Genomic DNA, 113,384 nt, shown 5'->3' on the forward strand with positions numbered 1-113,384 from the left:
TCGACAGGCCTCCAATGGAATGATGGTTCCATGCTAGCCATGCCAGATTAATTTTTGCTTAACTCAATTGATCCTGCAAAAAGTATCAATGGTGCGGTGCATTTTATTTTCACTCTTCAGAATTTCATTGTCTCAAGTCCGCTTAGCCCCTTGAGATGGTCAGCATAAAATGCGGCGGTCTGGGATGGCGTGTCCTCAGCCGGTCTACTGCCTTATTTTCCCAAGACAGCCACCTGCACCTCCGTGCGGATTTCAAACCCCAGGCTTTCGTACAAGGCAATGGCGGCTTCATTCGTGGTCCAGGCATGCAAAAAGGGCTGGTCCCCCCGCTGTTGAATGGCGTGGGCCACCACGGATGAAAGCCGGCGGGCATAACCGCGCCCTCGAAACTCGGGGTGGACACACACGCCGCTCACTTCGGTGCCGCCTTCAAAACGCATGCGTTCACCCGCCATGGCCACCAGCACACCTTCGGACCGGATGCCCACAAAGCGGCCCATGGTGTGGGTGCGCGCAAGGAACGGACCGGGTTCGGTCAACTGCGCCAGGGCCAGCATGGCGGCAGCATCGGCATCACCCAGCACGACGACGGCCTCCGCGCCGGGCTCGGCTGCGATAGCCCGCCCGGCCACCATCTGCACGCCCTCGGCGCGGCGAAGGGCCTGCAGCCCCTTGGGCACCGGCATGGGCTGCGCTTGCAGCACGAAGACCGATTCCCCCTCGGCCATCAGACCGGCCAGCGCGGCAAGGCTGGCGTCATCGGCGTCATCCCGGGCCGAAGCAAACAGGTTGACGTCCCGCCGGTAGCGCTTGGCCAGGTCGCCACCTTCTGCCAGGCCGGGAGTGGAGGTCAGCGATGCCCAGACGGGCCGGTCGAAGGGGTTGGTGGTGGTCATCGTGCTGTTTCCTTTCCTGGGGCACGGGGAGTTTTCTTGCGACGGCCTGTGGCGTGCTCTACGGCGATGGTGACAGCCGAGCGCTGCAGCAGCGAGGTGCGCGCGAGCCCCGCCTCCAGCGCCTCCAACTGGTCCAGCAAGGGGCCTTCAAGCGACGCACACACCTGGGCTACGGAGGCTTCCAGCACGGGCCAGACATCGCGTTGCGCCCGCTGCACAAGTGCCTGGCCTTGCGAGCTGAGCGCCACGCGGCGCACACGCCGGTCACCCTCCACCGCCTCCGACTGCACCAGCCCGCTGTCTTCCAGCCCTTTCAAGGAGCGCGTGACCACCGGCTGGCTGACGCCGACGGCCTGGCTCAGCTCGCCCACCCCCAGCGCACCATGCCAATCCAGCGCCGCCAACAGCGGGAAGTGCGCTGCAGGCATGTCGATGCCGTGCTGGGTCAACAGTGCCTGCGTTTGCGCCTGCAGCGCCTCGCCAATACGCTTGAAGCGGGTGCCGAGGGTGAGGAATCCGAGTTCCTTGACGACATCTTGGATCATGTTTTTTCCTTAGATATATATCATGATATGTATTTGACAGGCCACGTCAATCGATTTCTTCGCGGCTGCCCTGGCACTGCTTGCCAGACTGGTTCAGCGCGCAAAAACAAAAGCCTGCGGACGATCTCGCAGGAAGGCTCCTGAAAGATCGCGCGCAGGCTTTGACTTGGCCACACCCGCAGCCGGGCTGCGCGCGACAGTCCAGCCGCGCCAGCTCTCCGGCGTTTCGTCCTTACACGTTCATGATCGAGACCAGGCGCGTGTTCAGGTGCGCCTCGATGGCCTCGGGGCCGCCTTCCGAGCCATAGCCCGAATCTTTCAACCCGCCAAACGGCAGCTCGGCTGCGGGCGCGGCGGCCTGGTTGATCCACAACATGCCCACTTCCAGGCGCTGCGCCAACAGGTGCGCGTTCTTCAGCGACGAAGTGAAGGCATAACCGGCCAGGCCAAACGGCAGGCGATTGGCTTCGGCAATGGCGTCTTCAATCTTCTCGAACCCGCGAATCGCGGCCACGGGGCCAAAGGGCTCTTCGTTCACGATGCGGGCCGACAGGGGCACGTCGTTCAGCACCGTGGGCTGGAAGAAGTTACCTTCGGTGCCGATGCGCTCGCCACCCGTCACCAGCGTGGCGCCCTGCTGCACGGCGTCGGCCATCAGGTCGGCCATCGCCGTGATGCGGCGGGGGTTGGCCAGCGGGCCCATCTGCGTGCCGGCCGTGAGGCCATCGCCCACCTTCAGGCCCTGCGCGTACTTGGCGAAGGCAGCCACGAAGTCGGCACGGATGCTCTCGTGCACCAGATAGCGGGTGGGCGAGATGCAGACCTGGCCTGCGTTGCGGAACTTGGCCCCGCTGCCGATCTTGATGGCCAGTTCCAGGTCGGCGTCTTCCGCAATGATGACCGGGGCGTGGCCGCCCAGCTCCATCGTCACGCGCTTCATGTGCTTGCCCGCCAGCGCGGCCAGCTGCTTGCCCACGGGCGTGGAGCCGGTGAACGTGACCTTGCGGATGATGGGGTGCGGGATCAGGTAGCTGGAGATTTCAGCGGGGTCGCCATAGACTAGGCCCACGGTGCCTGCGGGCACACCGGCATCGGCAAACGCGCGGATCAGCTCGGCCGGGCTGGCGGGGGTTTCTTCAGGCGCCTTGACCAAGATGGAGCAACCGGCACCCAGCGCGGCGGCCAGCTTGCGCACCACCTGGTTGATGGGGAAGTTCCAGGGCGTGAAGGCCGCCACGGGGCCCACAGGGTCCTTCAGCACCATCTGCGTGGCCTTGAGGTTGCGCGAGGGCACGATGCGGCCATACACGCGCAGCGACTCGTCGGCAAACCATTCGATGATGTCGGCAGACGCCATGGTCTCGACCTTGGCCTCCGCCAGGGGCTTGCCCTGCTCTTGCACCATGATGGCGGCAATGGCCTCGGCGCGCTCGCGCATCAGGGCCGCCGCGCGGCGCATGGTCTTGGCGCGCTCGGCGGCAGGCATGTCACGCCAGGCTTCAAAGCCCTTTTGTGCGGCGTCCAGCGCACGGTCCAGATCGACCTTGGTGGCATGGGCCACGCGGCCGATTTCCTTGCCCGTGGCGGGGTTGAACACGGCAAGGGTCTTGCCTTCGGCGGCGTCTTGCCACTGGCCTGCGATGAAGAGCTGGGTGTTGGGATAGGTCATGAGCGTTGGTTGGTCAGCCAAGGTGGTGAAAAAATCAAAAAAACGACTATACGCCTGCGATGATGGCTGTGTATTTCAAGGAGATTGCATGCGAGAAGTAGTCCAAAGCCTCGAAGAGTCGCGCATCCGCGAAGTGGCCAACGAGGGCCTGGGGCGCAGCGATGTGCTGAAGTTCTGGTTCGGCGAGAGCGACGAGGTGACGCCCGATTTCATCCGCGACGCGGCCATTGCGTCGCTGCAAAAGGGCGAGACCTTTTACGCCCACAACCTGGGCCTGCCCGAACTGCGCCACGCGATTGCGGGCTACATGCACGGCCTGCACCCGCAGCAGCACACCGATGCGTGGTTCGACCGCATCGCAGTGACATCCGGCGGCGTGAACGGCCTGATGGTGGCCGTGCAGGCGCTGGTGGACGCGGGCGACGAGGTGGTGCTGGTGACGCCCGTGTGGCCCAACCTGGTGGCGCAGCCGCGCATTCTGGGCGCGCAGGTGCGCACCGTGCCGCTGGTGGCCGACGCACACGGCGCATGGCGCCTGGACATGGACGCGCTGCTGGCCGCCATCACGCCCGGCACGCGCCTGCTGGTGGTCAACGCGCCCAACAATCCCACAGGCTGGACGCTGACGCGCGAGGAGCAAGCCACCATCCTGGCGCACTGCCGCCGCACGGGCACGTGGATTTTGGCGGACGAGGTGTACGAGCGGCTGTACTACGCGGGCGACACGGCCAATGGCGCGGCCCCGAGCTTTCTGGACGTGGCTGAGCCCGAGGACCGGCTGATCGTGACGCACAGCTTTTCCAAGAGCTTTTTGATGACCGGCTGGCGCCTTGGGTGGCTGGTGTTACCGCCGTCACTGACGCACGCGGTGGGCAAGCTGATCGAGTTCAACACCTCGTGCGCGCCGGTGTTTGTGCAGCGCGGAGCCACGGTGGCGCTGCAGCGCACGGAGGAGGTGACGCCTGCGCTGGTGGCGCATCTGAAGACCTGCCGGGACACGCTGGTGCCGCTGCTGGCCGAGGTGCCGGGGGTGTCGGTGGCCACGCCACGTGGGGGCATGTATGCGTTCTTCCACATCGACGGGCATGACGAGTGTTTGCCACTGGCCAAGCGGTTGGTACGGGAGGCGGGGCTGGGGTTGGCGCCGGGCAGTGCGTTTGGGGGCGAGGCACAGGGGTGGTTGCGGTGGTGTTTTGCGAGCCGGGATGTGGGGAGGTTGGGGGAAGGGGTGGGGAGGTTGAGGGGGTGGTTGAAGGGGTGATGGAAAGGGATTTTTGAACGATTTTGGCTGCTGGCGCTTTTGGAATAAGCGCTAGCAGCTATTGTTTTTATAGTTATTGGGGCTCTCCTTCCCGTTCGCGCTGAGCTTGTCGGAGCCGGTGGAAGCTCGTTCTCTAGTTTGGGCGGCGTGCTTGGGTTGAGGGCAGAGGCCGGGATGTCGCCCCGGCGGGCGAGTCCCTTTCTTTCGCGTCGCCGAAAGAAAGGAACCAAAGAAAGGGCGACCCTGCTGTCTGCGACCCCTTCGCTGCGCTGCGGGGCAACCTGGGGTGCTCGGTCACGGGGTGCACCGCAGAACTCGCTGCGCGCCTTTGGCGCTCCGCTCGAACAACTGCGGTGAGTCAGATCACGAAGCATGCGCGCTCCGACGCGCATGCCACCCCGCGCCCTGCGCGCCCCAGGCGCATCCAGAAGGGAACCCGGGGGAGCGGACATCCACACGGGCCATTGCTTCGCTCGGCCCCATCTCGCGGGCGCAAGCGCCACGCGCTGCGACGGCAGGGCCGAGCGCAGCGATGGCCCGAAGGGCAGTTTGGCTGTTCGGATGTTCTGCTGCCCCACCCCTGCTGGCTGCGCCTGCGGCGGGGCGGTTGCGGGGTGGCATGGGCGTCGAAGCGCCCATGCCTTGTTAACTGACTCGCCGTGGTTGTCCGAGCGGCGCTGCGCAGCAGCAAAGCGAGTTCCACGGCGCACCCCGCAACCGCCCCGACGCAGGTTTGCCCCGTAGCGAAGCGCAGGGGCCGCAGACTGGGGGTCGCCTTTCTTTGGCTTACTTTTCTTTGGAGGGTGTAGAAGAAATCTATCTCAACCGCCCCAGCAGCATCCGCGCCTGCGCCAGCCACACCCATGCCTGCGCATAGAACGGCTTGCGATCATGGTGCATCACAAGCCTTCGGTTACGCTCCAGCCATGCATGGGTGCGCTCCACCACCCAACGCTTCTTGGGCATGGCCACCGGCTGCTCTTCGCTCCACAACGATTGCTGAGCGTCATCCCAACGGTGACGGCCACTGTTTCGCACTATCTGCACCTGCACCCGGTGCACCTTTTCGATCTCCTGAGCACATTGCCCGGCATATGCACTGTCGGCCCACAACACCTTCAACGACCCGCCTGTGCGTGCGCACGCCTGTGCCACTGCTTGCCCAGCCGCTGCGCGGTCCGGTACAGCGGCGCTGGTGACCACCACCGCCAGCAGCAATCCCAGCGTATCCACGACCAGATGGCGCTTGCGCCCTTGAACCTTCTTGCCCGCATCAAAGCCCAGCGTTCCGCCCTGAGGGCTGCCACGGTTGGATTGGGAGTCGATCACGGCTTCACTGGGCTGCTCTGCGCGCTCCACACGTTGCCGCCACTGCTGGCGCAGACGCTCGTGCAGCGCTTCAAACTTGCCTTGACGGGCCCAGCGTACAAAGGCTTTTTGCACCGACTGCCAGGGAGGATAGATCTGGGTGGGCAGGTTGCGCCAGGACGAGCCGGTGCGCAGCACGTAGCAGCACGCTTCAACCACGCTGCGTCGAGAGTACGTTGCAGGCCGACCTCGCGCGCCGGGCTCTGGTTCGAACAAGTCCTGGGCCAGTGCCCATTCAGCGTCTGTGAGGGCAAGGGCCATGCCCGAGTCGCTGCTGGGGCGATGCAGGGCGGTGTAGCCGTAGCGGGTGCCAGGCTGCTGGGGGTTGGCGCGTGCCAGTTGCTGCTTGGGTCGTGTCCGCTGTAACCCAGCGGCCTTGAGCGCTGCACGCAGGGTCACTGTGCTGGGGGCGTTGCGGCCCATGCGTTCGCCCCAGACCAGGGCCAACTCCGGCAGTGTCGCCTGGGGGTTGTCGCGCACTACCTCGCGCAAGGCTGCGTACTCCCCAGTGGATATCACGGGCGGTCGGCCTGTCTTTGCCATTGCATTGCTCCTGCTTGGTCAGTGCGACAGGATTTTAATTTATTTCTTCTACACCCTCTTGGCGAAGCAAAAGAAAGTTACTCGCACGCCGGGCGACTCCCGGCCTCCGCCCTCAACCCCAGCATGCTTTTCAAACCAGCACGCCAAGGCTTCGACAAGCTCAGGCCGAACGGGTCCCCAAGAACAAAGAACTACAAAAACAATAGCTGCCAGCGCTTTATAGATAAGCGCCAGCAGCCAAAATCACTCAAAAAAACTACTGCGACACCTGCGCCACCTTCACAGCAGGCTGATCCCCCCACCCGCCTCCAAGCGCCCGAATCAACCCCACCGTCGCCACATACTGCGCCGTCCGCACCTGCAACTCCTGCCGCCGATTGCGCAATTCGCTGCGCCGCGCGTCCAGCAACTCCAGCTGACTCACCAAGCCATTGCGATACCGCACATCCGACAACTGCGTGGCCCGCCGCGCCGCAGTCACCGCACGCCCTTGCGCCTCGGCCTGGCCAGACAACAAGCGCAGCGAGGTCAACTGGTCCTCAACGTCACGAAACGCGTTGAGCACCTGCCCCCGATGGTCCGCCAGCGCAGCCTCCAGGCGGGCCTTGGCGCCCTCGATCTGTGCATCGCGCTGGCCGCCGTCAAAGATCGGCAGCGACAACAGCGCACTCACGCCCCAAGCACGGGCCGACCACTTGAACAGGTCACCCAGCTCTGGCGACGCATGCCCCGCATTGCCGGTGAGCGTGACGGCCGGGAACCACGCCTTCTGCGCCACGCCCACGCGTGCCTGCGCGGCCAGCACGGCAGTTTGCGCGGCCGACACATCGGGCCGGCGCGCCAGCACCGTGCCGGGCACGCCCGGCGGAATCACCGGCAACGCGGCATCGCCCGTTGCGGGCGGCAGCACAAAGCCGCTGGCCACCTCGCCGGCCAGCACAGCCAGCGCGTTGGTCAGCAAGGCCTGCTGGCGCTGCAAGCCCAGGGCATCGGACTCGGTGGCCGCCACCTCGGTCTGCACACGGGCCACGTCCAGCTCGGCCACATCGCCGGCTTGCAGGCGGCGCTGTGTCAGGCGCAGGGTGTCCTGGTAAGCGGCCAGACTCTCTTGCACCAGCACCTGCTCGGCCTGCACGGCGCGCAGTTGCAGGTAGGTTTGCGCCACATCGGCCTGCACCATGAGGCGCGTGCTCTGGAGCAAGGCCTCGCGCGTGTCGGCGTCGAGGCGTGCGGCGTCGCTGGTTTGCGAGAGGCGGCCGAACAGGTCCAGCTCGTACGAAGCATTGAGCCCCGCCGTGCCCAGCGTGGATGGCACCACGCTGCCCGTGCTGTTGGCACCGGCCTGGCGTGCAACGCCCGCCGAGGCGCCCACTTGCACCGAGCGCGCGGCTTCGGCAGAACGCAGCAGCGTGCGCGCTTCGGCCAGCCGCGCGGCGGCCTGCTGGATGCTGGTGTTGGCCTGGCCCGCACGCTGCACCAGGTCGGCCAGCACCGGGTCTTGAAAGCCCAGCCACCACTCGCCGCGTGGCTGCGCCTCGGCGGGGGCTGCCACCGTCCAAGGGGCGGCGGGCAGCGCGTCGCCCCCTGCCGTGAAGCTGGCGGGCACGGGCACACCCGCATGCGGCGCGGGGGCCACAGGCTGGGTTATGCAACCGGCCAGCACCAGGGCGGCAGCCAGGGGCGCCAGCAGGCTGCGCTTGCGCGCTGCAAGGGCGCTGTCGGTGGAGTTGTTCTTCAGTAGCAGATCGGTCATGGTTGGTCTCCTGCCCCAGCCAATGCACCCGCTGCACCCGGCAGCGTAGACATCGTGGAGCGAGCATTCAGGGCCACAAAGGTCGTTGTGGTCGTGGGCATCATTCGTGCTCCTTGCGGGGCGCGGCCAGCACCGGCTGACCCATGCCACCACCGTGGGGCGCCTGCGAGATGGGCGCCACATGCGCGCCATGCTCCACCAGCGGGCGATTACCCGCCAGCTTGCGCAGCAGCACGTAGAACACGGGCGTGAGGAACAGGCCGAAGGCCGTCACCCCGATCATTCCGGAGAACACCGCCACACCCATGGCGCTGCGCATCTCGGCGCCGGCACCGGTGGACAGCACCAGCGGCAGGACACCCATGACGAAGGCCAGCGAGGTCATCAGGATGGGGCGCAGCCGCAGGCGGCTGGCCTCGATGGCGGCCTGCACGGGCGTGCGCCCGGCAAACTCCAGCTCGCGCGCAAACTCCACGATCAGGATCGCGTTCTTGGCCGATAGCCCCACCAGCACGATGAGCCCGATCTGCGTGAACACGTTGTTGTCGCCGTTGCTCAGCCACACGCCGGTCATGGCCGCCAGGATGCCCATGGGCACGATCAGGATGATGGCGATCGGCAGCGTGAGGCTTTCGTACTGCGCGGCCAGCACCAGGAACACCAGCAGGATGGCCAGCGGGAACACCAGCACGGCAGAATTGCCCGCCAGGATTTCCTGGTAGGTCAGCTCGGTCCACTCGAAGGTGATGCCCTGGGGCAGCGTCTCCTTGGCGATGCGCTCGATGGCTGCCTGCGCCTGGCCCGACGAGTAGCCGGGCGCAGGGCCGCCGTTCACATCGGCAGCCAGGTAGCCGTTGTAGCGCATGGCGCGTTCGGGGCCGAAGCTCGGCTCCATCTTCATCAGCGCCGACAGGGGCACCATCTCGCCGGTGGCAGAGCGCACCTTGAGCAGGCCCACATCCTCAGCCCGCGCGCGGTAGGCCGCATCGGCCTGTACGCGTACGCTGTAGGTGCGGCCGAACTGGTTGAAGTCGTTGGCATAGAGGCTGCCCAGGTAGATCTGCAGCGTGTCGAAGATGTCCGTCACGGGCACGCCGAGCTGGCGTGCCTTGGTGCGGTCGATGTTGGCGTACAGCTGCGGCACATTGACCTGCCAGCTACTGAAGATGCCGGTCAGCTCGGGCGTCTGGTAGGCCTTGGCCATGAAGGCCTTCACGGCGCCGTCCATGGCTTCGTAGCCCAGCGAGGCACGGTCTTCGATCTGCAGCTTGAAGCCTCCCGTGGTGCCCAGGCCCGCCACCGGGGGTGGCGGGAACATGGCGATGAACGCGTCCTGAATGCTGCCAAAGGCCTGGTTCAGCTGGCCTGCCACGGCGCCGCCGCTCTGGTCGGCGCGGGTACGCTCGGCAAAGGGCTTGAGCGTGGCGAACACGATGCCGGCGTTGGAGCTGTTGGTGAAGCCGTTGATCGACAGGCCCGGGAAGGCAATCGCGTCTTCGACGTTGGGGTTCTCCTTCATGATCTCGCCTATGCGGCGGATCACGTTCTCGGTGCGGTCCAGCGTGGCGCCGTCGGGCAACTGCGCAAAGCCGATCAGGTACTGCTTGTCCTGCGCGGGCACGAAGCCGCCGGGCACGATCTTGAACAGGCCCATGGTGGCCCCCACCAGCGCGAGGTAGATCACGAACATCAGCGCCTTGCGGCCGATCACGCGCTTGACGCCGCCGCTGTAGGCCTCGGAGCCACGGTGGAACAGGCGGTTGAAGCCGCGGAACAGGCTGCCAAACACCTTGTCCATGCCGCGCGTGAGCGCGTCCTTGGGCTCGTTGTGGCCCTTGAGCAGCAGTGCTGACAGCGCTGGCGACAGCGTCAGCGAGTTGATCGCCGAGATCACCGTGGAGATCGCGATGGTCACCGCAAACTGGCGATAGAACTGGCCCGTGAGCCCGCTGATGAAAGCCAGCGGCACGAACACCGCCACCAGCACCAGTGCGATGGCAATGATGGGGCCGGAGACTTCGCGCATGGCGCGGTAGGTGGCTTCGCGCGGGGTCAATCCCGCCTCGATGTTGCGCTCGACGTTCTCCACCACCACGATGGCGTCATCCACCACGATGCCGATGGCCAGCACCAGGCCGAACAGGCTCAAGGCGTTGATCGAGAAGCCCAGCAGGTGCAGCACCGCAAACGTACCCACCACCGACACTGGCACAGCCAGCAGCGGGATGATGGACGCGCGCCATGTCTGCAGGAACAGGATCACGACCAGCACCACGAGGGCGATGGCTTCGAGCAGCGTGTGGATGACCGACTTGATCGACGCACGCACAAACTGCGTGGGGTCGTACGCAATGCGGTACTCCACGCCTTCAGGCATGTTCTTCTGGATCTCGTCCATGGTCTTGCGCACGTTGGACGAAATGTCCAGCGCGTTGGAGCCCGGCGCCTGGAACACGCCCATGCCCACGGCAGGGTCGTTGTTGAGCAGCGAGCGCAGCGAGTAGTCGGCCGCGCCCAGCTCCAGGCGGGCGATGTCGCGCAGGCGCGTCACCGCACCGTCCGCACCGGTCTTGACGATGATGTCGCCGAACTCTTCTTCGGTCTGCAGGCGGCCCTGGGCGTTGATGGACAGTTGCAGGTCCACGCCGGGCAGGCCGGGCGATGCGCCCACCACGCCGGCGGCCGCCTGCACGTTCTGACCGCGGATGGCGGTCACCACGTCGCTGGCCGACAGGCCGCGCTGCGCGACCTTTTGCGGGTCGAGCCACACACGCATGGAGTAGTCGCCGCCGCCGAAGATCTGCACCTGGCCCACGCCGCCGATGCGCGCGAGGCGGTCCTTCACATTGAGCACCGCGTAGTTGCGCAGGTAGTCGATGTCGTAGCGGTTGTTGGGCGAGACCAGGTGGACCACCATGGTCAGGTCCGGCGCGCTCTTCACCGTGGTCACGCCCAGGCGGCGCACTTCCTCGGGCAGGCGCGGCTCGGCCTGCGAGACGCGGTTTTGCACCAGCTGCTGGGCCTTGTCGGGGTCGGTGCCGAGGGCAAAGGTCACCGTCAGCGTCATCACGCCGTCGGTGGTGGCCTGGCTGCCCATGTAGAGCATGCCTTCCACGCCGTTGATGGACTCCTCCAGCGGCGTGGCCACGGTCTCGGCGATCACCTTGGGGTTGGCGCCCGGGTACTGCGCGCGCACCACCACCGAGGGCGGCGCGACTTCAGGGTATTCGGAGATGGGCAGACCGCGCAATGCGATGAGCCCCCCGAGGAAGATGAGCACCGACAGCACCCCGGCAAAGATGGGGCGGTCGATGAAAAAACGGGATAGGTTCATGGATGCAAATTCCTGGTGTCCAGCGCGCTCAGGCGGCTGGCGACTTGGCTGCGTTCTTGGCTTCCTTGCGATCACCCGCAATCTCGGCCTTGGCGGTCATGGGGACAGGCTGCGGCGCCACCACGGCACCGGGGCGCACGCGCTGCAGGCCGTTGACGACGATGTTCTCGCCCGCCTTCAGACCCGACGTGACCACGCGCAGGCCGTCAATCGGCGCACCTAGGGTGACCTCACGGTATTCGGCCTTGTTGCCCTCGCCCACCACCATCACGAACTTCTTGTTCTGGTCGGTGCCCACGGCACGTTCGTTGATGAGCAGCGCCTGGGTGTTGCGCGCTTGGCCCATGCGGATGCGGGCGAACTGACCGGGGATGAGCGAGCCGTCTTCGTTGTCGAACACGGCTCGCACGCGCACGGTGCCGCTCTTGGCATCGACCTGGTTGTCGATGAGCTGCAAGCGACCGGCGTGCGGCGTGCCACCCGTGGTGCCGGTGCCCATCTGCACGGGGATGCGCTCGATGAGCTGGCGAGCGCTGTTGCCGCGCTGGCCGCTTTGCAGGTCGGCCAGGGCCTTCACCACGATCTGCTCATCGGTGTCGAAGCTCGCGTAGATGGGGCTCACGGAAACCAGCGTGGTCAGCACGGGAGCGCCCGGACCGGCCGCCACCAGGTTGCCCACGGTGACTTCGATGCGGCCCACACGGCCCGCCACCGGGGCGCGCACCTGGGTGTAGCCCAGGTTCAGCTTGGCGGTCTGCAGCGCGGCCTGGGCGGCGCGCAGGTTGGCATCGGCCTCGCGCTGGGCATTCAGGCGTTCGTCATGTTCGCGCTGGGCAATGGCTTTTTCTTCGAGCAGGCGCGTGGCGCGCTCCAGTTCGCTGCGGGTGTACGACACGCGTGCCTGTGCAGCCACCACCTGGGCTTCGGCGCGGTCCACCTCGGCAGCGTAAGGGGCGGGGTCCACCGTCACGAGCAGCTCGCCCTGCTTGACCAGCGAGCCTTCGCGGAAGTGCACGGCCTGCACGGCGCCCGAGACGCGCGGGCGCACGTCCACGCGCTGCACGGCTTCGAGCCGGCCGGAGAACTCGTCCCACAGGGCGATGTCTTTTTGGAGCACGGCCGCCACCGACACCGGCATGGCCGGGGGCGCAGCAGGGGTGCCATCGGCCTGGGCGGCGGGCGCCTGGAACACAAGGATGATGGCGGCCACGGTGGCCGTCACAGCAGTGGCAAGGGTGGCCAGGCCCAGCGGGCGGCTCTTGGAGAGAGGATTGGAGTTCATGGTCGTTTCAATCGTTAAGGCCGCCCTTGTGGAGCGAGCCAGTGGAGGTTTTCTGCCGCGCCCCGGTAGGTGGCGTTGTGCCGACAAGAATCAAAAAAGGTGTCACAACCGTGGGCAGATGGGCAGTCTCGGCAATGACACCGTGGCAAAGTCAAGGCCCCGGCAGCACACCGCCGGGACACTGAGAACCGACGTCAGAAGACGCGGCAACACTGTGTGTTGTGACAGCCGTGGCTGCGGACACGCAAGTCGCCCAACGGGTTGTTCATGGTGTGATTTCCTCCGTATGTATCGTTGACATCAATGGCACCTGCCCGCCGTCTGCGCCCTGATGGGCCCGGCGTGCAGAAATACGTGGGCAAAGCTTCTCCCTCCGGCACGTGTGGGCCGGAAAAATCAGCGTTGATAACCAGGTGGTTGGCGGTAAGGCCGCAGTATCAAACCTCAACCAAAGTTGAGGTCAATGACTTTCTGGAGACAGCCTTGCCGGGTTCAGGGTCTCAGGAAGGCACCGGACATCGGGTGGCTTCAAAGAACAGGCGGAACTGTTCCTGCGCACCGGTTGCGCAAGGGCATTCGTGGGGGCCGGTTTGCAGCAAGGCATCGGGCCACTGCGCCGTTTTCGAGAAAACATGGCGGGTCACCTGCAGGCCCGCCGCCTCCAGCCGGGCGGCATAGGCCAGTGCCTCATCGTGCATGGGGTCGGTGTCGCCCACCAGCACCAGCGTAGGGGGCAAGCCGGCCAGACGGTGTGCTGCGGCAGGCACTGCATAGGGGTGCTCGGCATCGCGCGGGCAACGCAGAAAATTGCGCCAGCCTTCGGCCCATTTGCAGCCAGTGGCATTGCCCGTGGCTTCGCGCAGCGAGGCTGTGCCCACACACGGGTCCAGCATGGGCGAGAGCAGGATCTGCCCGGCCAGCGGCGGGTGCGACTGGTCGCGCGCCATCAGCCCCACAGCCGCTGCCAGATTGCCGCCCGCTTCTTCACCCGCCAGGTAGACCAGTGCACCTTGCCCGCCGAGCTTGGTGCGGTTGCGGTGCACCCACTTGAGCACGTCGTAGCCCGTGTCCACCGGCTGCGGGAACGGGGTGAGCGGGTACGCCACCGACACCACAACGGCCCCCACACCTTCCAGCAGCGAGGCCACGGTGCAGCCGTTGTCCAGCCCCCCCGAGGTAAATGCGCCTCCATGAAAATGCACCACCACCGGCGACGCCTGGCCCGTCTTCTTGCGCCCATACATGCGCACGGCCACATCCTGCCCCTTGGTCACTTCAATAGTGGAGTCGGAGCACACGGAGGCAGCCTTGCCCCCTTCGGTGGGTTTGGCAACGGGTGGCAATGTGGAAGATAGCGAGGACGGCTGGTCGGGCTGCATGGCATGTACCCATTGGATTGACGATGGATGAAATGTAGTGGCTCGGGCCTTTCAGATAAACAGGTCAAACACCACCGCACTGTTTCCAAAAGCTCAACAATCAAATGGCAGTGCCCGTGTGAGAATTCCGCAGCACCCACTGGTGGGTGCTGACGTTCCAGATTCAAGGAGAAGCCATGGACCAAATACAGGCCATGCGCATATTCGTGCGGGTGGTGGAGGCCGGCACGTTTACCCGGGCAGCGGATTCGCTATCGCTGCCCAAAGCCACCGTGACCAAGCATGTGCAGGCGCTGGAGGAGCGTCTGCGCGTAAAGCTGCTCAACCGCACCACGCGGCGCGTGACAGTGACGCCCGACGGCGCCGCCTACTACGACCGCACCGTCCGGCTGCTGACCGACCTGGATGACATTGAGGCCAGCATGACCAATGCACGCGCCAATCCGCGCGGTCGCCTGCGCATCGATGTCGGCACGTCGGTGGCACAGCTGCTCATCATTCCGAACCTGGCAGAGTTTCATGCGCGGTACCCGGACATCCAGGTGGACCTGGGGGTGAGCGACCGCATCGTGGACCTGATCGGAGACAACGTGGACTGCGTGATTCGCGGTGGCGAGCTCAGCGACCAGTCGCTGGTGGCGCGGCGGGTGGGCAACCTGGAGTTCATCACGGTGGCATCGCCCGACTATCTGGCGCGCAAGGGCACGCCCACCCATCCGCTGGAGATTGAGGAAAAACACGCCAGCGTGATCTATTTTTCTCCGCAAAGCGGCCGGCACTACCCGCTGGAGTTCGTCAAGGGCTCCGAATCCATCGACATCACGGGTCCCTACCAGTTGAGCGTGAATGAAGCCAATGCCTATGTGACGTCCGTGCTGGCGGGGCTAGGTATCGGGCAGATCACCAGCTACCAGGCGCAACAACACCTGCAAAATGGCGCCCTGGTGCGGCTGATGCCCGAGTGGACCCAGCCGCCACTGCCTGTGTACGTGGTGTATCCACCCAACCGCCACCTGAGCGCCAAGGTGCGTGCGTTTGTGGACTGGGCGGCCGAGCTGTTTCAGCGCGAGACCCACCTGCAACGCACGCAGTGAAGGCATTCCACAAAGGCGGGCAGGGGCCTTTATGCTTGGGCCCATGAACGCTACCGAGTCCACCCCCACCCCTGACGCGCGCACCACCGAGGGCGGCCACACCGCGCAAGCTGCTGAGCCCACACCTCCAGCAGCTTCTGCCAAACAGCCCCGCAACCCCCTGCACGGCGTAACGCTGGAAGCCATGGTAGTGGGCCTGGCAGACTATTTTGGCTGGGACGAGCTGGGCCGACAGATCCCCATCCGCTGCTTTCAGATCGACCCCAGCGTGGGCTCCAGCCTCAAGTTTTTGCGCAAAACCCCCTGGGCACGTGAGAAGGTCGAGAGCCTTTACCTCTTCATGCTGCGCGACCAGCGGCGCAACGCGCAAGAATGACTGGCAATGCGCGCTACCACGCCCCAAGCATCGCCAACCCCGAATGCGTATTCGGCACGGCTGAGCGCACGGTATCGCAATTTTCTGGTCCCCCTGCTGACGCTGGGCGTCATCGGTGGGTTCAATGCTTTGCTGGCGGCTCAGTCCGGAAGGGGTGATGCAGGATGGTGGCCCGTGGCGTGGCTGGCCACCATGTTCTTGGGGGTTTTCTTCAGTGCAGCCTTCATGGCCATGGCGGGTCGCCGCAAGCTGCCGGTGGCCTACGGCATCGCTCTGGGTGCGACTGTAGGTCTGGGGCTGACGACCTATGGGTTTCTGCAGACGAGCCTGCACGCCCCTTGGGGCGCAGTGATGCCCGACTGGCTGCGTGGCGCGCAGGCAAGAGCCTGGCTGGGCTCTCCCTGGGCACCGCTCATTCCCTACGCAGCGGGGCTGGCCTTGCATGGCGCGGCCATGCTGGTTTTCAATCGCCGGACGTCACCAGAAAATCGCGGCTGATGCCGCCACCCAGGTCGTTGACCCGGTCCAGGAACTGCGTGAGGAACGCGTGCAGGCCCGTGGCCAGGATCTCGTCGATGCGACCGTACTGCAGGTCGGCCAGCAAGCGCCCTGCCCTGCGGCTGGTTTCGGCGGACTGCCCGTTGGCCAGCACGGCCAGGTTGTCCACCACCTCGCGCAGGCAGGCGTGCAGCGATCGGGGCATATCGCGGCTCAGGATCAGCAGGTCGGCCACGCGCCCCGGCGTGATCACATCGCGGTAGACCTTGCGGTACACCTCGAACGCCGACACGCTGCGCAGGATGGCGCTCCAGTGGTAGAAGTCGCTCTCCTGGTTGCGGTCGCTGGGGCGGCCGAAGAAGTCGTTCTTGACCGCGTGGAACTTCACATCCAGCAGGCGCGCGGTGTTGTCCGCGCGCTCCAGGAAGGTGCCCATGCGCAAAAAGTGAAACGCCTCGTCCTGCAGCATCGTGCCGAGCACCACACCGCGTGAGAGGTGCGAGCGGTACTTCACCCATTCAAAGAACTGGCCTGGGTCGCGCTCAAAGGCGCCGCCTTCCAGCTGGCGGTGCAGCTCCAGCCAGGTCTGGTTCTGCGTTTCCCACACCTCGGTGGTCAACGCACCGCGCACGGCCCGCGCGTTCTCGCGCGCGGCACGCAGGCACGACAGGATGGACGACGGGTTGTTGCCATCGTGCACCATGAACTCCAGCACGTTGGCGGGCGTCACTTCGCCATGCTTGGCGGTGTAGGCAGGAATCAGCTCGCTGATGGACAGCAGGCCCTCCCAGCCTTTCTGCGCCACATCGGCAGCCTGGGGCAACAGGGAGGTCTCGTAGCTCACATTGAGCATTCTTGCTGTGTTCTCAGCCCGCTCGGTGTAGCGGGACATCCAGAACAGATGGTCGGCGGTTCGGCTCAGCATGCGGCCTCCTTGATCGAGCAGGGCTGAGAACCCCGCACGTGCTGCGCACGCACGCGGTGTTGTGTCGAAAGCCCCATGGCATGGGGCTTTTCAGCCCGCTCGGTGTAGCGGGACATCCAGAACAGATGGTCGGCGGTGCGGCTCAGCATGTTCAGAGGCTCCCTTGCGATTGACTTTGCGACTGGCCCTGGGATTGCGATTGCGACTGGGATTGCACGGCCTTGGGTTGCGCGGCAGGCGCACCCTCGCCCAGCACCCAGGTGTCCTTGGTGCCGCCGCCCTGCGACGAATTCACCACCAGCGAGCCCTCTTGCAGTGCCACGCGCGTGAGGCCCCCTGCGGCCATCTGCACCTCGCGGCCGCTGAGCACGAAGGGGCGCAGGTCGATGTGGCGCGGGGCGATGCCGCTTTCCACATAGGTCGGGCAGCTCGACAGGCTGAGCGTGGGCTGGGCGATGTAGCCCGCCGGGTTGGCCAGCAGCGCACGGCGGAAGTCCTCGATCTCGGCCTGCGTGGCGGCCGGGCCGATCAGCATGCCGTAGCCACCCGCGCCGTGCACTTCCTTCACGACCAGGTCCTTCAGATTGGCCAACACATACTGGAGATCCTCCTGCTTGCGGCACATCCACGTGGGCACGTTCTTGAGGATGGGCTCCTGCCCCAGGTAGAAGCGGATCATCTCGGGCACGTAGGGGTACACCGACTTGTCGTCGGCCACGCCCGTTCCCACGGCGTTGCAGATGCCCACGTTGCCTGCGCGGTAGGCCTCCATGAGACCGTGGCAGCCCAGCGTGGAGTTGCGGCGGAAGACCTGCGGATCGAGGAAGTCGTCGTCCACCCGGCGGTAGATCACGTCCACCCGCTGCAGGCCGCGCGTGGTGCGCATGTAGACGAACTTGTCCTTGACGACGAGGTCCTGCCCTTCGACCAGCTCCACGCCCATCTGCTGCGCGAGGAAGGCATGTTCGAAGTACGCGCTGTTGTGCATGCCGGGCGTGAGCACCACCACCGTGGGCTCGTCGGCCGCTGCGGGCGCGCTGGCGCGCAGGGTTTCGAGCAGCATGTCGGGGTAGTGGGCCACGGGCGCCACCTTGTGCAGGCTGAACAGCTCGGGGAAGAGCCGCATCATCATCTTGCGGTTTTCCAGCATGTAGCTCACGCCGCTGGGCACGCGCAGGTTGTCTTCCAGCACGTAGTACTCGCCCTCGCCCTGCGCGTTGGGCGCGCGCACGATGTCGATGCCGGCAATGTGCGCGTAGATGTTCTGCGGTACATGCAACCCGGCCATCTCGGGCCGGTACTGCGCGTTGTTGAGGATGAGGTCGGCGGGCACGATGCCGGCGCGGATGATGTCCTGGCCGTGGTACACGTCGTGGATGAAGCGATTGAGCGCCGTGACCCGCTGCACCAGCCCCTGCTGCATGCTGCTCCACTCATGGGCCGGAATGATGCGCGGAATCAGGTCAAACGGAATCAACCGTTCATTGCCCGCGCCGCCCTCGTCCTTTGCGCCGTAAACGGCGAAGGTAATGCCCACGCGCCGGAAGATCATCTCGGCTTCGGCCCTGCGGGCCTGCATCACATCAGGGGGCTGTTTGCTCAACCACTGCGCGTAGCGCTTGTAGTGTTCCCGCACATCGCTGCCATCAAAAGGCAGCATGGCGTACATCTCGTCAAATTTCTGCATGAACTGGCCTCCTGAAGACAGGATAGCAAGTTGCGCGCCCACACTCTGCAAACGGCCCCTGGTGGCACTACGGCATCGCGCCTGCTGAGTCCGCCCGGGGCGCCATCTGGTGCTGCCAGTAGCGTCGGCCCGCATCGCGTTCACACCCTATCGCTGCGGGTTTGACAGAGGCCCAGGTCGCGGCGCCGCAGCGCGAAGACTCCACCACTTCGATGTCGCGAAGGCGATAGCGCTGCAACACCTGCGGGGCTGGATGGCCAAAGCGATTGCGGTACCCGGCTTGCACCAAAGCGGTGCGCGGCTGGACGGCATCCAGAAACGCCGGGGACGACGATGTCTTGCTGCCGTGGTGGGGCACCAGCAGCAGGTCGGCCTGGAGCGCCGCACCGCGCGCCAGCAGGGCCTGTTCCTGCGGGGCTTCGATGTCGCCCACCAGCAAGGCCGACACGCCCTGCGGCCCGGCGGAGGTGATGCGCAGCACACAGCTCAGCGCATTGGGGCGCACGTTGCGCCCCGCCGCGTCGTCCGGCTGCGGGTGCAGCACTTCGAAGGCCACACCATCCCACTCCCAGCGCTGGCCCGCCACGCAGGGCTGGACTGGACGCAGGGCCTGCAAGGTGTTCTCCGCCTCGATCGAGCCCACCAACTCCGCATGCGGCTGCTGCGCCAGCACCGCGGCCGCACCGCCAGTGTGGTCTGCATCGCGGTGGCTGAGCATGAGGGTGTCCACGCGCTCCCCCAGTGCCCGCAGCAGCGGCACCAGCACACGGTGGCCCGCGTCGCTCTCGCGGCTGAAACGCGGCCCTGCGTCGTACAGCAGCGTGTGGGTGGCGGTGCGCACCAGCACCGCATTGCCCTGGCCGATGTCTGCGGCCAGCAGTTCAAACTGCCCTGCCGCCGGGCGCACCGGCTGCCACCACAGCGCGGGCCACAGGAGGGGAAATGCCAGCAGCCGCAGCCGCCAGGGCAGGCGCGTGGCCAGCAGCGCGCCTCCGGCCACGGCCAGCATGCCCGCCCACAACGGCGCGGCAGGCAGGAAGACCACGGCCCAGGGCCACAACGCCAGCCATTGCAGCAGGGCTGCCAGCGGCTGCAAACTGAGGGCGGCCAGGCTCCACAAGGGCGCCCACAGCACGCCGCCCAACGCCAGCGGGGTGACCACCAGGGTGACCCAGGGAATCGCCACCAGGTTGGCGGCAAAACCCACCACCGACACCTGGCCAAACAGCAGCAGGGTCAGGGGCGTGAGCGCCAGCGTCACCACCCACTGCTCCCGAATCAAAGCATAAAAATGGCGCCTAGCGCTGGATGGATAAGCGCTACCAGCTATTGAATTAGTAGCAAACAGAATACCCACCGCCACAAAGCTCAGCCAAAAGCCCGCCTGCGCCAACGCCCACGGGTCTGCCACCACCACGGCCGCACACGCCCACAGCCACACCTGCGGCCAGGGCCAGCGGCGGCCGCTGAGCTGCAGCACGGCAATGGCCGCCAGCATGATCACCGTGCGCTGTGCAGGCACGCCCCAGCCGCTGAACAGCGCGTAGGCTGCCGCCAGCACCACCCCGGCGGCCAGTGCTGCGGAGGGCGCGGGCACCGCCAGGCACAGCCGGGTGGAACGCCGCCACAGGGCACCCACCACCAGCGCGGCCAGCCAGGCAAACAAGGTGATGTGAAGCCCGGAGATGCTCATGAGGTGAGCCACGCCCGTGGCGCGGAACACATCCCAATCGGCACGGTCAATGGCGCGCTGGTCACCCGTCACTAAAGCCGCCACCACGCCCGCAACGCGCGTGCGGGCCGGGTCACTGCCATCCTGATCGCCCGCCAGGCGCTCCAGGATCGCATCGCGCACCGACTGCCGCACCCGCTCCACCGGATGCAGCCAGGTTGCAGCCACAAACTCCGGCGGCTCGTCCTTGGGCCCTGCACGCACGTAGCCTGTGGCCTGCACGCCCTGCTCCCACATCCACAACTCGTAGTCAAAACCATGGGGGTTGCGCAGCCCGTGCGGCGCCTTCAGACGCACCGTCAACGCCCAGCGGTCGCCGGCTTTCAGGGCGGGCGGTGGACGCTGCAGGTCCAAGGTTCCGGCCGCATCGCGGAACGGGCCGCCGTACCAGGCCACATCGATGCGCGGCGGCAGCGTCACCGGGGCACCGTTCAGGCGCGCGGCCTCCACGTCCACGCGGATGCGGGTGCCAGCCTCGTTGGTTTGGGGCATGGCCGCCACCACGCCGGTCACCCGGATGTCCTGGCCCTCCAGCGCGGGCGCGAGGCCCTGGGCCGCACAGTCCACAGCGCGCAGCCCACACAGGGCGAACATCACCAGCACTCCGGCGCCCACGGCCAGCGCGGTGGCAGCATGAGCGCCCCATCTGCTGCGTCTGGACGCTGCCCGCGCGCACCCGCCCACCACACACGCCGCCACCAGAACCGCCCCGTAGACCACCCCGGGCCACAACACCGGCTGCTGCAGCTGCAGCGCGGCCCCCAATACGGCCCCCAGCAGCCACGCAGGCAAGCGCCAGGGAACGGCGGCGACCATCGCGGAGCTTTCGCTGGCCACGGCGCCATCCAGGCCCCCAGGGGCGGATGAAATGGCATTAGGGGCGCTTATGGCGGGCATGGGCTGATGCTAATGCGATGCCTGGGGGCTGGCCGCTGGATTCTGCACACCAGGCTGTGTAACACTCGCGGCCATCCGGGTGCCGCCGGACCGCGAAGCCACCGCGCTGACCAGCAGGCCATGCCGGCGCACCTGCACCGGCCAGCCCCCGCCATCCACCTTCACGCCAAACCGAGGAAAGACCATGAGCGTTTACGACAAGCTGAAAGAACTCAACATCACCCTGCCCCCCGTGTCGGTGCCCGCTGCCGCCTATGTGCCCTATGTGCAGACTGGCAACCTGGTGTTCCTATCCGGCCACATCGCACGCAAGGACGGCAAGCCCTGGGCCGCGCAGTTTGGCCGCGATATCGGCACCGAAGAAGGCAAGGAAGCTGCACGCTCGGTAGCGATTGACCTCATGGGTACGTTGCAGGCTGCCTGTGGTGGCGACCTCAACCGCGTCAAGCGCATCGTCAAGGTCATGAGCCTGGTGAATTCCACGGGTGATTTCACCGAGCAGCACCTGGTGACCAACGGTGCCAGCGAACTGCTGGGCCAGGTCTTTGGCGAAAAAGGCGTGCACGCCCGCAGCGCTTTTGGCGTGGCGCAGATCCCCCTGGGCGCCTGCGTGGAAATCGAGCTGATCGCAGAGCTGGCCTGACAGACCCCACCCCACTCACCAAAAAAAACCCATGGCATGACTGCCATGGGTTTTTTTGTTTTCTGCGCTGGGCGGTGACGGATGCGCCCCTCCCAGCCGCCATGACACCATGGCTGCCAGTTGTCAGAGCGTCAGAAAGACTCCCAGTCCTCTTCCGATCCCTGGGCCACCGCGGGCTTGCGGCTGGCGGGTGCAGGTGCGGCAGATACCTTGGCAACAGCGGCCGCTGCAGCCGGAGCCTTGGCCACCGCAGCGGGCGTGCCGTGGAGTGCCTTCGCACCAGAACCCGGTGCGGGCCGTGCGGGTGCCTGTGGCCGCTGGGCAGCCGTGGCGCGCGCCGCACCAATGGCCGCCTGCGCGGGCCCATAGCTGGCGGCATTCACCTTGAACATGGACACCTCGCGCGCCAGGTGATCTGCCTGCTCACGCAGGCTCTGGGCGGCGGCGGCGCTTTCTTCCACCAGCGCCGCATTCTGCTGCGTCATCTGGTCAAGGTTGCTGATCGCCTTGTTGACCTGCGACACCCCCGCACTCTGTTCGGACGATGCTGCGGTGATCTCGCCAATCATGTCGGTCACGCGCTGCACCGACTGCACGATGTCGGTCATGGTGGTGCCCGCGTCCGACACCAGGCGCGAGCCCGTCTCCACCTTCTCGACCGATGCACTGATGAGCAACTTGATCTCCTTGGCGGCCTCGGCGCTGCGCTGGGCAAGGCTGCGCACCTCGCTGGCCACCACCGCAAAACCCCGGCCCTGCTCACCCGCGCGGGCAGCTTCCACAGCGGCGTTCAGCGCGAGGATGTTGGTCTGAAACGCTATGCCATCAATCACGCCAATGATGTCCGCGATCTTCTTGCTGCTGTGGTTGATGTCCTCCATCGTGGCCACCACCTGGTTCACCACCTCGCCGCCCCGGCGCGCCACGCCCGTGGCGCCCGCCGCCAGGCTGCTGGCCTGCTGCGCACTGCCTGCGCTTTGCTGGATGGTGCTGGTGAACTGCTCCATGGCGGCCGCCGTCTCCTGCAGGTTGCTGGAGGTCTGCTCGGTGCGGGCCGACAGGTCGTGGTTGCCCGTGGCGATCTCGGCGCTGGCGATGGCGATGCTGTCGGTGCTCTGGCGCACCTGGTGCACCATGCGACCCAAGGCGCTGCTCATGGCATACAGCGAACGCAGCAGGTCGCCAAACTCGTCGCCCCGGGTCACGGATTCCTGCATGCTCAGGTCGCCCCCCGCAATGCGTTCGGCCAGCCCGTTGGCCTGCTCCAAGGGCCGCTGGATGCTGCCGATCAGGTAGTAGGCACCCACAATGATGGCCAGCAGCAGCAGGCCCACGGCCACGGCAGCAATCTTGACCGTCAGCATGCGCTCTGCCGCCATCTGCTTCTGAACGGCCTCGGCGCCTTGCTGCTGCTGCTGAACGAACTCACGCAGCGTGGTGGTGTAGGCCGCCACCGAAGGGTTGTACTTCTGGGTGATCAACGTCACAGCCTGTTCTTGCTGCCCATCGCTCTTGAGTTTGCGGGCCTCGCCGCGCAGGTCGATCATGGTCTTGCGCGCAGCGGCGATCTTGGCCATCTGCTGCTTGTCGGCCTCTGACAGGGCCATGGATTCCAGCGACTTTTGCACTTCGCTGATCTGCGCCGATGTGGCCGTGATCACATCCTTGAACTCGGCTTCGACGGCCGGGTCGCTGCTGACGATTAGGGCCTGGGTTCTGGCGGCATTGGTCTCGGTAAGACCCGACCAGCGCAATGCCGCCTGCACGCGCGACTCCATGTCTTTGCTCACCGCATCAGCATGGGCCTGTACCTTGGCAGACCGGTAGGCCGCAAAGCCCACCACCGCCACCAGCATGACCACAATCAAAATCACCGCCAGCCAGAGCTTGTGAGCCATCCGAAGATGCTTGGGCATGGTTGCCTCCTGAAGCGTTGTGTTTGTGTACAGATGTTGCACGCTTTTTCACGATTGCACAAACTCCGTCACTGCACATCAGGGTCTGCCCTGCCTGCATGGGCCCCACCACCCCCCCCGGGGCGGGCATCATCGCGCCGCCAGAGTTCGGCCACGGGGTTTCAGCAAGTCGTGTCGCTCGGGCAAATGCCCCATTCGCATGCCATCTGTACGCCCACCGTCGACAAAAGCGCGGTGCCAGCGGCCCCTGTTGCCCGCTGCAACCCCCTGAAAAAAAATGGCGACAGGTGCTAACTCGCAGGCCCGGGGTGCCGGGTGCGTGAGCGGGCTGTCAGGCTGCGGAGCCGAGGAAGGCCTCAAAACGCGCCAGTTCCTCGCCCAGCGCGCGCCGGAACCCCGCGTCGCGTGGTGGGCGCCCGGCCACAAAACCCAGAGCATGCTGCAGCCGACCACGCTCCACGCGCAGGTTGGCCCAGCCCACCATCTGTTCGCCCCACAGCACCGGCAACGCATAGTGGCCCATGGTGCGCTTGGGCGCCGGTACATACGCCTCGAACCGGTACGCCCAGCCCCACAGCATCTCGAAGCGGCGTCGGTCCCACACCACGGGATCGAACGGTGCCAATAGCCGCACGCCGTTATCCGGCTGGTGGCGGCGCGATGCCGGACTTTCAGCGACAGGCCAAAACCAGGTAGTTCCATCGACCACCGCATGGCCGTAGCGTGACGGTGCGGCCTTGGCCACCGCGCGCGCCTCGGCAGCCAGCTGCGGTGCGCCATAGCACAGCAGCGTGACCAGGTAGCCCAGGCTGGGGGCAGGCAACGGGGCATACAGCGCCACGATGCGATCCACCAGGGCTTCGGCGCGGGCCAAACGTGCGGCGGGGCTGACGTCCTGCTCGGGGTGCGCAACGGGTGCATACACCCGAGTGCCCGACTCGCGGCGGCACACCCGCAACCAGCCGTGGTGGTGCATCGCATCCAGCAGGCGTGTGCTGGCATTGAGCTCGCCGCCCCAGTAGCCCGCCACGCGGCCATGGTGCGCAAACGCTTCGCTCACTTCGCGCGGGTGCACCATGCCCCGCTCCTGCACAAACGCCAGCACCTCACGCGCACGTTCGGTAGTGGCGGCGTCCCACGGCCTGCGCGGCGTGCGCGGGTGCAGCAGCGTCAGCATCTCGCGGGACACAAAGCCGTAGTTAACGAAGGCGTCTTCTTCAATACCTAAGCGCTCGTAGCGGCGTTCCAGGTCACCCGCGCGGTAGTCGCGCACCCGCAGACGCAAAATCAGGTCCTGCGCCCGCGCGGGTGCTCGCATCGGGTCAGCCTGCACAAACCCCAGCTTGCGGATTGCGCCGGGCAGCGTCAGCGGTTTGAACAGGCTGCGCGCAATCGCGTAGCGGCGCAGCTCATCCAGCGTGGGTGAGCGCGACGCCACAGTCTTACTCCACGCGCGTCACTGCGTTGGGCTTGAAGCCCAGGTCCGCCGCCTTGCCCTTGCGGCCTCGCGCGGCGCGGGCGTTGTTCAGGCTGCGGATTTCGAGCGTCTCGTCGCGCTGCTTGCCGCCCCGGCCAATGCCATCCAGGCGAATGCTGCGTGTGTAGGCTGCGGCTCCCGCCAGCTGGTCCTTGTCTTCGAGGTCGATCAGCATCAGGCCGCGACCGCCGTTGACCATGGTTTTCAGCTCGGTGATCTCGAACGTGAGGATGCGCCCGCCCGTGGAGGCACAGGCCACATGCGTGGCAGGCAGCACGGGCTTGCTGCCCGTGGTGCCCGCAGCATGCGAAGGCACACACACCGTCTCGCCCTCGCCCAACGTGAGGAAGGCCTTGCCGCCCTTCTGGCGCGAGACCATGTTCTCCACCGCCGCCAGAAAGCCGTAGCCACCGGAGTTGGACAGCAGCAGCGTGGCGTTGGCGGGCCCTGCAAAGTAGTGCAGCAGCTGCGTGCCGGCTTCCAGCTCGATGAGCGTGGTCACCGGCTGGCCGTCACCGCGTGCGCCGGGCAGCAATGACACCGCCACCGAGTACACGCGGCCATTGCTGCCAAAGGCCAGCAAGGTATCGACCGTACGGCATTCAAACGTGCCATACAGGCCATCGCCCGCCTTGAAGGCAAAACTGGCAGCCTCGTGGCCATGGCCGGTGCGAGCGCGCACCCAGCCTTTTTGCGAGACGATCACCGTGACGGGCTCGTCCACCACCTTCACTTCGGCCACAGCCTTTTTCTCGGCCTGGATCAGCGTGCGGCGCGCATCGGCAAACGTCTTGGCGTCGGCCTCGATCTCCTTGACCATGGTGCGGCGCAGCGAGCCGGGGTTGTTCAGAATGTCTTCGAGCTTGCCCTGGCTTTCGCGCAGTTCTTTCAGTTCCTGCTCGATCTTGATGGCTTCGAGCCGCGCAAGCTGGCGCAGGCGAATTTCAAGGATGTCTTCGGCCTGCCGGTCGCTGAGGTTGAAGCGCGCAATCAGCGCGGCCTTGGGCTCCTCGGCCGCACGGATGATGGCGATCACCTCGTCGATGTTGAGCAGCACGGTCTGCCGCCCTTCGAGGATGTGGATGCGCTCGAGCACCTTGTTCAGGCGGTGCTGGCTGCGGCGCGTGATCGTTGTCTGGCGGAAGGCGATCCACTCTTCCAGCATCACACGCAGCGACTTTTGCACCGGCTTGCCGTCGAGCCCCACCATCGTCAGGTTGATCGGGGCCGAGGTCTCCAGGCTGGTGTGCGCCAGCAGCGCGGTGATCAGCTCCTGCTGCGGGGTCTTGCCCGTCTTGGGCTCGAACACCAGGCGCACGGGGGCGTCTTTGCTGGATTCGTCGCGCACGACATCCAGCACGGCCAGGATGCTGGCCTTCAGTTGCGTCTGGTCCTGGCTCAGCGCCTTCTTGCCGGCCTTGACTTTGGGGTTGGTGATTTCCTCGATCTCTTCGAGCACGCGCTGCGTGCTCACGCCCGGTGGCAGCTCGTTCACCACCAGTTGCCACTGGCCACGCGCCAGTTCCTCGATCTTCCAGCGTGCGCGCACCTTGAGGCTACCCCGGCCGCTGCGGTAGGCATCGGCAATGTCACCGGGGCTGCTGATGATCTGACCACCGCCGGGGTAGTCGGGCCCGGGCACGATGGCCAGTAGCTCGTCCTGGCTCAGCGAAGGTGTCTTGATGAGTGCAATGCAGGCGTCGGCGATCTCGCGCAGGTTGTGGCTGGGGATCTCGGTGGCCAGGCCCACGGCGATGCCGCTGGCGCCGTTGAGCAACGCAAACGGCAGGCGGGCGGGCAACTGGCGCGGCTCCTCGGTGCTGCCGTCGTAGTTGGGCATGAAATCCACGGTGCCTTCGTCGATCTCGTCGAGCAGCAGGCTGGTGATGCGCGACAGGCGCGCCTCGGTGTAGCGCATGGCAGCGGCGCCATCGCCATCGCGGCTGCCGAAGTTGCCCTGGCCGTCGATCAGCGGGTAGCGCTGGGCAAAGTCCTGCGCCATGCGCACCAGCGCGTCGTAGGCCGACTGGTCACCATGCGGGTGGAAGCGGCCCAGCACATCGCCCACCACGCGGGCGCTCTTGACCGGCTTGGCGGCAGTATTGCGCGTGGGGCCGCTGTAGCCCAGGCCCATTCGGTCCATCGAATACAGGATGCGCCTCTGCACGGGCTTGAGACCGTCGCACACATCGGGCAACGCGCGGCCCTTGACGACCGACAGTGCGTATTCAAGGTAGGCGCGCTGGGCATAGCCCGCCAGGCCCAGGGAGTCGCCCCCGTCATCGCCTGCGGTGGTGAAATCCAAAGTCGGTTGGTCGCTCATTCGTTAACTACAGGTTCTTGATTCAGGTTCTGGTCGCGTGTCTGCGCGACGCGGGTGGGCGGCAGGTTGCCCCTGTTGGTGGCACCGCCCGAGAGCTCCATGCGTACGCGGCCAGGCGCTGCACGCTGTGCCAGCACGGGTGCAGGGGGCTTGAGCTGGGCATACAGGCCCAGCACGGTGCGCACATAGTTCTGCGTTTCCTTGTACGCGGGGATTTGGTTGCCCGCGCGCTGTACCGAACCTTCACCGGCGTTGTAGGCTGCCACGGCCAGGTCCATGCGGCCGGGGAACAGGTCCAGCAGGTGGCGCAGGTAGCGGGTGCCGGTGGGCACGTTCACCGCTGGGTCGGCCAGTTTTTGTTCCACCGTGCGCTTGGCGTCGCTGCTCACGCCAAAGCGGTTGGCAGTGGCAGGCATCACCTGCATCAGGCCCACGGCGCCCTTGGGCGATACGGCGGTGGCGTCAAAGCCGGATTCGGTCGCGATCACGGCCTGCAGCAGCTCGTAGTCCACACCGTGTTTGACGGACGCAGCGCGCAGGTGGTGTTTGACGCGTTTGTAGTCGGGGGCGATGTCAAAAAAGGCCAGCAGGCGCGCGCCCGCTGCGGGCAGCGCATAGGGCATGGGCAACGCAGTGGCAGGCGCATCGCGGCTGGAGTCAAAGTCGTTGCCGCGAAAAAACAGCTGGTAGCGCGGATCGACCTGCTCGGCCGCAAAGTGCGTCACGCCACGCTCGTCCACATGCGCCCACAGGTCCGCATGGGCCATTTGCTGCACAAAACATAGCAGCAAACCCAATACAGACAAGCGCAGGGCACTGTTTTTATTCATATTTTTATCGCAAACACCGGGCGGAGCGCGTCGATGCGGTCAGATATCGATCTCGACCGCATCGCCATGCAGCTCCATCAGCTCGCGGCGCGCGGCGGCTTCGCCCTTGCCCATGAGCTTGGTGATGAGGCCTTCGGTGGCGGCAAAGTCCATGTCGCCCAGCTGCACGGGCAGCAGGCGGCGGGTGTCGGGGTTGAGCGTGGTTTCCCACAGCTGCTCGGCGTTCATCTCGCCCAGGCCCTTGAAGCGGCTGATCTGGCACTTCTCTTTGGGCACGCCGTCCTTGGAGCACTTGTCGAGGATGGCAGTCAGCTCGCCGTCGTCCAGCGCATACATCTTGGCCGCAGGCTTCTTGCCGCGGGCAGGCACGTCCACGCGGAACAGAGGCGGGCGCGCCACATAGATGTGGCCGGTTTCGATGAGCTTGGGGAAGTGGCGAAAGAACAGCGTGAGCAGCAGCACCTGGATGTGCGAGCCATCCACGTCGGCGTCGCTCAAGATGCAGACCTTGCCGTAGCGCAGGCCGCTCAAATCCGGAGTGTCGTTGGGGCCATGCGGGTCCACGCCGATGGCCACCGAGATGTCGTGGATTTCGTTGTTGGCAAACAGGCGGTCGCGCTCCACCTCCCAGGTGTTGAGCACCTTGCCGCGCAGCGGCAGGATGGCCTGGCTTTCCTTGTCGCGGCCCATCTTGGCGCTGCCGCCGGCCGAGTCGCCCTCGACCAGGAAGACTTCGTTGTGGGCGATGTCCTTGCTTTCGCAGTCGGTGAGCTTGCCGGGCAACACGGCCACGCCCGAGCCCTTGCGTTTTTCGACCTTCTGGCCCGCCTTCTGGCGCGTCTGCGCGGCCTTGATGGCCAGCTCGGCAAGCTTCTTGCCGTATTCCACATGCTGGTTGAGCCACAGCTCCAGCGCCGGGCGCACGAAGCCGCTGACCAGCCGCACCGCGTCGCGCGAGTTCAGGCGCTCCTTGATCTGGCCCTGGAACTGCGGGTCGAGCACCTTGGCACTGAGCACATAGCTGGCGCGCGCAAACACGTCCTCGGGCAGCAGCTTCACACCCTTGGGCAGCAGGCTGTGCAGCTCGATGAAGCTCTTGACGGCATTGAACAGGCCGTCGCGCAGGCCGCTCTCGTGCGTGCCGCCCGCGCTCGTGGGAATCAGGTTGACGTAGCTCTCGCGCACGGGCTGGCCGTCTTCGGTGAAGGCGACACACCAGGATGCGCCCTCGCCTTCGGCAAAACTTTCGTTGTTGCGGTCGGCAAAACCCTCGCCTTCAAACAGCGGGATCACCGGGTCGCCGTTGAGCGTCTGCATGAGGTAGTCGCGCAGGCCGCCCTTGTACTGCCAGGTTTGCGTGTCGCGGGTTTTCTCGTTCACCAGCTGCACCGTCACGCCCGGCATGAGCACCGCCTTGCTGCGCAGCAGGTGGGTGAGCTCGCCCATGGGCAGCACGCTCGACTCGAAATACTTGGCGTCGGGCCACACGCGCACCGACGTGCCCTGCTTGCGCTCGCCCGCCTCCAGCGGCCGGGCCACCAGGGGCTCGATCACATCACCGGCCGAGAACACCAGGCGTGCCGCCTTGCCTTCGCGGTAGCTCGTTGCCTCCAGCCGTGTGGCCAATGCGTTGGTCACACTCACGCCCACGCCGTGCAGGCCGCCCGAGAAGCTGTAGGCACCACCCTTGCCCTTGTCGAACTTGCCACCCGCGTGCAGGCGGGTGAACACCAGTTCGATCACCGGGGCGTTTTCCTCGGGGTGCATGCCAAACGGAATGCCCCGGCCGTCGTCCTCCACGCTGACCGAGCCGTCGGCATGCAGCGTGACGCGGATCTTCTTGCCGTGGCCGGCCAGCGCCTCGTCGGCCGCGTTGTCCAGCACCTCCTGAACGATGTGCAGGGGGTTGTCGGTGCGGGTGTACATGCCCGGGCGTTGCTTGACGGGCTCCAGGCCCTTGAGCACGCGGATCGAGCCTTCGGAATATTCGCTGGCGGATGCAGAAGACGGTTTGGCAGACATGGGGCGGATTGTAGTGCGGCAACGCAGCAATAGCTGGATATAAAACCAGCCCCACCTTCGCCCCTGCTACCAACTGTATTGGTCCCCGGTGTATCAGCACGTTTCACGCAATCTGGCTACATTCCTGCGCATGCATACGAATCCTCCCAAACTGTCCATGTTCCAGGTGCTGGCCTGCGGCGCGGCCATCGTGACCCTGTCGATGGGCATCCGCCACGGCTTCGGGCTCTGGCTCTTGCCCATCACCCAGGAGATGGGCTGGACGCGCCAGTCGTTCGCACTGGCAATTGCCATCCAGAACCTGTCCTGGGGCCTGATCGGCATTTTTGCGGGCATGGTGGCCGACCGGTTTGGCGCGTTCCGCGTGCTGATGGGCGGTGCCGTGCTGTACGGCCTGGGCCTGGCGGGCATGGCACTGTCGCCCACGCCCACGCTGTTTGCGCTGACGGCGGGCGTGCTGATTGGCGCGGCCCAGGCAGGCACCACCTACGCCGTGATCTACGGTGTGCTGGGGCGCCAGATTGCACCCGAACGCCGGTCCTGGGCCATGGGTGTGGCCGCGGCGGCTGGCTCGTTCGGCCAGTTCCTCATGGTGCCGGTGGAAGGCTGGCTGATTGCCGGATTGGGTTGGCAGCAGGCGCTGCTGGCGCTGTCCTTGATGGTGCTGCTCATCGTGCCGCTGGCCTTTGGGCTGCGCGAGCCCAACTTCGCGGGAGCGGCCCCGGTCAAGCGCGAGCAGACGATCCTGCAAGCGCTGGGCGAGGCGTTCCGCTACCCCAGTTTCAACCTGTTGATGGCGGGCTACTTCGTCTGTGGATTCCAGGTGGTGTTCATCGGCGTGCACATGCCCAGCTACCTCAAGGACCACGGCCTGTCGCCCCAGGTGGCCAGCTATGCGCTGGCGCTGATTGGCCTGTTCAATGTGCTGGGCACCTATGTGGCTGGCACGCTGGGCCAGCGCATGCCCAAGCGGTTCATCCTGGCTTTTATCTACTTTGCGCGGGCTGCGGCCATCAGCGTGTTCTTGCTGGTGCCGCTGTCGCCGCTGTCGGTGTATGTGTTCTCGGCGGTGATGGGCACGCTGTGGCTGTCTACCATTCCGCCCACCAACGCCACCATCGCGCAAATCTTTGGCGTGCAGCATCTGTCGATGCTGGGCGGCTTCGTGTTCTTCAGCCACCAGATCGGCAGCTTCCTGGGCGTGTGGCTGGGGGGCTATCTGTATGACGCGACGGGCAGCTACGATATCGTCTGGTACATCGCCATCGGCCTGGGTGTTTTTGCCGGGCTGGTAAACCTGCCGGTCCGGGAAAGCCCCATCCAGCGCGGCGCAGCCCAACCTGCCTGACCATCCCCTGCAAAGCACTTCTTCATGCCCACCGTCAGCGCATCCCCCCCCCCGCCCGGCAGCAGCGTGCCACGGGTATGGCGCTGGCTTGGCTGGATCACGGCGGTGGTGCTGTGCCTGGCGGTGTTTGGCATGTACACGGTGCCGGACTTCATGGTGATGCTGGCCGACCAGATGTGGGCGTGCTTCTGAGCCTGCGCCTTCCTCTTTCAAGTTTTTTGGCCACTAGCGCTTGATGGACAAGCGCTGATAGCTATATTTTCAATAGCACATGCACGGTAACGAAGCTCCCTCCGACTGGGTCCGCCGCTGGTCCCACCTGATTGCGCCGGGCAGCACGGTGCTCGACGTGGCTTGCGGCGCCGGGCGCCACCTGCGCTGGCTGCGCGGCCTGGGGCACTCCGTGGTGGGGGTGGACCGCTCTGCCGAGGCCCTGGCCGCTTGCGAGGGTCTGGGTGAACTGGTACTGGCCGACATCGAGAGCGGCCCATGGCCCTTTGCAGGCCGCCAGTTTGGTGCCGTGGTGGTCACCAACTACCTGTGGCGGCCCCTGCTGGCCACCCTGGTGGAGAGCGTGGCCCCAGGCGGCGTGCTGATCTACGAGACCTTTGCACACGGCAACGAAACCGTGGGCCGCCCGGCCCGGCCGGAGTTCCTGCTGCAGCCCGGAGAACTGCTGACCGCCTGCACGGGCCTGCGCACGCTGGCCTATGAAGACGGCTTCCAAAAAAACCCCGACCGTTTCGTGCAACGCATCACGGCCGTGCGGGAACTCCCGCCGCCTGGGGGACCCTCACGACATCTTCTGCCCATGTGGGCTAGTTAGAATGCTCTTTTACCGTTTACCACTGCGGACATGACCTCTTCCTCCGTCGCTCTCACCGGCAGCATCGTCGCCCTCGTCACTCCCATGCACGAGGACGGTAGCGTGGACTACCCGGCTCTGCGCAAACTGATCGACTGGCACATTGCCGAAGGCACCGACTGCATCGGCGTGGTGGGCACCACGGGCGAGTCGCCCACCGTCAACGTCGAAGAACATTGCGAGATCATTCGCGTGGCCGTGGAGCAATCTGCCAAGCGCGTGCCCATCATGGCGGGCTGTGGCGCCAATTCGACCGCCGAAGCCATCGAGCTGGCCAAGTTCGCGCGCGGCGTGGGGGCCGACAGCCAGTTGCAGGTCGTGCCGTACTACAACAAGCCTACGCAAGAGGGCCAGTTCCAGCATTTCAAGGCGATTGCCGAAGCCACGGGCGACCTGCCCATCGTGCTGTACAACGTGCCCGGCCGCTCGGTGGCCGATATGCAACACGACACCGTGCTGCGCCTGACCCAGGTGCCCGGCATCATCGGCATCAAGGAAGCCACCGGCAATATCGAACGCGCCCAGTGGCTCATCCGCGATGTGCCCAAGGGCTTTGGTGTGTATTCGGGCGACGACCCGACCGCTGTGGCGCTGATGCTGTGCGGAGGCCACGGCAACATCAGCGTGACCGCCAACGTCGCCCCGCGCCTCATGCACGAACTGTGTGTGGCTGCCCTGGCGGGCGATGCACGCCGGGCCATGGAAATCCAGTTCAAGCTGATGCCGGTGCACAAGAACCTGTTTGTCGAAGCCAACCCCATCCCGGTCAAGTGGGCCATGGCCCGCATGGGCCTGTGCGGTGGCACGATGCGCCTGCCCATGACGCCGCTGACCACCAGCAACGAGGCTGTGGTCGAATCTGCACTGCGCACCAGCGGCCTGATCTAATCCGGGCTGCGCCCGCTCCCCGAGACACTCTCCAAGGATTTCCGCGTGAAAGCTGCTACCACCCGCCTGAGCCTGCTGGCCCTTGCCATGGCCCTGTCTGCCTGTGCCGCCCTGGAGGGCGACAAGATTGACTACAAGAGCGCGACCAAAGGCTCGACCCTGGAAGTCCCACCAGACCTGACCCAGCTGTCGCGTGATTCACGCTACAACGTCCCAGGCGGCGCCGTCTCGGCCGCCGCCATGCAGGCCGGCCAGGCTGCTCAGCCATCGGGCACCGCCAACGCCGCAGCCCTGCAACTGGGCGACGTGCGCATCGAGCGCGACGGCAACCAGCGCTGGCTGGTGGTCAACCGCCCGGCCGACAAGCTCTGGGAACCCGTGCGCGACTTCTGGCAGGAAAGCGGCTTCAACCTGGCGCAGGCAGACGCCAACGTGGGCATCATGGAAACCGACTGGGCCGAAAACCGCGCCAAGCTGCCGCAGGATTTCATCCGCTCGACCCTGGGCAAGCTGCTCGACTCGCTGTACTCCACCGGTGAACGCGACAAGTTCCGCACGCGCCTGGAGCGCAACGCCAATGGCGGCACCGAGATCTACATCACCCACCGCGGCATGATTGAGGTCTACGGCAACGTTTCCAAAGACAGCACCGTGTGGCAACCCCGCCCCTCCGACCCGGAACTCGAAACCGAATTCCTGCGCCGCCTGATGGTCAAGCTGGGCGTGAGCCAAGAGCAGTCCAAGGCAGTGGCTGCAGCCCCCGCCCCACGCGCTCAGTCGGCCCGCATGGCCACGGTAGACAACAAACCCGTGGTCCAGCTTGACGAGGGTTTTGACCGCGCCTGGCGCCGCATCGGCCTGGCCCTGGACCGCACCGGCTTCACGGTGGAAGACCGCAATCGCAATGAAGGCACCTACTTTGTGCGCTATGTGGCGCCCAATGCCGAGAAGAAGGAGCCAGGGTTCTTCGGCAAACTCTTCAGCTCGTCCAACGCCACACCTCCACTCAAGTACCGCATTCTGGTGCGCAGCCAAGGGGAGTCCACCACGGTATCGGTGCTCAACGAAGCCGGCCTCCCCGAATCGTCCGCCAATGCCGAGCGCATCGTCCGCGTGATTGCCGACGATCTGAAATAAGCGACGAACCGCGCGCCTCTTCGCTCCCCCTGACTGGGCCCGGGGTCCAGGCTACAGAGGTGCTGCGCGGCAAGCGCCTTCAACCACGACATGCTGCGTTTCAAGAACCTGGGTAGCGGCAGCACGGGCAATGCCACGGTGGTGGAAGGCAGCAGCGGCACACAGGTACGCCGCCTGCTGATCGATTGCGGATTCGGCATCCGGCAACTGCAGACCCGCCTGGCGCAAGCGCAGTTGCAGATCGAAGACCTGGATGCCGTCTTCATCACCCACGAACACTCGGACCACATCGGCTGTGCACTGGCCGTGGCCGTGCGCTACCGCATCCCGGTATGGATGAGCCAGGGCACCTACGCCGCCCTCGGAGCCCCCGACTTTGATGGCATGCTGCGCATCGCACACGACATGGAGGCTCTGGACCTCGGCACCTTCAGCGCCCTGCCCTTCACGGTGCCCCATGATGCGCGCGAGCCGCTGCAGCTGCGCTGCTCGGACGGCGCATCCCACCTGGGTGTGCTCACCGACCTGGGCCACGCCAGCGACCATGTTCTGCAGCAACTACAAGGCTGCCATGCGTTGATGATTGAAGCCAACCACGACCCCGCAATGCTCGAAGCATCCCGGTATCCGACCTTCTTGAAACGCCGCGTCGGGGGACCGTATGGGCACTTGGCCAATTTTGCGACAGCCGACATCCTGCGTGCCGTGCGGCACCCTGGCCTGCAGCGTGTGGTGGCCGCCCACCTGAGCGCACAGAACAATGCACCCAGCCTCGCTCAACAGGCGCTAGGCCTTGCACTGGAGTGGTCCGCCGAGGAAATCACCGTCGCCAGCCCAACGGTGGGAACGCCCTGGCTTGCAGTTGCAGGATGAAGTGACTCCGGTCACGCCGCAAACGACCAACTCCGGGGAAGGAAAACGCCCCCAAAAAGAAAAAGCCCCGACCTTGCGGTGCGGGGCTCTCGGTCGATAGCAGGTTTTGCAACCTGCTGCGGCCTGCAGCGAATTACTTGGCTGCGGAAGCGCCAGTAGCAGCGGTGGCAGCAGCGTCAGCGGCAGCCTTGGCAGCATCGGCAGCAGGAGCCGAGGCAGCGTCGGAAGCGGCAGGAGCGGCAGGAGCGGCTTCAGAAGCGGCAGGAGCTGGTGCGGGTGCTGGAGCTGGGGCTTCCACGGCAGCTGGTGCTGGAGCAGGAGCGGGCTCTTCCTTCTTGCCACAAGCGGCGAGTGCAGCAGCGGCGATCAGGGCGGCCAGAACGAGAGAGTTCTTCATTTCGATTTTCCTAGTTGGACAGACAGAATCTTGAAAAGCCACGGCGTCAGGCTTTTTGGAAGCCCCGGTACGCTTTGGCACAATGCGCTTGGCTTGCACCTTTTCGGCGCAGCCGCTGATTATATTGGTATTTAGTCAATACAGACTAACACTGACGAAACCTTTACGCCCAATTGACAAGGCGCAAAGCGCGCATTTGGCTCATAACCCCAGCGTCGATGCGGGGAAACCGGGCGTGCTTCTGCTGCGCACCCACTCGTTGAGCGTCTCGCGCAGCAGCACACGGCGATCTGGTTCAAAGCCTGCAACCCCCACGCACCGCTCCGGGTCCAGCCGTTGCATCACCCAATGCGGGGACCACAATGCACTGGGAATATCCAGGGGATCAGCCGCCGGGCTGCGACGGCAATTGATGATGTGGTCCCAGGTGCCCCGCCAACGCACAAAACGCGCGTGCCGACGGATCACATCATCGTAGCTGCACGCCAGCATGGTGAAACGCCGACTTCCATGGGCCCAATCCTGCAAGGCCTCCACCACACTGCGTTCGCCCAGGGGCCAGTCATGGAAATTCGCATCGCTGATCACAATTTCCTTCCAGCCATCCCGGGCGGCTGTGGCAATCGCGTCGCGCACCATTTGCTGAAACACTTCACGGCTGCTGAAACGACCCACCGGGAGATCGGGCCGCGAATCGGCGGAACTGGCAGAAGTCTCGGTCATGGCGGTGTCTCCTGGGGTGCCTCGATCTATCCAGCCCAGACGTGGGCCCAGCCCGCATCACACCAGGACGACAGCAGCTCCAGCGCGTCGTCACTGGCGCGCGCAAGCTCGCGGGCGGTCAACTGACGTTCATCAGCCAGGCGGCGCATTAGCGTTGCATCGCGGCCTGCTGCGCGGTAGCTCTCGCCATTGATGAACACATGGTGAGTGTCGTACATCATGCGGCTGCGGCGGTCCAGGCGCACCCCTTCCAGCATCACGCCTGTATCGCCGGGTTCGAACCACACATTCGGCTTGGGCTCAGTCAGATACTCCCCCAGTGCGCACTCCAAAACAAGGGGCTGCGCCAGTGCGCGGCTCAAAGCATCCCGCGCGAAGTCCTGCAAACCCGCCGGAATGGCCGCAGGTTGAGACACAGCTTCCTGCTGGGCATCGCGGTACAGGAGGGGCTTGTCTTGATCCGCAGCATCCTCGGCCAGGCGCACCAACAATTCCTGGCCCAGTTCGGCGCGCGACGGCACCTTAAAGCCGATCGAATAAGTCATGCATTCGCCCTCGGCGATGCCATCGTGGGCATAACGCGGCGGCAGGTACAGCATGTCGCCCGGCTCCAGCAGGTACTCCTCTTCAGGCTCGAACTGCGCCAGCACTTTGAGGGGAATACCTTCGCGCAGCGTGAGATCCTTCTGGCGGCCAATGCGCCAACGACGCGTTCCGTGGGCCTGCAACAGAAAGACGTCGTAACTGTCGAAATGCGGGCCCACACCACCGCCGTCGGACGCATAACTGATCATGAGGTCATCAAGCCGCGCCTCCGGCACAAACCTGAACTGCTGCATCAGCGCATGCACGGCGTCGTTGTGCAGGTCAACGCCCTGCACCAGCAAAGTCCAATCGGGCTGCTGGAGCGCAGGCAGGGCACGCCTTTGAAAGGGTCCATGGCGCAGCTTCCACGCCCCTTTGGCCAGTTGCACGAGGCGGGACTCCACGCCCTCCTGGGCAGCCAGCGCGAACAGCTCCGACCGCAACACAGGGGGAGCAAACTGGGGAATGGCCTGGCGCACCAGCAAGGGCTTCTTCTGCCAATGGCGGCGCATGAACTGCGCGGGGGTCAGGCCACCGAGCAGGGTAAGGGGTTGCAGGATATCCATGGGAACTCGTCTGCCCCTTTGCGGAGCCGTTGGTCAAACTGCGACAATTCTCCTATGGAAATTACCCAACAATGTGTGGTCGCACTGACCTGGACACTGAAAGACACCCTTGGCGAAGAACTGGATGTGCTCGACGATCCCGTAGAGTTTCTGGTGGGGGGCGACGACCTTCTACCCCGCATCGAAGAAGCCCTGCAAGGCCACGGCCCCGGTGCCACCCTGGCGTTGCACCTGGAGCCCGAAGATGCGTTTGGTGACTTCAACGACCAACTGCTGTTCCTGGAGCCACGCGATCTTTTTCCGGCAGAGATCGAAGAGGGAATGACGTTTGACGGCGCCGCGCTGCCCGAGGGCTGCAATCCCGATGCCCCCCGCACGGGGCTCTACACGGTCACGGAGATCTATCCGGAGCATGTGGTCCTGGACGGCAATCACCCGCTGGCGGGGATTGCGCTGCGCTTGCAGTTGACCGTACAGGCCGTGCGGGAAGCTACCGAAGAGGAAATTGGCCGGGGCAGCGCCGGCACAGGCTTTTTTCGGGTGCAGCCGCAGGCGCCTGGCAATAACCTGCTCCACTGAGCTGGGCGAAAGGAAGGCCCTGAACGGTTTTCAGAGCCTAGCCAAGCCCGAATGGTCGATTAAAGGCGTGAAATCTGGCCGTTGTACAGGCGTACACGGTCGCCAATGCGCAAATCGCCGGGGCTGCTTACGTCGTAGACGCGGTAGCCGCCGTGATCGAGTTGCACCGACAGGCGGTAGCCCTGTACTTCCTGGCTGTTGTTGCGGCCTTCAATGGCATTGCCTGCTACTGCGCCTCCAACAATGCCCACGCCGGTTGCGGCGGCACGACCGGAGCCCTTGCCGATCTGGTTGCCCAGAACACCACCGACGACAGCGCCGATCACAGCACCAGCCCCGGAGGTCTGGCCTTGCGACCGCCCCTGCAGCACTTCGATATTGGAAACCCGACCGTACTCCGTGCCGGCCGGACTGTTCGGGTAGGCCGGCGCCGTTTGGTAGCCGCCCGAGTAGCCCCCCGAATATTGTGGCGCAGGGGCCGATCGGTTGTGGCCGCAGGCGGCCAACGAGCCCACAAGGACCACGGCGCCAACGATGGCGAAAGAACGGGTAATTTGCAGCATTTTCGTACTCCTAAAGTCAGGGGGTGCACACGGCTTGCAGGGAATCCGGCCTTGGTGCGCATACCTAGATTGGAACAACGCCCCAGCCCCCTGTCCCGTAGACGCAGGGGCTGCGCCTGCGTCAGTAACAAACCCATCCAAAGGTAAGCGGCGTCTTACAACCCAAACCTGCCACGACCCCATTCAGCCCGGTGCTCAGGCCTTCCCGGTTGACCCGTAGCCACCCTCGCCCCGCTCCGTCGCAGCAAACTCAGTCACCACATTGAACTGCGCCTGCACCACCGGAACGATCACCAGCTGTGCGAGCCGCTCCATGGGCTCCAGCGTGAATGCGGTGCTGCTGCGGTTCCAGGCGCTCACCATGAGCTGCCCCTGGTAGTCGCTGTCAATCAGGCCCACGAGATTGCCCAGCACGATGCCATGCTTGTGGCCCAGACCCGAGCGCGGCAGGATCAGCGCGGCGTACCCGGGGTCTTTGAGGTAGACGGCAATGCCCGTGGGCACCAGTTGCCAGGCATTCGGCTGCAGGGTGAGCGGAGCATCCAGGCAAGCGCGCAGGTCCAGGCCAGCACTGCCGGGGGTGGCATAGGTGGGCAATTGGTCCGCCATGCGCGGATCCAGAATCTTCACGTCAATCTTCACGGTTATTTCTTCTTTCCAGTTGTGCGCTGCTGGGCCACTTGCCGCAGCCGCTCCTGCAAGGGCTCCACGCCAGACGCGGCCCCGAAGGCTGCGGATGATAGGGCCTTGGGAGCCACGTCGATCAAACGCCCCAACCCCCACCAGGTGGCCGCCATGACAGCGAGCCCCGGCAAAGACCCTTGACTGAACATGAACAGCGCCACCCCGTGCAAGGCAATCAACACCAGCAGCACGGCGCGCACCGCACGCACAACGCCCAGCAAAGGCTTCAGAACCAGAGCGAGATCCGGCGGACCGGACTGGGGCGCCGGGCGCACCCCACCCGCCCCAGCGGGCTTCTGGGCGGTGGTGGAGCCAGGGGCTGGAGCCTGTACACCTCTGGCAGGTGCAGGCGCGGTCAGCCGTTCCACGTAGCGTGCAAAGTCGCCATCGGGCGGCGTATCCCATTCAGGCTTGGTGGCACCAGTCTTCATACGGCCTCCCGGCAAAGACCTCTAGGAACCCACAGGGGACAACCGCGCCGCAATCTCCCCGATCAGCTGCTGGGCCAGCACCCGCTTGGAAGCCCGGGGCAGCTCGCGGTGCCCTTGGGCGTCCACCAACAGCAGGGCATTGTCATCCTGCCCAAAGGTGGCAGGGCCAATGTTGCCCACCAGCAGCGGCACCCCTTTGCGCGCACGCTTGGCCGTGGCGTGGGCCAGCAGATCATGGCTTTCAGCAGCAAAACCGACGCAAAAGAGATCACCCTCCAGGGCATGCGATGACTTCGCGACCATGGCCAGGATGTCGGGGTTTTCCACGAAACCCAGGGTCGGTGTCTGGCCCGAGCCGTCTTTCTTGATTTTCTGGGAGGACTGGCTGGCGGGTCGCCAGTCTGCCACGGCAGCGGTGGCAACGAAGACCGACGCCGCCTGCACATGGCGCTGTACAACCGCTAGCATCTCCTGGGCCGACTGCACATTCACACGCTGCACCCCACGTGGCGTGGGCACATGCACAGGCCCGGCCACCAAAGTGACTTCGGCACCGGCCTCGCGGGCCGCACGGGCAATGGCAAAACCCATCTTTCCGCTCGAGAGGTTGGTGATGCCACGCACGGGATCGATCGCCTCAAAAGTGGGCCCCGCCGTCACCAGCACCTTGCGCCCCGCCAGGACCTTGGGCGCGAAGAAGGCAATCAACTCTTCCAGCAGCTCCACAGGCTCAAGCATGCGGCCATCGCCAGTCTCGCCACAGGCCTGGTCGCCATTGCCCACACCCAGCACCACGGCACCGTCCTGCGCCACCTGGGCCAGGTTGCGCTGCGTGGCCGGATGGGCCCACATCTCGCGGTTCATGGCCGGAGCCAGCAGCAACGGCACCCGCTGCGCAGGGCGGGCCAGGCACAGCAAGCTGAGCAGCTCATCCGCCCTGCCCTGCACCAGCCGCGCGATGAAATCGGCGCTACATGGCGCTATCAGGATCGCGTCGGCCTCACGACTCAGGTTGATGTGGGGCATGTTGTTGGGCTCGCGCGCATCCCACTGCGAGCCGTACACCGTGCGGCCAGACAGCGCCTGCATGGTGACCGGCGTGATGAATTGTTCAGCCGCCTCGGTCATCACCACCTGCACGGTGGCGCCCTCCTTGATGAGCTGGCGGCAGAGATCGGCCGCCTTGTAGCAAGCCACGCCCCCGCTCAGACCCAGAACAATGTGTTTGCCAACAAGCTCATTCATGGGGCGAATTTAGCAGACGGGGGTGACCCTGCCCGGCGGGGTGTCGCCGGGGTGCCATCTATAATCCCAATTTCCCACCACCAGGAGACCTCTCGCGAGAGGCCCCCTTCAGACATGACCAAATTTGTCTTCGTCACCGGCGGTGTGGTGTCTTCCCTCGGTAAGGGAATCGCCTCAGCCTCCCTTGCCGCGATCCTCGAATCGCGGGGACTCAAAGTCACCCTCATCAAGCTTGACCCCTACATCAACGTAGACCCGGGCACCATGTCGCCATTTCAGCACGGCGAGGTTTTCGTGACCGACGACGGCGCAGAAACCGACCTGGATCTGGGCCACTACGAGCGTTTCATCGAAACGCGCATGAAGAAAACCAACAACTTCACCACGGGCAAGATTTACCAGTCCGTGCTGGAGAAGGAACGCCGCGGCGACTACCTGGGCAAGACCGTGCAGGTCATTCCCCACGTCACCAACGAAATCCAGGAATTCATCAAGCGCGGCGCCGGCATCGGCACGCCGGATGCCGTGGATGTGGCCATTGTCGAAATCGGCGGCACCGTGGGTGACATCGAATCGCTGCCGTTCCTGGAAGCCGTGCGCCAGATGAGCCTGCGCATGGGTCCGAACAACGCAGCCTTCGTGCACCTGACCTACCTGCCCTGGATCGCTGCAGCGGGGGAGCTGAAAACCAAGCCCACCCAGCACACCGTGCAAAAGCTGCGCGAAATCGGCATCCAGGCCGACGCGCTGCTGTGCCGCGCCGACCGCCGCATCCCTGAAGAAGAGCGCGCCAAGATCTCGCTGTTCACCAACGTGCCCGAGTGGGGCGTGATCAGCATGTGGGACGTGGACACCATCTACAAGGTGCCCCGGATGTTGCACGAACAGGGCCTCGATGGCCTGATCTGCGACAAGCTGCGTCTGAACACCCCACCCACCAGCCTCAAGCGCTGGGACGACCTGGTGTACGAAACCGAACACCCCCAGGGCGAAGTCACCATCGCCATGGTCGGCAAGTATGTGGACCTGTCGGACAGCTACAAGTCCGTCAACGAGGCCCTGCGCCACGCGGGCATGCGCAACCATGTGCGCGTGAAGATCGACCATGTCGATTCCGAGACCATCGACAGCGCCGACGCGGCCGCCAAGCTGGCCAAGTACGACGCCATCCTGGTGCCCGGCGGCTTCGGCCAGCGTGGCGTGGAAGGAAAGATCGCCACGGCGCAGTTTGCCCGCGAACGCAAGGTGCCCTACCTGGGCATCTGCCTGGGCATGCAGGTGGCCACCATCGAATACGCCCGCCATGTGGCAGGCCTGGCCAACGCCAACAGCACCGAGTTCGACCCCACCACGCCCCACCCCGTGATCGCGCTGATCACCGAGTGGAAGGATGCGGACGGCACGATCAAGAAGCGTGACGAGAACTCAGACCTCGGCGGCACCATGCGCCTGGGCGCGCAGAGCTCGGACGTGTCCAAGGACACGCTGGCCCACAGCATCTACGGCGACGTGGTGACCGAGCGCCACCGCCACCGCTACGAAGCCAACGTGAACTACCTGGACCAGCTGCGCAAGGCGGGCCTGGTGATCTCGGCGCTGACCCAGCGTGAAGAACTCACCGAAATCGTAGAGCTGCCGCAAACCGTGCACCCCTGGTTCATCGGCGTGCAGTTCCACCCCGAGTTCAAGTCCACGCCCTGGAACGGCCACCCGCTGTTCAACGCCTTTATCAAGGCCGCAGTGGAACACCAGCAAGCCGCAAAAAAAGCATAAGGGGACTCAAGCATGCAGCTGTGCGGATTCAACGTTGGCCTGGACCAGCGCTTTTTCCTGATCGCGGGCACTTGCTCCATTGAAGGCCTGGAAATGTCGCTCGATGTCGCAGGCCAGCTCAAGGAAGCCTGCGCGCCGCTGGGCATTCCGCTGATCTACAAGGGCTCGTTCGACAAGGCCAACCGCTCCTCCGGCACCAGCAAGCGCGGCGTCGGCATCGACGCTGGCCTCAAGATCCTCGATGAAGTGCGCCGCCAGCTGCAGCTGCCCATCCTGACCGACGTGCACGACACCTCGCACGTGGCCGAGGTGGCCAGCGTGGTGGACGTGCTGCAAACGCCTGCGTTCCTATGCCGCCAGACGGATTTCATCCGCGCGGTGGCGCAAAGCGGCAAGCCGGTGAACATCAAGAAGGGCCAGTTCCTGGCGCCCTGGGACATGAAGAACGTCATCGACAAGGCCCGGGCTGCAGCGGCCGAAGTTGGCCTGTCGGAAGACCGCTTCCTGGCCTGCGAGCGCGGTGTGAGCTTTGGCTACAACAACCTCGTGGCCGACATGACCAGCCTGGCCGAGATGCGCAACTCCGGTGCGCCCGTGGTGTTTGACGTCACCCACTCGGTGCAAAAACCCGGCGGCCTGGGTGCCGTGAGTGGTGGCGCGCGCGACATGGTGCCCGTGCTGGCCCGCGCCGGTGTAGCCGTGGGCGTGGCGGGCCTGTTCATGGAAACCCACCCCCGCCCTGCTGAGGCTTGGTCGGACGGCCCCAACGCCGTGCCGCTCAAGCACATGAAGGCGCTGCTCGAAACCCTGGTGGCACTTGACGACATCACGAAGAAAAGCGGATTTCTCGAAAACAACTTCAACTAACAGGACGACCCCATGCCAGCTGCCTACATCATCGTGGACATGAAAGTGTCCAACCCCGAACAGTACAAAGACTACATGGCGGCCGCGCCCGCAGCCGTGAAGGCCCACGGTGGCGAATACCTGGTGCGCGGCGGAAAGTTCGAGACCCTGGAAGGCAACTGGACGCCCGCGCGCGTGGCGATGCTGCGCTTTCCCAGTTTCGATGCCGCCAAGGCTTTCTACGACGCCGAGCTGTACCGTGCCGCGCGCAGCAAGCGCGCCGGTGCGACCGAGTTTTTCAATATGGTGCTGGTCGAAGGCGTTGACGCCCCGGTCTGACCTCTATCTATCCAAAGGAAAAAAATGAGCGCAATCGTTGACATCGTAGGTCGCGAAATTCTGGACAGCCGCGGCAACCCCACCGTCGAATGCGACGTGTTGCTCGAATCGGGCGTGATGGGCCGGGCCGCCGTGCCGTCGGGCGCCTCCACCGGCAGCCGCGAAGCCATTGAAATGCGCGACGGCGACAAGAGCCGTTACCTGGGCAAGGGCGTTCTCAAGGCTGTGGAATACATCAACACCGAGATCAGCGAAGCCGTGCTGGGCCTGGACGCCTCCGAGCAGGCCTTCCTGGACAAGACCCTGATCGACCTGGACGGCACCGAGAACAAGAGCCGCCTGGGCGCCAACGCCATGCTGGCTGTGTCGATGGCCGTGGCCCGCGCCGCCGCCGAAGAGTCCGGCCTGCCCCTGTACCGCTACCTGGGCGGCATGGGCAGCGTGCAACTGCCCGTGCCCATGATGAACGTGATCAACGGCGGCGCGCACGCCAACAACAGCCTGGACCTGCAAGAGTTCATGATCATCCCGGTGGGCGCTCCCACGTTCCGTGAAGCCGTGCGCTGGGGCGCCGAAGTGTTCCACGCGCTCAAGAAGATTCTGCACGACAAGGGCATCAGCACCGCCGTGGGCGACGAAGGCGGCTTTGCCCCCAGCGTTGAAAACCACGAGGCGGCCATCCGCCTGATCCTGCAAGCCATCGAAGCCGCTGGCTACACGGCGGGCGAACAGATCGCCCTGGGCCTGGACTGCGCCGCGAGCGAGTTCTACAAGGACGGCCACTACGTGCTGGAAGGCGAAGGCGGCCTCAAGCTGACTGCGCAGCAGTGGACGGACATGCTGGCGGCCTGGGTGGACAAGTACCCGATCATCAGCATCGAAGACGGCATGCACGAAGGCGACTGGGACGGCTGGAAGCACCTGACCGAACGCCTGGGCGACAAGGTGCAGCTGGTGGGTGACGACCTGTTCGTGACCAACACCAAGATCCTGAAGGAAGGCATCGACAAGCGCATTGCCAACTCGATCCTGATCAAGATCAACCAGATCGGTACGCTGACCGAAACCTTTGCCGCCATCGAGATGGCCAAGCGCGCAGGTTACACCGCCGTGATCTCGCACCGCTCGGGCGAAACCGAAGACAGCACCATTGCCGACATCGCCGTGGGCACCAACGCAGGCCAGATCAAGACCGGTTCGCTGAGCCGCTCTGACCGTATCGCCAAATACAACCAGCTGCTGCGCATTGAGGAAGACCTGGGTGAAATCGCTCAGTACCCCGGCCGCGCTGCGTTCTATAACCTGCGCTGATCCCCATCCAGCCCGAGCGAGCCATGGGCTCCCGCCTTGTGCCTGTGATCCTGCTGGCTCTGCTGGCAGCGCTGCACGCCCAGCTCTGGCTCGGGCGGGGCAGCGTGCCGCGCGTCAACGAGATGCAGCGGCAAATCGATGTGCAAAAGGCTGCCAATGACCAGGCCAAGCTGGCCAACGAGCGCTTGTCGTCCGAGGTGCATGACCTCAAGGAAGGGCTCGACATGGTGGAAGAAAAGGCGCGCAGCGAACTGGGCATGGTCAAGCCCAACGAGGTCTACGTGCAGTTCACGCCACGCTGAGTCCTTGTGTTCGCCCCTCCTGGGGTCAGTGCCCCGGCCCCCAAAAACTGCCCTTCGGATGTCTTGATGGTGGATTGGGGACGACACCCCACCTTCTGCCCCCCCTGCCACCGTGCCCTTCCCGCCCACCCTTGTTCTCCTCGGCGCGCCCGGCACCGGGGCCCAGGCGCTGCGCGATGCGCTCCACGCGCAACTTGCCCCCGGCTCCGCGCAAATTCTCTGCAACCCTGGCCTGCCCTCTGAGGGGGTCGTGGATGCCAGCCTGATTCTGCTCATGGGGCTGGATCTGCCCTGCCCCACCAGCGAGCGGGCCGCACAGGAAGCCGCCGATGCACGTTTGCGTGCGGATCTGACCCAGGTGGGTATGGGCTATCGCGTTGTGTATGGCCACGGTGAGCAGCGCATTGCCAATGCGCTGAATGCTATAAAAAACATAGCTTCTAGCACATACCCATCAAGCGCCAGAGGCAATTTCGATTCAGATTCTGGCTCCAGTACCCGGACAGCGCCCCGCCTGCGCGCCTGGAACTGCGAAAAATGCAGTGATCCCGAATGCGAACACCGACTCTTCACTGCACTGATGGGGCGGGACACAGGCTCCACCTAAAACCCGCGACCCGAGGCATATCCCCAAAAAACGTGGAGGGGATGGAGGTAGAGGGATGAGATCAGGCCTGCTGCACCAGACCGCGCTTGAGCTCCTTGAGCAGCAGCACCACCTGGCTCGAGCCATAGCGGTAGCCGCCATGGAGCACCTGCACAGCCTTGTCCCACTCGCCCTGCTGGGCCAGCTCCACCAGCATCGCGGCCTGTTCGTGGAAATACTGGTGTCGTGCCATCAGCACCGCATACGCAGGCTGGTCGCCCAGCAACTCCCCGCCCACCCCATGCAGCCAGCGCCCGAGGGCACCCCGGTCACTGCTGCGCACCTCCGCAGGGTCCAGACCCTCGGTGGTGCGGCCTTCCAAGTAGTCCATGAGATGGGTTTTCCAGCGCTCGTGGGCATTGATGGCGGCGTCGATGTCGAGGGCCGCCAGCACGGTGTCCGCGCGCAGCGAATCCTGCGTGCCGGAAGCCCGGCTGCTGTCGCACAGCTCCAGGGAAGGCACAGCCTCTTGCCCCCGGGCACCCCCAAACACACGGCGTAGTAACCCCATAGCTCCTCTTGCACTTGCAGCACCACACCAAGAAAGCGGTGCGACTGCGGGCCTGCCCCTGGGGTGGCCTTGCAGAGAACCTGCCGTGTGGAAGGCGACATCTTAGGGGCGCACCGCGTGATAAAGCGCGTGCGATTGTCAACGATGGTCATCCGCCCGGCACGTCGGCTGGCCCGTGTAGCGCAGGCAGCCGTGGCTGCGACGGGCGCCGGAAGACCTACCAGATGCCCTACTGGATGCCGGTGGGTCCGGGCGGCTGGCTGACGGTGGGTGGCACAAAAATCTGCGCGGCATCGACCGCGTCAAAGCGGTACTGCTGCCCGCAGAACTCGCAGCCCACCTCGATGTCTTCGCGTTCGGAGAGGATGCTCTCGGCTTCTTCGACGCCCAGGTTGCGCAGCATGTTGCTCACACGTTCACGGCTGCAGGTGCAGGCAAACCGCGGGCCGCTGGCGCCCTGCTGGGGCTCGAAGCGCAGCAGCTTTTCCTCCCAGAACAGGCGGCGCAGGATGGTGTCCACGTCCAGGTTCAGCAGCTCTTCGCGCGTGAGGCTGGCAGCCAGGTGGGCGATCCGGTTGTAGTCTTCGTTGTGGCCGATCTGGTCTTCGTTCTCGCGGTGCGTGAGGCCTGCGGCCAAATTGCCCTCGCCCTTGATCGGCATGCGCTGGATCAACAGGCCCGCAGCCACCTGGTCATTGGCGCCCAGCACCAGGATGGTGTCCAGCTGCTCGGACTGCAGCATGTAGTGCTGCAACACGTCGGACAGGCGCTCCAGCTTCTCGTGGCGGTCGCCATACAGCGGCACCACGCCCTGGTAGGGCTGCTGGCCCGGGTGGCGGTCCTTGGGGTCGAGCGTGATCGCACAGCGGCCGCCACCGCCCACATTCACCATCTGGCTCAGGGCTGCGCCCTCTGGCACCTCGCTGTTCACGGTCGCCGTGGCTCGCAGGCTCAGGTCCGACTGCACTTCGGCCACGGCGAGCTTTACGGGGCCATCGCCAAACACCTGCAACACCAGTGCGCCGTTGAACTTGATGTTGGACTGCATGAGCACACCGGCGGCGGCCATCTCGCCCAGCAGCTCGCTCACGGGCGCAGGGTAGGCACCCGTGCTGGTGTTGCTGGCGCGGCGGCGCAGGATTTCGGTCCAGGCATCGGTCAGGCGCACGATCATGCCGCGCACGGGCAGGCCGTCGAAAAGAAACTTGTGGAGTTCAGACACGCAGGGGTTCCAGGAGAAAAGTGGACGGCAGCAACGAAAAAAAGTGGCCGCCGCTCAGGCGAGCTTGTGCAGGCCGTTGTGATAGCGGCGCGCGTTGTCGATGTAGTGCTGGGCGCTCTGGCGCAGGCCTTCAATCTGCTCGGGAGTCAGTTCGCGCACTGCCTTGGCAGGGCTGCCGATGATCATGGAGCCATCCGGGAACTCCTTGCCCTCGGTCACCAGCGCGCCCGCGCCCACCAGGCAATGCTTGCCGATCTTGGCGCCGTTGAGCACCACGGCGCCAATGCCGATGAGTGATTCGTCGCCGATGGTGCAGCCGTGCAGCATGACCTGGTGGCCCACCGTCACACGCTCACCCACCACCAGTGGCTTGCCGATGTCTGCATGCAAGACACTGGCATCCTGGATGTTGGAGCCAGCGCCGATGGTGATCGTCTCGGTATCGCCGCGGATCACCGTGCCGAACCAGACGCTGGCGTCTTCGCCCAGCACCACATTGCCCATCACTTGGGCACTGTCCGCCACCCAGGCCGATGCCGCCAACTGGGGCACCATGCCATCGAGTTCGTAAATCGCCATGCACCACTCCAAAAAAGAGGAAAGGCCAGCGTTTGCACAGGCCTAGGGAAGTCGCCAGACGTTACAAAGCGTGCGCCGTGTTCCGCATGGCAGGGCCTAGAATTGTAAGGATGGAGCTTCGCCACCGTGCACTGCAGGTCTTGTGCCTTGCAGACCCTGAACAAAAAGCGGCCGCAGCGCTTGACCTGCAAGCGCAATCAGCTACTCTTTCGATAGCAGAACAATCCCCCACTCCCCCATCCGACGCCAGTGCACTGCCTGGCCGTCCCGAGCGGCCGGAGCTGCTTCGCCATACCGACGTCGCCCGCCGTTCGCCGGCCACTCCACAGGGGCGCGCCATTCTGATCCACGCCATTGCGCACATCGAGTTCAACGCCATCAATCTGGCACTCGACGCGGTATGGCGCTTTGACGGCATGCCCCGCAGCTACTACACCGACTGGATGCTGGTCGCTGGGGAAGAGGCCCGGCACTTTCGCCTGTTGCGCGATCACCTGCGCCGCCAGGGCCATGACTATGGCGACTTCCCGGCCCACCAGGGCCTGTGGACGATGTGCGAGAAGACCCAGCACGACATCCTGGCCCGCATGGCGCTGGTGCCGCGCACCCTGGAGGCGCGCGGGCTGGACGCCACGCCGCAGATTCAGGCCAAGCTGCGCCAAGTGGGCACGCCCGATGCGCTGGCCGCCGTGGGCATTCTCGACATCATCCTGCGCGACGAGGTGGGCCATGTGGCCATCGGCAACCACTGGTACCGCTGGCTGTGCGAGCGCCAGGGGGTAGACCCTGAAGCCCACTATGGCACCCTGGTCAAGCAGTACGAAGCCCCCCGCTTGAAACCCCCGTTCAACGAAGCCGCCCGCCGCAAGGCCGGGTTCACTGACAACGAGCTGCGCTGGCTCCAGCAGATCTGACATGGCTTGCGCAAGAAAAGGCTCCGTCAAGCGGCCAGTCCCAGGGCGAGAAGGCTGGCGCATCCCGATGTATGCAAGCCCTGTCTCAATTCCTGGTTACAGCGCGCGCCCGCAGCGGCTCCTACAATTTGCCGCGCCAGCCCCGCCCGCTGACACTGGCCCCTCTTTCTTCGATACTCCCTCCATGACTTCACCCACTGCCCCCGGCACTCCCACCGCACCGCCCTCCGGCAACCAGTCCTCGGTCGCCATGATCGCGCGGCAGGCCATCGTGAATGCGCAGCAGGTGGTGGTCGGCTATGAGCTGTTCAACCGCTCGCGCAGCGGCGCCGCACACACGGCCGCCACCGACGTGATCCTGGTCTTCACCGCCCTTTCGCACGCTGGCACTGAAGAGCTGGTGGGCAAAAAGCTCATCTTCGTGAACTGCACGCATGAAAGCCTTTCCGGTGGCCACCTCGAACTCGTGGAGCCCGACAAGGTGGTGCTCGAAATTCCTCCACTGGGCCACACTGCGGCCGAAGAAGTCGCCACGCGCCTGCCTATCTTGACCGAGCTGCGCGACCGGGGCTTTCACCTGGCGTTCAACCACACGGTGTTGCAGTCCGCGTATGCCCCGTGGCTGCCGCTGGCGGACTACATCAAGCTGGATCTTTCGGTGCTGGCGCCCGACCAGCTGGCCGTGCTGATCAGCTACGCCGGGCGCCACAGCCAGGCCGAACTGATCGCGGAAAAGGTGGAAACTGCTCAGCAGTACGACATGGTCTCCAGCCAGGGCGTGCAGATGTTCCAGGGCTACTGGTTCGCACGGCCCGCGCTGGTCGAGGCCAAGCTGCTGACCCCGTCACAGGCCAGCATCATTGAACTCATCAACCAGGTGCGAAAACAGGCCAGCACCGATGACATCGAAGAAACGCTCAAGAAAGATGCTGGCCTGGCCTTCAACCTGATGCGCCTGATCAACTCGGCAGGTTTTGGCCTGTCGCGCGAGATCACGTCTTTCCGCCAGGCCGTGATGCTCATGGGCCTGAAAAAACTGTTCCGCTGGGCAGCGCTGCTGCTCACTGCCTCGCGCACGGGCGGCACCCCATCGTCTGTGGGCCAGACCGCCGTGGTGCGGGGCCGCCTCATGGAACTGCTGGCGCTCGAAACCCTTCCGCCCGAAGAAGCCGACCAGGCCTTCGTCGTGGGCATCTTCTCGCTGCTGGACGTGATGCTGTCCATGCCCATGGAATCCGCGCTCGGCCTGCTCAACGTGCCTGAGCCCGTGGCGGCGGCGCTGCTGCGGCGCGAAGGCTTCCTGGGAGACCTGCTGACCCTGGCCGAAGCCTGCGAATCCAGCGACGATGTGGTGTTCGACCGCACGGCGGGCCTGCTGCACCTGACCAGCCAGCAGATCAACTTTGCGCACCTGCAAGCCCTGGCCTGGGCGGACCAACTCACCGACTGAAGCTCACATTGATTGATAGGCGCACGCCACGTGCAGGTCTAGAATCATTGCAGACCCCAGCACATCACTCCAGCAGACCCCATGTCGACCACACCTGAACAAGACGCCCCCGAAGCTGCATCGCCTGCGGTTGACCCTGTAGACGAGAACATCGCCATCATTGCGCGCCAGGCCATCGTGGACGAATCCCGCGCTGTCTATGGCTATGAGCTGTTTGACCGGTCCACCGCCTCCGACGCCCACACAGCGGCCAGCGACGCTGCCCTGCTGTTCAACGCCCTGTCGTACGCCGGCACCGAGGCCCTGGTCGGCAAGAAGACGGTGTTTATCAACTGCACGCACGACAGCCTCTCGGGCGGCCACCTGGAACTGATCCACCCCGAAAAGGTGGTGCTGGAAGTCCCCCCTCTACCCGACGGCGCCACGCCCGAGGAGATCGAAGGCCGCATTCCCACGCTGGAAGCCCTGCGCACGCGCGGTTTTCGCCTGGCATTCGACCAGCAGGCCCTCAAGCGCGCCTACACCAGCTGGTTGCCCATGGCCTCCTTCATCAAGCTCGACATGCAGGCCTTCAAGCCTGAACTGGCTGGGCCGCTGGTCAAGTTCTCCACCACCCACAGCAAGGCCACGCTGGTGGCCGAAAAGGTGGAAACCGCCGAACAGTACGAGCTGATGCGCGGCCTGGGCGTCAAGCTCTTCCAGGGCTACTGGTTTGCCCAGCCTTCGCTGGTGAAGGCCACCACCATCCGCCCCTCGCAGGCCACGATCATCCAGCTCATCAACCTGGTGCGCAAACAGGCCAGCACGGCCGAGATCGAAGATCTGCTCAAGAAAGACCCCACGCTGTCTTTCAACCTGCTGCGCTTCATCAACTCCTCCGGTTTTGGCCTGTCGTGCGAGATCACCTCGTTCCGCCATGCGGTGATGATCCTGGGCCTCAAGAAGCTGTTCCGCTGGGCGGCCTTGCTCATGACCACGTCCCGCGCCGGCGGCGCGCCCCCCGCCGTGGGCCAGACCGCCGTGGTGCGCGGCCGCCTGATGGAGCTGCTGGCCGCCGAGCTGCTGCCACCCGAAGAATGTGACAACGCCTTTGTGGTGGGTGTGTTCTCGCTGCTGGACACCATGCTGGGAGTTCCGATTGAAAAGGCGCTCGAATCCGTGGCACTGCCCGAGCCCGTGATGGACGCCCTGCTGCGCGGCACCGGTGTGTTCGCGCCCTTCCTGGAACTGACCAAGGCCTGCGAAAGCGGCGACGAAGTGGCCTTTGCCAAGAACGCCGATGCGCTGCACCTGTCCAATCGCCAGGTCAACTGGGCCCACCTGCAGGCACTGACCTGGGCCGAGAGCCTCAACGAAGACTGATTCGTCCCAGAAACACCTTTGCCTGCACGGGCCCTGGTCATCCAGGGCCCGTGGTTTTTCTGGCGGTCATTGATTTCCCTGGATACCCGCCGCGCGGATGATGCGCGCGTTGTTCTCCGACTCCTGCGCAATCTGGCGCGCGAACTCGGCAGCCGTGCCGCCGGTCGGTACGTTGTCCGTGGACTCGAGCTTGTTGCGGATGTCGGGCAGGGCCAGCGCCTTGTTCACCTCGGTATTGATGCGCTCCAGCACGGCCACAGGCGTCTGCGCTGGCGCATAGATGCCAAACAGGGAAGACAGGTTGGCTGCAGGCTGGCCCAGCTCTGCCAGCGTGGGCACCTGGGGCAGCGAGTCGAGCCGCGCTGGTGCGCCCACCGCCAGCGGCTTGAGCTTGCCCGCCTTGATGTGCTGCAGCACGGCAGGGCCCGCGTTGGTGGACAACACCTCGTACTGGCCGCCCAGCGCGTCGTTCATCTGCTGGCCGCCGCCCTTGTAGGGGACATGGGTGATCTGCACCTGGCTTTTGCCCATGATCTGCTCCAGCATGATGTGGCCCAGCGACGCCTGCCCCGAGGTCGCCCAGCGCACAGCCCCCGGCTTGGCCTGTGCGGCGGCGATGAGGTCCTTGAAATCCGCCGCCTTGCTGGCGGATGTGCCCAGCAGCAGCACGGGTGAATACATCACGCTCACGACCGGCGCAATGTCCTTTTGAGGATCGAACGGCGACTTGCCCAGGTGCGGATTGAGCGCCAGCGGGCTCACCGCCGCAAAGCCCAGGGTGTAGCCGTCGGGAGCCGCCTTGGCCACCGCATCCAAGCCCAGGCTGCCACTCGCACCGGCCTTGTTCTCGATGACCACAGGGGTGCCGAGCTGCACAGCCAGCTTGTCGGCCAGCGCTCGGGCCACCGTGTCGCTCACGCCGCCAGCGGGGTAGGCCACCACGATGCGAATCGGTTTGGCCGTGGGCCAGGCCTGCGCCATGGCCAGGGTGACCGTGCTCAGCAGCAACGCGCCGACAAATAGTTTTTTCATGAATGTTTCCTTGGGTGAAAGGGCGTGTATCCGCAGGGGCACCACAACCAGGGCGGGGCGCCTGCGCTACCCGCGCGGATGGTGTTGCGCATGAAGCGATTTGAGCCGCTCGCGCGCCACGTGGGTGTAGATGGTGGTGGTGGAAATATCGGCGTGGCCCAGCAGCAGCTGCACCACCCGCAAATCTGCACCGTGGTTGAGCAGATGCGTGGCGAACGCGTGCCGCAGCGTGTGAGGCGACAGTGGCACGGTGATGCCCGCCACCTGCGCCCATTTCTTCACGATGACCCAGAACATGACCCGCGTCATGCCGCTGCCCCGCTGGGTGACGAACAGGTCGTCTGTCTGCTGCCCGCCCAGGATGGCGCTACGGCCCTCCTGCAGGTAGCGGTCCAGCCACTGGCGGGCCACTTCGCCAAACGGCACGAGCCGCTCCTTGCTGCCCTTGCCCATGACCCGCAGCACACCTTCGTTCAGGCCCAGCTGAAAGGTCTTGAGCGTGACCAGCTCCGTCACGCGCAGGCCGCTGGCGTACATCAGCTCCAGCATGGTGCGGTCACGCAGCCCGAGCGGGTTGCCGACGTCTGGCGCATTCAGCAGGGCTTCCACCTGCGCCTGTGACAAGGTCTTGGGCACGCGCAGAGGCTGGCGCGCAGCCTGCAACCGCACCGTGGGGTCGACCGTGATGCGCCGCTCCCGCAGCGCCCAGTGAAAGTAGCGGCGCAGCACCGTGAGGCGCCGGTTGGCAGACGTAGCGCGGGTCTGCGCATGCCGGGCGGCGAAGTAACCCTGCAGATGGTGCTCGGCCGTGCCGTCCAACGCCTGCGGAGGCTGCTGGTCGGCCAGCCACTGCGCGTACAGCGTCAGGTCACGCCGGTAGGCGGCCAGCGTGTTGCGCGAAAGCCCGTCCTCCAGCCAGAGGGCGTCCACAAAGGTGTCGATGGCGGTCAGGCTGGTGGCAAGCATGCAAAAAACGATAGCACGTAAAAAAGCCGCCCGTGGCAACGGGCGGCTTTGACTGAGAAGTATGGAATACGGCGCTTGCTTATTCCAGCGTCAGCTTCTGCTTGGCGACCACCTGCTTGTAGACCGCGAACTCGGCCTTGATCTGCTCGGCAAACTGCTCGGGCGTGTTGCCCACCACGATGGAGCCGGTGTCTTCGATGCGCTTCTTCACGGCCGCGTCTTGCAGTGCGGTGCGCACGGCGGCGTTGATTTTGTCAACGATGTCCTTGGGCAGTCCCTTGGGGCCCAGGATGCCGTAGTAGGCCATGCGGTTCACGGGCTCCAGGCCCAGTTCCTTGAACGTGGGCACATTGGGCAGTGCGGCAACGCGCTGTGGCGCGGCCACAGCGATGGCCACGAGGCGGTTGTCCTTGATGAAGGGCAGCGCGGATGGAATGTTGTCAAAGATGATCGGCACCTGGCCGGCCACGGTGTCGTTCAGCGCCGGGCCCGCACCGCGGTAGGGGATGTGCGTGACGAAGGTGTTGGACAGGCTCTTGTACAGCTCCATCTGCAGGTGGCCAATGCCGCCCGTGCCCGACGATGCATACGAGTACTTGCCGGGGTTCTTCTGCACTTCGGCCACAAACGACTTGTAGTCCTTGGCGGGGAAGCTGGGGTTCACGGCAATCAGATTGGGCGTGGCCGCAATGTTGATGATGGGCGTGAAGTCCGTCAGCGGGTTATACGGGGTCTTGGGGTTGATGGCGGGGTTGGCGGCCGTGGTGGACACGGTGGCCACGCCCAGCGTGTAGCCGTCTGGTGCCGAGCGTGCCGTTTCTGCCGCACCCACAATGCCGCCGCCACCGGCCTTGTTCTCCACGATCACGCTCTGGCCCAGGGCCTTGCCCAGCGGGTCGGCGATCACGCGCGCAATGATGTCGGTGGTGCCACCGGGTGCAAACGGCACCTGCAGCTTGATCACCTTGTTGGGGTAGCCCTGGGCGGCTGCGGTGCCTGCGGCGGCAGCCAGTACGGTCAGCGCGAGCCATTGACGACGATGCATGGAGTTCTCCTTCGAGCGGGGGTAACAAACAGCGCTGATGGTATGCGCAATGGCTGCCTTGGAGCCCTGCGGATTCCACATAAGGGCTAACCCGAAGAGACTGACACGGATCAAGTATTCTCGGCACGTGAATTACGCCCAGCTCCTGATCCCGGACTTCTCCCTCATCCTCTGCGGATACCTCATCTGCCGGTACACCGCCCTCAACCGCTCGGTATGGCAACCCGTGGAGAGCCTGGTGTACTACCTGCTCTTCCCTGTGCTGTTGTTCCAGTCCATCGTCAAGAGCCCGGTGGACATCGGCGCTGCGTCCGGCCTCATCGCTGCGGGCTTGACCATGGGCATCACAGGCATTGCGCTGGCCTACAGCCTGCCGCACTGGCCCTGGCTGGGCAAGCACATCGACGCACGCGACCACGCGGCCAGCGCGCAGGTGGCGTTCCGCTTCAACTCGTTCATTGGCCTGGCCATTGCCGAGCGCCTGGCGGGCGCTGAGGGCTTGCTGATGATTGCCGTGCTGATCGGCGTGTGCGTGCCGCTGTTCAACGTGGCGGCCGTGTGGCCCATGGCGCGGCATGGCCAGCACAGCTTTGCGCGCGAGCTGGTGCGCAACCCGCTCATCGTCGCCACGGTGTCGGGCCTGGTGGCCAACCTGCTGGGCTTTCAGATTCCGGAATGGGCCAGCCCCACGGTCAGCCGCATCAGTGCGGCGTCGCTCGCGCTGGGGCTGATGGCAGCCGGCGCAGGCCTGCAATTTGGCCTGCTCTCGCGCGGCAAGGCGCTGAGCGTGGCGGTGTTGTCGATCCGGCACCTGGTGCAGCCCCTGCTGGCGTTTGCGATGGCGCGGCTGTTTGGGCTCAATGCCGTGCAGACCACCATGCTGCTCGCGTTCTCGGCCCTGCCCACTGCCTCTACCTGCTATGTGCTGGCGGCGCGCATGGGCTACAACGGGCCGTATGTGGCCGGGCTGGTGACGCTCTCCACATTGCTGGGCATGGTCAGCCTGCCGTTTGCGCTGGGGTTTCTCCGATGACCGATTCCCGCAGAGCCCTGGGTTCCGACGCCTTGGCAAGCCGCCGCGCGTTGATGGCAAGCCTGGGGGCACTGGCGCTTGTGCCGTTGGTGGGCTGCGGGCGCAAAACCCCGCGCGCGCAATCGTTGCCGCCCGATGCCACCGTGCTGGCCCTGGGCGACTCGCTGACATCGGGCGTGGGTGCCTCGGCCGACACCGCCTACCCGGCCGTGCTGGCACGCCTGACAGGCTGGAAGGTGGTCAATGGTGGCATTTCGGGTGACACCTCGGGCGATGCGCTGGCACGCCTGCCGGGGTTGCTGCAAAAGCACAAGCCGGCGTTGGTGATCGTGAGCATTGGCGGCAACGACTTTCTGCGCCGCCAGAGCGCCACCGGCACCCGCAGCAACATCCGCCAGATCTGCGCCGATGCTCAGGCCGGCGGCGCACAGGTGCTGCTGGTGGCGGTGCCCGAGCTGACGATGCTGGCGGCGGTAGGCCGCCTGAGCGACCACGCGATGTACGAAGAGATCGCCGGCGAACTGAAAGTGCCGCTGCACAGCAAAGGCTGGTCGGGTGTACTGGGGCAGGAGCGGCTGCGGGCGGACCAGATCCATGCCAATGCTGCGGGGTATGAAGAATTTACCCAGGGGCTGGTGTTGACCCTCAAAGACACAGGTTTGCTGGCGCGGTAGCCGCAAGAGCAAAAGCAACACGCCCCAGCAAAGCTGGCACCAATGCTCTTATTTTGATAGCTTTTTGCGCTTATCCATCAAGCGCCAGGTGCCAATTTCATTCAATATTCAGCGCCCAGACCACATGTTCGCGCACCAGCTCGCTGGCGTCGTCGGCGCGGGACTGCAATGCCGCACGCACCGCCTCGTCGCCCGTCGCCCGCAGCGCATTGCCCAGCGCCACAGCCACATTGCGCAGCCAGCGCTCGTGGCCAATGCGGCGGATGGGGCCGCCTTCGGTCATGCGCAAAAAGGTGGGCTCGTCCCACGCAAACAGGTGCACCAGCTGCTGGCCCGCCAGGCCCTTGCGCTCGTCAAAGTCCGGCAGGCGGCTCACCTGGGCAAACTTGTTCCAGGGGCAAATCAGCTGGCAGTCGTCGCAGCCGTAGATGCGGTTGCCCATCAGTGGCCGCAACTCCACGGGGATGGGCCCGGCGTGTTCGATGGTGAGGTACGAGATGCAGCGCCGCGCATCAACGCGGTGCGGCGCAATGATGGCCTGCGTGGGGCACACGTCAATGCACGCACTGCAGCTGCCGCAGTGCGCGGTGACGGGCGCGCTTTCGGGCAGGGCCATGTCCACATAGATTTCGCCCAGAAAGAACATGGACCCCGCCTCGCGGTTGAGCACCAGTGTGTGTTTGCCGCGCCAGCCCTGCCCGCTGCGCGCGGCCAGCTCCGCTTCCAGCACGGGGGCCGAGTCGGTGAACACGCGGTGGCCAAACGGTCCAATCGCCTCGGCGATGCGGTCACTGAGTTTTTGCAGGCGCGCGCGCAGCACCTTGTGATAGTCCCGGCCCCGGGCGTAGACCGAGACGATGCCCTCCTGCGGGCGCTGCAGGCGCGAAAGCTCCGCCGTCTGCCAGCCTTCGGGCGCGTCCATGGCGGTATCGCGCGGCAAGTAATCCATGCGCGCCGTGATCACGCTCACGGTGCCGGGCACCAGTTCGGCCGGGCGCGCACGCTTCATGCCGTGGGATGCCATGTAATGCATGTCACCATGGAAGCCCTGTGCCAGCCAGGCCTCAAGCCCGGGCTCTGCCGCAGACAAGTCCACCCCCGCCACGCCGATTTGGGAAAATCCCAGCTCGCGGGCCCACTCCTGCATTTGAGGAACGAGTTGACTGTTGCACCACATACCGGCCAGATTGTAGAAAGTGGCAACCATGCTGCTTCTGCCCACCATGCCGAAGCTTCGCGCCACTTCACCTGGCACAGCGAGGACGACACCGCTGCCTTCGCGCAGCGCCTGGCCGCACAGCCCCTGCTGGCCAATGCCTTTGTAACCCTGCACGGCGACCTCGGCGCGGGCAAGACCACGCTGGTGCGCCACCTGCTGCGCACCCTGGGCGTGCAGGGCCGCATCAAGAGCCCCACCTACGCCGTGGTGGAGCCGCACGAGGCCCCGGGCCTCGCCATCTGGCACTTTGACTTCTACCGCTTTGACGACCCGCGCGAGTGGGAGGATGCGGGTTTCAGGGACATTTTTGCCAACCCCGGTCTCAAGGTGGCAGAATGGCCGGAAAAGGCTGCAGCGCTTACCCCGCTTGCGGACCTTGCTATCCACATTGAAGCAATCGACGACACCGAAAGGAAAGTCACCGTGCACGCCCATACCCCCATCGGGCGTGCCTTGCTGCAAGCACTCTGAGACGCCGTGAACGAACCCACCCTGCCCGCTCATCCCCCCGCTGCCCCCCTGCCCTCGCGCCGCGCTGTGCTGCAGGCGGGCAGTCTGGTGCTGTTGCTGGGCACGCAGCAGATTGCACGCGGCGCCACCATCCTGGCCGTGCGCGTGTGGCCCGCCCCCGAGTATTCGCGCGTGACCATCGAATCCGACGGTGCGCTGGTGGCCAAGCAGTTTTTCGTGACCACCCCGCCCCGGCTGGCGGTGGATATCGAGGGCATTGACCTGAGCCCCGAGCTGCGCGAGCTGGTGGCCAAGGTCAAGCCCGACGACCCCAACATCGCCGGCATCCGCGTGGGCCAGAATGCGCCCGGTGTGGTGCGTCTGGTGGTCGACCTGAAACAGGCGGCCATGCCCCAGGTGTTCACGCTGCCCCCCGTGGCGGCCTACCAGCACCGGCTCGTGTTTGACCTGTACCCCGCCGCACCGGTGGACCCGCTGGAGGCGCTGATTGCCGAACGCCTGCGCGAGGCCCCCGCCAAGCCCGCCCCCGCACCCAAGCCGCCGCTGACGGCCGCTGCTGCGGCCAACGCCGCCGCAGCGCGCGCCCCCACAGCGCCCGAGCACGACCCGCTGGGCGACCTGATTGCGCAGCGCAGCCAGCGCCCTGGCCCGCCCGAGCCACCACCCATGGTGGCCACCGCGCCGCCACCGCCAGAACCCGCGCGCCCCGGCAACCGCGCCACATCCACCCAGACCGACCGCATCATCATCGTGGCGCTGGACCCTGGCCACGGCGGCGAAGACCCCGGCGCCATCGGCCCTGCAGGCACGCGCGAAAAGGACGTGGTGCTGCGCGTGGCGCACCTGCTGCGCGACCGCATCAACGCCACCACCGTGGGCGGCAACCCCATGCGCGCCTACCTGACGCGCGACGGCGATTACTTTGTGCCCCTGGGCACCCGCGTGCAAAAGGCGCGGCGCGTGCAGGCCGACCTGTTCGTCAGCATCCACGCCGACGCGTTCACCACCCCCGCCGCCAGGGGCGCCAGCGTGTTTGCGCTGAGCCAGGGTGGCGCCTCCAGCACGGCTGCCCGCTGGCTGGCCAACAAGGAGAACCAGGCCGACCTGGTGGGCGGGATCAACGTGCAGTCCAAAGACCAGCACGTGCAGCGCGCGCTGCTGGACATGAGCACCACCGCACAGATCAACGACAGCCTGAAGCTGGGCACCGTGCTGCTGGGCGAGATCGGCGGCATGGCCAAGCTGCACAAGCCCCGCGTGGAGCAGGCAGGTTTTGCCGTGCTGAAGGCGCCCGATATTCCGAGCGTATTGGTCGAAACCGCCTTTATCAGCAACCCCGAAGAAGAAAAGCGCCTGCGCAGCAGTGCCTACCAGGAACAACTGGCCGATGCGCTGATGCGCGGCATCACGCGTTACTTTGCCAAGAACCCGCCGCTGGCGCGCAGCCGGTCGGTGTAAGAACCTGTTCAAGACACCCCAATGGTGACTCCCCCGCCTTGCGCGGGCCGCGAAGTGCAGGCACAGTAGCCTTCATCGTCCCAGCCCGGCGCGCACCGCGCACCGGCAGGAAAGGAGGAATGCCATGGCACTACCCCACGCCCAATCCGGCCAGATCGTCAGCATGCGCCCCCTGGGCGACCGTTTGCCCGAAACCGTCACCACCGCCATCCTCAAAGCAGGTCAGCTTGAAGTGATACGCGTGGTGCTGCCGGTGGGCAAATCCATGAAAGAACACCAGACCCCCGGCGAGGGCACCGTGTTGTGCATTGAAGGCATGGTGGAATTTGTCAGCGAGCACGGCGTTCAGCAACTGCGCGCGGGCGATTTTGTGCACCTTGCGCCCCGCGCACTGCACTCGCTCAAAGCCGTGGAGGATGCATCGCTGCTGGTCACCATGTGCCTCAAGCCTACCCAAGCAGCATAGGCCCATCACCGGATCAGCACCCGCTCAGCGCCCCAGCCGGAACACGCTCACAATTTCGGCCAGCTTGGCAGCCTGGTGCTTGAGGCTGTCGGCCGCTGCGGCGCTCTGCTCCACGAGCGCCGCGTTCTGCTGCGTGACCTGGTCGAGCTGTGTGACGGCCTCGCCCACCTGACTGATGCCAATGGTCTGCTCGCCCGTCGCACTCGATATTTCGCCGATCAGGTCACTCACACGTTTGACCTGGGCGACGATGTCTTCGATGCTCTGCCCCGCGTTGCCGACCAGGTGCGTACCAGCATCCACCTTCTCCACACTGGCACCAATCAAGGCCTTGATCTCCTTGGCAGCCTCGGCACTGCGCTGGGCCAAATTGCGCACCTCGCTGGCCACCACGGCAAAACCCCGGCCCTGCTCGCCCGCGCGGGCGGCTTCCACAGCGGCATTGAGCGCCAGGATGTTGGTCTGGAACGCGATGCCATCTATCACCGCAATGATGTCGGTGATCTTGCGCGATGCGGCCGAAATGTCCTGCATCGTGGCCACCACCTGGCCCACCACCTCGCCACCCTTCACAGCCGCAGCCGATGCGGTGCCCGCCAGCACGGCGGCGCGCTGGGCAGTGTCGGCATTGTTCTTCACGGTGCTGGTGATCTCCTCCATCGAGGCTGCGGTCTGCTCCAGATTGCTGGCCTGCTCCTCGGTGCGCTGGCTCAGGTCGGCATTGCCCGAGGCGATCTCGCTGGAGCCGGTGGCAATGCTGTCGCTGCTGTGGCGCACATCGCCCACGATGCGCACCAGCGAGGTCTGCATGGCCTCCATCGCCCGCATCATCTCGGCCACCTCGCCCCGCCCGCTGGCATGGATGGGCTGCGACAGATCACCCTCGCCAATGCGCTGGGCGACGGCGCTCACTTCCCCCAGCGAGCGGCGGATGCGCTGTACCACCACCCACGACAACACCACCAGCAGCGCCAGCCCCGCCACACCCGCCGCCAGCACGGTCATGCGGTAGGACTGGATCAAGCCCGCCGCCTCGGCCGCCTGCTCGGCCGAGCGTTGCACCTGGTAGTTCACCATCTTGTCGGCCACGGCGTTGTACTTGTCCAGCACCGGGGCAAAGCTGCCCAGCGCATAGGCGCGCGCCTGGGCCATGTCGCCCGCCTTCTTCAGCGCGAGCGACTTGTCGCGCGTCTCCAGGTAAGACTTGCGGATGGTGGCCAATTCCTCCTGGATGAGCAGCCCCTGCGGGCTGTTTTCCAGCTCGGTGTAGCGCTTTTGCACCTTGCTGGTGTCAGCGGTGGTGGCCGCCACCACGTCCTTGAAGTAGTTCTGCAGGTCATCGCCCTCCGTCTGGACGATGGAGAACACCCGCGTGGAGTTGACGGCAATGTTGCTGCGCCAGCGCAGTGCCAGCTGCAGCCGCTCGACCTGCTCGGTGGCCAGGCGGTCCACCGTATTGCCCAGGGTCTGCACCCGCACCAGGCTCAGGACCAGGATGAGCACCAGCGCAAAAACAGCCACCCCCACAATCAATCCAATCTGTTGCGCCACCGTCAGCTGCGCACCCATCCCCCGTGGTTGCTGGTCCATGGTGTCCCCTTTTGTAGATGTATGTGATGGGTTTGCAGAGAGAAGAAATGATCTTCCTGCGCCCGCCCGTTGGCAACCACCCCACGGGCCACGTAAACCCTGATCACCGGCCTCTGGCCCATGGGCCAAGGACGCCTTACGGCCAACCGCAGCGCCCGCCCCGCACGAGGCCCCATGTCCTACAGACGCTTGCCACAGCTGCCTACGCCGGGCCCCAGCCGCCGAATGGATAGTGAAGCCACAGGTCGAGCCCCGACGCACCCGCTGCTGGGACCCCAGGCCTGACTCCATTCATAAAGGACTCCTGCCATGAAAATCCGTCACATCCTTCTTGCCACCACCTGCACTGCAGCCCTTGCTCTGGGTGGTTGCGCTTCCAATCCGTCGGGCGCCCAGGTGGGCACCGGTGTAGGCGCCGTGGTCGGCGGTGTAGCCGGCAACGCTGTCTTTGGCGGGCCCGTAGGCACCATTGGCGGCGCGGCGGCCGGTGCCCTCATCGGCCATGAGATCGGCGAAGACCGCGATCAACGCAAGCCCTACCGCCGTTAATTCCCCCTCTGTGCCTGACCCCCTGGGAATCAGGCAAAAAATAGCTGCTAGCGCTTATTTTGTAAGCGCCAGCAGCTATATTTTTTATAGCATTTGCAATTGATAAATCAGGCCGCCTTGGCCTGCCGCCCCGCCCGCCAGGCGCCAAAAATCGCGATCAGGCCGGGCACAAAAATCATCGCCCAGATGATCTTGTCCAGGTTCTCCTTGACCCAGGCAAAGTTGCCAAAGAAGTAGCCAGCGGAGCAAATGCCCAGCACCCAGATGAGTGCCCCGGCCACGTTGAACGCTGTGAACTTGGTCCGGCTCATCTCGGCCACGCCCGCCACAAAGGGCGCAAACGTGCGGATGAATGGCATGAAACGCGCGAGGATGATGGTGATGCCCCCATAGCGCTCGTAAAAATCGTGCGCCTGGTTGAAGGCCCGGCGGTTGAACCAGCGCGAGTCCTCCCACTGGAACACCTTGGGGCCAAAGAAGCGGCCAATCGAATAGTTGCACTGGTCCCCCAGAATGGCCGCCGCGATGAGCACTGCGCAGGCCAGAGGAAAACTCATCATCCCCGCGCCGCAGAGGGCGCCCACGATGAACAGCAGTGAGTCGCCGGGCAAAAACGGCATGACCACCACACCGGTTTCGACGAATACGATCAGGAACAACAGCGCATACACCCAGGCGCCATAGGTTTGCACAAAGGCTTCGAGGTACTTGTCGACATGCAGGATGAAGTCGATCAGAAAGGTCACCAGTTCCATGGGGGAGCCGGTGGGGGCACCGGACGCAAAAAAGTTGCGGGCATTATCCCCATCGGCCAATAGGCACCGGCCGATACCCCTGCGCGGCCCCCGCCCTAAAATTGGCCGGGTGAACGACACCACCCCCACCCTTGCAGCGGCAGAGCCGGCCTCTTTTACGCACCTCACCACCCGCCGCCCCATCCGCGACCTGCCGGACGAGCTGATCAGCCAGATCGCCGCCGGTGAAGTGGTGGAACGCCCCGCCTCGGTGGTGCGCGAACTGGTGGACAACGCGCTGGATGCAGGCGCCACGCAAATCACCGTGCGCCTGTCGGCCGGCGGCGTGCGCCTGATCACCGTGGAAGACGACGGCGGCGGCATTCCACACGAAGAGCTGCCCGTGGCCCTGCGCCGCCACGCCACCAGCAAAATCACCAACCTGAACGACTTGGAAACCGTGGCCACCATGGGTTTTCGGGGCGAGGCGCTGGCTGCGATTGCCTCAGTGTCGGAGATGTCGCTGCTCTCCCGCCCCATCGCCCAGTCCAACGCCTTTTTGCTGGACGCCCGCAGCGGCGAACTGCGCCCCGCCGCGCGCAGCACCGGCACCACCGTGGAGGTGAAAGAGCTGTTCTTCTCCACCCCCGCGCGCCGCAAGTTCCTGAAGACCGACGCCACCGAGCTGGCCCATTGCATCGAATCGGTGCGCCGGCACGCGCTGGCCCGGCCCGATGTGGGATTTGCCATCTGGCACGAAGGCAAGCTGGTGGAGCAGTGGCGCGCCACCTTCGTGCCTGGCCAGGGGGATGCACAAGATGCGCTGGCCCGCCGCCTGTCGGACGTGCTGGGCGAAGACTTCGTCACCCAGTCCGTCGCCGTGCAGCACCGCGTGGGCCCCGTCATCGTGACCGGCCGCGCAGGCCTGCCCGACGCTGCCCGCTCGCGCCCCGACCACCAGTATTGCTACGTCAACGGACGCTTCGTGCGCGACAAGGTGCTGACGCACGCCGCCCGGAGCGCGTATGAAGACGTGCTGCACGGCCACAAGCAGCCCATCTACGCGCTGTATGTCGAGATCGACCCGGCGCGCGTGGACGTGAACGTGCACCCCACCAAGATCGAAGTGCGCTTCAGAGACAGCCGCGAGGTGCACCAGGCCGTGCGCCATGCCGTAGAGAACGCGCTGGCAGCGCCCCGCGCCGCAGCGCTGGCGGCGGCTGCAGGGGCTGCCGCTTCAGCAGACACGGGCTCCACGGCACAGGCCCCCATTGAGAATTTCAAGCCAAATAAGCCTCTAGCGCTTAACAGACAAGCGCAAGCAGCTATCAAATTTGAAGAACGTGGCCACCATGTGGCCGACCTGCAGGCGCTGTGGGGGCCAAGGAAAGAGGACGCAGCCACACCGTCTGCAGAGCTCACCGCACCGCTGGTGAACTGGGGCGCTGCGGCCAACACTGGCGAGGCAGATGCCATGCCGCAGCCCGTGACACCCACGTCATTCGCCCCCCCTGCTGCGGCCTGGGCCAACAACAGCACCGCGAAAGAAACCACCTGGCCCCAGGGCCAGGGCGGCAACGACTCCGCCTGGCCGCTGGGCAAGGCCGTGGCCCAACTCCACGGCGTCTACATCCTGGCCGAAAACGCCCAGGGCATGGTCATCGTGGACATGCACGCCGCGCACGAACGCATCGTCTACGAACGCCTCAAGTCCCAGGTGGATAGCGGCGCCCGCATTGCCAGCCAGCCCCTGCTGATCCCCGCCACCTTTGCCGCCACCCCGCAAGAGGTCGCCACCGCCGAAGAATCGGCCGAGGTATTGGCCACGCTGGGCATGGAAGTCGTGCCGTTCTCCCCCAAGACCCTGGCCGTGCGCGCCGTGCCCACCACGCTGGCCCAGGGCGACCCGGTCGAACTGGCCCGCAGCGTGCTGGCCGAACTGGCCGCTCACGACGCCACCACCGTGGTGCAACGCGCGCGCAACGAAATCCTGGGCACCATGGCCTGCCACGGCGCCGTGCGCGCCAACCGCAAGCTCACGGTGGACGAGATGAACGCGCTGCTGCGGCAGATGGAAACCACGGACCGCAGCGACCAGTGCAACCACGGACGGCCCACGTGGCGGCAGCTCAGCATGAAGGAGCTGGATGCACTGTTCCTGCGGGGCCGGTAAGTAACCGCAAAAAGATCGGCCCGAGGGCCGATGGACCACCTGCACATCAAGCCAAGGAGCCGCCACAACCGGCACAGCCCCAGGCCCGAGCACCCGTGGAACCGGCTTTGCTGGCCCACCGGGTACGCCCGCTTGGGGGGAAGGCGCGCAGCGCCTCAGGGGGCTTCAGTTATCCCGCGCCGCCTTGGCATGGTCCGGGAAGTCGCTGAACACGCCATCCACGCCCAGTTGATAGAACAGCTTGTATTCCGCCTTGGGGTCGCCCTTGAAGTCCGACGCCAGGCGCTTGGCCTCGCTGCGGAAGGTGTAGGGGTGCACCAGCAGGCCCGCGGCGTGGGCGTTTTTCACCACGTCGGTGGCGGGCATCATCACGCGGTCGCGTTCGTCGATCTTGCCGTCGCCATTGAGGTCGTCGGCCTTGCCGTCCTTGTTGGCGTCCACCTGCTTGGAGGGGATCAGGTAGGGCTTCCAGGGGCCGATGCCGTCGGCGTAGGTCTTCACTTCCTTCAGGCCCGCAGGCGTGAGCAGGCTGGCGAAGGTGCGCGTGTCTCCCGCCACGGCAAAGTCGTACGGTTTGTCATAGGGGGCGGTCAGGTCCATGCTGCCGTCGGGGTTCACGTCGTTCGCGTCCACCAGTTGCACCAGGCGGATCTGGGTCTTGGTGCGCAGGTACTTGAGGTTGGACACCTCAAACGACTGCACGATGACCGGAGAGCTCTTGGCGGTGTAGCTGTACTTGGCCAGGATGGTGAGCAGGCGGTCTTCGAGTGGCAGGCCCAGGCGGACGTGGTAGGTGGGGTGCTTGGTTTCGGGGTACACACCCACCGTGCGGCCCGCCTTGGCGCCTTCGCTCTTGGCCAGGTCCAGCACTTCTTCCAGCGTGGGGATCTGGTACTTGCCGTTGTGAGACTGGTCGCGGTCGGCCAGGGGCTGGATGGCGCGCAGGGTCTTGATTTCAGCCAGGGTGAAATCCGAGGCAAACCAGCCTTCTTCTTCCACGCCATCGACCACTTTCTTGGTCTTGCGGCTGGCAAATTCGGCGCGGGTGGACACATCGGTGGTGCCGGTGATGTTGGGCTCGTGGCGTGCAATCAGCGCACCGTCCTTGGTGGCGACCAGGTCAGGCTCGATGAAATCGGCGCCCATCTCGATGGCCCGCTTGTAGCCTTCGAGCGTGTGGTCCGGCAGGTAGCCGGCGGCACCCCGGTGGCCAATCACCAGGGGCTTGTCGCCGCTCAAAGTGGGATAGGGGTTGTCATCGCTGCCACCGCAAGCAGCCAGCGTGGCCACCAGGGCCAGCGCACCCAACTTAGCACCAGAAATGTGCATGCTCTTCTCCTCGTTGTGTTTAGAACCGCCGAACTGTGGGCGCCCCCTGTGACAAGGCGATGACGCCCGTTTTGCGAATGGATGACAGCTTCACTGCACCATCCAAACGCACCAAAAAGTGGCAATCCCCCTGCCACATTCCCCACCATTGTGCAGAGTCATGCGCATAAACGTATAACTTTTAGACATAATTCGATGTTGCAGCGCGCCATGGCGTGCCACCGCCCCTTGATCTTCAGAAAGTTTTTTGAAATATGAAACACGCGTCCGCAGGCAGCTTCCTCTCACACGTCGCCCTTCGCAACCCGGGGCAGCCCGAGTTTCTGCAAGCTGTCACCGAGGTGATGGAAAGCCTGTGGCCCTTCATTGAAGAACACCCCCGCTACGCCGAGCACGGCCTGCTGGAGCGCCTGGTGGAGCCCGAGCGCATCGTCATGTTCCGCGTGTCGTGGGTGGACGACCACGGCAGCGTGCAGGTGAACCGGGGCTACCGCATTCAGCACAGCATGGCGATTGGCCCGTACAAGGGCGGCATCCGGTTCCATCCGTCGGTCAACCTCTCGGTGCTGAAGTTTCTGGCGTTTGAGCAGACCTTCAAGAACGCTCTGACCACCCTGCCCATGGGCGGCGGCAAGGGCGGCAGCGACTTTGACCCCAAGGGCAAGAGCCCGGGAGAAGTCATGCGCTTTTGCCAGGCCTTTGTGTCCGAGCTGTTCCGCCACGTGGGTGCCGACACGGACGTGCCAGCGGGCGACATCGGCGTGGGCGGCCGCGAGGTGGGCTTCATGGCCGGCATGATGAAAAAGCTCAGCAACCGGGCCGACTGCGTGTTCACCGGCAAGGGGCTGTCGTTTGGCGGCTCGCTGGTGCGCCCCGAAGCCACTGGCTACGGCACGGTGTACTTTGCGCAGGAAATGCTCAAGTCCAAAGGCCGCTCGCTCGACGGCTTGCGTGTGTCGGTCTCCGGTTCGGGCAACGTCGCGCAATACGCCGTCGAAAAGGCCATGGAACTGGGTGCCAAGGTGGTCACGGTCTCGGATTCGAGCGGCACCATCGTGGACGAAGACGGCTTCACCCCTGCCAAGCTGGCCGAACTCATGGAAGTGAAGAATCATCTGTATGGCCGCGTGAGCGACTACGCAGCCCGCGCCGGCGCCACCTTTGAAGCCGGGGTACGCCCTTGGCATGTACCAGTGGATGTGGCCCTGCCCTGCGCCACCCAGAATGAGCTGGACGCGAACGACGCGGCGGTGCTGATCAAGAACGGCGTGGTCTGCGTGGCCGAGGGCGCCAACATGCCGTCGACCATCGACGCAGCCAAGGCGTTTGAGGCTGCAGGCGTGCTCTACGCCCCGGGCAAGGCCAGCAACGCAGGCGGCGTGGCCACATCGGGTCTGGAGATGAGCCAGAACGCCGCGCGCCTGTCCTGGCCGCGCGAAGAGGTGGATGCGCGCCTGCTGCAGATCATGCAGGGCATCCACGCTGCCTGCCTGCACTATGGCAAACGCAGCGATGGCACCGTGAGCTATGTGGACGGCGCCAACATCGCCGGTTTTGTGAAGGTGGCCGACGCCATGCTGGCGCAGGGCGTGGTGTAACCCTGGGGTTTCGAGCCCTGCACACCAACAACGATGGGGCTGCGGCCCCATTTTTGTTTTTGGCGTACTGCGCGGCACAGGCTATGCTGTTCTTGCCGATCTTCGTGTCATCTGTTGGGAGTCCACCGTGGAAATTTTCAGCTTTCTGAACGTCATGGTTGAAAAAGGAGGCTCCGACCTCTTTTTCAGCGTGGGCGCGCCGGTCAATCTCAAGATCGAAGGCGTGACCCACCCCTTGAAGATGCCCGTGCTGCTGCCCGGCCAGGTCAAGCAACTGGCCTACTCGGTGATGAACGAAAAGCAGATCAGCGAGTTCGAGGCCAAGCAGGAGATGAACCTGTCGATCTCGGCCGAGAACCTGGGGCGGTTTCGGGTCAATGTGTTTGTGCAGCGTGGCGAAACCGGCATGGTGGTGCGCTACATCAAGAACAAGATCCCACCCCTGGCAGCGCTGGGCCTGCCCGAGGTGCTGGAAAAACTGGTGCTGCGCAAACGCGGCCTGGTGCTGGTGACGGGCGCCACCGGCTCGGGCAAATCGACCACGCTGGCCTCGATGATCAACTACCGCAACGAGAACGTGACAGGCCACATCCTCACCATTGAGGACCCGCTGGAATTTTTGCACGCGCACAAGCGCTCGGTGGTAGACCAGCGCGAGGTGGGCATTGACACGCAGTCGTACGAAGAAGCGCTGAAGAACGCGCTGCGCGAAGCGCCGGACGTGATCATGATCGGCGAGATCCGCGACCGCAACACCATGAAGCAGGCCATTGCCTATGCCGAGACCGGCCACCTGTGCCTGTCTACCCTGCACGCCAACAATGCCAACCAGGCCATGGAGCGGGTCATCAACTTCTTCCCCGAAGACGCGCACCACCAGCTGCTGATGGACCTGAGCCTGAACCTGGCCGGCGTGATCTCACAGCGCCTGATCCCCGGCCTGCACGAAAAGCTGGTGCCTGCAGTGGAGGTGATGCTCAACTCGCCGTACATCGCCGACCTCATCGCCAAGGGCGAGTTCTCGGGCATCAAGGAAGCCATGGGCCACAGCACCGAGATCGGCATGTGCACGTTTGACCAGGCGCTGTACCAGCTGTACAAGGACGATCGGATTTCGCTGGAAGAAGCCCTGCACAACGCCGACTCACGCACCGACCTGGCGCTGCGGGTGCGCCTGGCAGCAGGCGTGTCCACGCAGGACGCGGGGGATCTTTCCATTGACACGTCTTCGCCCATGCAGTCGGCCTCGCGGCTGTCGTGACGGCCGCAGCGCGCATGCAGCAGTGGCCGTTTCCGCCGTTCTTTCGGGACGCCCGCCCGGCCGACGCCGTGGCGCCAGCCGAGGCCATCGTGTTCACCACCACCGGAGACACCCACCACGGCGTGCTGGAGCGTTTTGATCCACAGGCAAAGCTGGCGCTGCTGGCACCGCATGAAGGCGCAGCCGCTGTCGCGCTGCCTTTTGAAGCGATCAAGAGCATCCAGCTCATGCCGCCGATTGCACTGACGGCCGATGCCGAGCTGGCCCTCCGCTACCAGGCTGCCGGAGGGCACGAGGTCAACACCACGTCGCGCCCCTTTACCGTGCAGTTCACCGACGGAGAACACCTGCGTGGCGAGACCAAGGGTTTTGTCAAAACCCGCCAGGGCCTGTTCTTCTATCTGACCACCGACGCCGAGCACTGTGTGCGGATTTTTATTCCCACCACCGCGCTGCACAACTACCAGGTGGGGGGCCTGCTGGGCCAGCACCTGATCCGGTCGCATCTGGTCAGCGCCGAGACTGTGCAACAGGCCCTGACGGAGCAGGAGCGGCGTCGGCAGGAACTGCCCGCGGGCGGCCCAAACGGCCCGGCCACCCACGACGCGGCGCAGCCCATCGACAACCCGGCGCAGTTGGCCGGGCAGATCACGCAGATCGGCAGCTTTGTGCCAGTGCGGCTGGGCGACATCCTCATCAACCAGGGGCTGGTGAGCAACGACCAGATACGCCAGGCACTCACGCTGATGCAGCGGGGCCACAAGCACCTGCTGGGCAACATCCTGGTGGAGATGGGAGCGCTGAGCCGGGCCCAGCTGACCGAGGTGGTAGCACAGCAGTTCAGCATTCCGCTGGTGGCGCTGGATGGGTTTGTGGTGCAGCCGGAGGTGCTGCGCCTGGTGCCCAAGGAATATGCGGTGGAGCACCAGGTGCTGCCGCTGCTGGTGAGCGACAAAAGCCTGGTGGTGGCGGTGGAAAGCCCGGTCGATGCCGACTACCTGGACGAACTGCGGTTCTCGGCCCAGAAGCAGGTGGTGCCGGTCATCGCCAACCCCGAAGAACTGGCCGCGCGCATCACGCTCGAATACTCCAAACTGGGCATGGACCGCACCGATCTGTCGATCGAGGAAGAGCTGCGGCAACTGTCGCAGCGGCTCAGCGCCAGCGATTCCGCTCCCGGCTACCCCGATCTGCAGCGGCAGGTGTCCGACAACGACAGCCTGGTGGTCCGGCTGGTCAACAAGACCATTCTGGATGCACAGGCGCGCGGCGCCTCCGACATCCACATCGAGGCCTACCCCGAGGAGCAGCCCACACTGATCCGCCTGCGCGTGGATGGCGATCTGACGGAGTACATGCGCATTCCGTTCGTGCTGCGCGCGGCGCTGCTGTCACGCATCAAGATCATGGCCAACCTCGATATCTCCGAGCACCGGCTGCCGCAGGACGGCAAGATCGACTTCTCGCGCTTTGGCCACACCAAGCTGGAGCTGCGCGTGGCCGTGCTGCCTACCACCAATGGGCTCGAAGACATCGTGATGCGGCTGTTGGCATCGTCCAAACCTATCCCGCTGGCCAAGCTGGGCATGGATGCGGCCCTGGTAGAGCAACTGCAGCAGATGGTGCACCGCAGCTACGGTCTCATCCTCGTGTGCGGGCCCACCGGGTCGGGCAAGACCACCACCCTGCACTCGCTGCTGGCCGAGGTGAACCACCCGGACACCAAGATCTGGACCGCCGAAGACCCGATCGAGATCACGCACCAAGGCCTGCGGCAGATCCAGATGCATCCCCGCATCGGGCTCACCTTTGCCACCGCCATGCGCGCGTTCTTGCGGGCCGACCCGGACGTGATCATGGTGGGCGAAATGCGCGACAGCGAAACCGCGCACATCGCCATCGAGGCCTCGCTGACCGGCCACATGGTGATGTCCACCCTGCACACCAACAGCGCTCCCGAGAGCGTGATCCGCATGTTGGACATGGGGCTGGACCCATTCAACTTTGCCGATGCGCTGGTGGGGGTGCTGAGCCAGCGCCTGGCGCGCCGCCTGTGCCCCGACTGCAAGCAGCCCTACACCCCGGATGCCGACGAGCTGCAGCAGATCGCCACCGACTACGCGGCTGGCACCGGGCTGGCGCCCGAAGCACTGCTGGCCCCATGGCGCAGCCGATTTGTGCCCGCTGGGGCCACCGACTGGGTGCTGTACCGCGCCCAGGGCTGCAGCCATTGCGACCACACTGGCTACAAGGGCCGCGTGGGCATCTACGAGTTGATGGCTGCCTCGCCGGGCATCAAGAAGCTGATCCAGACCCGCGCGCCGGTGGACCAGTTGTTCGAGGCTGCCACCGCACAAGGCATGCTGCGGCTGCTGCAGTATGGGCTGCTCAAGGTGCTGGAGGGCGTGACCGACCAGCGCAGCGTGCGCGGTGCGTGTTCGTGAGGCTGGGCCTGGCCTAGTCCACTGCAGCAAGCACAACCGCCCGTCGAACTTTGTCACGCTGAACGACTCAGTCGAACGATGAAAAGAACCGCCCTCCTCCTGTCCCTGACGCTGGCCGTTGCTGTCAGCGTGGGCTGCGCCACCCTCGACGCCAAGCAGCGCGAATGGATCTTCCAGCCCAGCGACCGCAGCTGGGGCGGTGCACAGTCAACGGCGGACATGCAGGATGTCTGGATCGACTTCCAGTCCGACGCCAGCGGCAAGGCCGAGCGCCTGCATGGCCTGTGGCTGGCCCATGAGCGCGCCGATGCGCCGGTGCTGCTCTATTTGCACGGTGCACGCTGGAACGTGGCGGGCTCGTCGGCACGCATCCGGCGCATGCAGGAGCTGGGCTTTTCGGTCCTGGCCATCGACTACCGGGGCTTCGGCCAAAGCAGCGCCGGGCTGCCGTCTGAGGCGACTGCCAGCGAAGATGCCCGCGCCGCGTGGGACAGGCTGGCCCAGCAGCAACCGGGCAAGCCCCGCTACATCTTCGGCCACTCGCTGGGCGGCGCCATTGCCATCGACCTGGCCCGCCAGGTGTCTGACGAACAGGGCACCATGGTGGAAGGCACGTTCACCAGCATCCCCGATGTGGTCAGCACCTTCAAGTGGGGATGGTTGCCGGTGTCGGGCCTGATCACGCAGCGTTTTGAATCCGTCCGCAAGGTGGCCGAGATCGGCTCGCCCCTGCTGGTGGTGCATGGCAGCCAGGACAGCCTGATCCAGCCCGCCCTGGGCCGCAAGCTCTTCGAGGCGGCGCAAGAGCCCAAGCAGTTTGTGCTGGTGGAAGGCGGGTCGCACCACAACACCAACTCGGTAGGGCAACCAGCGTATCGGCAAGCCATGGCATCGCTGTTCAATCTGAAATAGCCTTCTGCCGCAGGCCCCATGCACCCTGTTGGGGGCATCGCTACTGCGCTGAATGCCCCCGTTCCCTGTCTGGTACGCTCAGACAGATATGTCTGCTCCCTCCGCCACCGCCGTGCCTGCGGCTGCTTCCACCGCCATCCAGCCCGGCATGGCCATCCTGGTGCTGGCCATGCTGCTCTCCATTCAGCCCGTCACCACTGACCTGTACCTGCCCGCATTGCCCGCCCTCACGCGCAGCCTGGGCGCTCAGATGGCCGCTGCACAGCTCACGCTCAGCGGGCTGCTGCTAGCGTTTGGCTGCTCGCAAATGGTGTGGGGGCCGTTGTCAGACCGCTTTGGCCGCCGCCCCATCCTTCTGGCGGGGCTGGGCATCTACACCGTAGCTTCGCTGGGTAGCGCCTTTGCGCCCACCATGACACTGCTCATCGTGTGGCGCATTGCCCAGGGTGCCGCCATGGGCGCGGTGGTGATGTGTGCCCGGGCCATCGTGCGCGACCTGTACACCCCGCTCGATGGAGCGCGCGCCATGTCCAAGGCACTCACCGGGCTCGGGATTGTGGCCTGCATCTGCGCACCACTGGGTGGGGTGCTGAGCGAGTGGCTGGGCTGGCGGGCGGCGCTGATGGCGCTCACGGTGTATGCCGTGGCCACGCTGGCACTGGTGGCGCTGCGCTTGCCCGAGACCCTGGCGCACCGCAACCCGAAAGCCCTGCAGCCCCGTGCACTGGTCGGCACCTGGATGCAGGTTTTGCGCAGCCCCACTTTCTGGGCGTTCTCGCTGCAGACCACAGCCACCTATGGCGGGCTGTTCACCTTTCTGGCCGCGTCCTCTTTTGTCTTCATCGACGTCCTGGGCCTCACGCGCACGCAGTTCGGGTGGACGATGGCGTCGGCCTGCGTGGCGTATCTCGCGGGCACTTTCCTGTGCCGGCGCCTGCTGGTACGCCAGGGCCTGCTGCGCACGGTGGCCATTGCTGGCGCGCTGAGCATGAGCGGCGGCACGCTGATGGCGGCCGTGGCCTTCATGGGCTGGCACCAGCCGTGGGCGCTGCTGTTGCCCTTTTACCTGTTCATGCTGGGCCACGGCATCCACCAGCCCTGCGGGCAAAGCGGTGCGGTGGGGCCCTTCCCCAAAGCGGCTGGCGTGGCGTCCGCGCTCAATGGTTTCATGATGATGCTGGCCGCGTTCGGGATTGGCGGCTGGCTGGGGATGCGGCTGGACGGCACGGTGTGGCCGCTGGTCAACGGCATCTGGTTCTGGTCGGTGGTGCTGGCCCTGATCTCGTGGACGCTGGTGCAAAAATTTGGAGCGCCGCGTGAGCATGCCTGAGCCCCTGCTGCACACCGCTCTGCCTGCCATCGCTCTGGCAGGCCCCACAGCCTCGGGCAAGACGGCGGGCGCCCTCGCACTGGCCGCTGTGCTGGGCAAGCAGGGCACGCCGGTGGAGATCATCAGCGTGGACTCGGCCCTCGTGTACCGGGGCATGGACATCGGCACCGCCAAGCCCACGCCCGACGAGCTTGCCGCTGTCCCGCACCACCTTATCGACATCCGCGACCCGCTGCAGGCCTACAGCGCGGCCGAGTTCGTGCAGGACGCCACGCGGCTCATCGCCGAGATCCGTGCGCGCGGTGCCCTGCCGCTGCTGGTGGGCGGCACCATGCTGTACTTCAAGGCGCTGTTTGACGGCATTGACGACATGCCCGCCGCAGACCCTGCCGTGCGCGCACAGATCGAAGCCCAGGCCGCCGAGCAGGGCTGGCCCGCGCTGCATGCCGAGCTGGCCCGCGTAGACCCCGTGACGGCCGCACGCCTGGCCCCGGCCGACAGCCAGCGCATTCAGCGAGCGCTGGAGGTGTGGCACGTATCCGGCCAACCCCTGTCGAGCTTTCATACTACTAAAAAGATAGCTGGTAGCGCTTGTGGAATAAGCGCTAGAGCCTTGTTTTCCCTAGAACCTGACGACCGCGCCTGGCTGCACAGTCGCATTGCCCAGCGTTTTGACGCCATGCTGGCCAGCGGCTTCATCGACGAAGTGCGGGCCCTGCGCGCGCGCGGCGACCTGCACCCTGACCTGCCCTCCATGCGCTGCGTGGGCTACCGCCAGGCGTGGGAAGAGCTGGACTTCCAGGCGGCCAAGGGCCCCGACGCGCCGCTGAACCTCGCCTTTTTGCGCGAGCGCGGCATTGCGGCCACACGCCAGCTAGCCAAGCGCCAGATCACCTGGCTGCGCAGCATGCACGAGCGCCACACCATCGCCTGCGACCAACCCCACGCCGTCGCCCAGCTCGTGCAGGCCGTGCTGCAGCGGCTGCAGCAGCAGCCGGGCGGACTAGAACCCGCCACCCCATGACACTGCTGCGCGCTGAACAACTGGGCAAACACTACGGTGAAACGCCTGTGTTCTCGCACGTGAACTTCACTGTCGAGCCGGGCGAGTTCGTGGCCATCGTGGGCGATTCGGGCGTTGGCAAGTCCACCCTGCTCAACTGCCTGGCGGGGCTCGACACCTGGGACACCGGCCGCATCACGCACGGCGCCACCGACCTGGGCCAGCTAAGCGACACAGAGCGCGCCCTGTGGCGCCGCGCCCATGTGGGTTTTGTCTTCCAGGCCTTTCATGTGCTGCCGCACCTGGACGTAGCGCAGAACGTGGCCCTGCCGCTGATGCTGCTGGGCCAGAAAGACCCGACGCGCGTACAGCAGATGCTGGACGCCGTAGACATGGCCGACCTGGGCGCGCGGCTGCCGCAGCAGCTCAGCGGGGGGCAGCTGCAGCGCGTGGCGATTGCCCGTGCTCTCGTGCACCGCCCCGCCCTGCTGCTGGCCGACGAACCCACCGGCAACCTCGACCCCACCACCGCCGCCCGCGTGATGGACCTGCTGCTGGCGCAGACACGCGGGCATGGGGCGTCGCTGGTGCTGGTCACGCACTCCGACGCGGCGGCAGCCCGGGCCGACCGGGTGCTGCGGCTGCGCAGCGGCGGCATCAGCGCGGGCGGCTGACTGAGAGGCCTGCCTGTTCAGGGCTCCAGGCGGGGCGCCCGGAAGCGCCCGTTCTGGTGCAGCACCACGGCACGCACCTCGCCGCTGGGATAGCGCTCAAACTCCAGCTCGGCCCGTACCGCGTCATACGCAAACCGGTCTGGCTGCCCCGGCAGCGGATAGACCGTGAAGCGCGGCTGCGAGCCCAGGCGCACCTGCAGGCGACCGTCTTCAGCCTGCACATCCAGCACATTGCCGCCGCGCAGCCGGTAGCGGCCCAGGTAAGGGGCCAGCACGCCCTGGGCCTGGGGTGGTACCAGGCCAAGTACCGGCTCTTCGGACCGGGTTGCCGTCAGGCGTGCCCCAAAGCGTGTGTAGTGAAGCACTGTGGGTCGGCCTTCCGTATTGCGCTCCAAGCGGAACTGGCGGCCGGTGGCTGGTTGCGTGAACGCATCCGGCCCCAGCACCTGCAGCGGCTCAAACACCCCACCCGTGGGGCGGGCTTGCAGTTGCCCATCCACCATGGCAAGGCTCAGGGCGACGGCAGGAGATACGCGGTACACCCCTTCGTACGGGGTAAGCACGGTCGCATCGGTGGCGGGCTGACCGGGCGGCGCGGGGTAACGCTGCTTCAACAGTGGCGTCATCACATCCTGCTGTGCGGCACGCGCGTTGCCCACCAAGGCGATCACCGCCTCACCCCTGTCGGGCGCCAGCAACCACACGCTGCGAAACCCCCCGGTACCGCCGCCATGCAGCCAGGTGCGCACCCCATCGCGCTCGCGCAGCATGATGGCGTAGCCGATCTGGCCACCGCCGTGGTCCGCAAGCGGTGTGAACAGGCGCTCGGCCGCTGGGCCCAGGGGCCCTTGCGCGCCCGCCAGCAGCGCGCGGCTGAGCACCAGCATGTCGGCCGTGGTCGAGCGCAAGGCGCCCGCACCGGCAAAGGCATCAAACTCCCACACCGACACCGGCGTCTCGCCCTCGTGCGGTGCAGCAAGGCGGGGTGCCTTGTCGCCCAGCGACTGCACCGTGTCCTGCATGCCCAGCGGGCCGGTGATGCGCTCGTGCACCAGCACCGCCCAGGGTTTGCCGTAGCGCTGGGCCAGCAGCTCGCCCAGCACCGCAAAACCGAGGTTGCTGTATGCGCCAGCGCACGGAGGCGACTGGGCCAGGCGTGCATCCGCCAGGGCTTGCCACAGCCGGATGCGGTCGTAGCGCATGTAGGGGTTGGCAGCATCCGAATTTCGGCGGAAGTCCGCCGGCAAGCGCGGCAGACACGAGGTGTGCGTGACCAACTGGCGCAGGGTGATGGCAGCTACCGGGGCGGGCAAGGCGGGCGCCAGTGCGGGCGAGCCGTTGAGCAACCCGCCCAGCGTGTCGTCCAGCGCCATGTCGCCACGCTCCACCGCCTGCGCCAGCAGCAGGCCGGTGAACACCTTGCTGATGGAGCCCACTTCGAACAGCGCCTGGATGGGCGACTCAGCCACGCGGTTGCGGGCGGCACCGAAACGTGTCTGGCCGTCGTGCCACACACCCACCTCGGCAGCGCCGCGCAACGGGCCCAGCGCTGCAGCCGCCATGGCGTCCGCAGGGCCCGACCAGTCGAAACGGGGTGGAGGGGCAGGCACAGCGGGTGTGGTTGCAGCGTGCCCGGAAAACGCTATCCACAGCGCCCCGGCAGCAAGGGCTTGCCACGCAAGGCGGCGTACCGGGGCAAGGATTCCATCACTGCAAACCATTTGATCGCCTCCCTGAAAGGCACCACGGTACGGGTGCCATGGCGGGCATGGTCGCATGCACTGGCTGTGGGCAGGCTTAAGAAGTGGTTCAACATCTATTGGGGAGCGCCATCCGGCGGCGCTTCGGACGGCCATCCGACGCTCCACGGGCCACAGAGACCCCGGCCACGCAGCCCCATGGATCTGCATGCGGCAGGCCGTTGGCGGGCGACCCAACCGCCGTTCGAGGTTCGTCTTGCGCCCACGGAATCAACCAACCCACTCGCCCTGGGAGGGGCGGTGGATTGCATTTTTTCGCGCAAGTCCGATGGAGTTACTCGATGTTCAACCGCTGCGCCGCCTTGTTCACCTTTTTGGGCAGGTTCAGCGTCAGCACACCGTTGTCGTATTTGGCCTTGGCTTGTGCAGCGTCCACATCGGCGGGCAACTGGAAGCTGCGGGCCACCGCGCCGTAGTAGCGCTCCGAGCGCAGCACCTTCTCGCCTTCGCGCTTTTCATCGTGCTGGCGCACCTCGGCGCGCAGGCTGACCACATTGCCTTCAAGCGAGACATGGATGTCTTCCTTGGCCACGCCGGGCACTTCGGCCAACACGGTGTAGCCGTCCTCGGTTTCCTTCACGTCCACCTTGATCTGGCCGGGGCTGGGCAGGTTGTCGCCGTGCAGCGGGCGCACGTAAAAGCCCGGTGCAATGTCCTTGAAGAAGTCGTCAAACAGACTGCCGCGTGTCACAAGAGAGTTCATGGTTTTGCTCCTGAAAAGGGGTTGAGACAAACAACTGGGCCTGCGCAGGAGGGCGGGCCCCTGAGAAGGTGTGAACGAACCCCACATGCCCGCTCATCCCGCCAAAACGCTCCCGCTTGTTGTTGCAAATGCTCGCCATGGCCCGAGCTATGGCTGCGCTTTGCGCCTAGATCGGAAACGTTTTGGCAGCCTGCTCGGGCACGCGGGGCTCATTCACACCTTCTGGCTCCAAGATAGGCGCAGCCTTTCGGCACTTCAAGAGGATGCAAAACGCAAGGTTGACCTGCATCAAACGCTGCTGGGACCAGCCCCTGCGGCCACAATGCAGGCCATGCTTGCATTGCTCCGCACCTTCTCCTGGCAGGACCTGCGCCACCACCCCTGGCGCAGCGCTGCGGCGGTGGCGGCGGTGATGCTGGGCGTGGCGCTGGCGTTTGCGGTGCATGTGATCAATGCGTCGGCGCTGGACGAGTTTTCGCAGGCGGTGCGCGCCGTCAACGGTCAGCCCGACCTGGAATTGCGCGCCATGCAGGGAGATCTGCCCGAGGCGTTGTATGGGCAGCTTGCCACGCACCCCCAGGTGGCGCGCGCCAGCCCGCTGCTGGAGCTGTCGGCCGTGGCGCGAGCCCTGCGGCCACAGCCAGGTGCTGCAAGCGTGCCCTCCCCCACCAGCGCCCCGCTGCGCGTGCTGGGCGTGGACGCCCTGCTGCTGCCCACCATGGCGCCCGCGCTTATGCCACGGCCTTGGGCGGGCGCTGACCGGCTGGCCCTTTTTGCACCGGCCACGGTGTTCCTCAATGCGGCGGCGTTGCAGGCACTGGGTCTGCCCACCACACCCACCTCATCGACCGAACCGGCACCGCAACTCCTGCTGCAGGCCGGGCTGCAGCAATGGCCGGTGCAGGCGGCGGGCACGGTGGCCGCCGGGGGCGCACCCCTGGCGGTGATGGACATCGGTGCGGCGCAGGATCTGTTCGGCCGCGCGGGCCAGCTCAGCCGCATCGACCTGCAGCTGCAGCCGGGCACCGACCGCAGCGCGTGGGAGCAAGCCGTGCGCGCGCTGCCCGGCTGGCCGTCGCAGGTGGTGTTTGCGCAGCCGGGCGACGCGGCGCAGCGCATCAGCAATCTGTCGCGCGCCTACCGCGTGAACCTCACGGTGCTGGCGCTGGTGGCCTTGTTCACGGGCGCATTTCTGGTGTTCTCGGTGCTGGCGCTCAGCGTGGCGCAGCGTGCGCCGCAGTTTGCGCTGCTGGCCGTGCTGGGCGCCACACCGCGCCAGCGCCTGGCGCTGGTGCTGGCCGAATCCGCCGTGCTGGGCCTGGTGGGCAGCGCCGCCGGCATCGCCCTGGGCACGGCCCTGGCCGCCGCCGCGCTGCGCCTGCTGGGGGGCGACCTGGGCGGTGGCTACTTTGCGGGCGTACAGCCCGTGCTGCAGTGGAGCGCACCGGCGGCCCTGGTCTATGGCGCACTGGGTGTGCTGGCTGCACTGGTGGGTGGCTGGTGGCCCGCGCGCGCCGCGCAGACGCTGCCGCCCGCGCAAACCTTGAAAGGCCTGGGCACCGTGTCCAGCCAGGCGGGCAAAGGCTGGATAGGTATTATTTTGATAGCTATTGGCGCTGTACTGACGAGCGCTCCGCCCATTTTTGGCATACCACTTGCCGCGTACCTGGCCATCGGCCTGCTGCTGGTGGGCGGCATTGCCGTGCTGCCCTGGGCCATGGCCTGGCTGTTGCACCACCTGCAGCCGCTGGCCGCACGCCACGCCCTGGCGCTGCTGGCACTGGAGCGCGCGCGGCGCATGCGTGGCACGGCCGCTATCGCAGTGGGCGGCGTGGTGGCCAGCCTGAGCCTGGCCGTCGCGCTGACGGTGATGGTGTCGAGCTTTCGCGGCTCGGTCACGCAGTGGCTGGACGCAGTGCTGCCATCGCCCCTGTATGTGCGCTCGGCCCTGGGTGTGCCGGGCAGCGAGGCTGCACTGCTGCCTGCGGGCTTCGCCGAATCCGTCGCGCAATTACCTGGGCTGGCGCGTGTGCAAGCCCTGCGCGCGAGCCCGCTGCAGCTGGATGCCACGCGCCCCGCGCTCACGGTCATCAGCCGCCCGCTGGGTAACGATCCGGCGCAAAGTCTGCCACTGGTGGGCGAGGCCCTGCGCGTGCCCGCGGGGCGCACTGGCGTCTACATCAGCGAGGCGGTGGTGGACCTGTATGGGCTACGCCCTGGTATGGAGTGGCCTGCACTTTCTGATGCTTTTAGCCCCCTGGCGCTTGATAGACAAGCGCAACAAGCTATCTTTTATATAGCAGGCGTATGGCGCGACTACGCCCGGCAGTCGGGCGCCGTGGCCATGGACCGCACCGTATGGCTGCGCCTGACCGGCGATGCCCGCACCAGCGACCTGGCGCTGTGGCCCGCCGAGGGAGCAGACATCTCAGCGTTGCAGGATTCGATCCGCGCAGTGGCAGCCGCGCAGGCGGGCCGTGTGCCCAAGGCCCGGGAGAGCGCCAGCGCGGTGGACGGGGCCCTGGTGGAGTTCGTCTCCGCAGGCGCTATCCGTGAACGGTCGCTGCGCATCTTCGACCGCAGCTTTGCCGTCACCTACTGGCTACAGGCCGTGGCCATCGGCATCGGCCTGTTTGGTGTGGCCGCCAGCTTCAGCGCCCAAATCCTCGCGCGCCGCAAGGAGTTCGGCCTGCTCGCCCACCTGGGCCTCACGCGGCGCCAGATCCTGGCCGTGGTGGCCGGCGAAGGCGCCGCCTGGACGGGCGTGGGCGCGGCCGCAGGCTTGCTGCTGGGCCTTGGCGTATCGGTGGTACTGGTGCACGTGGTCAACCCGCAGAGCTTTCACTGGACCATGGACCTCAGCCTGCCTGCCGGGCGGCTGCTGGGCTTGTGCGTGGCCGTGGTCGCATCGGGCACCTTCACGGCGTGGCTTGCAGGGCGGGCTGCGGCGGGGCGGGATGCGGTGATGGCTGTTAAGGAAGACTGGTAGCCAGCGGAACACAGCCCCGCAACGGCCCACCAGGCCCATGCAACAAATTGGTGCAGACACGTCACACAGACCAAATTTTGTTTGCAAATTGCAAACTCTTTCACGAAGATAGTAAACACGCTACAAAAATCATCGCGCTGTAACCCGCACACAGGCCGCAGGCATCCGCCCGAAACGCGCCTCACTGTGGTGCAGCGTTTGCCTGATCAACGAGGGAAAATCCAATGCAACGAAAGATTTCACGCCTTTTGGCCGGTTGTGCCATGGCCTTGTGCTTGTGCGCCCCTGCGGCAGCGCAAATTGTCATTCCACCCGGCGCCTCGCTGGACGCTCCAAGCGGCTCCATCGTTGATTTGAGCTGTAGCACCGTGGATATGCAAGGCACGCTCAACATCGGTGGCACGCTGAGTGTAGACAGCGACGTTACCTTCGGCTCCAGTGCCATCGTCTCCGGCAGCAACGGGATCATCTCGGTGGGTGGCAATCTCTCCGCCACAGGCCCCATCGACACCGGCAACAACACAGTGGTGCTGCGCGACGGCTGCATCGGCAACACCAGCCAGATCAGTGGCAATTTCGTGTTCCAGAACCTGACCTTGTCCAGCACCACGGGCCGCACCTTTGTCATCCCCGCAGGCGCCAACATCACCGTGCTGGGCACCCTGACTCTGCAAGGAGCGCCCGGTCAAAACATCCAGCTGGTCTCCTCGGGCGGCGGCACTGCCGTCATCAACCTGGGCCCCGGCGCAACGGTCACCCGTGACAACGCCACTGTCAATGGCGGCGTGCAAATCGGCGGCGCGGCAGCAGCCACCAACATTCCAACTTTGAGCGAATACGGCCTCATGCTGATGGCATTGTTGATGGGCTTGGCAGCCTTGTGGCACCAACGCCGTGCCCCAGGCGCAACGGGCAATCGACGCATCTGAAACTGCCGGAACCAGGAGTTTTCATCCATGAAGTCATCTTTTCATCCTCTGCGTCTGATCTGCGCCCTGAGCGCTGTCTATGCACTGCACACGCCCCTGGCCCTGGCTGCAGATATCAGCTTCACCCCGCCCAGCGGCGGCGGTTTTGTGATCAAGAGCCCAGGCGGTGCCCAGGAGCGGTTTCGTGTGCAGGGCACTGGCGAGGTCACCGTCCCCGGCTTGAACGGGGCCCCCACCGCCAACAACCTCACCTGCTTTGATGGCGCCGGGCGCCTGGGGCCTTGTGCCGCAGGCATTGGCTCCGGCGCCACGGGCGCAACAGGCCCCACCGGGGCGACCGGTGCAACAGGCGTGACCGGCCCCACCGGTGCCACAGGTACCACAGGTACTGCTGGTGTTACTGGCGCCACCGGCCCGACAGGTGCCACTGGAGCGACCGGCGCTTCGGGCACCGGTGCCACGGGCGCAACAGGCGCCACCGGGGCCACGGGCGCTACCGGTGTGACGGGCCCCACGGGGGTCACAGGTGCAACGGGCGCCACGGGTGCAGACAGCACCGTCCAAGGGCCTACGGGGCCTACAGGGGCTCAAGGCCTGCAGGGCATTCCGGGGCCTACCGGCGCTACCGGTGCAGACAGTACCGTGCCCGGGCCCACAGGGACCACCGGTGCAACTGGACCTACTGGCGCTACTGGAGCGACTGGTGCCACAGGGGTTGCGGGGCCATTGACACTGGAGACGGTAACCAACCCTGGATCATGGGCCGCCAATGCTGGTGCGGTTTCGGTGACGGCAACGTGCACTGGAGGGAAAACGGTGGTCAGTGGGGGATGCCGCATTACACAAAACGCCGATGCCCACTATTTTGGGGGCGGCTACCCAGCTTCAACGACCCAATGGACCTGTGAGTACAGCGTGTTCGGAGCATCACTTCAGGCCATGGCCTACGCCATCTGCCAGTAGTTGAGGACCTTCCCCCATCGCGTACCGCACACGGGGCATGGATGCAACAACGCACATGCCCCGTCCAACGCATTGGATGGAATGTCTTTGTGATGAGCCGCGCAACCCACTGATGTGGGACAGTCGGCTGCATCACTGTTCAGCTCGCTTTCGCGGTTGCCGACAAGCGGCGGCTTGCGTCACGGGGTGATACCTGACTTGGCATTGTCCCGCCACACTTCCCAGAGCTTCATCCAGAAGCCACACCCTCAACCAGCCCAGCACACCACCATGAAGCCCAAGTACCAACCACGCCACTTGTTCGCTGTGCTGGGAGCCGCCTACGCACTGCACACGCCACTGGTCCTGGCTGCCGATATCAGCTTCACCCCGCCCAGCGGCGGCGGTTTTGTGATCAAGAGCCCGGGCGGTGCCCAGGAACGGTTTCGTGTGCAGGGCACTGGCGAGGTCACCGTCCCCGGCCTGAACGGTGCCCCCACCGCCAACAACCTCACCTGCTTTGATGGCGCCGGGCGCCTCGGGCCCTGTGCGGCAGGTATCGGATCTGGCGCCACGGGTGCCACCGGCCCTACCGGTCCGACCGGCGCAACGGGTGCCACCGGGACAGGCGCCACGGGAACGACTGGCGCCACAGGGCCTACCGGCTCCACCGGAGCGACCGGAGCCACAGGCTCCACAGGCGCGACCGGAGCAGATAGCATGGTGGCAGGGCCTCAAGGGCTTCAAGGCATTCAAGGTCCCACGGGGCCAACCGGCGCAGACAGCGTAGTGCCCGGACCACAGGGCCTCCAGGGCATTCAAGGGATTGCAGGGCCTACCGGACCGACGGGCGCGACTGGCGCCACAGGGGCGGCGGGCACATCAGGTGGCGGGGTAACCGTTCAAGACAACAACGGCGTCAACCTTGGTACTGTCGTCGACATGTCCGTCAGCAGCCAGTCGTTTGTAGCCTTCCTGACTTCGACAAAGCACTACGTCAAATTGCGCTTCAACGGCACGGTTCAGAACGAATCTTCTATTTACTTTACTTCTGCGGACTGCACAGGTACGCCCTATGGCGGCAGCGGGGGAACTTCGGGCAATCCACGTTTTGCCAAGACCGTGATCTATCGGACAACAGGCCAGCTTTACACCCTTGCGAACCCCGACGCCAATGGTTTGGCCACTCCCGTTCCACAAGCCACGCTAGGTATCACGGTAGCCTCCATTGAAGACAGCACCACCGGAGCTTGCACCTCCTCGGCCTCTACCCAACACATGTTCCCACTAACCCCGGTGACGCCAGCAGCCGTAGGACTGCCAGCCAGCGTTGCAGCGCCGCTTTCGTTCGGCCCTTGAGTGCAAGACCTGAGTGGTCACACCCCTCTGGGGCTTCTCGACCCATCCCCTTCTTCTCAGTCTTACCAACCATGAAGACCAAATACAAAACTCTCTCCTTGGTGACCGCCCTGGGTGTGGCCTACGCGTACACGCCGCTGGCCCTGGCGGCGGATTTGTCCTTCACGGTCCCCAGCGGTGGTGGATTTGTGGTCAAGAGCCCCGGCGGCCAGGAACGGTTTCGTGTGCAAGACAGCGGTGAGGTGCGCGCCCCCGGCCTGAGCGGCGCCACCGCCAACACCAACCTCACGTGCTTTGATGGCCCCACAGGCCGTCTGGGGCCTTGTGCAGGGGGTGTCGGTTCTGGCGCCACCGGTGCAACAGGCCCTACCGGGGCTACCGGACCCACAGGCATTGCCGGACCCACGGGGGTCACCGGCGCGGCAGGAGCGACGGGCGCGATGGGCGCTACAGGCCCCGCAGGTGCCACCGGAGCGACTGGCGCCTCTGGCACAGGTGCCACTGGCGCAACAGGTGCGACCGGAGCCACGGGGGCGACTGGATCTACCGGGGCCACCGGAGCAACAGGCGCCACTGGCGCAGACAGCACGGTGCCCGGCCCCCAAGGAATCCAGGGTGTGCCGGGAGTTCAAGGACCTGTCGGGCCGACTGGTGCCGACAGCACCGTGCCCGGCCCCCAGGGCATCCAAGGGACTCAAGGGATTGCAGGCCCCACAGGACCAACGGGGGCAACCGGAGCCACTGGGGCCGCAGGCGGCGGAGGCGGCGGCATCCTGTTCGGCACCGCGGCGATCATGCCAGCGACGACCGACTCGGCCGCTTTTGTGCCTTTTGGTATCGGAGGCATGTCTGGCGGCAACTTTGACTATTCGCGATGCGCGTTCACTGCAGGGTCGGCCTGCACCATCGACCCAACGGTGTTCGCCAATGCCTCGTCCCCAGCCTTTGCGACCTGCACCACCACAAAGCTGCACGTGAGAAACTACACGGCCGTGCCAACGATTCCCCTGACGGTGACGCTCTATAAGAACGGTGCCTCGACGGGTCTGAGTTGCACGGTGGGCGCTACACCTGCTGCCACCTGCACCAGCACCACGGCGGTGGCCCTCTTGCCCACTGACAACATTGCGCTGCAGATGAGCACAACCAACGTTGGCGGCTTTACCTCTGGGGGAAGCGCGATCGAAGGAACCGCCATCAGCGCCGTGCATTGCGAGTGATTCAAGAGGCCGGCCCCGGCATAACCGGCCCCAGTCAATGCGATCCGTAGCTTTCTGGTTGCTTGCTTGCAGATAGGATGGAGACACCGCCCCCGCCAGAGGACAACTGGCGGGGACCGCGCAGACTGCCAACACCGGCCTGCGCGCAATCTGCCGGGGTCCGGATTCCCCGCCTCTAAAGCCCACGCTGAAGACCTATGCGACACATGCCCCCCGTCGTGCTCAACATGATCATCAAGAACGAGGCCCCGGTGATCACCCGGTGCCTTGCTTCGGTCAAGCCCTGGATAGACCACTGGGTCATCGTGGACACGGGCTCCACCGATGGCACGCAGGACATCGTCCGCGAGTTCATGCACGACGTTCCCGGCACGCTGTTCGAGCGCCCCTGGAAAAACTTTGCGCACAACCGCAACGAAGCACTGGAGTTGGCACGCCCCTATGGCGGCTACCTGCTCTTCATTGATGCCGACGAGCAACTGCGTGTGCCGCCCGACTTTTCCTGGCCCGCGCTCTCGGCCGACGGCTACACCCTGACCTGCCACATGGACGGCTGGGAATACCAGCGCAACAGCCTGATTGCCACACGCATCGGCTGGCACTGGGAGGGCGTGCTGCACGAGTACCTGACCGCCAAGCAGCACGGCCCCTGGCAGACGCTGCAGGGGCCGGTCATTCACGTCTCCCATGATGGCGCCCGTGCACGCGACCCGGAGACTTACCTGCGCGACATGGCCTTGCTGGAGCAGGCCGTGCGGGACGACCCCACCAACACGCGCAACGTGTTCTACCTGGCCCAGAGCTGCCGTGATGCCGGGAAGATCGAGCCCAGCTTGTTGTGGTACCAGCGCCGGGTGGACATGGGGGGCTGGGAAGAAGAGCGCTGGTACGCCCTGTTCCAGATCGCCGTGCTGCACGAGCGCAACCAGGCCCCCGCCGCCACTGTGCGCGAGGCCTATCTGGCCGCCTACGCAGCCCGCCCCCAGCGGGCTGAACCGCTGTGCGAACTGGCCCGCTACCACCGCGAACGTGGAGAACATGCGCTCGCCACGGTGTTTGCGCTGCAGGCGTCGCAGATCGCGCAACCCGCAGACATTCTTTTTGTGGACACACAGGTGTACGCCTGGCGTGCACTGGACGAGATGGCCGTCAGTGCCTTCTACACCCCCCACCGTGATCTGGGCCGTGCCGCGCTGCAGCGGCTGCTGGCCGAACGCCGCTACCCTGAGGCACAAGCCCAGCGCATAGAGGCCAACCAGGCGTTCTACGGGCTTTGACCACCCTGGTGACCCGACGAGGGCTGCGACAATGCAGCCCATGCAGAAACAGCCCTCCGCTTCTCCCTGGCTCCACGAAGCCATCGCCCGCATCGAAGCCGACTACCAGCGCAGCGCCGACACGCACCTGATCCCACTGCGCCTGCCTGCCTTTGCCGTGCATGGCATTGACCTGTACCTCAAGGACGAATCCACCCACCCCACAGGCAGCCTCAAGCACAGGCTGGCACGGTCGCTGTTTCTGTATGCACTGTGCAATGGCTGGGTGCATGAGGGCTCGACCATCGTCGAATCGTCCAGCGGCTCCACCGCAGTGAGCGAAGCCTACTTTGCGCGGCTGCTAGGGCTGCCGTTCGTGGCGGTGATGCCGCGCACCACGTCGCCCGAAAAAATTGCGCAAATCGAGTTCCATGGCGGGCGTTGCCACTTCGTGGACAGCGCGGGCGCGGTGTACGACGCGGCCCGCACCATTGCCGCCGAAACCGGCGGCCACTACATGGACCAGTTCACCTATGCCGAGCGGGCCACCGACTGGCGCGGCAACAACAACATTGCCGAGAGCATGTTCACGCAGATGGCGCGCGAGCCGCACCCGGTGCCGCGCTGGATTGTGGTGGGCGCGGGCACGGGCGGCACCAGCGCCACCATTGGCCGCTATGTGCGCTACCAGCGCCATGCCACCCAAGTGTGTGTGGCCGACCCGGCGGGTTCGGTGTTCAGCGCCTACCACCGCACAGGCGATGCCGCGCTGACAGCGCCGGGCTCACGCATCGAGGGCATCGGCCGGCCGCGTGTGGAGCCGAGCTTTATCCGCACGCTGGTGGACCGCATGGTGGATGTGGCGGACTGCAAATCGGTTGCTGCCATGCGCGCGCTGTCGCAGTTGCTGGGACGGCGTGTGGGGCCGTCCACGGGCACCAACTTTGTAGCCATGCTCACGCTGGCCAGCGAGATGCGCGAGCGGGGCGAGCGCGGCTCCATCCTGTCGCTGCTGTGCGATGCGGGCGAGCGCTACCTGCCCACGTACTTCGACACCGACTGGGTGGACCGCACGTTTGGCGATTGCTCAGCGGCGCAGCAGAAGGTGGATGCGTTGATGGGCTGAGCGCCCTGCCCCGTCCCGCAATTCCATCCCGTACCTTGATCCCCACACCATGCACAGCTCCACACGCCGCCAGTGGCTGATGGGGGCCAGCCTGCAGGCAGCCGGGCTGGGTGCGCTGCTCTGGCCGGGTGCGGCGCAAGCACTGCCCGCGCGCGCTCTGGCCTTTCCGCGCGACCACGGCAGCCACCCGGAGCTGCGCACCGAGTGGTGGTACATCACCGGCCATGTGCAAGCGCAGGGCCAGCCTTGGGGGTTTCAGCTCACGTTTTTCCGCTCACGGGTGGACGCCACACAGGGCCTGCAGTCGGCGTTTGCTGCCAAGCAGCTGCTGTTTGCGCATGCGGCCATCACCGATGTGAAAGGCCAGCGCCTGCAGCATGACCAGCGCATTGCGCGCGCGGGCTTTGGTGTGGCGCAGGCCAGCCAGGCCGACACACACATCCGCCTGCAGGACTGGACGCTGGAGCGCGTTGATGTGTCCCACAACACGCCCGGAGAGGCGCCGCGCAGCCGCTACACCACGCGCATCACCGGCAGCGAGCTGGGGCTGGAGCTGCAGTTCGACAGCACGCAGCCCGTGCTGCTGCAAGGCCAGCAAGGCCTGTCGCGCAAGGGGCCGGAAGCGACGCAGGCGAGCTACTACTACAGCCAGCCGCAGCTGGCCGTGAGCGGGCACCTGACAGTGGCGGGCCGCCGCATGGTGGTGGAGCCGGGCACCGGCCGCGCGTGGATGGACCACGAGTGGAGCGAGGCGCTGATGCACCCCGAGGCCCAGGGCTGGGACTGGATCGGCATGAACCTGGCCGACGGCAGCGCGCTCACGGCCTTCCGCCTGCGGCGCGCGGATGGGTCGGCGCTGTGGGCCGGAGGGTCGTGGCGGGCACCCGGGCAGGCCGTGCAGGTGTTTGGTGCGCAGGCCGTGATCTTTACCCCGCTGCGCACCTGGACCAGCCCGCACAGCGGCGCGCGCTACCCGGTGCAGTGGCGGGTGCTGACGCCGGTGGGGCAGTTTGAGGTGGGCGCGCTGTTGGACAACCAGGAGCTGGACAGCAGCGGGTCCAGCGGCGCGATTTACTGGGAGGGGCTGTCCGACCTGCTGGACGGCAGTGGGCAGCCTGTGGGCCGGGGCTATCTGGAGATGACCGGATATGCAAAGCCGCTGCGCCTGTGAGGGCGGCAGCGGCTTTTAAGCAGCATCCAGGTAGCAGCCCGCCGTTGCGGGCAATGGGGGGGTCAGTGCTTGGCCGTGTTGCCCGCCCGGCGCTGTGCCAGCCAGGCAATGATCTCGCCCATGATGCCCCGGCGGAAGGCCAGCACGCAGATCACGAAGATCAGGCCCGTGACCATGGTGACGGATTCGCCCAGGGTCTTGAACCACTCCACGCTAGTCAGCGCCGCCAGCAGGTTGCCGAATTCACCGATCTTGTTTTCGAGCAGAACCACCACGGCCGAGCCGATGAGCGGGCCCGACAGTGTGCCCAGGCCGCCCACCAGCGTCATCAGGATGACCTGACCCGAGGCCGTCCAGTGCACGTCCGACAGCGTGGCAAAGCCGAGCACAAGCGTCTTGAGGGAGCCCGCCAGCCCCGCCAGCGCAGCCGACAGCACAAAGGCCAGCAGCTTGAAGCGGTGCGTGTCGTACCCCAGAGAGATTGCGCGGGGCTCGTTCTCTTTGATTCCCTTGAGCACCTGGCCGAACGGCGAGTGGATGGTGCGCACGATAACCAGGAACGCAGCCACCACGATGACCAGCGCCACGTAGTACATGACCAGATCGTCCTTCAGATCGATCAGGCCAAAGAGCTTGCCGCGCGGCACGCCCTGCAAGCCGTCTTCACCCCCGGTGAAGGGCGCTTGCAAGCACACAAAGAACAGCATCTGGGCCAGCGCCAGCGTGATCATTGAAAAATAAATGCCCTGGCGGCGGATGGCCAGCCAGCCAAACAGCAGGCCCAGCAAAGCCCCCCCGGCCGTGCCCAGCAGCAGGCCCACCTCGGGCGTGAGGCCCCACACCTTGATGGCATGCCCCGCCACGTAGGCCGCCCCGCCCAAAAATGCTGCATGCCCGAATGACAGCAGGCCGGTGTAGCCCAGCAGCAGGTTGAACGCCGAAGCAAACAGTGCAAAGCACATGAGCTTCATCACAAAGATGGGATAGGCACCAAGGAAGGGTGCGGCAATCAGGCCCAGCAGTAGCAGGCCGTAGCCGATGGTGGCAGTGTTCTTGAGATTCATGCTGGCTGCCCCTTATTTTTCTTTGCCGAACAGGCCGGCGGGGCGGATGAGGAGAACGATGACCATGATGACAAACACCACGGTGGACGATGCTTCGGGATAGAAGACCTTGGTGAAGCCTTCGATGACGCCCAGGCCCAGCCCGGTCAGGATGGAGCCCATGATGGAGCCCATGCCGCCAATCACCACCACGGCAAACACCACGATGATGAGGTTCTGGCCCATGAGCGGCGTGACCTGGTAGACCGGGGCCGCCAGCACGCCAGCGAAGGCAGCCAGCGCGGCGCCAAAGGCGTAGGTCAGGGTCACCATCACGGGCACGTTGATGCCGAAAGCTTCCACCAGGCGTGGGTTTTCAGTGCCAGCGCGCAGATAAGCGCCGAGCTTGGTCTTCTCGATCACATACCAGGTGGCCAGGCACACCACCACCGAGGCCACCACCACCCAGGCCCGGTAGTTGGGCAGGATCATGAAGCCCAGGTTGGTCGCACCTTCCAGGAGCTCAGGGGTGTCATAGCCCAGGCCCGACACGCCATAGATGGAGCGGAACACGCCTTCAATCAGCAAGGTGAGTCCGAGCGTAAGCAGCAGGCCATAAAGATGGTCGAGCTTGTAGATCCAGCGCAGCAGCAGGCGCTCGATCAACACCCCAAACAAGCCCACCACCAGCGGCGCCAGCACCAGCATCCACCAATAGTTGATGCCGAAGTAGTTCATCGCCATCCAGGTCATCAGGGCGCCCGTCATGAACAGCGCCCCGTGGGCGAAGTTGATGACGTTGAGCAGGCCAAAGATCACGGCCAGGCCGAGACTGAGGATGGCGTAGAACGACCCATTGACCAGCCCCAGAAGGAGCTGGCTCAACAGGCCCGGCAATGAGACACCAAAAATTTCCATGGGAGGCAGCGGCAGGTGGAGGGGGTTCAGGTCAGGGGGCACAACGCGCCAGGCCAGTCATCTGGGCGGCTGTGCGCGTTGAGTCCGGCTCAGGGCTTTACTTCCAGAGCGCGCACTTGCTCTCAGCCTTGGTGGTGAACACCGTGTCGCCGGGCAGCTTCTTGACGAGCTTGTAGTAGTCCCAGGGCTTGGTGGACTCCGAAGGCTTCTTCACTTCCATCAGGTACATGTCATGCACGTAACGGCCATCGGGGCGCAGCTGGCCCGACGCAAAGAAGTCGTTCATCTTCATGCCGCGCCATGTGGCCATGACCTTGTCGGCATCCACCGTCTTGGCTGCTTCCACGGCCTTGAGGTAGTTCATCGTGGCGGAGTAATCGGCCGCCTGGATTTCGGTAGGCATGCGCTTGGTCTTCTCGAAGAAACGCGCGGCAAACTTGCGCGTGTCGTCGTTCAGATCCCAGTACCAGCTGGTGGTGAATTGCAGGCCTTCGGTGTTGCGCAGGCCCAGGCTGTGCACGTCGCTGATGAAGATCAGCAGACCCGCCAGTTTCATGCTCTTGCCAATCCCGAACTCCTTGGCAGCCTTGATGGCGTTGATGGTGTCGCCGCCAGCATTGGCGAGACCCAGAATCTGTGCCTTGGAGTTCTGCGCCTGCAACAGGAAGGACGAGAAGTCGGACGCGTTGAGCGGGTGGCGCACGGTGCCCACCACGGTGCCGCCCTTGGCCTTGACCACCGTGCTGGTGTCGGCTTCGAGTGCATGGCCGAACGCATAGTCTGCCGTGAGGAAGTACCAGGACTTGCCGCCGGTATCCACGATGGCCGAACCCGTGCCCTTGGCCAACGCCACGGTGTCATAGGCATAGTGCACGGTGTAGGGCGTGCACTGGTCGTTGGTCAGCGCCGAACTGGCGGCGCCGTTGTTGATGTACACACGTTTCTTTTCGGCCGCCACCTTGGCCGATGCCAGGGCCGTGCCAGAGTTGGTGCCACCAAACAGCATGGTCAGGCCCTGGGTGTCGATCCACTCGCGGGCCTTGGAAGCCGCGATGTCGGCCTTGTTCTGGTGGTCTGCGGTGAGCAGCTCGATGGGCATGCCCAGCACCTTGCCGCCAAAATCATCAATCGCCATCTGGATGGCCACCGCACCGTTCTTGCCCTCCACGTCGGCGTACAGGCTGGACATGTCGGTGATGAAGCCGATCTTGACCTTGTCTTGCGCATGCGCGGCCGAGGTGGCCAGGCCAGCGGCGCCCAGCACCAGTGCCAGCGTTTTGAGTTTGTTCTTCATGGATTGTCTCCTGTGGGTGTGGTTGAAGAAAACGGGAAGCAAGACTTCGGGGCGCGTTCAAACGCCCAGCAGTTCGGTGAGCACGGGCATCTTTTCTTCCAGCTCCGACGCGCCGAATTTTTCGACGATGCGGCCGTGCTCCATGACATAAAAGCGGTCGGCGAGCGGTGCGGCAAAGCGGAAGTTCTGCTCGACCATGACCACGGTGTAGCCTTTCTCGCGCAGCATCATGATCATGCGGGCCAAGGCCTGCACGATGACCGGCGCCAGGCCCTCGGAAATCTCGTCGAGCAGCAGCAACTTGGCGCCAGTGCGCAGAATGCGGGCCACGGCCAGCATCTGCTGTTCGCCGCCCGACAGGCGTGTGCCCTGGCTGTTCTTGCGCTCGGCCAGGTTGGGGAACATGGCATAGATCTCCTGCACCGACATGCCGGGCGTGCCGGTCTTCAGTGCCGGGGGCAGGAGCAGGTTTTCTTCGCACGACAGGCTGGAGAAGATGCCGCGCTCTTCCGGGCAGTAGCCCACGCCCAGGTGCGCAATGCGGTGCGTGGCCATGTGGATGGTCTCCACACCATGGATCTTGACCGAGCCCTTGCGCGCACCGGTCAGGCCCATGATGGCGCGCATGGTGGTGGTGCGGCCCGCGCCGTTGCGGCCCAGCAGCGTGACCACCTCGCCGGGCTGCACAACGATGTCCACACCATGGAGCACGTGCGACTCGCCGTACCAGGCTTCAAGGTTCTTGATTTCGAGGGCGGGAGCGGCAGCCATCAATGCGCTCCTTGGAGTTGACCGTCGGTGGTGCCCATGTAGGCTTCCATGACCTGTGGGTTGTTCGAAACTTCTTCGTAGGGCCCCTCAGCCAGCACTGCGCCGCGCTGCAGCACGGTGATGCGGTCCGCAATGGTGGAGACGACCTTCATGTTGTGCTCGACCATCAAGATGGTGCGACCGGCAGAGACCTTTTTGATCAGCTGGGTGACGCGGTCCACGTCTTCGTGGCCCATGCCCTGGGTGGGCTCGTCCAGCAGCATCAGCTCGGGTTCCATGGCCAGTGTGGTGGCGATCTCCAGCGCGCGCTTGCGGCCGTACGGCAGGTTGACCGTCACCTCGTCGGCCAAGTCTTCCAGGCCCACTTCTGTCAACAACTGCATCGCGCGGTCGTCCAGTTGCGACAGGGTGCGCTCGCTGCGCCAGAAGTGGAACGAGGTGCCCAGCTTGCGCTGCAGGCCCAGGCGCACGTTCTCCATCAGCGTGAGGTGGGGGAACACCGCCGAGATCTGGAACGAGCGGATGACGCCGCGGCGCGCGATCTGTGCGGGCTGCTCTCGCGTGATGTCGTGCCCGTTGAACCGGATAGTGCCCGAGGTGGGCGTGAGAAACTTGGTCAGCAGGTTGAAACACGTGGTCTTGCCTGCGCCGTTGGGGCCGATCAGCGCATGGATGGAGCCCCGGCGGACGGCCAGATTCACATCGCTGACGGCGGTGAAGCCCTTGAACTCTTTGGTCAGGCTGTGGGTTTCAAGAATGACGTCGCTCATTGCGCCTGGGTCGCTCCGTTGGGTGCTGGGGAAAGAAGCCTTGGCCAGCAAGGTCCTCATGCATGCGTTGTGATCGCAGTGCATCGTATGCCCCCCTACCCCGCAGTAGATACTGGGACTAATGCCTATGTATAAACGCCTACGCTTTCGGACATCGCGACCTGCGGCGGTGCCCATGGCAACGGTGCACAGGCACGGCATCGCCCGCCCTTGCTGGTTTTGGAGGCGATACCCCGCACAAAGCGGTCTGTGGCTCGCCCCCGCTCACGCGTCAGCCCGCCAGGCAGAACACTGACTTTTTTCTTACATCTTGTCTTGCCAGTGCCACGATGGCGCGCCCAGCGGCGCATGGACGGTCCCTCTACACTGACCCCCATGGCTTCCACCCCCACTCAACCCTCCAGCGGCGCCCCACGGTCCCTGACGGGCCTCCTTCCCTTTCTGCGACCGTACCGCGCACGCATCGCGCTGTCGGTGGTGTTCCTGGTACTGGCAGCGCTTGCCACCCTGGCCTTCCCCCTGGCCTTGCGCAACCTGGTCGATGGTGGCCTGGTGAACCCCGACAAGGGGGCCCAAACCATGGCACTGCGCAATCATTTCGAGGCGCTGTTTGCCGTGGCGGTGGCACTGGGGGTGTTCTCCGCCGCGCGGTTTTACATGGTGAGCTGGCTGGGCGAGCGGGTGACCGCCGACCTTCGCAACGCGGTATACGGCCATGTGCTGCAACAAAGCCCGCAGTTCTTTGAGACCACCCAGACCGGCGAAGTGCTGTCGCGCCTGACCACCGACACCACGCTGGTACAGACCGTCGTCGGCTCCTCCCTGTCGATGGGACTGCGCAACGCCGTGATGGGGGTCGGGGCGCTGGCCATGCTGGTGTGGACCAACCCCTACGTCATGTCGGTGGTCATGGTGGCCGTGGTGCTGGTGGTGCTACCCACCATGTGGATCGGCAGGCGCGTGCGGCGCCTGTCGCGCGACAGCCAGGACCGGGTGGCCGATTCCAGCGCCATAGCGGCCGAGGTGCTCAATGCCGTGCCGGTGGTGCAAAGTTACACGGCAGAACCCCGCGAGACCACCCGCTTCATGCAGGCCACCGAGAACGCGTTCCAGGTCGCCATCAAGCGCACCGGGGCCCGCGCCCTGCTCGTGGCCTTCATCATCATTGCAAACGCCGCACTGCTGCTCTGGGGGCTGTACCGGGGCACGGAGGCGGTGTTGGCGGGCAAGATGACAGCCGGGCATCTGGGGCAGACCGTGGTGTATGTGATCTTGCTGGCCGGTGCCGTGGCCGTGCTGGGCGAGGTCTATGGCGATCTGCTGCGCGCTGCGGGCGCCACGGAGCGGCTGATGGAATTGCTCGCGACCCGATCGCCCGTGGCAGACCCGATCGCGCCGCAGGACCTGCCTGTATCGGAACGGGGGCTGGAGGTGGAGTTTGAGAACGTGTGGTTCCACTACCCCTCGCGCCCCGACCAGCCCGCGCTGCACGACTTTACGCTGCACCTGGCGCCGGGCGAAACGGTGGCGCTGGTGGGCGCCAGCGGCGCGGGCAAAACCACGGTGTTCCAGCTGCTGCAGCGCTTTTACGACGTGGACACCGAGGCACAGGGCCAACCCCAGGGCGCCATCCGCCTCAACGGTGTGGACATCCGCCAACTGCGCCTGGAAACCCTGCGCTTGCACACGGGCACCGTACCGCAGGACGCCGTGATTTTCTCGGCATCGGCCATGGACAACATCCGCTACGGGCGCCCCCAGGCGACAGACGAAGAAGTCATGGCAGCCACACGTGCCGCCTTTGCACACGACTTCATCATGGCGCTGCCCGAGGGCTATGGCACTTTCCTGGGTGAACGGGGCGTGCGGCTGTCCGGCGGCCAGCGACAGCGCATTGCCATTGCCCGGGCCATGCTCAAAAACCCGCCCCTGCTCCTGCTGGACGAAGCCACCAGCGCGCTGGACGCAGAGAGCGAACGCATGGTGCAGGCGGCGTTGGATACCGCCATGCAGCGCCACACAGGTCGGCGCACCACGCTGGTCATTGCCCACAGGCTGGCCACGGTGCAGAACGCGGACCGCATTGTGGTGCTGGAACATGGGCGCATCGTTGAGCAAGGCACCCACACGGCCCTGCTGGCGCAAGGCGGCGTCTATGCCCGCCTGGCGGCGTTGCAGTTCACGGTGTAACGCCCGCACTGTCGGATCGCGGCCAACAGTGGGGGTTTACGGAGGGTTTCCGGCTAATCCCAGGCCGCCCGTCATATTGATATCAAATTGATAGCAATACTGTCTTACCCATCAAGCGCCAGCAGCCTAAAACATTTAATATTTTGGCCCCAAGCATCGATGGCCTACTGGAGCGTTTCCTTGGCGGCGGCGGGCAGAGGCAAGGGCATGACGGCGATCCCCTCCTCCAGCAACTCCATCGCCTCATCCGGAGTGGCCTGCCCGCGAATCGCGCGCTCCTGCACCTCACCGTGGTGCATGCGCCGGGCCTCCTGCGCAAAGCGCGCACCCACATCCTCGGTATTCGCGACGATCTTGCGGGCAAGGTCCAGCCAGGCAGCCTGTAATGCGGGGGGAAGTGCCGGAGAGTTTCCGACCTGGAGACTGCCGCCCTCGGGTGCGGCAGACGGTGTAGGCACGGCTGACGGTGCAGCTGGCTCGCGCGCCCCCAGGTTCAGCCGGGGAGCACTCAAGCGTTTTTCAATGTGATCGTCCGCGCACAGCGGGCATTGCACCAATCCACGTAGCTTCTGGCCCTGGAAATCGTCTTCCGAAGCGAACCAGCCTTCAAAGACATGGCCCTGTCGGCATTGGAGATCAAGCACCTTCATGGCAAACCTTGGGCACGCTGGCCATCAGCCGTGGCGGCGCAGCAGGTAACGATAAACAAAACCTGGAAAGGCGAGTGTAAGGAACAGCGTCCCGGTGATCGCATAGAACTCCCAGCCTTGCGAAGCAATCTGCCCGGCCCTGCGCTCCAGCAACAGCGCCAAGCCACCCACCAGAAAGTACAGCAGGATCAGCTCGCCCAGGCGGCCCACCAGCGGCTTTCTCGGATTGGACTGTGGCCCTACCGCCAGCCAGCGGTGGTTGACAAAAGGCAGGTTGGCAGCAATGAACGCTGCCACGATGACCAGCCAGACGGACCCGGTAAGCGACACAGGAACAGCAGGCAGTGGGGAACGCTTAGGTGGCCAGCGCGCGCACGACAGCGTCAGCGCAAAGGGCCATCAAGCCGCCGGGCAGAAGGCCCAGCACCAGCAGGAGCGCGCCGTTAAGGGTCAGCACCACACGCACATCCGCCGGGGCGGACACGTTCGAGGCCGTCAACGGTGCGTCGAAGTACATGACCTTCACCACCCGCAGGTAGTAGAAGGCGCCGATCAGCGACATGATCACTGCGAACACCGCCATCGCGATGTACAGGGTCTGGCCTGAGGCCACCAACGCCTGCAGCACGGCCAGCTTGGCGTAGAAACCCACGAGCGGCGGAATACCGGCCATCGAGAACAGGCAGACGGCCATCACACCGGCGTACAGGGGGCTACGCTGGTTGAGGCCAGCAAAGTCCGAAATTTCCTCGCTTTCGAAGCCTTCGCGGGCCAGCAGCAAGATCACGCCAAAGGCTGCCAGCGTGGTGAGCACATAGGTCACCACGTAGAACATCGAGGCGCTGTAGGCGTTCTCAACGGCCGTAGCATCCACATTGCCGTTCACCACACCCGACATCAGACCCAGCAGCACAAAGCCCATTTGCGAGATGGTGGAGTACGCCAGCATGCGCTTGAGGTTGGTCTGCGCGATGGCGGCCAGGTTACCCACGAGCAGCGAGCCAATCGCCAGCACTGCCAGCATCTGCTGCCAGTCGATGGCCAAGGGCAACAACCCGTCCACCAGCAGGCGGATGGTGATGGCAAACGCTGCCAGCTTGGGCGCACCACCGATCATGAGCGTGACCGCCGTGGGAGCGCCCTGGTAGACGTCGGGAATCCACATGTGGAAAGGCACGACACCCAGTTTGAAGGCCAGGCCGGCCACCACGAACACGAGGCCGAAAACCAGCACCTGGTGGCGAATCTGGCCTGAATTGACGGCCTTGAACACCTGACCGATATCGAGCGAACCCGTGGCGCCGTAGATCATGGACAGGCCGTACAGCAGGAAGCCGCTGGCCATGGCGCCGAGCACGAAATACTTCATGGCCGCTTCTGTGGCCGTGGCATTGTCACGGCGCAGGGCCACAAGCGCGTAGCTCGACAGGGTCAGCAGCTCCAGACCCAGGTAGATCACGAGGAAGTTGTTGCCCGAGATCATGATGAACATGCCCAGCAGCGCAAACATCGACAAGGTGAACATCTCGCCGCCACGCATCATGCCGCGATCTGCCGCGTAGGGTCGGGCATAGACCAGCGTGATCATCATGGCCACCGTGGCGAAGCACTTGAGCCAGTTGCCCATGGCATCGCTCACCACCATGTTGCCAAACCCATAGAAGGTGTTGCCGCTGCTGGCGTACATGGCCTGCAATCCAGCCACCACGGCGAGCGTGAGCAGGGTGAGCACGTAGGTGGCGGTGCGGCGGGCGCTGTGCACGCCCAGGTCGACCAGCGCGATCACGCAGGCCATGGTCAACAGCACGATTTCGGGGTAAATCGCGAGCCAGCTGATGTTGTCAATCATCTTCTTGAATCTCTTAGTTCAGCTTCGACAGCGCAACATGCTTGAGCAGTTCCGCCACCGAGGTGTCCATCACGTCCGTGAACGGACGGGGATACAGGCCCATGGCCAGAACGGCAATGCCTAGCAAGGCAAGCACCAGGAATTCGCGGCTGTCGATGTCGGTCAGGCCCTTGACGTTGTCATTGCCCACTGGCCCCAGGTATACGCGCTTGAACATCCACAGCGTGTAGGCGGCACCAAAGATCAGCGCAGTGGCGGCGGCCAGACCGATCCAGAAGTTGGCCTTGACAGCGCCAAGGATCACCATCCACTCGCCCACAAAGCCGGCAGTGCCTGGAAGGCCGCAGTTGGCCATCGCAAACAGCAGCGCAAAGGCCGTGAAGTTGGGCATGGTGTTGACCACACCGCCGTAAGCGGCGATTTCACGCGAATGCACGCGGTCATACAGCACGCCAATGGACAGGAACATCGCGCCCGAGACAAAGCCGTGGGCAATCATCTGCACCAGACCGCCAGACACGCCCAGATCGTTGAAGATAAAGAAGCCCAGAGTCACAAAGCCCATGTGCGCCACAGACGAATACGCCACCAGTTTCTTCATGTCCTTCTGGACCATGGCCACCAGACCCACATAGATCACGGCAATCAGCGACAGGGCAATCATCAGCCAAGCCCACTCGCGCGAGGCATCGGGGGCGATGGGCATGGAGAAACGCAGGAAGCCGTATGCGCCCAGCTTCAGCATGATGGCGGCCAGCACGGCGGAGCCTCCGGTGGGCGCCTCCACGTGCACGTCGGGCAGCCAGGTGTGCACCGGCCACATCGGCACCTTCACAGCAAACGCCGCAAAGAAGGCAAAGAACAGCAGCGTCTGCGCCGTACGGCTCAACGGCAACTGGTGCCACGTGGCAATGTCGAAGCTGCCGCCTGACTGGTTGTACAGGAAGATCAGTGCGATCAGCATCAGCAGCGAACCGAGCAGCGTATACAGGAAGAACTTGAACGCCGCGTAGATCTTGTTGGGGCCACCCCAGATACCGATGATCAGGTACATCGGAATCAGCGTGGCTTCGAAGAACACGTAGAACAGCATGCCGTCCAACGCCGTGAATACGCCAATCATGAGGCCCGACAGGATCAGGAAAGCCCCCATGTACTGGTTGACGCGCTCGGTGATGGACTCCCAGGAAGCCACCACGACGATGACCGTGATGAATGCCGTCAGCGGCACGAACCAGAACGAGATGCCATCCACACCCAGGTGATAGTGGATGTTGAAGCGTTCGATCCAGGCTGCCTTCTCGACAAACTGCATCGCCGCCGTGCCCAGCTGGAACCCATCGTACAGGGGTAACGTCACCAGGAAGCCAACCACGGCCCCCACCAGCGCCAGCCAACGCACCGCGCGGGCATGCTCATCCCGCCCAATGGCCAGCAGCAGTACACCGAAGGCAATCGGTGCCCAGATTGCAAGACTCAACAGACCCATTTGTTGTTTTCCTTATTTGATGAGCTGCAACAGAGCATCGCCCCAGACAAACCAGGTCATCAGCGCGAAGACACCCAGGATCATCACCAGCGCGTAGTGGAAGATAAAGCCCGACTGCATCCAGCGCACGATGCCGGAAACTCCACGCACCAACTTCCAAGAACCGTTCACGAGAGCGCCGTCGATGATGGCCTGATCGCCTACCTTCCACAGCCCGACACCCAGCGCACGAGCACCACGGGCGAGGATGTTCTCGTTGATCCAATCGAGGTAATACTTGTTCTCCAGCAAGGTGTACAGCGGCTGGACACGTGCCTTGATGCCCGCAGGCAGCGCAGGATTGACCATGTACATGTAGTACGAAGCAGCGACCCCCGCCAAAGCAAGCCAGAAAGGCGCTGTCTGCAGACCATGCAGTGCCATCCCCACCGGACCGTGGAAGATTTCTGCCAGCTTCGCCATGGCCGGGTGCTTGGCCGCATCGACAAAGATCACGTCCTTGAAGAAGTCACCAAACAGCATGGGCTGGATGAACATGAAGCCCACCACCACCGAAGGAATGGCCAGCAGCACCAGCGGCACCGTCACCACCCAGGGGGATTCGTGTGGCTTGGCGTCGTGTCCGTGGTGATCATCATGACCATGATGGTCGTCATGGTGCGCATCCGGGTTCTGGTCGTAGCGCTCCTTGCCATGGAAGACCAGGAAATACATGCGGAACGAATAGAACGCCGTGATGAACACACCTGCGAGCACGGCAAAGTGCGCAAAGCCGGCTGCGGGCAGTTGGCTGAAGTGCACGGCCTCAATGATGCTGTCCTTGGAGTAGAAGCCCGAGAACAGCGGTGTACCGATCAACGCCAGCGAACCCAGCAGTGAGGTGATCCAGGTGATGGGCATGTACTTGCGCACGCCGCCCATCCACCGGATATCCTGGTTGTGGTGCATGCCCATGATGACCGAGCCGGCCCCGAGGAACAGCAGCGCCTTGAAGAACGCGTGGGTCATCAGGTGGAACACGGCCACCGAGTAAGCCGATGCGCCCAGCGCTACGGTCATATAACCCAGCTGCGACAGCGTGGAATAAGCCACCACACGCTTGATGTCGTTCTGGATGATGCCCAGGAATCCCATGAACAACGCCGTGATGGCACCAATCACGAGGATGAAATTCAGGGCCGTATCAGACAGTTCAAACAGGGGCGACATGCGCGCCACCATGAAAATGCCCGCGGTCACCATGGTTGCCGCGTGGATCAGCGCCGAGATAGGGGTTGGACCTTCCATCGAGTCGGGCAACCACACGTGCAGCGGGAACTGGGCCGACTTGCCCATCGCACCAATGAACAAGCAGATGCAGATCACGGTGATCAGCATCCAGTCGGTGCCGGGGAATGGCAGACCACCCAGCTCACCCGTCTTCGCGAACACTTCGCCGTAGTTCAACGTGCCAGCGTAAGCTGCGATCAAGCCAATGCCCAGGATGAAACCGAAGTCGCCCACCCGGTTGACCAGAAAGGCCTTCATGTTGGCAAAGATCGCCGAAGGCTTGTTGAACCAGAAGCCGATCAGCAGGTAAGACACCAAGCCCACGGCTTCCCAACCGAAGAACAGCTGCAGCAGGTTGTTGCTCATCACCAGCATCAGCATGGAGAACGTGAACAACGAGATGTAGGCGAAGAAACGGTTATAGCCGTCGTCCTCTTCCATGTAGCCAATGGTGTAGATGTGCACCATCAGCGACACAAAGGTCACCACGACCATCATCATGGCGGTGAGGCTGTCCACCAGGAAGCCCACTTCCATCTTCAGACCACCAACAACCATCCAGGTGTACAGCGTCTCGTTAAAACGCGCGCCATCGATCGCAACGCTCTTGAGCGTCATCGCAGACAACACGAACGCCACGAGCACGCCCAGGATCGTCAGGGTATGGCTCAGGCGTCGGCCTATCCAGTTACCACCAAAGGTCGTACCAAAGATGCCGGCCAGCAAAGCACCCGCCAGCGGAGCCAGTGGCACGGCCAGGAGCGTTGAAGCAGAGAGGGTTTGACTCATTCTTGAGAACCTTGGGAATACGGGTAGCCCATCAACCCTTGAGGGTGTTGAGGTCTTCCGCGTTGATGCTGGACTTGTTGCGGAACAGCAGCACCAGGATGGCCAGGCCGATGGCCGATTCGGCTGCCGCCACGGTCAGGATGAAGAACACAAACACCTGGCCGTGCATGTCGCCCAGGTAGTGGGAGAAAGCCACGAAGTTCATGTTCACCGCCAGCAGCATCAATTCGATGGCCATCAGCAGCACGATCAGGTTCTTGCGGTTCAGGAAAATCCCGATCACCGCGAGCGCGAACAACATCGCACCCAGCGAGAGAAAGTGTCCCAATGTCAGCGTCATGCTTTTTTCTCCTCGACGGCCGGCTCTGCCTGTGCCTTGTCCACCGGCTTCTGGGTCGCTGCGACCTTCACCACTTCCAGGCGGTCCGCAGCACGGACGCGGATCTGCACCGAAGGATTGATGGCCTTGCTGTCCTTGCGCTGGCGCAGGGTGAGCGCAATGGCGGCAATCATGGCCACCAGCAGAATCACAGCTGCGATTTCAACGGGATAAAGGTATTCGGTGTAAAGCAGCTTGCCCAACGCCTTGGTGTTCGAATACGGGACCACCTGCCCCGCAGCATCCACCATGGTGGCGACGGCCTTGGGCTCGTCCATGCCACGAAACCCGCCCATCAGCACAGCGGCCATTTCCAGCGCAATCAAAGCGCCTACCGTGGCGGCCAGGGGAAAGTGCTTCCAGAAGCCTTTGCGCACCGTGTCGATGTGAATATCAAGCATCATCACGACGAACAGGAACAGCACCATCACCGCGCCCAGGTACACGAGCACCAAGGCAATGGCGAGGAATTCGGCTTTGAGCAGCAACCACACCGCTGCCGCCTGCGAAAACGCGAGGATGAGATAGAGCACGGCATGCACAGGATTGCGCGCAGTGATCACCCGGAAGGCTGCAAACAGCAGCACAACCGAGAAGAGGTAGAAGAAACCAGTCTTGGCGTCCATGAATCGGGTCTTTATAGAAAGTCTGGCAAAGAGGCTGAAGCCTGCACCGCTCAGCGGTACTTGGCGTCCGCAGCCTTGGCTGCCGCAATTTCACCTTCGTACCGGTCGCCCACGGCCAGGAGCATGTCCTTCGTGAAATACAGATCGCCACGCTTTTCGCCGTGGTATTCAAAGATGTGCGTCTCCACGATGGAATCCACCGGGCAGCTTTCTTCGCAGAAACCGCAGAAGATGCACTTGGTCAGATCGATGTCATAGCGAGTGGTGCGGCGGGAGCCATCGGCACGGACGTCCGACTCAATCGTGATCGCCATGGCGGGGCAAACGGCCTCGCACAACTTGCAGGCGATACAACGCTCTTCCCCGTTGTCATAGCGGCGCAGCGCATGCAGACCGCGAAAACGGGGTGAAAGAGGCGTTTTCTCTTCCGGGAACTGCACAGTCACCTTGCGGCGAAAGGCATAGCGGCCCGTGAGGGCCATGCCCTTGAGCAACTCCACGAGCATGAAGCTCTTGAAGAAATCCTTGAACGAAAAAGGTGCAGCAGCAGCAACAGCAGTCATTTGTGTCCCCGCTTATTTCCAGATATTCCAAGGCGAGAGCAACCACCCGCCGACAAACAACAAATACACCAGCGTGACTGGAATAAAGATCTTCCAGCCCAGACGCATGATCTGGTCATAACGGAAACGGGGGAAGGTCGCCCGGATCCAGATGAACATGGACACCACAAGGAAGGTCTTGATACCCAGCCAGATCCAGCCAGGAATCCAGTTGAACAACGCACTGTCGATGGGGGGCAGCCAGCCGCCAAGGAACATCAGTGCAGCCAGGATGGAAACGAGCCACATGCTGGCGTACTCAGCCAGGAAGAAGATCGCAAAGCCCATGCCGGAATACTCCACCATGTGGCCAGCCACAATTTCCGCCTCGCCTTCCACCACGTCAAACGGGTGGCGGTTCGTTTCAGCAACCCCAGAGATCAGGTAGACCAGGAAAATGGGCAGCAGCGGGAGCCAGTTCCAGGACAGGAAGGTCAGGCCCTTATCCGCAGCCATGCCACGCCCTTGCCCCATCACGATTTCGGTCAGGTTCATGCTGCCGGAAACCATGATCACGACCAGGAAGCAGAAGCCCATGGCAATTTCGTAGCTCACCATCTGTGCGGACGCACGCAGCGCACCGAGAAAAGCATACTTGGAGTTCGAGGCCCAGCCTGCAATGATCACACCATAGACCTCAATCGAGGTGATGGCCATGACCAGCAGCAGACCTGCATTCACATTGGCCAAGGCCACATCGGGGCCAAAGGGAATAGCCACCCAGGCAGCCAGTGCCGGCATGATGGCCATGACAGGTCCGAGGACAAACAAGCCCTTGCTGGCCGCCGTGGGCTGGATGATTTCCTTGGTCAACAGCTTCAACGCGTCAGCGATAGGCTGCAGCAACCCCATGGGACCCACGCGGTTGGGGCCATGGCGCACCTGCATGAAGCCCAGGAGCTTACGCTCCCACAGCGTGAGGTAGGCCACCGCACCCATCAAAGGCGCCAGGATACAAACGATCTTGATCAGGATCCAGAGCACCGGCCAGACGATGCCAGTCCACCACCCAAAAGAAAGCAGGTTCAGGCCCGCGTTGTAGATCGCGTCGATCATGCGGCCACTCCTTCACATGCCATGCGCGCGTCGGCAGTGAGCTGCAACGACGTGGAACGGCGCACCAGGCCGTCCAGTTGATAGATGGATGCGACCACGGGTTCACCTGCTGCGGCTGTCGCAGCGACTGGCACCGTCCTCACAGCGTTCGACATCTGAGCAGCCGCCAATTGCGTGACCGTGCCCGCTGGGGCATTCGTGGCACGGGCGAGCACGTCCTGCGAGGTTTCAAAGTCGAAGCCCGGCACACCCAGCAGATTGGCCAGAACGCGCAGAACCTTCCATGCAGGACGGGCGTCACCCAGAGGGCGCACCACGGCGTGGAAGCTCTGCAGACGGCCTTCCGCATTGACAAAGCTGCCAGACGTTTCGGTGAACGGGGCAATTGGCAACAAAACGTCACTGAACTCCATGTTGGCCTTGAAGGGGCTCAACGTGATCACCATGTCTGCACCAGACAGCGTGGCAGCAGCACTGGCGCCCGCAGCGGAGTCGTACACCGGCTCAGTATTGAGCAACAAGGCTGCCTTCAGACCACCGGAAAGCATCTGGCCCGCATTCAAGCCACCATTGACAGGATGAGCCCCCACGAACTGAGCACCCACCGTATTGGCGGCTTCCGTCAGGTAGCCGACGGATGCCCCCGTGTTCTCACCAATCCAGTTGGCCAGCGCCAGCAATTGCGTAGCCTGTGCATGGTGCGCAGCTGCGTTGCCCAACAACAGCGCCTTGCGTTCGCCACCCAGCAGGGTACGGGCGATCGCCAAGGCACCCTCGGTCACGGCACCTGCCCCCGCAGGCGCAGAAGCACCCTTTTCCTGCGCCACCGCAGCAGCGATGCCGCCAAGCGCCGCCACCCATTGGGCAGCAGGCTGCAGTAGAGAGTGTTTCACAGGCATTGCCCAGTCAGCCAGGGCCGAATCGACCACACTGACCTGACAGCCGTGGCGTGCTGCCTGGCGAATGCGCTGGGCGAACAACGGATGGTCCTTGCGCAGGTTGGAGCCCACCACAAGAACACTCTGCAACGTGGACAACGAGGCAATGGACGTGCCAAGCCAGCGGATACCTTCGGGCGCTGCAAATTCAGCATTGCGCAGGCGGTAGTCAATGTTGTCACTGCCCAGACCACGCACCAGCGCAGAAGCCAGGTACAACTCTTCGACCGTGCTGTGCGGACTGACCAGAGCGCCAATGCTGTTGGCGCCGTGGTCATTCTTGATGTTCTTCAAACCGTTGGCGACGTATTCCAGTGCGGTCTGCCAATCGACCTGCCTCCACACCCCGCCCTGCTTGAGCATCGGCTGGGTCAGGCGTTCGTCGCTGTTGAGCGATTCGTACGAGAAACGGTCACGGTCGGCAATCCAGCATTCGTTGACAGCCTCATTCTCGAACGGCACCACGCGCATGACCTTGTGGTTCTTGACCTGAACAATCAGGTTGGAACCGGTCGAATCGTGGGGGCTCACCGAACGGCGGCGCGACAACTCCCAAGTGCGGGCGCTGTATCGGAAAGGCTTGCTCGTGAGCGCACCGACGGGGCAGATGTCGATCATGTTGCCCGACAGCTCGGAGTCCACCGTATCACCGGTGACCGTTGTGATCTCCGAGTGCTCGCCGCGATGGATCATGCCCAGCTCCATCACGCCAGCCACTTCCTGGCCAAAGCGCACGCAACGGGTGCAGTGGATGCAACGGCTCATTTCCTGCATGGAAATCAACGGGCCAACATCCTTGACAGGTACTACGCGCTTTTCTTCTTCGTAGCGAGAAGAAGAGCCGCCGTAGCCCACGGCCAGGTCCTGCAACTGGCATTCACCGCCCTGGTCGCAGATGGGGCAATCCAGCGGGTGGTTGATCAGCAGGAACTCCATGACCGACTGCTGGGCTTTGATAGCCTTGTCGCTCTTGGTGCGCACGATCATGCCCTGCGTCACCGGCGTAGCGCACGCTGGCATGGGCTTGGGAGCCTTTTCCACATCTACCAGGCACATACGGCAGTTGGCAGCGATCGAAAGCTTCTTGTGGTAGCAGAAATGCGGAATGTAGGTGCCCGCCTTCTCGGCCGCATGCATCACCATGCAGCCTTCGGCGACTTCCACTTTCTGACCGTCCAGTTCAATTTCAACCATATGTTTTCTCGCGATCAGACGGAGGTCGCGGCCTGCGGGGCCTTGTTCCGGATCAGTGCCTCAAACTCGGGACGGAAATGTTTGATCATGGCGCGCACAGGCATGGCAGCGGCATCGCCCAGCGCACAGATCGTGCGCCCCTGGATGTTGTCTGCCACAGAATTGAGCAGGTCCAGATCGCCTTCGCGCCCCTGACCGTGCTGAATACGGTCGATCACGCGCCACATCCAGCCCGTGCCTTCACGGCATGGCGTGCACTGGCCACAGGATTCGTGGGAATAGAAGTACGACAGGCGCAGCAAACTCTCGACCATGCTGCGGGAATCGTCCATCACGATCACAGCGCCCGAACCCAGCATGGAGCCAGCCTTTGCAATGGAGTCGTAATCCATCGTGCATTCCATGATGATGGAGGCAGGCAGCACCGGGGACGAGGAGCCACCGGGAATCACCGCCTTGAGCTGGCGCCCCTTGCGCACGCCACCGGCCAGTTCGAGCAGCTTGGCAAAAGGCGTGCCCATGGGCACTTCGTAGTTGCCGGGCTTTTCCACATCGCCCGAAACCGAGAAGATCTTGGTGCCACCGTTGTTGGGCTTGCCACACTCCAAGTAGGCTTGGCCGCCATTGCGGATGATCCACGGCACGGCCGCGAAGGTCTCCGTGTTGTTGATGGTGGTGGGCTTGCCGTACAGACCGAAGCTGGCAGGGAACGGCGGCTTGAAGCGCGGCTGGCCCTTCTTGCCTTCGAGCGATTCGAGCAGCGCAGTTTCTTCGCCACAGATATAGGCACCGAAGCCATGCGCCGCATGCAGCTGGAAGCTGAAGTTGCTGCCAAGGATCTTGTCACCCAGGTAACCGGCTGCGCGCGCTTCTTCCAACGCTTCTTCAAAGCGGTCGTAGGTCTGGAAGATTTCACCGTGGATGTAGTTGTAGCCCACAGAGATGCCCATCGCGTAGGCCGCGATGATCATGCCTTCGATAACGATGTGCGGGTTGAACTGAAGGATGTCGCGATCCTTGCACGTGCCAGGCTCGCCTTCATCGGAGTTGCACACGAGGTACTTCTGGCCTGGGAACGAGCGGGGCATGAAGCTCCACTTGAGGCCGGTGGGGAAACCCGCACCGCCACGGCCGCGCAGGCCGGATTCCTTGACAGTGGCGATGACCTGGTCCTGGGTGAGCGGTTCACCGCCATCGGTGCCCAGGATCTTGCGCAGTGCAGCATAGCCGCCGCGCGCTTCGTAGTCCTTGATGCTCCAGTTCGCACCATCCAGGCCCGCGTAGATCTGCGGGTTGATGTGGCGGTCGTGGAAGCAGGTCTGGACGCCCGTGGCCTGGAACTGCGAGAGGATCTGTGCAGCGGTGGTCATGCTTGTCCCTCCGCCGCACGCAGGCCGTCGACCAACTGGTCGAGCTTGTCGTTGTCCATGAAGCTGCACATCGTGCGGTCGTTGACCAGCATCACGGGCGCATCGGCGCAGGCGCCCAGGCACTCACACTGCTGCAGGGTGAACAGGCCATCGGCCGTGGTCTCGCCCATGGTCACACCAAGCTTCTTTTCAAGGTGGTGCAGCGCCTTCTGTCCGTCGCGCAGCTGACAAGGCAAGTTGGTGCACACATTGAGCTTGTACTTGCCCACCGGCTGCTGGTTGTACATGTTGTAGAAGGTCGTGACTTCATGCACGGCGATCTGGGCCATGCCCAGATACTCGGCAATCACCGCTTCACTTTCAGCACTGACAAACCCCTGCTCCTGTTGCACGATAGACAGGCAGGCCATCACTGCAGACTGCTTCTGCTCGGCGGGGTACTTGGCCACTTCACGCGCAAAACGCGCGCGGGTCGATTCGGTAATCATCGGTCAATCTCTCCGAACACGATATCCATGGTGCCAATGATGGCCACCGCGTCCGCAATCATGTGGCCGCGAGCCATTTCGTCCAGCGTGGCCAGGTGCGCGAAACCAGGCGCACGGATCTTGAGGCGGTACGGTTTGTTGGCGCCATCGCTGACCAGGTAGATGCCAAACTCGCCCTTGGGATGCTCAACCGCAGCATAAGCCTCACCCTCGGGCACGTGAAACCCTTCAGTGAAAAGCTTGAAGTGGTGGATCAACTCCTCCATGTTGGACTTCATGGATTCACGAGCGGGCGCAGCCACCTTGTGATTGTCAGTAATGACAGGACCCGGATTGGCTTTGAGCCAATCCACACACTGCTTGATGATGCGATTGGATTCGCGCATTTCCTGCACGCGCACCAGATAGCGGTCGTAGCAGTCACCTGTCTTGCCCACGGGTACATCGAAGTCCACACGGTCGTAAACATCGTACGGCTGGGTCTTGCGCAGGTCCCAGGCAATACCGGAGCCACGGATCATGGGGCCGGTCATGCCCAGGTTCAGCGCACGCTCGGGCGGCACCACACCAATACCCACGGTGCGCTGCTTCCAGATACGGTTGTCGGTCAGCAGAGTCTCGTACTCGTCTACGCAACCGGGGAAGCGCTTGGTGAAGTCGTCGATGAAATCAAGCAAAGAACCTTGGCGGTTCTGATTCATGGCCTCCAGGGCCTTGGCGTTCTTGATCTTGCTGACCTTGTATTGCGGCATGGAGTCCGGCAGGTCACGGTACACACCGCCTGGACGGAAATACGCTGCATGCATGCGCGCGCCAGAGACGGCTTCGTACATGTCGAACAGGTCTTCGCGCTCGCGGAAGGTGTAGATCAGGATGGTGGAGCTGCCGCAGTCGTTGCCATGCGAACCCAGCCACATCAGGTGGTTCAGCAGGCGCGTGATTTCCGAAAACATCACGCGGATGTACTGCGCACGCAGGGGCACTTCCAGGCCCAGCAGCTTTTCGATGGCCAGGCAGTAGGCGTGCTCATTGCACATCATCGAAACGTAGTCCAATCGGTCCATGTAGGGCAGCGACTGGATGTAGGTCTTGTGTTCGGCCAGCTTTTCGGTGGCACGGTGCAGGAGGCCGATGTGCGGGTCGGCGCGCTGTACGACTTCGCCATCGAGCTCCAACACCAAGCGCAGCACACCGTGCGCCGCCGGATGCTGCGGACCAAAGTTCAGGGAATAGTTCTTGATTTCAGCCATGGTGGTTCACATGGGGCGCGGACGCCTTAGTGCAGGCCTCCGTACTTGTCTTCGCGGATGATGCGCGGCGTGATCTCCCGCGGCTCGATCGACACGGGTTCGTAAACCACCCGGCGCAGCTCTGCGTCGTAGCGCATCTCAACATGACCAGACAGCGGAAAGTCTTTGCGGAAGGGATGGCCAATGAAGCCGTAGTCGGTCAGGATACGGCGCAGGTCGTTGTGGCCGTCGAACACAATACCGAACAGATCAAACGCTTCGCGCTCGTACCAGTTGGCGGAGTTCCACAGGTCGGAGACCGAGGCCACCACCGGAAAATCATCATCGGCGCAGAACACCTTGACCCGCACACGCTGATTCAGACTGACGGACAACAGGTGCGAGACCACGCAATAGCGGGGGCCTTCACGCACGGCATCGGCATATGCCGAATAGTCCACGCCACACAAATCGATCAGTTGCTCAAAGCGGCAACCTTCACTGTCACGCAACACGCGCATGGATTCGAGGTAATCAGCCGCATCAACGACCAAGGTGACCTCATCCAACGCCACCGTGATCTGACGTACCATCGCCCCCAGGGCGGCGGCAATATTGTCTTTGAGTTTTTCAGGCCGAATGGCAACAGCGGTCATCATCAACCCTTCAGACACGAGCAATGGTGTTGGTACGGCGAATCTTCTGCTGCAGCTGGATGATCCCGTAGATCAAAGCCTCCGCCGTGGGCGGGCAACCTGGCACGTAGACATCCACCGGGACAATGCGATCGCAACCACGCACCACGGAGTAGCTGTAGTGGTAGTAGCCGCCGCCGTTGGCACACGAGCCCATCGACAACACCCAACGCGGCTCGGACATCTGGTCGTACACCTTGCGCAACGCAGGCGCCATCTTGTTGCACAGCGTGCCGGCCACAATCATGAGGTCAGACTGGCGCGGGCTCGCGCGGAACACCTCCGCCCCAAAACGACCGATGTCGTAACGCGCCGCCGCAGCATGCATCATTTCGACGGCACAGCAAGCCAAGCCGAATGTCATCGGCCACAGAGAGCCGGTCTTGGCCCAATTCACCACCGAGTCGTAACTCGTGGTGATGAAGCCTTCCTTCATCACGCCTTCAATCATTGCATCATCCTTGTTGAGGCTCGCTCATTCCCAATCCAGGGCACCCTTTTTCCACTCGTAGGCAAAACCCACAACCAGAATGGCCAGGAAAATAACGACCGCCACGAAACCAGCGATCCCCACCTCATGCAGCGTCACCGCCCACGGGAAGAGGAATGCAATTTCGAGATCGAACAGAATGAAGAGAATGGCCACAAGGTAGTAGCGCACATCAAACTTCATGCGCGCATCCTCGAAGGCTTCAAAGCCACATTCGTAGGGAGAGTTCTTCGCGGCATCCGGGCGGTTGGGGCCCAGTATGTAGCCGAGTACAAGGGGGACAACGCCTACGGCGATGCCGACCAAGATGAACAAAAGGACGGGGAGGTACTGATCGAGGTTCATCTTGAGGATGTGCTCACCGCTGTGGCCTTGCCCGTCAGGACCCGAGCCGGGTCATGCAGGCAGGCCTTTGTTTTGGTGCCGTCGGCGAGACTCGAACTCGCACAGCTTTCGCCACTACCCCCTCAAGATAGCGTGTCTACCAATTTCACCACGACGGCTGATTTTTGCATCTGGATGGCATGAGGAACCTTGCGGTTTTGGCTTTCCAGACAATCCAGAATTCTACTCCGGAAAAACCCTGCTTCGGCTTACGGAGCCCAATTTAGTGCAGATTATTTGGTGGGGATCTGCGCTGCACCCGAGGCGGGCACGGCAGGAGCCACAGCAGCATCCGAAGCCGACAACGAAGGCGCACCTGCAGGCACTGCAGCAGCGGGATTTTCCAGCACGCTACCCGAACTGGCAGGACGCGCATTGCCGAAATAGGCCAGTGCCAGCGTTGCCACAAAAAACACCGCAGCCAGCACCGCCGTAGTGCGCGACAAGAAGTTGGCGCTACCGCTGGCACCAAACAGGCTTCCGGAACTGCCACTGCCAAACGCTGCGCCCATATCGGCACCCTTGCCATGCTGGATCAGGATCAGGCCAATCATCCCCAAGGCCGTCAGCATCTGCACAGCCAACACCACATTCACGATCACGTTCATTCTCTGTTCACTCCTGATTGAATAGTTTGAAGGGCAGCCTCAACGGGCGGCCGCAATGATTTGAAGGAAATCGGGCGCTTTCAGCGAGGCACCGCCCACAAGGCCGCCATCGATATCCGGCTGGGAAAGCAACTGGGCGGCATTGGCCGCATTCATGCTGCCGCCGTACAGCAGGCGGATTCGATCCGCATGCTCGCTGGCCGCAGACAGCTGTGCCCGCAGCACTGCATGCACTGCCTGCGCCTGCTCAGGCGACGCCGTGCGGCCCGTGCCAATGGCCCAGACCGG

Annotated in this window: 104 protein-coding genes and 1 tRNA gene (2 of these 105 only partly in view); 44 read left to right on the forward strand and 61 right to left on the reverse strand. The window is 64.5% G+C overall.

Annotation, left to right across the window (positions count from 1 at the left end; all coding sequences use genetic code 11):
* The 4 genes from ACT89O_RS17035 to ACT89O_RS17050 form a co-directional block, all read right to left on the reverse strand.
* A protein-coding gene (locus tag ACT89O_RS17035; RefSeq protein ID WP_487260672.1) for a PepSY domain-containing protein crosses the window boundary here: on the reverse strand, position 1 shows a 1-nt sliver of it. 344 nt of this gene lie to the left of the window's left edge; only 1 of the gene's 345 nt is visible here; only part of the start codon is in view: it crosses the left edge, with 1 base visible at position 1; its stop codon lies off the left edge, out of view.
* A gap of 211 nt (positions 2–212) precedes the next feature.
* Positions 213–896, reverse strand: coding sequence for a GNAT family N-acetyltransferase (locus ACT89O_RS17040; protein WP_431149827.1), 684 nt, complete (start codon positions 894–896; stop codon positions 213–215).
* Positions 893–1,441, reverse strand: coding sequence for a MarR family winged helix-turn-helix transcriptional regulator (locus ACT89O_RS17045; protein WP_487260673.1), 549 nt, complete (start codon positions 1,439–1,441; stop codon positions 893–895). The genes ACT89O_RS17040 and ACT89O_RS17045 overlap by 4 nt, the downstream gene beginning before the upstream one ends.
* Before the next feature lie 232 nt (positions 1,442–1,673).
* Positions 1,674–3,110 (reverse strand): NAD-dependent succinate-semialdehyde dehydrogenase, encoded by a 1,437-nt coding sequence (locus ACT89O_RS17050; protein WP_487262876.1) that lies wholly within the window; start codon positions 3,108–3,110, stop codon positions 1,674–1,676.
* 88 nt (positions 3,111–3,198) lie between these two features.
* Between ACT89O_RS17050 and ACT89O_RS17055 the strand changes: the two genes are divergently transcribed.
* A complete protein-coding gene (locus ACT89O_RS17055) occupies positions 3,199–4,371 on the forward strand; it encodes a pyridoxal phosphate-dependent aminotransferase (protein ID WP_487260674.1) in 1,173 nt (390 codons plus the stop codon).
* Between the two features lie 816 nt (positions 4,372–5,187).
* On the opposite strand, the gene ACT89O_RS17060 is transcribed toward ACT89O_RS17055, so the two are convergent.
* From ACT89O_RS17060 to ACT89O_RS17080, 5 genes are all read right to left on the reverse strand, one after another.
* Entirely contained in the window at positions 5,188–6,282 is a 1,095-nt protein-coding gene (locus ACT89O_RS17060; RefSeq protein WP_487260675.1) for an IS5 family transposase, read from the reverse strand.
* 256 nt (positions 6,283–6,538) lie between these two features.
* A complete protein-coding gene (locus tag ACT89O_RS17065; RefSeq protein ID WP_487260676.1) occupies positions 6,539–8,035 on the reverse strand; it encodes an efflux transporter outer membrane subunit in 1,497 nt (498 codons plus the stop codon).
* Positions 8,036–8,135: 100 nt separating this feature from the next.
* Entirely contained in the window at positions 8,136–11,369 is a 3,234-nt protein-coding gene (locus ACT89O_RS17070; RefSeq protein WP_487260677.1) for an efflux RND transporter permease subunit, read from the reverse strand.
* A gap of 28 nt (positions 11,370–11,397) precedes the next feature.
* Positions 11,398–12,651 (reverse strand): efflux RND transporter periplasmic adaptor subunit, encoded by a 1,254-nt coding sequence (locus ACT89O_RS17075; protein WP_487260678.1) that lies wholly within the window; start codon positions 12,649–12,651, stop codon positions 11,398–11,400.
* A gap of 500 nt (positions 12,652–13,151) precedes the next feature.
* Positions 13,152–14,030 carry an alpha/beta hydrolase gene (locus ACT89O_RS17080; RefSeq protein WP_176886528.1) on the reverse strand — a complete coding sequence of 293 codons (879 nt, stop codon included), beginning with the start codon at positions 14,028–14,030 and terminating at the stop codon, positions 13,152–13,154.
* Between the two features lie 176 nt (positions 14,031–14,206).
* Here ACT89O_RS17080 and ACT89O_RS17085 point away from each other — a divergent pair, with 176 nt between their 5' ends.
* Genes ACT89O_RS17085 through ACT89O_RS17095 form a run of 3 tightly spaced genes read left to right on the forward strand, consistent with a single transcriptional unit; the run spans position 14,207 to position 15,998 of the window.
* The gene (locus ACT89O_RS17085; RefSeq protein WP_055400927.1) at positions 14,207–15,124 is read left to right on the forward strand and encodes a LysR family transcriptional regulator; all 918 of its coding nucleotides are present in this window, start codon (positions 14,207–14,209) and stop codon (positions 15,122–15,124) included.
* 43 nt (positions 15,125–15,167) lie between these two features.
* Entirely contained in the window at positions 15,168–15,500 is a 333-nt protein-coding gene (locus ACT89O_RS17090) for a VF530 family protein (RefSeq protein ID WP_228899459.1), read from the forward strand.
* Between the two features lie 6 nt (positions 15,501–15,506).
* Positions 15,507–15,998, forward strand: a complete 492-nt coding sequence (locus tag ACT89O_RS17095) for a hypothetical protein (RefSeq protein WP_487260679.1) — start codon at positions 15,507–15,509, stop codon at positions 15,996–15,998.
* Here ACT89O_RS17095 and ACT89O_RS17100 read toward each other — a convergent pair.
* From ACT89O_RS17100 to ACT89O_RS17115, 4 genes are all read right to left on the reverse strand, one after another.
* The gene (locus ACT89O_RS17100) at positions 15,964–16,923 is read right to left on the reverse strand and encodes an alpha-E domain-containing protein (protein WP_055400923.1); all 960 of its coding nucleotides are present in this window, start codon (positions 16,921–16,923) and stop codon (positions 15,964–15,966) included. The two genes, ACT89O_RS17095 and ACT89O_RS17100, sit on opposite strands and share 35 nt — an antisense overlap.
* Entirely contained in the window at positions 16,917–17,072 is a 156-nt protein-coding gene (locus ACT89O_RS17105; protein ID WP_228899455.1) for an alpha-E domain-containing protein, read from the reverse strand. Before ACT89O_RS17105 ends, ACT89O_RS17100 begins: the two co-directional genes overlap by 7 nt.
* A 2-nt stretch (positions 17,073–17,074) precedes the next feature.
* Positions 17,075–18,610, reverse strand: coding sequence for a circularly permuted type 2 ATP-grasp protein (locus ACT89O_RS17110; protein ID WP_218300629.1), 1,536 nt, complete (start codon positions 18,608–18,610; stop codon positions 17,075–17,077).
* Positions 18,611–18,677: 67 nt separating this feature from the next.
* Complete coding sequence (locus ACT89O_RS17115; protein ID WP_487262877.1) at positions 18,678–21,158, reverse strand: DNA internalization-related competence protein ComEC/Rec2; 2,481 nt, start codon at positions 21,156–21,158, stop codon at positions 18,678–18,680.
* 265 nt (positions 21,159–21,423) lie between these two features.
* Here ACT89O_RS17115 and ACT89O_RS17120 point away from each other — a divergent pair, with 265 nt between their 5' ends.
* Positions 21,424–21,882 carry a RidA family protein gene (locus ACT89O_RS17120; protein ID WP_121505846.1) on the forward strand — a complete coding sequence of 153 codons (459 nt, stop codon included), beginning with the start codon at positions 21,424–21,426 and terminating at the stop codon, positions 21,880–21,882.
* A gap of 131 nt (positions 21,883–22,013) precedes the next feature.
* Here the strand turns inward: ACT89O_RS17120 and ACT89O_RS17125 are convergent, their stop codons facing one another.
* From ACT89O_RS17125 to ACT89O_RS17145, 5 genes are all read right to left on the reverse strand, one after another.
* A complete protein-coding gene (locus ACT89O_RS17125) occupies positions 22,014–23,798 on the reverse strand; it encodes a methyl-accepting chemotaxis protein (protein WP_218300628.1) in 1,785 nt (594 codons plus the stop codon).
* Between the two features lie 331 nt (positions 23,799–24,129).
* Entirely contained in the window at positions 24,130–25,236 is a 1,107-nt protein-coding gene (locus tag ACT89O_RS17130) for a DNA glycosylase AlkZ-like family protein (RefSeq protein WP_487260680.1), read from the reverse strand.
* Between the two features lie 4 nt (positions 25,237–25,240).
* Positions 25,241–27,598: a DNA topoisomerase IV subunit A gene (gene parC / locus ACT89O_RS17135; protein WP_487260681.1), complete on the reverse strand. Its 2,358-nt coding sequence runs from the start codon at positions 27,596–27,598 to the stop codon at positions 25,241–25,243.
* Complete coding sequence (locus ACT89O_RS17140; protein ID WP_487260682.1) at positions 27,595–28,428, reverse strand: lytic transglycosylase domain-containing protein; 834 nt, start codon at positions 28,426–28,428, stop codon at positions 27,595–27,597. The genes parC and ACT89O_RS17140 overlap by 4 nt, the downstream gene beginning before the upstream one ends.
* Positions 28,429–28,467: 39 nt before the next feature.
* Positions 28,468–30,450, reverse strand: coding sequence for a DNA topoisomerase IV subunit B (locus ACT89O_RS17145; RefSeq protein ID WP_487260683.1), 1,983 nt, complete (start codon positions 30,448–30,450; stop codon positions 28,468–28,470).
* Between the two features lie 130 nt (positions 30,451–30,580).
* Here ACT89O_RS17145 and ACT89O_RS17150 point away from each other — a divergent pair, with 130 nt between their 5' ends.
* From ACT89O_RS17150 to ACT89O_RS17175, 6 genes are all read left to right on the forward strand, one after another.
* Positions 30,581–31,798 (forward strand): MFS transporter, encoded by a 1,218-nt coding sequence (locus ACT89O_RS17150; RefSeq protein ID WP_176886538.1) that lies wholly within the window; start codon positions 30,581–30,583, stop codon positions 31,796–31,798.
* A 24-nt stretch (positions 31,799–31,822) separates the two neighbouring features.
* Positions 31,823–31,990 carry a hypothetical protein gene (locus ACT89O_RS17155; RefSeq protein WP_487260684.1) on the forward strand — a complete coding sequence of 56 codons (168 nt, stop codon included), beginning with the start codon at positions 31,823–31,825 and terminating at the stop codon, positions 31,988–31,990.
* Positions 31,991–32,069: 79 nt separating this feature from the next.
* Positions 32,070–32,624, forward strand: a complete 555-nt coding sequence (locus ACT89O_RS17160; RefSeq protein WP_487260685.1) for a class I SAM-dependent methyltransferase — start codon at positions 32,070–32,072, stop codon at positions 32,622–32,624.
* Between the two features lie 30 nt (positions 32,625–32,654).
* Positions 32,655–33,551: a 4-hydroxy-tetrahydrodipicolinate synthase gene (gene dapA / locus ACT89O_RS17165; protein WP_055400903.1), complete on the forward strand. Its 897-nt coding sequence runs from the start codon at positions 32,655–32,657 to the stop codon at positions 33,549–33,551.
* Positions 33,552–33,596: 45 nt separating this feature from the next.
* The gene (gene bamC / locus ACT89O_RS17170; protein ID WP_487260686.1) at positions 33,597–34,688 is read left to right on the forward strand and encodes an NlpB/DapX family lipoprotein; all 1,092 of its coding nucleotides are present in this window, start codon (positions 33,597–33,599) and stop codon (positions 34,686–34,688) included.
* 90 nt (positions 34,689–34,778) lie between these two features.
* The gene (locus ACT89O_RS17175) at positions 34,779–35,561 is read left to right on the forward strand and encodes an MBL fold metallo-hydrolase (protein ID WP_218300623.1); all 783 of its coding nucleotides are present in this window, start codon (positions 34,779–34,781) and stop codon (positions 35,559–35,561) included.
* A gap of 133 nt (positions 35,562–35,694) precedes the next feature.
* Here the strand turns inward: ACT89O_RS17175 and ACT89O_RS17180 are convergent, their stop codons facing one another.
* The 3 genes from ACT89O_RS17180 to ACT89O_RS17190 all read right to left on the reverse strand — a co-directional run bounded on the left by ACT89O_RS17180 (position 35,695) and on the right by ACT89O_RS17190 (position 37,832).
* The gene (locus ACT89O_RS17180) at positions 35,695–35,958 is read right to left on the reverse strand and encodes a hypothetical protein (RefSeq protein ID WP_487260687.1); all 264 of its coding nucleotides are present in this window, start codon (positions 35,956–35,958) and stop codon (positions 35,695–35,697) included.
* A gap of 201 nt (positions 35,959–36,159) precedes the next feature.
* Positions 36,160–36,681, reverse strand: a complete 522-nt coding sequence (locus ACT89O_RS17185; protein WP_487260688.1) for a hypothetical protein — start codon at positions 36,679–36,681, stop codon at positions 36,160–36,162.
* A gap of 26 nt (positions 36,682–36,707) precedes the next feature.
* Positions 36,708–37,832, reverse strand: coding sequence for a JmjC domain-containing protein (locus ACT89O_RS17190; RefSeq protein ID WP_436129728.1), 1,125 nt, complete (start codon positions 37,830–37,832; stop codon positions 36,708–36,710).
* Between the two features lie 54 nt (positions 37,833–37,886).
* Between ACT89O_RS17190 and ACT89O_RS17195 the strand changes: the two genes are divergently transcribed.
* Positions 37,887–38,411 carry an FKBP-type peptidyl-prolyl cis-trans isomerase gene (locus ACT89O_RS17195; RefSeq protein WP_306555661.1) on the forward strand — a complete coding sequence of 175 codons (525 nt, stop codon included), beginning with the start codon at positions 37,887–37,889 and terminating at the stop codon, positions 38,409–38,411.
* A gap of 59 nt (positions 38,412–38,470) precedes the next feature.
* Here the strand turns inward: ACT89O_RS17195 and ACT89O_RS17200 are convergent, their stop codons facing one another.
* From ACT89O_RS17200 to coaBC, 4 genes are all read right to left on the reverse strand, one after another.
* Complete coding sequence (locus tag ACT89O_RS17200; protein ID WP_487260689.1) at positions 38,471–38,974, reverse strand: outer membrane lipoprotein; 504 nt, start codon at positions 38,972–38,974, stop codon at positions 38,471–38,473.
* A 195-nt stretch (positions 38,975–39,169) separates the two neighbouring features.
* Positions 39,170–39,616, reverse strand: coding sequence for a dUTP diphosphatase (gene dut / locus ACT89O_RS17205; RefSeq protein WP_121505833.1), 447 nt, complete (start codon positions 39,614–39,616; stop codon positions 39,170–39,172).
* 2 nt (positions 39,617–39,618) lie between these two features.
* Positions 39,619–40,089 carry a hypothetical protein gene (locus ACT89O_RS17210; protein WP_228899421.1) on the reverse strand — a complete coding sequence of 157 codons (471 nt, stop codon included), beginning with the start codon at positions 40,087–40,089 and terminating at the stop codon, positions 39,619–39,621.
* A gap of 21 nt (positions 40,090–40,110) precedes the next feature.
* Positions 40,111–41,334, reverse strand: a complete 1,224-nt coding sequence (coaBC, locus tag ACT89O_RS17215; RefSeq protein WP_228899419.1) for a bifunctional phosphopantothenoylcysteine decarboxylase/phosphopantothenate--cysteine ligase CoaBC — start codon at positions 41,332–41,334, stop codon at positions 40,111–40,113.
* Positions 41,335–41,448: 114 nt separating this feature from the next.
* Here coaBC and pyrG point away from each other — a divergent pair, with 114 nt between their 5' ends.
* The 6 genes from pyrG to ACT89O_RS17245 all read left to right on the forward strand — a co-directional run bounded on the left by pyrG (position 41,449) and on the right by ACT89O_RS17245 (position 46,512).
* The gene (pyrG, locus tag ACT89O_RS17220) at positions 41,449–43,107 is read left to right on the forward strand and encodes a CTP synthase (RefSeq protein ID WP_108496941.1); all 1,659 of its coding nucleotides are present in this window, start codon (positions 41,449–41,451) and stop codon (positions 43,105–43,107) included.
* 12 nt (positions 43,108–43,119) lie between these two features.
* Positions 43,120–43,974 carry a 3-deoxy-8-phosphooctulonate synthase gene (gene kdsA / locus ACT89O_RS17225; protein WP_121420680.1) on the forward strand — a complete coding sequence of 285 codons (855 nt, stop codon included), beginning with the start codon at positions 43,120–43,122 and terminating at the stop codon, positions 43,972–43,974.
* A 12-nt stretch (positions 43,975–43,986) separates the two neighbouring features.
* Positions 43,987–44,292, forward strand: a complete 306-nt coding sequence (locus tag ACT89O_RS17230) for a DUF1330 domain-containing protein (RefSeq protein ID WP_121420681.1) — start codon at positions 43,987–43,989, stop codon at positions 44,290–44,292.
* Positions 44,293–44,316: 24 nt separating this feature from the next.
* Positions 44,317–45,603 (forward strand): phosphopyruvate hydratase, encoded by a 1,287-nt coding sequence (gene eno / locus ACT89O_RS17235; protein WP_108626910.1) that lies wholly within the window; start codon positions 44,317–44,319, stop codon positions 45,601–45,603.
* 23 nt (positions 45,604–45,626) lie between these two features.
* A complete protein-coding gene (locus ACT89O_RS17240; RefSeq protein ID WP_121420682.1) occupies positions 45,627–45,905 on the forward strand; it encodes a septum formation initiator family protein in 279 nt (92 codons plus the stop codon).
* Positions 45,906–46,017: 112 nt separating this feature from the next.
* Entirely contained in the window at positions 46,018–46,512 is a 495-nt protein-coding gene (locus tag ACT89O_RS17245; protein ID WP_487260690.1) for a hypothetical protein, read from the forward strand.
* Positions 46,513–46,573: 61 nt separating this feature from the next.
* On the opposite strand, the gene ACT89O_RS17250 is transcribed toward ACT89O_RS17245, so the two are convergent.
* From ACT89O_RS17250 to ACT89O_RS17260, 3 genes are all read right to left on the reverse strand, one after another.
* Entirely contained in the window at positions 46,574–47,062 is a 489-nt protein-coding gene (locus ACT89O_RS17250) for a CZB domain-containing protein (protein ID WP_487260691.1), read from the reverse strand.
* A gap of 229 nt (positions 47,063–47,291) precedes the next feature.
* Positions 47,292–48,284 carry an Hsp33 family molecular chaperone HslO gene (hslO, locus tag ACT89O_RS17255; RefSeq protein ID WP_176886552.1) on the reverse strand — a complete coding sequence of 331 codons (993 nt, stop codon included), beginning with the start codon at positions 48,282–48,284 and terminating at the stop codon, positions 47,292–47,294.
* A gap of 54 nt (positions 48,285–48,338) precedes the next feature.
* Positions 48,339–48,863 carry a gamma carbonic anhydrase family protein gene (locus tag ACT89O_RS17260; RefSeq protein WP_121420685.1) on the reverse strand — a complete coding sequence of 175 codons (525 nt, stop codon included), beginning with the start codon at positions 48,861–48,863 and terminating at the stop codon, positions 48,339–48,341.
* A 110-nt stretch (positions 48,864–48,973) separates the two neighbouring features.
* Between ACT89O_RS17260 and ACT89O_RS17265 the strand changes: the two genes are divergently transcribed.
* The 3 genes from ACT89O_RS17265 to ACT89O_RS17275 all read left to right on the forward strand — a co-directional run bounded on the left by ACT89O_RS17265 (position 48,974) and on the right by ACT89O_RS17275 (position 52,589).
* On the forward strand, positions 48,974–49,777 hold the full coding sequence (locus tag ACT89O_RS17265; protein ID WP_487260692.1) for a ferritin-like domain-containing protein: 804 nt from the start codon (positions 48,974–48,976) through the stop codon (positions 49,775–49,777).
* A 184-nt stretch (positions 49,778–49,961) separates the two neighbouring features.
* Positions 49,962–51,227 (forward strand): EAL and HDOD domain-containing protein, encoded by a 1,266-nt coding sequence (locus ACT89O_RS17270; protein WP_055398607.1) that lies wholly within the window; start codon positions 49,962–49,964, stop codon positions 51,225–51,227.
* 81 nt (positions 51,228–51,308) lie between these two features.
* Positions 51,309–52,589: an EAL and HDOD domain-containing protein gene (locus ACT89O_RS17275; RefSeq protein ID WP_218300615.1), complete on the forward strand. Its 1,281-nt coding sequence runs from the start codon at positions 51,309–51,311 to the stop codon at positions 52,587–52,589.
* A 66-nt stretch (positions 52,590–52,655) separates the two neighbouring features.
* Here ACT89O_RS17275 and ACT89O_RS17280 read toward each other — a convergent pair whose 3' ends face one another.
* The 3 genes from ACT89O_RS17280 to ACT89O_RS17290 form a co-directional block, all read right to left on the reverse strand.
* The gene (locus ACT89O_RS17280; protein ID WP_487260693.1) at positions 52,656–53,621 is read right to left on the reverse strand and encodes a Bug family tripartite tricarboxylate transporter substrate binding protein; all 966 of its coding nucleotides are present in this window, start codon (positions 53,619–53,621) and stop codon (positions 52,656–52,658) included.
* Positions 53,622–53,687: 66 nt separating this feature from the next.
* Positions 53,688–54,587, reverse strand: coding sequence for a site-specific tyrosine recombinase XerD (gene xerD / locus ACT89O_RS17285; protein ID WP_121505825.1), 900 nt, complete (start codon positions 54,585–54,587; stop codon positions 53,688–53,690).
* 79 nt (positions 54,588–54,666) lie between these two features.
* Positions 54,667–55,632, reverse strand: coding sequence for a tripartite tricarboxylate transporter substrate binding protein BugE (locus ACT89O_RS17290; RefSeq protein ID WP_436129735.1), 966 nt, complete (start codon positions 55,630–55,632; stop codon positions 54,667–54,669).
* A gap of 127 nt (positions 55,633–55,759) precedes the next feature.
* Between ACT89O_RS17290 and ACT89O_RS17295 the strand changes: the two genes are divergently transcribed.
* Positions 55,760–56,665: an AEC family transporter gene (locus ACT89O_RS17295; protein ID WP_121505824.1), complete on the forward strand. Its 906-nt coding sequence runs from the start codon at positions 55,760–55,762 to the stop codon at positions 56,663–56,665.
* On the forward strand, positions 56,662–57,339 hold the full coding sequence (locus ACT89O_RS17300; RefSeq protein WP_487260694.1) for a GDSL-type esterase/lipase family protein: 678 nt from the start codon (positions 56,662–56,664) through the stop codon (positions 57,337–57,339). The genes ACT89O_RS17295 and ACT89O_RS17300 overlap by 4 nt, the downstream gene beginning before the upstream one ends.
* A gap of 97 nt (positions 57,340–57,436) precedes the next feature.
* On the opposite strand, the gene queG is transcribed toward ACT89O_RS17300, so the two are convergent.
* Positions 57,437–58,486: a tRNA epoxyqueuosine(34) reductase QueG gene (queG, locus tag ACT89O_RS17305; protein WP_487260695.1), complete on the reverse strand. Its 1,050-nt coding sequence runs from the start codon at positions 58,484–58,486 to the stop codon at positions 57,437–57,439.
* Between the two features lie 12 nt (positions 58,487–58,498).
* Here queG and tsaE point away from each other — a divergent pair, with 12 nt between their 5' ends.
* From tsaE to ACT89O_RS17320, 3 genes are all read left to right on the forward strand, one after another.
* Positions 58,499–59,029, forward strand: coding sequence for a tRNA (adenosine(37)-N6)-threonylcarbamoyltransferase complex ATPase subunit type 1 TsaE (gene tsaE / locus ACT89O_RS17310; protein ID WP_228899396.1), 531 nt, complete (start codon positions 58,499–58,501; stop codon positions 59,027–59,029).
* Positions 59,030–59,035: 6 nt separating this feature from the next.
* A complete protein-coding gene (locus ACT89O_RS17315) occupies positions 59,036–60,487 on the forward strand; it encodes an N-acetylmuramoyl-L-alanine amidase (protein WP_487260696.1) in 1,452 nt (483 codons plus the stop codon).
* 124 nt (positions 60,488–60,611) lie between these two features.
* On the forward strand, positions 60,612–60,953 hold the full coding sequence (locus tag ACT89O_RS17320) for a cupin domain-containing protein (protein WP_055393289.1): 342 nt from the start codon (positions 60,612–60,614) through the stop codon (positions 60,951–60,953).
* Positions 60,954–60,977: 24 nt separating this feature from the next.
* Here the strand turns inward: ACT89O_RS17320 and ACT89O_RS17325 are convergent, their stop codons facing one another.
* Positions 60,978–62,543, reverse strand: coding sequence for a methyl-accepting chemotaxis protein (locus ACT89O_RS17325; RefSeq protein WP_487260697.1), 1,566 nt, complete (start codon positions 62,541–62,543; stop codon positions 60,978–60,980).
* A 309-nt stretch (positions 62,544–62,852) separates the two neighbouring features.
* Here ACT89O_RS17325 and ACT89O_RS17330 point away from each other — a divergent pair, with 309 nt between their 5' ends.
* Complete coding sequence (locus tag ACT89O_RS17330; RefSeq protein WP_082437237.1) at positions 62,853–63,092, forward strand: YMGG-like glycine zipper-containing protein; 240 nt, start codon at positions 62,853–62,855, stop codon at positions 63,090–63,092.
* Between the two features lie 107 nt (positions 63,093–63,199).
* Here the strand turns inward: ACT89O_RS17330 and ACT89O_RS17335 are convergent, their stop codons facing one another.
* The gene (locus tag ACT89O_RS17335; RefSeq protein WP_121508628.1) at positions 63,200–63,847 is read right to left on the reverse strand and encodes a DedA family protein; all 648 of its coding nucleotides are present in this window, start codon (positions 63,845–63,847) and stop codon (positions 63,200–63,202) included.
* A 109-nt stretch (positions 63,848–63,956) separates the two neighbouring features.
* Between ACT89O_RS17335 and mutL the strand changes: the two genes are divergently transcribed.
* Complete coding sequence (mutL, locus tag ACT89O_RS17340; protein WP_487260698.1) at positions 63,957–65,999, forward strand: DNA mismatch repair endonuclease MutL; 2,043 nt, start codon at positions 63,957–63,959, stop codon at positions 65,997–65,999.
* A 165-nt stretch (positions 66,000–66,164) separates the two neighbouring features.
* Here mutL and ACT89O_RS17345 read toward each other — a convergent pair whose 3' ends face one another.
* Positions 66,165–67,328, reverse strand: coding sequence for a glycerophosphodiester phosphodiesterase (locus ACT89O_RS17345; RefSeq protein ID WP_121505819.1), 1,164 nt, complete (start codon positions 67,326–67,328; stop codon positions 66,165–66,167).
* A gap of 254 nt (positions 67,329–67,582) precedes the next feature.
* On the opposite strand from ACT89O_RS17345, the gene gdhA reads away from it, so the two are divergent.
* From gdhA to ACT89O_RS17380, 7 genes are all read left to right on the forward strand, one after another.
* A complete protein-coding gene (gene gdhA / locus ACT89O_RS17350; protein WP_487260699.1) occupies positions 67,583–68,926 on the forward strand; it encodes an NADP-specific glutamate dehydrogenase in 1,344 nt (447 codons plus the stop codon).
* A 127-nt stretch (positions 68,927–69,053) separates the two neighbouring features.
* Positions 69,054–70,187: a PilT/PilU family type 4a pilus ATPase gene (locus ACT89O_RS17355; RefSeq protein WP_487260700.1), complete on the forward strand. Its 1,134-nt coding sequence runs from the start codon at positions 69,054–69,056 to the stop codon at positions 70,185–70,187.
* Positions 70,184–72,631, forward strand: coding sequence for a GspE/PulE family protein (locus ACT89O_RS17360; protein WP_487260701.1), 2,448 nt, complete (start codon positions 70,184–70,186; stop codon positions 72,629–72,631). Before ACT89O_RS17355 ends, ACT89O_RS17360 begins: the two co-directional genes overlap by 4 nt.
* Before the next feature lie 78 nt (positions 72,632–72,709).
* Positions 72,710–73,543, forward strand: coding sequence for an alpha/beta hydrolase (locus ACT89O_RS17365; RefSeq protein ID WP_487260702.1), 834 nt, complete (start codon positions 72,710–72,712; stop codon positions 73,541–73,543).
* 88 nt (positions 73,544–73,631) lie between these two features.
* Positions 73,632–74,873 (forward strand): multidrug effflux MFS transporter, encoded by a 1,242-nt coding sequence (locus ACT89O_RS17370; protein ID WP_121505817.1) that lies wholly within the window; start codon positions 73,632–73,634, stop codon positions 74,871–74,873.
* The gene (miaA, locus tag ACT89O_RS17375) at positions 74,866–75,897 is read left to right on the forward strand and encodes a tRNA (adenosine(37)-N6)-dimethylallyltransferase MiaA (RefSeq protein ID WP_487260703.1); all 1,032 of its coding nucleotides are present in this window, start codon (positions 74,866–74,868) and stop codon (positions 75,895–75,897) included. The genes ACT89O_RS17370 and miaA overlap by 8 nt, the downstream gene beginning before the upstream one ends.
* Positions 75,894–76,550, forward strand: a complete 657-nt coding sequence (locus ACT89O_RS17380) for an ABC transporter ATP-binding protein (protein ID WP_487260704.1) — start codon at positions 75,894–75,896, stop codon at positions 76,548–76,550. The genes miaA and ACT89O_RS17380 overlap by 4 nt, the downstream gene beginning before the upstream one ends.
* Positions 76,551–76,567: 17 nt before the next feature.
* On the opposite strand, the gene ACT89O_RS17385 is transcribed toward ACT89O_RS17380, so the two are convergent.
* Positions 76,568–78,160: a serine hydrolase gene (locus tag ACT89O_RS17385; protein WP_487260705.1), complete on the reverse strand. Its 1,593-nt coding sequence runs from the start codon at positions 78,158–78,160 to the stop codon at positions 76,568–76,570.
* A gap of 424 nt (positions 78,161–78,584) precedes the next feature.
* Entirely contained in the window at positions 78,585–79,013 is a 429-nt protein-coding gene (locus ACT89O_RS17390) for an Hsp20/alpha crystallin family protein (protein ID WP_055393269.1), read from the reverse strand.
* Positions 79,014–79,335: 322 nt separating this feature from the next.
* Between ACT89O_RS17390 and ACT89O_RS17395 the strand changes: the two genes are divergently transcribed.
* The 8 genes from ACT89O_RS17395 to ACT89O_RS17430 all read left to right on the forward strand — a co-directional run bounded on the left by ACT89O_RS17395 (position 79,336) and on the right by ACT89O_RS17430 (position 90,005).
* Entirely contained in the window at positions 79,336–82,002 is a 2,667-nt protein-coding gene (locus ACT89O_RS17395; RefSeq protein ID WP_487260706.1) for an ABC transporter permease, read from the forward strand.
* A 374-nt stretch (positions 82,003–82,376) separates the two neighbouring features.
* Positions 82,377–82,931, forward strand: a complete 555-nt coding sequence (locus ACT89O_RS17400; RefSeq protein WP_238385445.1) for an IPTL-CTERM sorting domain-containing protein — start codon at positions 82,377–82,379, stop codon at positions 82,929–82,931.
* A gap of 27 nt (positions 82,932–82,958) precedes the next feature.
* The gene (locus ACT89O_RS17405) at positions 82,959–83,894 is read left to right on the forward strand and encodes a collagen-like protein (RefSeq protein ID WP_487260707.1); all 936 of its coding nucleotides are present in this window, start codon (positions 82,959–82,961) and stop codon (positions 83,892–83,894) included.
* A gap of 921 nt (positions 83,895–84,815) precedes the next feature.
* The gene (locus tag ACT89O_RS17410; protein ID WP_487260708.1) at positions 84,816–85,232 is read left to right on the forward strand and encodes a hypothetical protein; all 417 of its coding nucleotides are present in this window, start codon (positions 84,816–84,818) and stop codon (positions 85,230–85,232) included.
* A 71-nt stretch (positions 85,233–85,303) separates the two neighbouring features.
* Positions 85,304–86,452, forward strand: coding sequence for a collagen-like protein (locus tag ACT89O_RS17415; RefSeq protein WP_487260709.1), 1,149 nt, complete (start codon positions 85,304–85,306; stop codon positions 86,450–86,452).
* Positions 86,453–86,658: 206 nt separating this feature from the next.
* Entirely contained in the window at positions 86,659–87,729 is a 1,071-nt protein-coding gene (locus tag ACT89O_RS17420) for a tetratricopeptide repeat-containing glycosyltransferase (RefSeq protein ID WP_487260710.1), read from the forward strand.
* 31 nt (positions 87,730–87,760) lie between these two features.
* Positions 87,761–88,834: a PLP-dependent cysteine synthase family protein gene (locus tag ACT89O_RS17425; protein WP_487260711.1), complete on the forward strand. Its 1,074-nt coding sequence runs from the start codon at positions 87,761–87,763 to the stop codon at positions 88,832–88,834.
* A 49-nt stretch (positions 88,835–88,883) separates the two neighbouring features.
* The gene (locus tag ACT89O_RS17430; RefSeq protein ID WP_487260712.1) at positions 88,884–90,005 is read left to right on the forward strand and encodes a lipocalin-like domain-containing protein; all 1,122 of its coding nucleotides are present in this window, start codon (positions 88,884–88,886) and stop codon (positions 90,003–90,005) included.
* A 62-nt stretch (positions 90,006–90,067) separates the two neighbouring features.
* On the opposite strand, the gene ACT89O_RS17435 is transcribed toward ACT89O_RS17430, so the two are convergent.
* The 5 genes from ACT89O_RS17435 to ACT89O_RS17455 all read right to left on the reverse strand — a co-directional run bounded on the left by ACT89O_RS17435 (position 90,068) and on the right by ACT89O_RS17455 (position 94,801).
* Positions 90,068–91,069, reverse strand: a complete 1,002-nt coding sequence (locus tag ACT89O_RS17435; protein WP_055393257.1) for a branched-chain amino acid ABC transporter permease — start codon at positions 91,067–91,069, stop codon at positions 90,068–90,070.
* A gap of 12 nt (positions 91,070–91,081) precedes the next feature.
* On the reverse strand, positions 91,082–91,966 hold the full coding sequence (locus ACT89O_RS17440) for a branched-chain amino acid ABC transporter permease (RefSeq protein ID WP_010463953.1): 885 nt from the start codon (positions 91,964–91,966) through the stop codon (positions 91,082–91,084).
* Positions 91,967–92,063: 97 nt separating this feature from the next.
* Positions 92,064–93,260, reverse strand: coding sequence for an ABC transporter substrate-binding protein (locus ACT89O_RS17445; protein WP_055393256.1), 1,197 nt, complete (start codon positions 93,258–93,260; stop codon positions 92,064–92,066).
* A gap of 57 nt (positions 93,261–93,317) precedes the next feature.
* On the reverse strand, positions 93,318–94,031 hold the full coding sequence (locus ACT89O_RS17450) for an ABC transporter ATP-binding protein (protein ID WP_055393254.1): 714 nt from the start codon (positions 94,029–94,031) through the stop codon (positions 93,318–93,320).
* Positions 94,031–94,801: an ABC transporter ATP-binding protein gene (locus tag ACT89O_RS17455; RefSeq protein WP_055393252.1), complete on the reverse strand. Its 771-nt coding sequence runs from the start codon at positions 94,799–94,801 to the stop codon at positions 94,031–94,033. The genes ACT89O_RS17450 and ACT89O_RS17455 overlap by 1 nt, the downstream gene beginning before the upstream one ends.
* Positions 94,802–95,176: 375 nt before the next feature.
* Here ACT89O_RS17455 and ACT89O_RS17460 point away from each other — a divergent pair, with 375 nt between their 5' ends.
* The gene (locus ACT89O_RS17460) at positions 95,177–96,991 is read left to right on the forward strand and encodes an ABC transporter transmembrane domain-containing protein (RefSeq protein ID WP_218300599.1); all 1,815 of its coding nucleotides are present in this window, start codon (positions 95,177–95,179) and stop codon (positions 96,989–96,991) included.
* A gap of 164 nt (positions 96,992–97,155) precedes the next feature.
* Here the strand turns inward: ACT89O_RS17460 and ACT89O_RS17465 are convergent, their stop codons facing one another.
* The 19 genes from ACT89O_RS17465 to tpiA all read right to left on the reverse strand — a co-directional run.
* Entirely contained in the window at positions 97,156–97,641 is a 486-nt protein-coding gene (locus ACT89O_RS17465) for a DUF1178 family protein (RefSeq protein WP_487260713.1), read from the reverse strand.
* A 24-nt stretch (positions 97,642–97,665) separates the two neighbouring features.
* The gene (locus tag ACT89O_RS17470) at positions 97,666–97,971 is read right to left on the reverse strand and encodes a DUF2818 family protein (RefSeq protein WP_055393246.1); all 306 of its coding nucleotides are present in this window, start codon (positions 97,969–97,971) and stop codon (positions 97,666–97,668) included.
* Between the two features lie 25 nt (positions 97,972–97,996).
* On the reverse strand, positions 97,997–99,490 hold the full coding sequence (gene nuoN, locus ACT89O_RS17475; RefSeq protein ID WP_055393244.1) for an NADH-quinone oxidoreductase subunit NuoN: 1,494 nt from the start codon (positions 99,488–99,490) through the stop codon (positions 97,997–97,999).
* Positions 99,491–99,503: 13 nt separating this feature from the next.
* A complete protein-coding gene (locus ACT89O_RS17480; protein ID WP_055393242.1) occupies positions 99,504–100,979 on the reverse strand; it encodes an NADH-quinone oxidoreductase subunit M in 1,476 nt (491 codons plus the stop codon).
* Positions 100,980–100,991: 12 nt separating this feature from the next.
* Positions 100,992–103,037 carry an NADH-quinone oxidoreductase subunit L gene (gene nuoL / locus ACT89O_RS17485; protein WP_055393240.1) on the reverse strand — a complete coding sequence of 682 codons (2,046 nt, stop codon included), beginning with the start codon at positions 103,035–103,037 and terminating at the stop codon, positions 100,992–100,994.
* Positions 103,038–103,068: 31 nt separating this feature from the next.
* Positions 103,069–103,377 carry an NADH-quinone oxidoreductase subunit NuoK gene (gene nuoK, locus ACT89O_RS17490; RefSeq protein WP_005793248.1) on the reverse strand — a complete coding sequence of 103 codons (309 nt, stop codon included), beginning with the start codon at positions 103,375–103,377 and terminating at the stop codon, positions 103,069–103,071.
* Entirely contained in the window at positions 103,374–104,042 is a 669-nt protein-coding gene (locus ACT89O_RS17495; protein ID WP_487260714.1) for an NADH-quinone oxidoreductase subunit J, read from the reverse strand. Before ACT89O_RS17495 ends, nuoK begins: the two co-directional genes overlap by 4 nt.
* 50 nt (positions 104,043–104,092) lie before the next feature.
* Positions 104,093–104,605, reverse strand: a complete 513-nt coding sequence (gene nuoI, locus ACT89O_RS17500; protein ID WP_010463942.1) for an NADH-quinone oxidoreductase subunit NuoI — start codon at positions 104,603–104,605, stop codon at positions 104,093–104,095.
* 12 nt (positions 104,606–104,617) lie between these two features.
* Positions 104,618–105,700, reverse strand: a complete 1,083-nt coding sequence (gene nuoH, locus ACT89O_RS17505; protein ID WP_055393236.1) for an NADH-quinone oxidoreductase subunit NuoH — start codon at positions 105,698–105,700, stop codon at positions 104,618–104,620.
* On the reverse strand, positions 105,697–107,832 hold the full coding sequence (gene nuoG / locus ACT89O_RS17510) for an NADH-quinone oxidoreductase subunit NuoG (RefSeq protein WP_436129756.1): 2,136 nt from the start codon (positions 107,830–107,832) through the stop codon (positions 105,697–105,699). Before nuoG ends, nuoH begins: the two co-directional genes overlap by 4 nt.
* Positions 107,833–107,846: 14 nt before the next feature.
* On the reverse strand, positions 107,847–109,202 hold the full coding sequence (gene nuoF / locus ACT89O_RS17515; protein WP_218300594.1) for an NADH-quinone oxidoreductase subunit NuoF: 1,356 nt from the start codon (positions 109,200–109,202) through the stop codon (positions 107,847–107,849).
* Entirely contained in the window at positions 109,199–109,690 is a 492-nt protein-coding gene (nuoE, locus tag ACT89O_RS17520; protein ID WP_055393230.1) for an NADH-quinone oxidoreductase subunit NuoE, read from the reverse strand. The genes nuoF and nuoE overlap by 4 nt, the downstream gene beginning before the upstream one ends.
* Positions 109,687–110,940 carry an NADH-quinone oxidoreductase subunit D gene (locus tag ACT89O_RS17525; RefSeq protein WP_182119480.1) on the reverse strand — a complete coding sequence of 418 codons (1,254 nt, stop codon included), beginning with the start codon at positions 110,938–110,940 and terminating at the stop codon, positions 109,687–109,689. The genes nuoE and ACT89O_RS17525 overlap by 4 nt, the downstream gene beginning before the upstream one ends.
* Before the next feature lie 26 nt (positions 110,941–110,966).
* The gene (locus tag ACT89O_RS17530; protein WP_487260715.1) at positions 110,967–111,575 is read right to left on the reverse strand and encodes an NADH-quinone oxidoreductase subunit C; all 609 of its coding nucleotides are present in this window, start codon (positions 111,573–111,575) and stop codon (positions 110,967–110,969) included.
* 10 nt (positions 111,576–111,585) lie between these two features.
* The gene (locus tag ACT89O_RS17535; protein WP_007849129.1) at positions 111,586–112,065 is read right to left on the reverse strand and encodes a NuoB/complex I 20 kDa subunit family protein; all 480 of its coding nucleotides are present in this window, start codon (positions 112,063–112,065) and stop codon (positions 111,586–111,588) included.
* A gap of 24 nt (positions 112,066–112,089) precedes the next feature.
* Positions 112,090–112,449 carry an NADH-quinone oxidoreductase subunit A gene (locus tag ACT89O_RS17540; RefSeq protein ID WP_055393226.1) on the reverse strand — a complete coding sequence of 120 codons (360 nt, stop codon included), beginning with the start codon at positions 112,447–112,449 and terminating at the stop codon, positions 112,090–112,092.
* Positions 112,450–112,522: 73 nt separating this feature from the next.
* Positions 112,523–112,607 (reverse strand) — tRNA-Leu (locus ACT89O_RS17545).
* 114 nt (positions 112,608–112,721) lie between these two features.
* Complete coding sequence (gene secG, locus ACT89O_RS17550; protein ID WP_055393223.1) at positions 112,722–113,096, reverse strand: preprotein translocase subunit SecG; 375 nt, start codon at positions 113,094–113,096, stop codon at positions 112,722–112,724.
* A 39-nt stretch (positions 113,097–113,135) separates the two neighbouring features.
* Positions 113,136–113,384 carry the final stretch of a triose-phosphate isomerase gene (gene tpiA, locus ACT89O_RS17555; RefSeq protein WP_055393221.1) on the reverse strand. Its footprint extends 501 nt past the window's final position, so 249 of the gene's 750 nt are visible here — the last part of the coding sequence; its start codon lies beyond the right edge, outside the window; it ends in the stop codon at positions 113,136–113,138.

Source organism: Acidovorax sp. NN32, assembly GCF_057597245.1.

What these genes read in the sequence shown, in the direction of transcription:
- nuoG (WP_436129756.1), bottom strand. Translation starts at nt 107,832, where the DNA reads ATGGTTGAAATTGAACTGGACGGTCAGAAAGTGGAAGTCGCCGAAGGC.
- ACT89O_RS17140 (WP_487260682.1), bottom strand. Translation starts at nt 28,428, where the DNA reads ATGAATAAAAACAGTGCCCTGCGCTTGTCTGTATTGGGTTTGCTGCTA.
- ACT89O_RS17330 (WP_082437237.1), top strand. Translation starts at nt 62,853, where the DNA reads ATGAAAATCCGTCACATCCTTCTTGCCACCACCTGCACTGCAGCCCTT.
- ACT89O_RS17365 (WP_487260702.1), top strand. Translation starts at nt 72,710, where the DNA reads ATGAAAAGAACCGCCCTCCTCCTGTCCCTGACGCTGGCCGTTGCTGTC.
- ACT89O_RS17270 (WP_055398607.1), top strand. Translation starts at nt 49,962, where the DNA reads ATGACTTCACCCACTGCCCCCGGCACTCCCACCGCACCGCCCTCCGGC.
- ACT89O_RS17055 (WP_487260674.1), top strand. Translation starts at nt 3,199, where the DNA reads ATGCGAGAAGTAGTCCAAAGCCTCGAAGAGTCGCGCATCCGCGAAGTG.
- ACT89O_RS17120 (WP_121505846.1), top strand. Translation starts at nt 21,424, where the DNA reads ATGAGCGTTTACGACAAGCTGAAAGAACTCAACATCACCCTGCCCCCC.
- ACT89O_RS17075 (WP_487260678.1), bottom strand. Translation starts at nt 12,651, where the DNA reads ATGAACTCCAATCCTCTCTCCAAGAGCCGCCCGCTGGGCCTGGCCACC.
- ACT89O_RS17040 (WP_431149827.1), bottom strand. Translation starts at nt 896, where the DNA reads ATGACCACCACCAACCCCTTCGACCGGCCCGTCTGGGCATCGCTGACC.
- ACT89O_RS17480 (WP_055393242.1), bottom strand. Translation starts at nt 100,979, where the DNA reads ATGGGTCTGTTGAGTCTTGCAATCTGGGCACCGATTGCCTTCGGTGTA.
- coaBC (WP_228899419.1), bottom strand. Translation starts at nt 41,334, where the DNA reads ATGAATGAGCTTGTTGGCAAACACATTGTTCTGGGTCTGAGCGGGGGC.
- ACT89O_RS17380 (WP_487260704.1), top strand. Translation starts at nt 75,894, where the DNA reads ATGACACTGCTGCGCGCTGAACAACTGGGCAAACACTACGGTGAAACG.
- ACT89O_RS17250 (WP_487260691.1), bottom strand. Translation starts at nt 47,062, where the DNA reads ATGGGGTTACTACGCCGTGTGTTTGGGGGTGCCCGGGGGCAAGAGGCT.
- ACT89O_RS17065 (WP_487260676.1), bottom strand. Translation starts at nt 8,035, where the DNA reads ATGACCGATCTGCTACTGAAGAACAACTCCACCGACAGCGCCCTTGCA.
- ACT89O_RS17180 (WP_487260687.1), bottom strand. Translation starts at nt 35,958, where the DNA reads ATGAAGAACTCTCTCGTTCTGGCCGCCCTGATCGCCGCTGCTGCACTC.
- xerD (WP_121505825.1), bottom strand. Translation starts at nt 54,587, where the DNA reads ATGCTTGCCACCAGCCTGACCGCCATCGACACCTTTGTGGACGCCCTC.
- ACT89O_RS17530 (WP_487260715.1), bottom strand. Translation starts at nt 111,575, where the DNA reads ATGACCGCTGTTGCCATTCGGCCTGAAAAACTCAAAGACAATATTGCC.
- ACT89O_RS17495 (WP_487260714.1), bottom strand. Translation starts at nt 104,042, where the DNA reads ATGGACGCCAAGACTGGTTTCTTCTACCTCTTCTCGGTTGTGCTGCTG.
- parC (WP_487260681.1), bottom strand. Translation starts at nt 27,598, where the DNA reads ATGAGCGACCAACCGACTTTGGATTTCACCACCGCAGGCGATGACGGG.
- ACT89O_RS17415 (WP_487260709.1), top strand. Translation starts at nt 85,304, where the DNA reads ATGAAGACCAAATACAAAACTCTCTCCTTGGTGACCGCCCTGGGTGTG.
- ACT89O_RS17525 (WP_182119480.1), bottom strand. Translation starts at nt 110,940, where the DNA reads ATGGCTGAAATCAAGAACTATTCCCTGAACTTTGGTCCGCAGCATCCG.
- ACT89O_RS17430 (WP_487260712.1), top strand. Translation starts at nt 88,884, where the DNA reads ATGCACAGCTCCACACGCCGCCAGTGGCTGATGGGGGCCAGCCTGCAG.
- nuoN (WP_055393244.1), bottom strand. Translation starts at nt 99,490, where the DNA reads ATGATTGACAACATCAGCTGGCTCGCGATTTACCCCGAAATCGTGCTG.
- ACT89O_RS17445 (WP_055393256.1), bottom strand. Translation starts at nt 93,260, where the DNA reads ATGAAGAACAAACTCAAAACGCTGGCACTGGTGCTGGGCGCCGCTGGC.
- ACT89O_RS17320 (WP_055393289.1), top strand. Translation starts at nt 60,612, where the DNA reads ATGGCACTACCCCACGCCCAATCCGGCCAGATCGTCAGCATGCGCCCC.
- ACT89O_RS17335 (WP_121508628.1), bottom strand. Translation starts at nt 63,847, where the DNA reads ATGGAACTGGTGACCTTTCTGATCGACTTCATCCTGCATGTCGACAAG.
- ACT89O_RS17410 (WP_487260708.1), top strand. Translation starts at nt 84,816, where the DNA reads ATGTCCGTCAGCAGCCAGTCGTTTGTAGCCTTCCTGACTTCGACAAAG.
- secG (WP_055393223.1), bottom strand. Translation starts at nt 113,096, where the DNA reads ATGAACGTGATCGTGAATGTGGTGTTGGCTGTGCAGATGCTGACGGCC.
- ACT89O_RS17460 (WP_218300599.1), top strand. Translation starts at nt 95,177, where the DNA reads ATGGCTTCCACCCCCACTCAACCCTCCAGCGGCGCCCCACGGTCCCTG.
- ACT89O_RS17115 (WP_487262877.1), bottom strand. Translation starts at nt 21,158, where the DNA reads ATGGTCGCCGCCGTTCCCTGGCGCTTGCCTGCGTGGCTGCTGGGGGCC.
- ACT89O_RS17155 (WP_487260684.1), top strand. Translation starts at nt 31,823, where the DNA reads ATGCCCACCGTCAGCGCATCCCCCCCCCCGCCCGGCAGCAGCGTGCCA.
- ACT89O_RS17095 (WP_487260679.1), top strand. Translation starts at nt 15,507, where the DNA reads ATGCGCGCTACCACGCCCCAAGCATCGCCAACCCCGAATGCGTATTCG.
- ACT89O_RS17435 (WP_055393257.1), bottom strand. Translation starts at nt 91,069, where the DNA reads ATGAATCTCAAGAACACTGCCACCATCGGCTACGGCCTGCTACTGCTG.
- ACT89O_RS17290 (WP_436129735.1), bottom strand. Translation starts at nt 55,632, where the DNA reads ATGCATCGTCGTCAATGGCTCGCGCTGACCGTACTGGCTGCCGCCGCA.
- ACT89O_RS17450 (WP_055393254.1), bottom strand. Translation starts at nt 94,031, where the DNA reads ATGGCTGCCGCTCCCGCCCTCGAAATCAAGAACCTTGAAGCCTGGTAC.
- eno (WP_108626910.1), top strand. Translation starts at nt 44,317, where the DNA reads ATGAGCGCAATCGTTGACATCGTAGGTCGCGAAATTCTGGACAGCCGC.
- ACT89O_RS17160 (WP_487260685.1), top strand. Translation starts at nt 32,070, where the DNA reads ATGCACGGTAACGAAGCTCCCTCCGACTGGGTCCGCCGCTGGTCCCAC.
- ACT89O_RS17100 (WP_055400923.1), bottom strand. Translation starts at nt 16,923, where the DNA reads ATGCTGAGCCGAACCGCCGACCATCTGTTCTGGATGTCCCGCTACACC.
- gdhA (WP_487260699.1), top strand. Translation starts at nt 67,583, where the DNA reads ATGAAACACGCGTCCGCAGGCAGCTTCCTCTCACACGTCGCCCTTCGC.
- pyrG (WP_108496941.1), top strand. Translation starts at nt 41,449, where the DNA reads ATGACCAAATTTGTCTTCGTCACCGGCGGTGTGGTGTCTTCCCTCGGT.
- ACT89O_RS17325 (WP_487260697.1), bottom strand. Translation starts at nt 62,543, where the DNA reads ATGGACCAGCAACCACGGGGGATGGGTGCGCAGCTGACGGTGGCGCAA.
- ACT89O_RS17540 (WP_055393226.1), bottom strand. Translation starts at nt 112,449, where the DNA reads ATGAACCTCGATCAGTACCTCCCCGTCCTTTTGTTCATCTTGGTCGGC.
- ACT89O_RS17395 (WP_487260706.1), top strand. Translation starts at nt 79,336, where the DNA reads ATGCAGGCCATGCTTGCATTGCTCCGCACCTTCTCCTGGCAGGACCTG.
- ACT89O_RS17440 (WP_010463953.1), bottom strand. Translation starts at nt 91,966, where the DNA reads ATGGAAATTTTTGGTGTCTCATTGCCGGGCCTGTTGAGCCAGCTCCTT.
- nuoK (WP_005793248.1), bottom strand. Translation starts at nt 103,377, where the DNA reads ATGACGCTGACATTGGGACACTTTCTCTCGCTGGGTGCGATGTTGTTC.
- nuoL (WP_055393240.1), bottom strand. Translation starts at nt 103,037, where the DNA reads ATGAGTCAAACCCTCTCTGCTTCAACGCTCCTGGCCGTGCCACTGGCT.
- ACT89O_RS17090 (WP_228899459.1), top strand. Translation starts at nt 15,168, where the DNA reads ATGAACGCTACCGAGTCCACCCCCACCCCTGACGCGCGCACCACCGAG.
- ACT89O_RS17210 (WP_228899421.1), bottom strand. Translation starts at nt 40,089, where the DNA reads ATGAAGACTGGTGCCACCAAGCCTGAATGGGATACGCCGCCCGATGGC.
- ACT89O_RS17195 (WP_306555661.1), top strand. Translation starts at nt 37,887, where the DNA reads ATGGAAATTACCCAACAATGTGTGGTCGCACTGACCTGGACACTGAAA.
- ACT89O_RS17300 (WP_487260694.1), top strand. Translation starts at nt 56,662, where the DNA reads ATGACCGATTCCCGCAGAGCCCTGGGTTCCGACGCCTTGGCAAGCCGC.
- ACT89O_RS17535 (WP_007849129.1), bottom strand. Translation starts at nt 112,065, where the DNA reads ATGATTGAAGGCGTGATGAAGGAAGGCTTCATCACCACGAGTTACGAC.
- ACT89O_RS17105 (WP_228899455.1), bottom strand. Translation starts at nt 17,072, where the DNA reads ATGCTGAGCCGCACCGCCGACCATCTGTTCTGGATGTCCCGCTACACC.
- nuoH (WP_055393236.1), bottom strand. Translation starts at nt 105,700, where the DNA reads ATGATCGACGCGATCTACAACGCGGGCCTGAACCTGCTTTCTTTTGGG.
- nuoF (WP_218300594.1), bottom strand. Translation starts at nt 109,202, where the DNA reads ATGACCACCGCTGCACAGATCCTCTCGCAGTTCCAGGCCACGGGCGTC.
- ACT89O_RS17280 (WP_487260693.1), bottom strand. Translation starts at nt 53,621, where the DNA reads ATGAAAAAACTATTTGTCGGCGCGTTGCTGCTGAGCACGGTCACCCTG.
- ACT89O_RS17265 (WP_487260692.1), top strand. Translation starts at nt 48,974, where the DNA reads ATGGAGCTTCGCCACCGTGCACTGCAGGTCTTGTGCCTTGCAGACCCT.
- ACT89O_RS17070 (WP_487260677.1), bottom strand. Translation starts at nt 11,369, where the DNA reads ATGAACCTATCCCGTTTTTTCATCGACCGCCCCATCTTTGCCGGGGTG.
- ACT89O_RS17175 (WP_218300623.1), top strand. Translation starts at nt 34,779, where the DNA reads ATGCTGCGTTTCAAGAACCTGGGTAGCGGCAGCACGGGCAATGCCACG.
- nuoI (WP_010463942.1), bottom strand. Translation starts at nt 104,605, where the DNA reads ATGACTGCTGTTGCTGCTGCTGCACCTTTTTCGTTCAAGGATTTCTTC.
- miaA (WP_487260703.1), top strand. Translation starts at nt 74,866, where the DNA reads ATGCCTGAGCCCCTGCTGCACACCGCTCTGCCTGCCATCGCTCTGGCA.
- ACT89O_RS17275 (WP_218300615.1), top strand. Translation starts at nt 51,309, where the DNA reads ATGTCGACCACACCTGAACAAGACGCCCCCGAAGCTGCATCGCCTGCG.
- ACT89O_RS17400 (WP_238385445.1), top strand. Translation starts at nt 82,377, where the DNA reads ATGCAAGGCACGCTCAACATCGGTGGCACGCTGAGTGTAGACAGCGAC.
- ACT89O_RS17200 (WP_487260689.1), bottom strand. Translation starts at nt 38,974, where the DNA reads ATGCTGCAAATTACCCGTTCTTTCGCCATCGTTGGCGCCGTGGTCCTT.
- ACT89O_RS17240 (WP_121420682.1), top strand. Translation starts at nt 45,627, where the DNA reads ATGGGCTCCCGCCTTGTGCCTGTGATCCTGCTGGCTCTGCTGGCAGCG.
- ACT89O_RS17060 (WP_487260675.1), bottom strand. Translation starts at nt 6,282, where the DNA reads ATGGCAAAGACAGGCCGACCGCCCGTGATATCCACTGGGGAGTACGCA.
- ACT89O_RS17425 (WP_487260711.1), top strand. Translation starts at nt 87,761, where the DNA reads ATGCAGCCCATGCAGAAACAGCCCTCCGCTTCTCCCTGGCTCCACGAA.
- ACT89O_RS17345 (WP_121505819.1), bottom strand. Translation starts at nt 67,328, where the DNA reads ATGCACATTTCTGGTGCTAAGTTGGGTGCGCTGGCCCTGGTGGCCACG.
- ACT89O_RS17370 (WP_121505817.1), top strand. Translation starts at nt 73,632, where the DNA reads ATGTCTGCTCCCTCCGCCACCGCCGTGCCTGCGGCTGCTTCCACCGCC.
- ACT89O_RS17050 (WP_487262876.1), bottom strand. Translation starts at nt 3,110, where the DNA reads ATGACCTATCCCAACACCCAGCTCTTCATCGCAGGCCAGTGGCAAGAC.
- ACT89O_RS17185 (WP_487260688.1), bottom strand. Translation starts at nt 36,681, where the DNA reads ATGACCGAGACTTCTGCCAGTTCCGCCGATTCGCGGCCCGATCTCCCG.
- queG (WP_487260695.1), bottom strand. Translation starts at nt 58,486, where the DNA reads ATGCAGGAGTGGGCCCGCGAGCTGGGATTTTCCCAAATCGGCGTGGCG.
- ACT89O_RS17230 (WP_121420681.1), top strand. Translation starts at nt 43,987, where the DNA reads ATGCCAGCTGCCTACATCATCGTGGACATGAAAGTGTCCAACCCCGAA.
- ACT89O_RS17190 (WP_436129728.1), bottom strand. Translation starts at nt 37,832, where the DNA reads ATGGATATCCTGCAACCCCTTACCCTGCTCGGTGGCCTGACCCCCGCG.
- ACT89O_RS17085 (WP_055400927.1), top strand. Translation starts at nt 14,207, where the DNA reads ATGGACCAAATACAGGCCATGCGCATATTCGTGCGGGTGGTGGAGGCC.
- dapA (WP_055400903.1), top strand. Translation starts at nt 32,655, where the DNA reads ATGACCTCTTCCTCCGTCGCTCTCACCGGCAGCATCGTCGCCCTCGTC.
- ACT89O_RS17045 (WP_487260673.1), bottom strand. Translation starts at nt 1,441, where the DNA reads ATGATCCAAGATGTCGTCAAGGAACTCGGATTCCTCACCCTCGGCACC.
- ACT89O_RS17125 (WP_218300628.1), bottom strand. Translation starts at nt 23,798, where the DNA reads ATGCCCAAGCATCTTCGGATGGCTCACAAGCTCTGGCTGGCGGTGATT.
- ACT89O_RS17455 (WP_055393252.1), bottom strand. Translation starts at nt 94,801, where the DNA reads ATGAGCGACGTCATTCTTGAAACCCACAGCCTGACCAAAGAGTTCAAG.
- ACT89O_RS17260 (WP_121420685.1), bottom strand. Translation starts at nt 48,863, where the DNA reads ATGGCGATTTACGAACTCGATGGCATGGTGCCCCAGTTGGCGGCATCG.
- ACT89O_RS17110 (WP_218300629.1), bottom strand. Translation starts at nt 18,610, where the DNA reads ATGCAGAAATTTGACGAGATGTACGCCATGCTGCCTTTTGATGGCAGC.
- nuoE (WP_055393230.1), bottom strand. Translation starts at nt 109,690, where the DNA reads ATGATTACCGAATCGACCCGCGCGCGTTTTGCGCGTGAAGTGGCCAAG.
- ACT89O_RS17405 (WP_487260707.1), top strand. Translation starts at nt 82,959, where the DNA reads ATGAAGTCATCTTTTCATCCTCTGCGTCTGATCTGCGCCCTGAGCGCT.
- ACT89O_RS17145 (WP_487260683.1), bottom strand. Translation starts at nt 30,450, where the DNA reads ATGTCTGCCAAACCGTCTTCTGCATCCGCCAGCGAATATTCCGAAGGC.
- ACT89O_RS17420 (WP_487260710.1), top strand. Translation starts at nt 86,659, where the DNA reads ATGCCCCCCGTCGTGCTCAACATGATCATCAAGAACGAGGCCCCGGTG.
- ACT89O_RS17150 (WP_176886538.1), top strand. Translation starts at nt 30,581, where the DNA reads ATGCATACGAATCCTCCCAAACTGTCCATGTTCCAGGTGCTGGCCTGC.
- kdsA (WP_121420680.1), top strand. Translation starts at nt 43,120, where the DNA reads ATGCAGCTGTGCGGATTCAACGTTGGCCTGGACCAGCGCTTTTTCCTG.
- ACT89O_RS17080 (WP_176886528.1), bottom strand. Translation starts at nt 14,030, where the DNA reads ATGCAGCCCGACCAGCCGTCCTCGCTATCTTCCACATTGCCACCCGTT.
- ACT89O_RS17465 (WP_487260713.1), bottom strand. Translation starts at nt 97,641, where the DNA reads ATGAAGGTGCTTGATCTCCAATGCCGACAGGGCCATGTCTTTGAAGGC.
- ACT89O_RS17390 (WP_055393269.1), bottom strand. Translation starts at nt 79,013, where the DNA reads ATGAACTCTCTTGTGACACGCGGCAGTCTGTTTGACGACTTCTTCAAG.